104 protein-coding genes, 1 tRNA gene and 2 pseudogenes (2 of these 107 running past the window's edge) are annotated in these 115,343 nt (G+C 63.3%); 36 read left to right on the top strand and 71 right to left on the bottom strand.

Annotated features, from left to right (window positions below; genetic code table 11):
* Both AT395_RS18865 and AT395_RS18870 read right to left on the bottom strand, forming a co-directional pair.
* Positions 1-95, bottom strand: partial view of an enoyl-CoA hydratase gene (locus tag AT395_RS18865; RefSeq protein ID WP_048628995.1) — the start only. Its footprint begins 730 nt before the window's first position; only the first 95 of its 825 coding nucleotides appear in the window; its start codon is at positions 93-95; the stop codon falls past the left edge of the window.
* Positions 96-157: 62 nt separating this feature from the next.
* Positions 158-1,081, bottom strand: a complete 924-nt coding sequence (locus AT395_RS18870) for a histone deacetylase family protein (RefSeq protein WP_042115065.1) — start codon at positions 1,079-1,081, stop codon at positions 158-160.
* Positions 1,082-1,532: 451 nt separating this feature from the next.
* On the opposite strand from AT395_RS18870, the gene mltB reads away from it, so the two are divergent.
* Complete coding sequence (mltB, locus tag AT395_RS18875; protein WP_224787498.1) at positions 1,533-2,762, top strand: lytic murein transglycosylase B; 1,230 nt, start codon at positions 1,533-1,535, stop codon at positions 2,760-2,762.
* A gap of 135 nt (positions 2,763-2,897) precedes the next feature.
* Here the strand turns inward: mltB and cysM are convergent, their stop codons facing one another.
* From cysM to cmk, 10 genes are all read right to left on the bottom strand, one after another.
* Entirely contained in the window at positions 2,898-3,800 is a 903-nt protein-coding gene (cysM, locus tag AT395_RS18880) for a cysteine synthase CysM (RefSeq protein WP_042115062.1), read from the bottom strand.
* A 117-nt stretch (positions 3,801-3,917) separates the two neighbouring features.
* On the bottom strand, positions 3,918-4,709 hold the full coding sequence (locus AT395_RS18885) for a ComEA family DNA-binding protein (RefSeq protein ID WP_048628986.1): 792 nt from the start codon (positions 4,707-4,709) through the stop codon (positions 3,918-3,920).
* A 167-nt stretch (positions 4,710-4,876) separates the two neighbouring features.
* Positions 4,877-5,881, bottom strand: a complete 1,005-nt coding sequence (rfaD, locus tag AT395_RS18890) for an ADP-glyceromanno-heptose 6-epimerase (protein WP_042115058.1) — start codon at positions 5,879-5,881, stop codon at positions 4,877-4,879.
* On the bottom strand, positions 5,878-6,867 hold the full coding sequence (gene rfaE1, locus AT395_RS18895; protein ID WP_052765538.1) for a D-glycero-beta-D-manno-heptose-7-phosphate kinase: 990 nt from the start codon (positions 6,865-6,867) through the stop codon (positions 5,878-5,880). The genes rfaD and rfaE1 overlap by 4 nt, the downstream gene beginning before the upstream one ends.
* Positions 6,868-6,884: 17 nt before the next feature.
* Positions 6,885-8,258, bottom strand: coding sequence for a UDP-glucose dehydrogenase family protein (locus tag AT395_RS18900; RefSeq protein WP_042115057.1), 1,374 nt, complete (start codon positions 8,256-8,258; stop codon positions 6,885-6,887).
* Positions 8,259-8,279: 21 nt separating this feature from the next.
* The gene (gene lapB, locus AT395_RS18905) at positions 8,280-9,455 is read right to left on the bottom strand and encodes a lipopolysaccharide assembly protein LapB (RefSeq protein WP_042115055.1); all 1,176 of its coding nucleotides are present in this window, start codon (positions 9,453-9,455) and stop codon (positions 8,280-8,282) included.
* Positions 9,456-9,521: 66 nt separating this feature from the next.
* Complete coding sequence (locus AT395_RS18910) at positions 9,522-9,815, bottom strand: LapA family protein (RefSeq protein ID WP_042115054.1); 294 nt, start codon at positions 9,813-9,815, stop codon at positions 9,522-9,524.
* A 240-nt stretch (positions 9,816-10,055) separates the two neighbouring features.
* The gene (locus AT395_RS18915; protein ID WP_010804341.1) at positions 10,056-10,349 is read right to left on the bottom strand and encodes an integration host factor subunit beta; all 294 of its coding nucleotides are present in this window, start codon (positions 10,347-10,349) and stop codon (positions 10,056-10,058) included.
* A 12-nt stretch (positions 10,350-10,361) separates the two neighbouring features.
* Positions 10,362-12,065 (bottom strand): 30S ribosomal protein S1, encoded by a 1,704-nt coding sequence (gene rpsA / locus AT395_RS18920; protein WP_042115053.1) that lies wholly within the window; start codon positions 12,063-12,065, stop codon positions 10,362-10,364.
* A 112-nt stretch (positions 12,066-12,177) separates the two neighbouring features.
* The gene (gene cmk, locus AT395_RS18925; protein ID WP_216359990.1) at positions 12,178-12,873 is read right to left on the bottom strand and encodes a (d)CMP kinase; all 696 of its coding nucleotides are present in this window, start codon (positions 12,871-12,873) and stop codon (positions 12,178-12,180) included.
* 110 nt (positions 12,874-12,983) lie between these two features.
* On the opposite strand from cmk, the pseudogene AT395_RS18930 reads away from it, so the two are divergent.
* A pseudogene (locus AT395_RS18930) lies at positions 12,984-14,309 on the top strand (Nramp family divalent metal transporter).
* A 147-nt stretch (positions 14,310-14,456) separates the two neighbouring features.
* Here the strand turns inward: AT395_RS18930 and aroA are convergent.
* From aroA to gyrA, 6 genes are all read right to left on the bottom strand, one after another.
* Positions 14,457-15,779, bottom strand: a complete 1,323-nt coding sequence (aroA, locus tag AT395_RS18935) for a 3-phosphoshikimate 1-carboxyvinyltransferase (RefSeq protein WP_042115047.1) — start codon at positions 15,777-15,779, stop codon at positions 14,457-14,459.
* The gene (locus AT395_RS18940; RefSeq protein ID WP_048628985.1) at positions 15,779-16,651 is read right to left on the bottom strand and encodes a prephenate dehydrogenase; all 873 of its coding nucleotides are present in this window, start codon (positions 16,649-16,651) and stop codon (positions 15,779-15,781) included. Before AT395_RS18940 ends, aroA begins: the two co-directional genes overlap by 1 nt.
* A 20-nt stretch (positions 16,652-16,671) precedes the next feature.
* Positions 16,672-17,754 carry a prephenate dehydratase gene (gene pheA, locus AT395_RS18945; RefSeq protein ID WP_042115045.1) on the bottom strand — a complete coding sequence of 361 codons (1,083 nt, stop codon included), beginning with the start codon at positions 17,752-17,754 and terminating at the stop codon, positions 16,672-16,674.
* Between the two features lie 102 nt (positions 17,755-17,856).
* Positions 17,857-18,969 (bottom strand): 3-phosphoserine/phosphohydroxythreonine transaminase, encoded by a 1,113-nt coding sequence (gene serC / locus AT395_RS18950; protein WP_048628984.1) that lies wholly within the window; start codon positions 18,967-18,969, stop codon positions 17,857-17,859.
* Between the two features lie 285 nt (positions 18,970-19,254).
* Positions 19,255-19,842: a DUF2059 domain-containing protein gene (locus AT395_RS18955; RefSeq protein ID WP_042115043.1), complete on the bottom strand. Its 588-nt coding sequence runs from the start codon at positions 19,840-19,842 to the stop codon at positions 19,255-19,257.
* 141 nt (positions 19,843-19,983) lie between these two features.
* Positions 19,984-22,605 (bottom strand): DNA gyrase subunit A, encoded by a 2,622-nt coding sequence (gyrA, locus tag AT395_RS18960; protein WP_048628983.1) that lies wholly within the window; start codon positions 22,603-22,605, stop codon positions 19,984-19,986.
* Positions 22,606-23,016: 411 nt separating this feature from the next.
* Between gyrA and ompA the strand changes: the two genes are divergently transcribed.
* Positions 23,017-23,685 carry an outer membrane protein OmpA gene (gene ompA / locus AT395_RS18965; RefSeq protein WP_048628982.1) on the top strand — a complete coding sequence of 223 codons (669 nt, stop codon included), beginning with the start codon at positions 23,017-23,019 and terminating at the stop codon, positions 23,683-23,685.
* A gap of 127 nt (positions 23,686-23,812) precedes the next feature.
* On the opposite strand, the gene AT395_RS18970 is transcribed toward ompA, so the two are convergent.
* The gene (locus AT395_RS18970; RefSeq protein WP_048628981.1) at positions 23,813-24,601 is read right to left on the bottom strand and encodes a hypothetical protein; all 789 of its coding nucleotides are present in this window, start codon (positions 24,599-24,601) and stop codon (positions 23,813-23,815) included.
* Between the two features lie 284 nt (positions 24,602-24,885).
* Here AT395_RS18970 and AT395_RS18975 point away from each other — a divergent pair, with 284 nt between their 5' ends.
* Entirely contained in the window at positions 24,886-25,356 is a 471-nt protein-coding gene (locus AT395_RS18975) for an EVE domain-containing protein (protein ID WP_048628980.1), read from the top strand.
* A gap of 200 nt (positions 25,357-25,556) precedes the next feature.
* Positions 25,557-26,264, top strand: a complete 708-nt coding sequence (locus tag AT395_RS18980) for an SIMPL domain-containing protein (protein ID WP_042115037.1) — start codon at positions 25,557-25,559, stop codon at positions 26,262-26,264.
* A gap of 165 nt (positions 26,265-26,429) precedes the next feature.
* Here the strand turns inward: AT395_RS18980 and AT395_RS18985 are convergent, their stop codons facing one another.
* From AT395_RS18985 to dctP, 6 genes are all read right to left on the bottom strand, one after another.
* Positions 26,430-27,962, bottom strand: a complete 1,533-nt coding sequence (locus AT395_RS18985) for a malonate--CoA ligase (RefSeq protein ID WP_048628979.1) — start codon at positions 27,960-27,962, stop codon at positions 26,430-26,432.
* A gap of 124 nt (positions 27,963-28,086) precedes the next feature.
* On the bottom strand, positions 28,087-28,887 hold the full coding sequence (locus AT395_RS18990) for an enoyl-CoA hydratase/isomerase family protein (RefSeq protein ID WP_048628978.1): 801 nt from the start codon (positions 28,885-28,887) through the stop codon (positions 28,087-28,089).
* A gap of 49 nt (positions 28,888-28,936) precedes the next feature.
* A complete protein-coding gene (locus AT395_RS18995; protein WP_237165732.1) occupies positions 28,937-30,505 on the bottom strand; it encodes a malonyl-CoA decarboxylase domain-containing protein in 1,569 nt (522 codons plus the stop codon).
* Between the two features lie 91 nt (positions 30,506-30,596).
* Positions 30,597-31,940 (bottom strand): TRAP transporter large permease, encoded by a 1,344-nt coding sequence (locus AT395_RS19000; RefSeq protein ID WP_042115029.1) that lies wholly within the window; start codon positions 31,938-31,940, stop codon positions 30,597-30,599.
* Positions 31,937-32,527, bottom strand: a complete 591-nt coding sequence (locus tag AT395_RS19005; protein WP_048628976.1) for a TRAP transporter small permease — start codon at positions 32,525-32,527, stop codon at positions 31,937-31,939. Before AT395_RS19005 ends, AT395_RS19000 begins: the two co-directional genes overlap by 4 nt.
* Positions 32,524-33,570: a TRAP transporter substrate-binding protein DctP gene (gene dctP / locus AT395_RS19010; RefSeq protein WP_042115025.1), complete on the bottom strand. Its 1,047-nt coding sequence runs from the start codon at positions 33,568-33,570 to the stop codon at positions 32,524-32,526. The genes AT395_RS19005 and dctP overlap by 4 nt, the downstream gene beginning before the upstream one ends.
* A 343-nt stretch (positions 33,571-33,913) precedes the next feature.
* Here dctP and AT395_RS19015 point away from each other — a divergent pair, with 343 nt between their 5' ends.
* Positions 33,914-34,585: a GntR family transcriptional regulator gene (locus AT395_RS19015; RefSeq protein ID WP_048628975.1), complete on the top strand. Its 672-nt coding sequence runs from the start codon at positions 33,914-33,916 to the stop codon at positions 34,583-34,585.
* Positions 34,586-34,697: 112 nt separating this feature from the next.
* Here AT395_RS19015 and lgt read toward each other — a convergent pair whose 3' ends face one another.
* Positions 34,698-35,585: a prolipoprotein diacylglyceryl transferase gene (lgt, locus tag AT395_RS19020; protein WP_042115023.1), complete on the bottom strand. Its 888-nt coding sequence runs from the start codon at positions 35,583-35,585 to the stop codon at positions 34,698-34,700.
* A 227-nt stretch (positions 35,586-35,812) separates the two neighbouring features.
* On the bottom strand, positions 35,813-36,754 hold the full coding sequence (locus AT395_RS19025) for a LysR family transcriptional regulator (protein WP_048628974.1): 942 nt from the start codon (positions 36,752-36,754) through the stop codon (positions 35,813-35,815).
* A 198-nt stretch (positions 36,755-36,952) separates the two neighbouring features.
* Here AT395_RS19025 and ilvD (AT395_RS19030) point away from each other — a divergent pair, with 198 nt between their 5' ends.
* The 7 genes from ilvD (AT395_RS19030) (at position 36,953) to AT395_RS19060 (ending at position 46,323) form a co-directional block, all read left to right on the top strand.
* On the top strand, positions 36,953-38,821 hold the full coding sequence (gene ilvD / locus AT395_RS19030; RefSeq protein WP_042115019.1) for a dihydroxy-acid dehydratase: 1,869 nt from the start codon (positions 36,953-36,955) through the stop codon (positions 38,819-38,821).
* A 220-nt stretch (positions 38,822-39,041) separates the two neighbouring features.
* Positions 39,042-40,715, top strand: a complete 1,674-nt coding sequence (gene ilvD, locus AT395_RS19035; protein WP_048628973.1) for a dihydroxy-acid dehydratase — start codon at positions 39,042-39,044, stop codon at positions 40,713-40,715.
* A 223-nt stretch (positions 40,716-40,938) separates the two neighbouring features.
* Positions 40,939-41,256, top strand: coding sequence for a hypothetical protein (locus tag AT395_RS19040; RefSeq protein ID WP_231606125.1), 318 nt, complete (start codon positions 40,939-40,941; stop codon positions 41,254-41,256).
* Entirely contained in the window at positions 41,253-42,302 is a 1,050-nt protein-coding gene (gene mdtN, locus AT395_RS19045) for a multidrug transporter subunit MdtN (RefSeq protein ID WP_048628972.1), read from the top strand. Before AT395_RS19040 ends, mdtN begins: the two co-directional genes overlap by 4 nt.
* Positions 42,283-44,313 (top strand): FUSC family protein, encoded by a 2,031-nt coding sequence (locus AT395_RS19050; protein WP_048628971.1) that lies wholly within the window; start codon positions 42,283-42,285, stop codon positions 44,311-44,313. The genes mdtN and AT395_RS19050 overlap by 20 nt, the downstream gene beginning before the upstream one ends.
* A complete protein-coding gene (locus AT395_RS19055; RefSeq protein ID WP_048628970.1) occupies positions 44,300-45,847 on the top strand; it encodes a TolC family protein in 1,548 nt (515 codons plus the stop codon). Before AT395_RS19050 ends, AT395_RS19055 begins: the two co-directional genes overlap by 14 nt.
* Positions 45,848-45,954: 107 nt before the next feature.
* Complete coding sequence (locus AT395_RS19060) at positions 45,955-46,323, top strand: c-type cytochrome (protein WP_224787501.1); 369 nt, start codon at positions 45,955-45,957, stop codon at positions 46,321-46,323.
* 66 nt (positions 46,324-46,389) lie between these two features.
* On the opposite strand, the gene AT395_RS19065 is transcribed toward AT395_RS19060, so the two are convergent.
* Genes AT395_RS19065 through AT395_RS19075 form a run of 3 tightly spaced genes read right to left on the bottom strand, consistent with a single transcriptional unit; the run spans position 46,390 to position 48,679 of the window.
* Positions 46,390-46,752, bottom strand: coding sequence for a DUF2486 family protein (locus AT395_RS19065; RefSeq protein WP_048628969.1), 363 nt, complete (start codon positions 46,750-46,752; stop codon positions 46,390-46,392).
* A gap of 2 nt (positions 46,753-46,754) precedes the next feature.
* Entirely contained in the window at positions 46,755-47,171 is a 417-nt protein-coding gene (locus AT395_RS19070) for a DNA polymerase III subunit chi (RefSeq protein ID WP_042115012.1), read from the bottom strand.
* Positions 47,168-48,679, bottom strand: coding sequence for a leucyl aminopeptidase (locus AT395_RS19075; RefSeq protein ID WP_042115011.1), 1,512 nt, complete (start codon positions 48,677-48,679; stop codon positions 47,168-47,170). Before AT395_RS19075 ends, AT395_RS19070 begins: the two co-directional genes overlap by 4 nt.
* 91 nt (positions 48,680-48,770) lie before the next feature.
* Here AT395_RS19075 and lptF point away from each other — a divergent pair, with 91 nt between their 5' ends.
* The 3 genes from lptF to AT395_RS19090 are packed head-to-tail and all read left to right on the top strand — an operon-like array spanning position 48,771 to position 51,428.
* The gene (lptF, locus tag AT395_RS19080; RefSeq protein ID WP_042115010.1) at positions 48,771-49,898 is read left to right on the top strand and encodes an LPS export ABC transporter permease LptF; all 1,128 of its coding nucleotides are present in this window, start codon (positions 48,771-48,773) and stop codon (positions 49,896-49,898) included.
* On the top strand, positions 49,898-51,037 hold the full coding sequence (gene lptG, locus AT395_RS19085) for an LPS export ABC transporter permease LptG (protein WP_042115008.1): 1,140 nt from the start codon (positions 49,898-49,900) through the stop codon (positions 51,035-51,037). Before lptF ends, lptG begins: the two co-directional genes overlap by 1 nt.
* Positions 51,038-51,047: 10 nt before the next feature.
* Complete coding sequence (locus tag AT395_RS19090; RefSeq protein WP_042115006.1) at positions 51,048-51,428, top strand: sirohydrochlorin chelatase; 381 nt, start codon at positions 51,048-51,050, stop codon at positions 51,426-51,428.
* Between the two features lie 112 nt (positions 51,429-51,540).
* Here AT395_RS19090 and cobA read toward each other — a convergent pair whose 3' ends face one another.
* The 5 genes from cobA to AT395_RS19115 all read right to left on the bottom strand — a co-directional run bounded on the left by cobA (position 51,541) and on the right by AT395_RS19115 (position 56,531).
* The gene (gene cobA, locus AT395_RS19095; RefSeq protein WP_042118109.1) at positions 51,541-52,326 is read right to left on the bottom strand and encodes a uroporphyrinogen-III C-methyltransferase; all 786 of its coding nucleotides are present in this window, start codon (positions 52,324-52,326) and stop codon (positions 51,541-51,543) included.
* 123 nt (positions 52,327-52,449) lie between these two features.
* The gene (locus tag AT395_RS19100; RefSeq protein ID WP_042115004.1) at positions 52,450-53,751 is read right to left on the bottom strand and encodes a sulfate adenylyltransferase subunit 1; all 1,302 of its coding nucleotides are present in this window, start codon (positions 53,749-53,751) and stop codon (positions 52,450-52,452) included.
* 100 nt (positions 53,752-53,851) lie between these two features.
* Entirely contained in the window at positions 53,852-54,799 is a 948-nt protein-coding gene (gene cysD / locus AT395_RS19105; RefSeq protein ID WP_042115003.1) for a sulfate adenylyltransferase subunit CysD, read from the bottom strand.
* A 133-nt stretch (positions 54,800-54,932) separates the two neighbouring features.
* Positions 54,933-55,649, bottom strand: coding sequence for a phosphoadenylyl-sulfate reductase (locus AT395_RS19110; protein ID WP_042118108.1), 717 nt, complete (start codon positions 55,647-55,649; stop codon positions 54,933-54,935).
* 105 nt (positions 55,650-55,754) lie between these two features.
* The gene (locus tag AT395_RS19115) at positions 55,755-56,531 is read right to left on the bottom strand and encodes a sulfite exporter TauE/SafE family protein (RefSeq protein WP_042115001.1); all 777 of its coding nucleotides are present in this window, start codon (positions 56,529-56,531) and stop codon (positions 55,755-55,757) included.
* A gap of 133 nt (positions 56,532-56,664) precedes the next feature.
* Here AT395_RS19115 and AT395_RS19120 point away from each other — a divergent pair, with 133 nt between their 5' ends.
* From AT395_RS19120 to AT395_RS19135, 4 genes are all read left to right on the top strand, one after another.
* Positions 56,665-57,606, top strand: a complete 942-nt coding sequence (locus AT395_RS19120; protein ID WP_039370044.1) for a CysB family HTH-type transcriptional regulator — start codon at positions 56,665-56,667, stop codon at positions 57,604-57,606.
* A gap of 427 nt (positions 57,607-58,033) precedes the next feature.
* The gene (locus AT395_RS19125; RefSeq protein WP_376738413.1) at positions 58,034-59,155 is read left to right on the top strand and encodes an ABC transporter substrate-binding protein; all 1,122 of its coding nucleotides are present in this window, start codon (positions 58,034-58,036) and stop codon (positions 59,153-59,155) included.
* Between the two features lie 7 nt (positions 59,156-59,162).
* Complete coding sequence (locus AT395_RS19130) at positions 59,163-60,047, top strand: NAD(P)-dependent oxidoreductase (RefSeq protein ID WP_042114994.1); 885 nt, start codon at positions 59,163-59,165, stop codon at positions 60,045-60,047.
* 121 nt (positions 60,048-60,168) lie between these two features.
* Positions 60,169-60,253: transfer RNA gene (locus AT395_RS19135), tRNA-Leu, on the top strand.
* Between the two features lie 332 nt (positions 60,254-60,585).
* Here the strand turns inward: AT395_RS19135 and AT395_RS19140 are convergent.
* Genes AT395_RS19140 through AT395_RS19150 form a run of 3 tightly spaced genes read right to left on the bottom strand, consistent with a single transcriptional unit; the run spans position 60,586 to position 63,343 of the window.
* Positions 60,586-61,515: a beta-keto acid cleavage family enzyme gene (locus tag AT395_RS19140; RefSeq protein WP_048628968.1), complete on the bottom strand. Its 930-nt coding sequence runs from the start codon at positions 61,513-61,515 to the stop codon at positions 60,586-60,588.
* A gap of 33 nt (positions 61,516-61,548) precedes the next feature.
* The gene (locus AT395_RS19145; protein WP_048628967.1) at positions 61,549-62,031 is read right to left on the bottom strand and encodes an acyl-CoA thioesterase; all 483 of its coding nucleotides are present in this window, start codon (positions 62,029-62,031) and stop codon (positions 61,549-61,551) included.
* Positions 62,021-63,343: an MFS transporter gene (locus AT395_RS19150; protein WP_048628966.1), complete on the bottom strand. Its 1,323-nt coding sequence runs from the start codon at positions 63,341-63,343 to the stop codon at positions 62,021-62,023. The genes AT395_RS19145 and AT395_RS19150 overlap by 11 nt, the downstream gene beginning before the upstream one ends.
* A 289-nt stretch (positions 63,344-63,632) precedes the next feature.
* Between AT395_RS19150 and AT395_RS19155 the strand changes: the two genes are divergently transcribed.
* Positions 63,633-64,448, top strand: a complete 816-nt coding sequence (locus AT395_RS19155; RefSeq protein ID WP_048628965.1) for an IclR family transcriptional regulator — start codon at positions 63,633-63,635, stop codon at positions 64,446-64,448.
* Between the two features lie 64 nt (positions 64,449-64,512).
* Here the strand turns inward: AT395_RS19155 and AT395_RS19160 are convergent, their stop codons facing one another.
* Entirely contained in the window at positions 64,513-65,397 is an 885-nt protein-coding gene (locus tag AT395_RS19160) for an AraC family transcriptional regulator (protein ID WP_048628964.1), read from the bottom strand.
* A gap of 129 nt (positions 65,398-65,526) precedes the next feature.
* On the opposite strand from AT395_RS19160, the gene AT395_RS26175 reads away from it, so the two are divergent.
* Both AT395_RS26175 and AT395_RS19170 read left to right on the top strand, forming a co-directional pair.
* Positions 65,527-66,870, top strand: a complete 1,344-nt coding sequence (locus AT395_RS26175; protein ID WP_072632878.1) for an FAD-dependent oxidoreductase — start codon at positions 65,527-65,529, stop codon at positions 66,868-66,870.
* Positions 66,871-66,927: 57 nt separating this feature from the next.
* Entirely contained in the window at positions 66,928-67,791 is an 864-nt protein-coding gene (locus tag AT395_RS19170) for an NmrA family NAD(P)-binding protein (protein ID WP_042114954.1), read from the top strand.
* Here AT395_RS19170 and AT395_RS19175 read toward each other — a convergent pair.
* From AT395_RS19175 to AT395_RS19185, 4 genes and pseudogenes are all read right to left on the bottom strand, one after another.
* The gene (locus AT395_RS19175; protein WP_231606124.1) at positions 67,774-68,742 is read right to left on the bottom strand and encodes an alpha/beta fold hydrolase; all 969 of its coding nucleotides are present in this window, start codon (positions 68,740-68,742) and stop codon (positions 67,774-67,776) included. The two genes, AT395_RS19170 and AT395_RS19175, sit on opposite strands and share 18 nt — an antisense overlap.
* Positions 68,729-69,925 carry a glycosyl transferase family 8 gene (locus AT395_RS26390; RefSeq protein ID WP_376738412.1) on the bottom strand — a complete coding sequence of 399 codons (1,197 nt, stop codon included), beginning with the start codon at positions 69,923-69,925 and terminating at the stop codon, positions 68,729-68,731. The genes AT395_RS19175 and AT395_RS26390 overlap by 14 nt, the downstream gene beginning before the upstream one ends.
* A gap of 252 nt (positions 69,926-70,177) precedes the next feature.
* Positions 70,178-70,948: pseudogene (locus tag AT395_RS26395) on the bottom strand (tetratricopeptide repeat protein); the annotation flags it as partial.
* Positions 70,949-70,992: 44 nt separating this feature from the next.
* A complete protein-coding gene (locus tag AT395_RS19185; RefSeq protein ID WP_053086369.1) occupies positions 70,993-73,905 on the bottom strand; it encodes an autotransporter domain-containing protein in 2,913 nt (970 codons plus the stop codon).
* 717 nt (positions 73,906-74,622) lie between these two features.
* On the opposite strand from AT395_RS19185, the gene AT395_RS19190 reads away from it, so the two are divergent.
* The gene (locus AT395_RS19190; protein ID WP_042114952.1) at positions 74,623-75,168 is read left to right on the top strand and encodes a glutathione peroxidase; all 546 of its coding nucleotides are present in this window, start codon (positions 74,623-74,625) and stop codon (positions 75,166-75,168) included.
* Between the two features lie 221 nt (positions 75,169-75,389).
* Here the strand turns inward: AT395_RS19190 and AT395_RS19195 are convergent, their stop codons facing one another.
* From AT395_RS19195 to AT395_RS19280, 18 genes are all read right to left on the bottom strand, one after another.
* Positions 75,390-76,361 (bottom strand): VOC family protein, encoded by a 972-nt coding sequence (locus tag AT395_RS19195; RefSeq protein WP_048628962.1) that lies wholly within the window; start codon positions 76,359-76,361, stop codon positions 75,390-75,392.
* Positions 76,362-76,396: 35 nt separating this feature from the next.
* A complete protein-coding gene (locus AT395_RS19200) occupies positions 76,397-77,362 on the bottom strand; it encodes a PDR/VanB family oxidoreductase (RefSeq protein WP_048628961.1) in 966 nt (321 codons plus the stop codon).
* 53 nt (positions 77,363-77,415) lie between these two features.
* Positions 77,416-77,862, bottom strand: coding sequence for a RidA family protein (locus tag AT395_RS19205; protein ID WP_048628960.1), 447 nt, complete (start codon positions 77,860-77,862; stop codon positions 77,416-77,418).
* A gap of 17 nt (positions 77,863-77,879) precedes the next feature.
* Positions 77,880-78,911: an aromatic ring-hydroxylating oxygenase subunit alpha gene (locus AT395_RS19210; protein ID WP_042114946.1), complete on the bottom strand. Its 1,032-nt coding sequence runs from the start codon at positions 78,909-78,911 to the stop codon at positions 77,880-77,882.
* Positions 78,912-78,976: 65 nt separating this feature from the next.
* A complete protein-coding gene (locus AT395_RS19215) occupies positions 78,977-79,195 on the bottom strand; it encodes a recombinase-like helix-turn-helix domain-containing protein (RefSeq protein ID WP_197088135.1) in 219 nt (72 codons plus the stop codon).
* Positions 79,195-79,536, bottom strand: a complete 342-nt coding sequence (locus AT395_RS19220) for a hypothetical protein (RefSeq protein ID WP_048628959.1) — start codon at positions 79,534-79,536, stop codon at positions 79,195-79,197. The genes AT395_RS19215 and AT395_RS19220 overlap by 1 nt, the downstream gene beginning before the upstream one ends.
* Positions 79,537-79,549: 13 nt before the next feature.
* The gene (locus AT395_RS19225; protein ID WP_042114943.1) at positions 79,550-80,560 is read right to left on the bottom strand and encodes an ABC transporter substrate-binding protein; all 1,011 of its coding nucleotides are present in this window, start codon (positions 80,558-80,560) and stop codon (positions 79,550-79,552) included.
* A 74-nt stretch (positions 80,561-80,634) separates the two neighbouring features.
* On the bottom strand, positions 80,635-82,131 hold the full coding sequence (locus AT395_RS19230; RefSeq protein ID WP_048628958.1) for an aldehyde dehydrogenase: 1,497 nt from the start codon (positions 82,129-82,131) through the stop codon (positions 80,635-80,637).
* Positions 82,132-82,144: 13 nt separating this feature from the next.
* A complete protein-coding gene (locus AT395_RS19235; RefSeq protein WP_042114941.1) occupies positions 82,145-82,963 on the bottom strand; it encodes an aspartate dehydrogenase in 819 nt (272 codons plus the stop codon).
* Positions 82,956-84,608 (bottom strand): thiamine pyrophosphate-binding protein, encoded by a 1,653-nt coding sequence (locus AT395_RS19240; protein WP_042114940.1) that lies wholly within the window; start codon positions 84,606-84,608, stop codon positions 82,956-82,958. The genes AT395_RS19235 and AT395_RS19240 overlap by 8 nt, the downstream gene beginning before the upstream one ends.
* Positions 84,601-85,407: an SDR family oxidoreductase gene (locus AT395_RS19245; RefSeq protein WP_042114938.1), complete on the bottom strand. Its 807-nt coding sequence runs from the start codon at positions 85,405-85,407 to the stop codon at positions 84,601-84,603. The genes AT395_RS19240 and AT395_RS19245 overlap by 8 nt, the downstream gene beginning before the upstream one ends.
* Entirely contained in the window at positions 85,404-86,345 is a 942-nt protein-coding gene (locus tag AT395_RS19250) for an IclR family transcriptional regulator (RefSeq protein ID WP_082117814.1), read from the bottom strand. Before AT395_RS19250 ends, AT395_RS19245 begins: the two co-directional genes overlap by 4 nt.
* Position 86,346: 1 nt before the next feature.
* On the bottom strand, positions 86,347-87,255 hold the full coding sequence (locus AT395_RS19255; protein ID WP_053086368.1) for an alpha/beta fold hydrolase: 909 nt from the start codon (positions 87,253-87,255) through the stop codon (positions 86,347-86,349).
* A gap of 99 nt (positions 87,256-87,354) precedes the next feature.
* Complete coding sequence (locus AT395_RS19260; protein ID WP_042114937.1) at positions 87,355-87,912, bottom strand: cupin domain-containing protein; 558 nt, start codon at positions 87,910-87,912, stop codon at positions 87,355-87,357.
* Positions 87,913-87,953: 41 nt separating this feature from the next.
* Positions 87,954-88,748 (bottom strand): SDR family oxidoreductase, encoded by a 795-nt coding sequence (locus AT395_RS19265; RefSeq protein ID WP_048628957.1) that lies wholly within the window; start codon positions 88,746-88,748, stop codon positions 87,954-87,956.
* A gap of 15 nt (positions 88,749-88,763) precedes the next feature.
* A complete protein-coding gene (locus tag AT395_RS19270) occupies positions 88,764-89,546 on the bottom strand; it encodes an ABC transporter permease (RefSeq protein ID WP_042114934.1) in 783 nt (260 codons plus the stop codon).
* Between the two features lie 38 nt (positions 89,547-89,584).
* Complete coding sequence (locus tag AT395_RS19275) at positions 89,585-90,454, bottom strand: ABC transporter ATP-binding protein (RefSeq protein WP_094068335.1); 870 nt, start codon at positions 90,452-90,454, stop codon at positions 89,585-89,587.
* Positions 90,455-90,759: 305 nt separating this feature from the next.
* A complete protein-coding gene (locus AT395_RS19280) occupies positions 90,760-91,836 on the bottom strand; it encodes a porin (RefSeq protein WP_042118075.1) in 1,077 nt (358 codons plus the stop codon).
* A gap of 496 nt (positions 91,837-92,332) precedes the next feature.
* Here AT395_RS19280 and AT395_RS19285 point away from each other — a divergent pair, with 496 nt between their 5' ends.
* From AT395_RS19285 to AT395_RS19300, 4 genes are all read left to right on the top strand, one after another.
* Positions 92,333-93,490 (top strand): FAD-dependent monooxygenase, encoded by a 1,158-nt coding sequence (locus tag AT395_RS19285; protein ID WP_042114931.1) that lies wholly within the window; start codon positions 92,333-92,335, stop codon positions 93,488-93,490.
* Positions 93,491-93,540: 50 nt separating this feature from the next.
* On the top strand, positions 93,541-94,419 hold the full coding sequence (locus AT395_RS19290; protein ID WP_082164783.1) for an IclR family transcriptional regulator: 879 nt from the start codon (positions 93,541-93,543) through the stop codon (positions 94,417-94,419).
* A gap of 80 nt (positions 94,420-94,499) precedes the next feature.
* Entirely contained in the window at positions 94,500-94,796 is a 297-nt protein-coding gene (locus AT395_RS19295; RefSeq protein WP_048628956.1) for a hypothetical protein, read from the top strand.
* Positions 94,756-95,022 (top strand): hypothetical protein, encoded by a 267-nt coding sequence (locus tag AT395_RS19300; protein ID WP_048628955.1) that lies wholly within the window; start codon positions 94,756-94,758, stop codon positions 95,020-95,022. Before AT395_RS19295 ends, AT395_RS19300 begins: the two co-directional genes overlap by 41 nt.
* Positions 95,023-95,088: 66 nt before the next feature.
* Here the strand turns inward: AT395_RS19300 and AT395_RS19305 are convergent, their stop codons facing one another.
* Positions 95,089-95,748: an alanyl-tRNA editing protein gene (locus AT395_RS19305; protein WP_048628954.1), complete on the bottom strand. Its 660-nt coding sequence runs from the start codon at positions 95,746-95,748 to the stop codon at positions 95,089-95,091.
* Between the two features lie 366 nt (positions 95,749-96,114).
* On the opposite strand from AT395_RS19305, the gene AT395_RS19310 reads away from it, so the two are divergent.
* Entirely contained in the window at positions 96,115-96,417 is a 303-nt protein-coding gene (locus tag AT395_RS19310; RefSeq protein ID WP_048628953.1) for a DUF4148 domain-containing protein, read from the top strand.
* 79 nt (positions 96,418-96,496) lie between these two features.
* Here AT395_RS19310 and AT395_RS19315 read toward each other — a convergent pair whose 3' ends face one another.
* Complete coding sequence (locus tag AT395_RS19315; protein WP_048628988.1) at positions 96,497-97,129, bottom strand: ArsR/SmtB family transcription factor; 633 nt, start codon at positions 97,127-97,129, stop codon at positions 96,497-96,499.
* A 206-nt stretch (positions 97,130-97,335) separates the two neighbouring features.
* On the opposite strand from AT395_RS19315, the gene AT395_RS19320 reads away from it, so the two are divergent.
* The 3 genes from AT395_RS19320 (at position 97,336) to AT395_RS19330 (ending at position 101,540) form a co-directional block, all read left to right on the top strand.
* Positions 97,336-98,565, top strand: a complete 1,230-nt coding sequence (locus AT395_RS19320; protein WP_048628952.1) for a cytochrome P450 family protein — start codon at positions 97,336-97,338, stop codon at positions 98,563-98,565.
* 220 nt (positions 98,566-98,785) lie between these two features.
* Complete coding sequence (locus AT395_RS19325) at positions 98,786-100,174, top strand: MFS transporter (protein ID WP_048628951.1); 1,389 nt, start codon at positions 98,786-98,788, stop codon at positions 100,172-100,174.
* A gap of 112 nt (positions 100,175-100,286) precedes the next feature.
* On the top strand, positions 100,287-101,540 hold the full coding sequence (locus tag AT395_RS19330) for an Hsp70 family protein (protein ID WP_048628950.1): 1,254 nt from the start codon (positions 100,287-100,289) through the stop codon (positions 101,538-101,540).
* Positions 101,541-101,654: 114 nt separating this feature from the next.
* Here the strand turns inward: AT395_RS19330 and AT395_RS19335 are convergent, their stop codons facing one another.
* The 7 genes from AT395_RS19335 to zwf form a co-directional block, all read right to left on the bottom strand.
* Complete coding sequence (locus AT395_RS19335) at positions 101,655-103,031, bottom strand: GntT/GntP/DsdX family permease (RefSeq protein ID WP_048628949.1); 1,377 nt, start codon at positions 103,029-103,031, stop codon at positions 101,655-101,657.
* Between the two features lie 178 nt (positions 103,032-103,209).
* Positions 103,210-104,709 carry an AMP nucleosidase gene (locus AT395_RS19340; protein WP_042114917.1) on the bottom strand — a complete coding sequence of 500 codons (1,500 nt, stop codon included), beginning with the start codon at positions 104,707-104,709 and terminating at the stop codon, positions 103,210-103,212.
* Between the two features lie 166 nt (positions 104,710-104,875).
* Complete coding sequence (locus AT395_RS19345) at positions 104,876-105,085, bottom strand: dodecin (protein WP_042114916.1); 210 nt, start codon at positions 105,083-105,085, stop codon at positions 104,876-104,878.
* A gap of 46 nt (positions 105,086-105,131) precedes the next feature.
* Complete coding sequence (locus AT395_RS19350) at positions 105,132-105,713, bottom strand: MarR family winged helix-turn-helix transcriptional regulator (RefSeq protein ID WP_048628948.1); 582 nt, start codon at positions 105,711-105,713, stop codon at positions 105,132-105,134.
* Positions 105,714-105,863: 150 nt separating this feature from the next.
* Positions 105,864-107,735, bottom strand: a complete 1,872-nt coding sequence (locus AT395_RS19355) for a bifunctional transcriptional regulator/glucokinase (protein WP_042114915.1) — start codon at positions 107,733-107,735, stop codon at positions 105,864-105,866.
* Positions 107,713-108,390 carry a 6-phosphogluconolactonase gene (gene pgl / locus AT395_RS19360; RefSeq protein ID WP_042114913.1) on the bottom strand — a complete coding sequence of 226 codons (678 nt, stop codon included), beginning with the start codon at positions 108,388-108,390 and terminating at the stop codon, positions 107,713-107,715. Before pgl ends, AT395_RS19355 begins: the two co-directional genes overlap by 23 nt.
* Before the next feature lie 74 nt (positions 108,391-108,464).
* The gene (gene zwf / locus AT395_RS19365; protein ID WP_042114912.1) at positions 108,465-109,940 is read right to left on the bottom strand and encodes a glucose-6-phosphate dehydrogenase; all 1,476 of its coding nucleotides are present in this window, start codon (positions 109,938-109,940) and stop codon (positions 108,465-108,467) included.
* 283 nt (positions 109,941-110,223) lie between these two features.
* Here zwf and edd point away from each other — a divergent pair, with 283 nt between their 5' ends.
* The 4 genes from edd (at position 110,224) to AT395_RS19385 (ending at position 114,232) form a co-directional block, all read left to right on the top strand.
* Complete coding sequence (gene edd / locus AT395_RS19370; RefSeq protein ID WP_172417114.1) at positions 110,224-112,071, top strand: phosphogluconate dehydratase; 1,848 nt, start codon at positions 110,224-110,226, stop codon at positions 112,069-112,071.
* Positions 112,072-112,191: 120 nt separating this feature from the next.
* Positions 112,192-112,656, top strand: a complete 465-nt coding sequence (locus tag AT395_RS19375; protein ID WP_048628947.1) for a hypothetical protein — start codon at positions 112,192-112,194, stop codon at positions 112,654-112,656.
* A 106-nt stretch (positions 112,657-112,762) separates the two neighbouring features.
* On the top strand, positions 112,763-113,644 hold the full coding sequence (dapA, locus tag AT395_RS19380) for a 4-hydroxy-tetrahydrodipicolinate synthase (RefSeq protein WP_042114908.1): 882 nt from the start codon (positions 112,763-112,765) through the stop codon (positions 113,642-113,644).
* 60 nt (positions 113,645-113,704) lie between these two features.
* On the top strand, positions 113,705-114,232 hold the full coding sequence (locus AT395_RS19385) for a hypothetical protein (RefSeq protein ID WP_042114907.1): 528 nt from the start codon (positions 113,705-113,707) through the stop codon (positions 114,230-114,232).
* 168 nt (positions 114,233-114,400) lie between these two features.
* On the opposite strand, the gene mgtA is transcribed toward AT395_RS19385, so the two are convergent.
* A protein-coding gene (gene mgtA / locus AT395_RS19390) for a magnesium-translocating P-type ATPase (protein WP_048628946.1) crosses the window boundary here: on the bottom strand, positions 114,401-115,343 show its end. 1,799 nt of this gene lie beyond the right edge of the window; the window shows 943 of its 2,742 coding nt (coding positions 1,800-2,742); its start codon lies beyond the right edge, outside the window; its stop codon occupies positions 114,401-114,403.

Genomic DNA, 115,343 nt, shown 5'->3' on the forward strand with positions numbered 1-115,343 from the left:
AGTGTGAGCGTGACCACGCCGGCAAGCTCGCCCGCGCCACGCGAGACGAGGACCAGTGGTTCAGTCGTTGCGGCGATGGATTCGGATGCCGTCATGTTCGTCTCCTGCGCCGCGTCTGTGCGCGGCATCGCGTGTAGCGCCGGCCAAACGTCAAAAGTCAAACGTCGGCAAGCACCTTCAGATGCGCCACGACGCTGCGCCCAAGCGCCGAGAGGTTGTAGCCGCCTTCGAGGCAGCTCACGATGCGCCCCTTGGCGTGTCGATCCGCCACCGCCTTGACACGCTCGGTGATCCACATGAAGTCAGCCTCGGTCAGCCCGAGATTGCCGAGATCGTCTTCGCGGTGCGCATCGAAGCCCGCCGAGAAAAAGATCATTTCGGGGCGGAAAGCTTCGAGCTGCCCCAGCCATCCATAGTCGATCGCCTCGCGCGCCTGCATGCCCGAGGTGCGTGCCGCGAGCGGAATATTGAGCATGTTCGGCGCCGGATCGACCGCCCCGGAGAACGGGTAGAACGGGTGCTGGAAAATACCGCACATCAGCACTCGGTCGTCATTGGCGAACGCGGCTTCGGTACCGTTGCCGTGATGCACGTCGAAATCGACGATTGCCACGCGCGAAAGCCCGTGCACTTCCATCGCATGGGCGGCGGCAATCGCTACGTTATTGAATAGACAAAAGCCCATGGCGCGCGTGGGCGTCGCGTGATGGCCCGGCGGCCGCACGCTGCAAAACGCATTCTCGAGTTCGCCGCGAATGACGGCATCGGTAGCAGCAATCGCGGCCCCCGCGGCACGGGTGGCCGCACGCCACGAATACGGGTTGAGCAACGTATCCGGGTCGATCGGAAAGTAGCCCGACTCGGGAATATTGTCGCGAATGAAGTCGATGTGATCCTGCGTGTGCACCCGTCGCAGACTGGCCTCGTCTGCCGCCGGCGCTTCGCGGCGCTCGAGCAGACCGTCGATGCGTCCGGCGATCAGTTGATCCTCGATGGCGCGCAGCCGCTCGGGGCATTCCGGATGCCACTCTCCCATCTCATGAAGGATGCAATCGGGGTGCGTATAAAACCCGGTAGCCATTCGTTGTGTCGCCTATCGCTTCGAATCGTTATATTGGGACGGGCGGGGGATGCCCGCCGCGCCGTGGTCTCCACTTCCGGTAGCGGCCGGGCGTGGTGCCTGGCTCACGGTGCCGCATCGCATTGGCACACGCGTGCCGATGGCCGGCATCCCCCTGAACACTGTCATCGACAGTGCACAGGCCTTAAGGTATCACAGGTGCACTCGGTTATACTGCCAAGCAGTCTCACAGCAGACCCGTGTCAGCCGGTAAGCGCCGTTCTCCTGAAATTCGAGACGGCAGGAACTGGCATGAATGGTTGACGCTCTAGTCTGAATCGCGTGCCGAATTGCTTCCGAATGACTTCCGGATTGATTCGATACCGACCTACGACAGCGTCAACGCGACTAACGCGACGACGGCCCTTGCGGCTACCTCGCATTCGGACTTCATACAGGCCTGACAGACAGCATGACATCACCGGTACGGATGTACGACTTGCTCCCGCTGGCGCTCTCGCGCCTCACTCATCGACCGGACACTGGCCGTATTTTCCCGGCCACCTTCCGCAATTCCTCCGGCACGACGCGATCGTCGCGACTGTCGCGCCCGGTGCGCGCGCTCGGCGTTGCGCTCTGCCTTGGCGCTTTCGCGACAATGGCGACCGGCGCACACGCGCAGACACGTCCGAAGCAAGTGGCGCAGACAGAGTTCGAGGAAGAGGTCGTGCCGCAGCGCTATGCTGCGAACCCCGAAGTCGACGCGTTCATCAACGACATCGTGGCACGCGACGGCTTCGATCGCGCCGAGTTGCAGCGCGTGTTCTCACGCGTTGTGTTCTCGCAAACGGCGGCGCGACTGGCCGCGCCGCCCGCCACGCCCGGTCAGAAGAACTGGGTGAAGTACGAGCGAAATTTTCTCGACAACACGCGCATCAACGGCGGTGTGCGCTTCTGGAATCAGAACGCCGCCACGCTCTCACGTGCGGCCAAGCAATACGGTGTGCCTGAAGAAATCATCGTTGCCATCATCGGCGTAGAAACGATCTACGGGCGCAACATGGGTAACTTCCGCACCATCGACGCACTCACCACGCTCGCGTTCGACTATCCGCCCGCACGCAATCGCTCGGAGCGCATGGCGCTGTTTCGCAATGAACTGGAAAACCTGCTGCTTTATGCACGAGAGCGCGGTGTCGATCCGTTCAGCATTTATGGCTCTTACGCGGGTGCCATCGGCATTCCGCAGTTCATGCCGTCATCGATCCGCAATTACGCGGTCGACTTCAGCGGCGACGGCAAGATCAATCTGACGACCGATGTGGCCGACGCCATCGGCAGCGTCGCCAACTTCCTCAGACTGCATGGTTGGCAGGCGGGGCAACCGGTGGTCTGGAACATTGCCGGGGATCGTGGTAGCCAGGGGCTTGCCGAGGCCGGCGCCGACGGACAGCCCGAGCCGCACTGGAAGCTCGGCGACTTCATCAAGGCCGGCATGCTGATGAACGAGCCACGGCTTGACGTGGGGGCGTTGCTCGACACGCCGGTACTCATCGTCGATCTGCCGACACCGGGACAAGCCACGCAGTACCGCATGGGCCTGAACAACTTCTACGTGCTCACGCGCTACAACCGCAGCTTCTTTTACGCGATGTCGGTGTACGATCTCGCCGATGCGATCAAGGCCGCTCGCGCACCGTAATTTCGGCATGCGGGTGCGTCGGATGCCAGATTCACGGCGTCGTGCGCCATACCAAAACGGGACCCTCGGGTCCCGTTTTCGTTATGCATCCCGCGTGAGCTGGCGATAAAAGCTGCCGTTTGATGCGCGTTACGCCTACGCCGGGAACACCCCGGTCGAAAGATAACGATCGCCACGGTCGCACACGACAAACACGATGGTCGCGTTCTCGACTTCATGCGCCAGATTCAAGGCGATGTGGCAGGCGCCAGCGGCTGAAATACCGCAGAAGATGCCCTCTTCCGCGGCCAGACGGCGCGCCATGATCTCCGAATCCGCCTGCGTTACCGAGATCGTGCGATCCACGCGTGCGCGGTCGAAAATCTTCGGCAGATAGGCTTCCGGCCACTTCCGAATCCCCGGAATGCGCGAACCTTCGGCCGGTTCCGCGCCAATGATCTGCACCGCTTCGCTCTGCTCTTTCAGGTACTGCGACACGCCCATGATCGTACCGGTCGTGCCCATCGCGGAGACGAAATGCGTGACGCGCCCTTCGGTATCGCGCCAGATTTCCGGACCGGTCGTTTCGTAGTGCGCGCGCGGATTGTCCGGGTTGGCGAACTGATCGAGGATGGTGCCACGCCCGTCGCGCTGCATCTGCTCTGCGAGGTCGCGCGCGTATTCCATGCCGCCCTTGACCGGCGTGAGGATGATTTCGGCGCCATACGCCCCCATGCTCTGGCGACGCTCGATGGAGAGGTCTTCCGGCATGATGAGGACCATTTTGTAGCCGCGAATAGCGGCCGCCATGGCCAGCGCGATGCCAGTGTTGCCCGAGGTAGCTTCGATGAGGGTGTCGCCCGGTTTGATACGGCCGCGCAATTCTGCGTGCTTGATCATCGACAGCGCAGGACGGTCTTTCACCGAACCCGCCGGGTTGTTGCCCTCGAGCTTGCCGAGAATCACGTTGTTTCGGCGGCGAATGTCGTCGTCGGGCAAACGCACCAGTTGCACCAGCGGCGTATTGCCGATGGTGTCTTCGATAGTCTTATAGGCCATTGCGCTAAGCTTTTTCGGTCGGGAATTGAAACATTCTAATCCACCGGCCACCACCGCGCTCAGGGTAGGGCTACGGCCGGACATCTCACCCACGAATATCCGGCCGCCCTGCGGACCTCAGGACTTCGGCGCGCTAGCCGGCGACGGCGCCTTGGCCTTCTTCGACTTGGACGGTTTGGCCGACGCAGAATCGGTGGCGGTCGCCGCCGCAGGTGCCGACTCCGCTGCCGACGCCGCTGCCGGGGCCGCATCTGCCTTGGCCGACTTGGCGGTCTTGGCATCCTTCGACTTCTTGGACTTGGACGCCTTCGCCTCCGGCGCACCGGCGGCCGATGCCGCCGCCGGAACCGGCGTACCCGGTTTGGCCGGCGTGGCCGTCATGCCGGGCGAGGCAGGCTTCATGGTCTGACCTGCGGCCGGCGTGGGCGTCGGGGTCTTCTGGGTGGCCGTGGCCGGCACGGGTGCCGGTGCTGCCGGTGTCGGCGCTGCCGTCACGGGCTTCGTCGTGGTCGCAGGTGTTGCGGGGGACTGAGTGACCTGTGGTGTCGGCTTGGCCGCTGCCGGTGCCGCGGGCGCCTGCGCAGCCGGAGCGGCGGCCGGCGGAGCCTTTGCCGACGGTGCCGGGGCAGCCGGGGTGGCGGCGCCCTGCCCGTTAATCGTCATGCCTTCGGACTGGAGCGTGGAGACGGACTTGGCGCCCAGTCCCTTCACACGTTTGGCCACGTCGGCCGCGTCCTTGTAAGGGCCGTGGGCGTTGCGCTCGTCAATGATGGCCTTGGACTTGACCGGTCCAATCCCCTTGAGCGTTTCAAGCTGAGCCTGGTCGGCGGTATTAATGTCGACAGCGGCCATCGCCAGGCCGCAGAGGGTGAAAAAGGCAACAACCGCCAGCAACAGTTTGCGAAGCATGATGTGTTCCTTATAAGGTCACTCGGGCCAATATCGTGGATACCCCCGATATCCCCTTAACGCCCTAGCGCGTCTGCGGATGACATCGGGCACGATTTAAAGCAAAAACGGGGAGCCGTCTGACTCCCCGTCTGTCGCCTGTCCGGCGGCGCGCAGCACTTGGACGCTTACTGCGCGAGCAGCCAGCGCACGTAACGCGACACCCCTTCGCCCACCGTATAGAACGGCTGCTGATAGCCGCCAGCCTGACGCAGATGGTCGATGTTCGCCTGCGTAAAGCACTGATACTTGCCGCGCAGCGCCTCTGGAAACGGAATGTACTCCACCAGCCCCTGCTTGACCAGTTCATCGAGCGTGAGAGGTGCTTCGCCAGCTTCCGCACGTAGCGTGTTGATCACGGCAACGGCGATGTCGTTGAACGGCTGCGCACGGCCCGAGCCCAGATTGAAAATGCCGCTCCGCTCCGGGTGATCGAAGAAGTGCAGGTTGACCTTGACCACGTCTTCCACCGACACGAAGTCGCGGCTTTGCGTGCCGGCTGCATAGCCGTTGTACTCGCCGAAGAGCTTCACGCGGCCATTGGCGCGGAATTCGTTGAAATTGTGATACGCAACCGACGCCATGCGTCCTTTGTGCGCCTCACGCGGACCATACACGTTGAAGTAGCGGAAACCGGCCACCTGACTCGGCAGCTTGCCGCCCGCATCGCGCATGGCGCGGCGCACGATCTGGTCGAACAGGAACTTCGAGTAGCCGTAGACATTCAGCGGCTTTTCGTACTCGCGGGTTTCCACAAACGTTTCCGATGCACCATACGTTGCCGCCGACGACGCGTAGAGGAAGGGCACGGTTTGCGTCTGACAGGCTTCGAACAACGCACGCGTGTAACGGAAGTTGTTCTCCATCATGTAGCGGCCATCCGTTTCCATCGTGTCGGAGCAGGCGCCCTCATGGAAAATCGCGCGAACGCGGCCAAACTCACGACGCTGGAAACGCGCAACGAAATCGGTCTTGTCGAGGTAATCGCTGATTTCGCAATCGACCAGATTGCGGAATTTGTCGGCACGCGTGAGATTGTCGACCGCCACGATGTCGGTCTCGCCGCGCTCGTTGAGGGCTTTGACGAGGTTCGCCCCGATGAAGCCGGCCGCGCCGGTCACGATGATGGTCATGTCAGTTCGGAGAAGAGTTCGTTGTAGTCCACAGTCGCCGTGCCCAGCTTGCCCACGACGATACTGCCCGCGCGGTTCGCGAGCACCACGGCCTGCGCCAGTGGCAGGCCGGCGGAGAGCGATGCCGCCAGTGTTGCGATGACGGTATCGCCCGCACCCGAGACGTCATACACCTCGCGTGCCTGCGCCGGCACGTGCAGCGCGCCGTTCTCGGTGAAGAGCGTCATGCCTTCTTCCGAGCGCGTAAGCAGTAGCGCTTCGAGGTTGAGCGACTCGCGCAGGTTCTGCGCGCGTGCCGTGAGGTCCTCTTCCGAGCGCCATTCGCCGACGACCTGCTGCAATTCCGCCCGGTTCGGGGTCAGGATCGTAGCACCGCGATAGCGTTCGTAGTCACTGCCCTTCGGGTCGACGAGGACCGCCTTGCCCGCCGAACGTGCAGCGTCGATCATCGGCTGCACATGCGTCAGACCGCCCTTCGCGTAATCCGAGAGCAGCACCACGTCGTAGCTGGCGAGCAGTTGACGATACTGGTCGAGTACTGCCAGCAGCACCTCGCGCGCCGGTTGATTCTCGAAATCGATGCGCAGCAGTTGCTGCTGACGCGACACGATGCGCAGCTTGATCGTGGTCGCGAGATCCGCGTCGCGTGTCACAAAGGCCTTGACACCGCTCGCGTCGAGCATGTCGACGACACGCCCGGCCGGTTCGTCTTCACCCAGCACGCACAGCAAACCGGCCTGCGCGCCCAGCGATGTAGCATTGAGCGCCACGTTGGCCGCGCCGCCCAAACGCTCCTCATTGCGCTTGACGTGCACGACTGGCACCGGCGCTTCAGGTGAAATGCGATTGACGTCGCCAAACCAGTACCGATCAAGCATCACGTCGCCAACGATCAGCACACGCGCGCGGCTGAAAGCCTCGCGGGGTACCGTGGGCACGCCCGGCGCCTGGACCGTACGTGTGAGCGGAGTTGCCGTCGAAGTCATTCGTCGCTCCAGTGGGCTCAAGCGGGCTTGTGCAAATCACGGCCAATGGCGTGGTACTCGATGCCGAGTTCCTGCATGGCCTCCGGATCGTACAGATTACGACCGTCGAAAATCAGTGGTAGCGACAACGCCGTCTTCACCTTCGCGAAGTCCGGGCTGCGGAAGGCCTTCCACTCCGTGACGATGACGAGCGCGTCAGCCCCCGTCAGGGTGTCGTTTTGGGTCGCGCAAAATTCGATACGCGCATGCGCGGCGACATCGTCTGCAAAGTCCAGCGCAATCACGCGACGTGCCTCGTCGAGCGCAACCGGATCGTAGGCACGCACACGCGCCCCACGTCGCACCAGTTCCTCAATGACGCGACGGCTGGGCGCCTCGCGCATGTCGTCCGTATTCGGTTTGAACGCCAACCCCCACAGCGCGAAGGTCTTGCCCGAGAGGTCGTCACCGAGGCGCTTGATGATCTTCTCGATCAGCACCGTCTTCTGCGTTTCATTGACGGCCTCCACGGCGTTCAGAATCCGCAGCGGCAAGCCATAGTCCTCGGCGGTGCGCACAAGCGCCTGCACATCCTTCGGGAAGCACGAGCCGCCATAACCGCAACCGGCGTAGAGGAAGTGATAGCCAATACGCGGATCCGAACCGATGCCCTGACGCACGTCTTCGATATCCACGCCCACGCGATCGGCCAGATTGGCCAACTCATTCATGAACGAAATACGGGTGGCCAGCATGGCGTTCGCCGCGTACTTGGTGAACTCGGCCGAGCGCACATCCATATACAGGGTGCGTTCGTGATTGCGGTTGAACGGCGAGTACAGGCGCTTCATCATCGCGCGGGCCTGCTGGCCGTCGGCGTCGTCGCTCACACCGATCACGATACGATCCGGACGCATGAAATCGTCCACGGCCGCACCTTCCTTCAGGAATTCGGGATTCGAGACCACGGAGAATCGAACGTCCTCCCCTCGCTTCGCGAGTTCCTCGGCCACGGCCGCACGCACCTTGTCGGCGGTGCCCACCGGCACCGTCGATTTGTCGACGATCACCTTGAAGCTCTTGGCGTAACGGCCGATGTTGCGCGCAGCCGCCACGACGTATTGCAGATCGGCTGAGCCATCTTCGTCGGGGGGGGTGCCTACGGCGATGAACTGCACATCGCCGTGCGCCACAGACGCTTCGATGTCCGTCGAAAACTGTAGTCGGCCGGCTTCCCGATTACGCGCAATGATTTCCTGCAGGCCGGGTTCGTGGATCGGCACGCCGCCGTTGTTCAGAATATCGATCTTGCGCGGATCGACGTCGAGACAGAACACGTCGTTGCCGACGTCCGCGAGGCAAGCGCCCGTAACGAGGCCGACGTATCCGGAGCCGATGATGGTGACTTTCATGATTGCGCGAACTTAAAGAAATTAGGAGGCCGCGGGCACGTCGGCACGGCGCGGCGTATAGGTCTCCCAGCCGTTACAGCCGGGGCATTGCCAGTAGAACAGTCGCGCTCGGAAGCCGCACTGATCGCAGACGTAGCGCGGCAACGACTTGGTGCGTTGCGTAATGAGCTTGCCCATGAGTTGCAGGTCGGACTGCGTGTCACCGGCGGCGGTCGCAGCATGCGCTTCCAGCAAGCGGGTCATGCCAAGTGCGCTCGGGGCACGATGCATCTGTTCTCGCATCAGCTTGAGCGCCGCTTCCGGCCCTTCCAGGGCCACCGTCTTCTCGTAGACGATCTCAAGCAGATCGTCCGACGGATTCTTGCGCAGCCCGTCGCGCAGCACGGCGAGCCCTTCCGGCGCACGGTCCAGGGCCTCGTACGCCCGCATCAGACGCTTGGCCGCAAGCCCAAGATATACCGGATTCTGTTGTTCGATGGTGCTAAGCACCTTCAATGCGCCCTGCGCGTCGCCTGCGGCAAGCAGCATATCGCCGCGCAGCAACGGTGCACGCACGTTTGCGGGGTTGACCTCGAGCGCGGCATCCAATTCTTGCGTCACCGCCCCGGCGTCCTTGCGTTGCAGCGCTTCCTGCGCCAATTCGCAGTGAAACTGCGCGATCTCCTTGCGGTACGACACTGCCGGATCGAGATCGCTCAGTGTCTCGGCCTCGGTCAGCGCCTTGCGCCACTCCTTCTCGATCTGATAGATCGTGAGCTTCGCATGTTGCGCGGCCTTGGCGTACGCGCCGGTATGCAGACGGCCGAACGCCTCTTCGGCACGATCGAGCAACCCGGCCTTGAGGAAGTCGTGGCCCAGCTCATAGAGCGCATGTTCCTGATCGGCTTGCGGCAGATCATCGCGAGACAGGAGATTCTGATGCACACGAATGGCGCGCTCCGTTTCGCCTCGACGGCGAAACAGACTCCCGAGCGCGAAGTGCAGTTCGGTGGTTTCCGGGTCGAGCTTCGCGACTTCGATGAAGGCGTCGATCGCCTTGTCGGGCTGCTCGTTGAGCAGGAAGTTCAGACCGCGAAAATAGGACGCCGGCAGATTGCGGCTCTCGGAAAGCAAGCTGCGCAGATCCAGGCGTGCGGCTACCCAGCCGCAGCCAAAAATCACGGGGATGGCTAATAGCCACCAGACCTCGAATTCCATGAATGCGTGTTGTCGTTGATACAGTCGATGAGGATGGCGAGAGTCGTGCGCCGCGCCGCCGTCGCCTTAGACTGGCGGCAGCATCGGCGGTTGATCGCTTGCCTCGGGGTCCCGCTGCGCACGCGCCAGATCGCGTCGCGTACGACGCAGTTCCAGGCGTTGGCGCATCAGGCTCGGCAAAGTGGCGAGTACACCGATCACGCCGCCGACCACGAAAAAGGCCAGGCCGATCATGATGAGCGGCGCTGTCCACGTATGGCCCAGGAACAGGTTCAACGTGACCTCGCCCGTGTTGGCGAGCGCAAGGCACAACAGCACCACGAACACGATGAGACGAACGATCCAAACAATCAGCTTCATGCCGAAAGGCTCCTGCGGCAGGCTTGCCGTATGTTTTGCAACTTGAGCGGCCTCACATGGACGGTATCGACACCGTCGATGCGCAGGGCCGGCACGTGGGCGTATTGTACCGGATGTGCTCTGTGAGGCGTCGTTACTGCAGCGCGCTTCACATTTCCGTCAATTGTGTGCACTCGCGCCCGACAGACGCAAAAAAAGCGCCCGAAGGCGCTTTTTTTGCGTAGTAGATCCCAAAGGGCCTTATTGGTCCGACGCCTTGTGATCAACCCGCTCTCGCAACTCCTTGCCCGGCTTGAAGTGCGGCACGAATTTCTCCGGCACCAACACTTTCTCGCCCGACTTCGGGTTGCGGCCGACGCGCGGTGGCCGACGGTTGAGCCCAAAACTACCGAAACCACGGATCTCGATTCGATGACCGCGCGCAAGCGCGTCAGCCATCGCGTCGAGAATTGTCTTCACCGCGAAATCGGCATCCTTGAGCACCAACTGGGGAAACCGCGCCGCCAACTGGTTGACCAATTCAGACTTGGTCATAGGCCTTGGACCTTACTGATTCTGACTGTCCAGCTTGGCTTTGAGCAGGGCACCGAGGTTCGTGGTACCGCTCGCTGCCGAGCTGTCGGTCGACAGCTTGCTCATCGCTTCTTGCTGTTCAGCCGAATCCTTAGCCTTGATCGACAGGTTGATGTTGCGCGACTTGCGATCGATGTTGACGATCATTGCATTGACGGCTTCACCTTCCTTGAGCACGTTACGGGCGTCTTCCACACGGTCGTGCGAGATTTCCGATGCGCGCAGGTAGCCTTCAACGTCATCACCCAGCGACACGACAGCACCCTTCGGATCGACAGCCTTGATGGTGCCGTCAACGATCGAACCCTTGTCGTGGATTGCCACGAAGGTGTTGAACGGATCGCCTTCGAGCTGCTTGATACCCAGCGAAATGCGTTCCTTCTCGACGTCGATGCCCAGAACCACGGCTTCGACTTCGTCGCCCTTCTTGTACTTGCGAACGGCTTCTTCGCCAGCTTCGCTCCACGACAGGTCCGACAAGTGGACCAGGCCGTCGATGCCGCCCGGCAGACCGATGAACACGCCGAAGTCGGTGATCGACTTGATTGCGCCCTTGATCTTGTCGCCCTTCTTGAAGTTGCGCGAGAAGTCATCCCACGGGTTCGGCTTGCACTGCTTCATGCCGAGGCTGATACGACGACGGTCTTCGTCGATCTCGAGCACCATGACTTCGACTTCGTCGCCCAGCTGGACAACCTTGGTCGGAGCAACGTTCTTGTTGGTCCAGTCCATTTCCGACACGTGAACCAGGCCTTCGATGCCCGATTCCACTTCGACGAATGCGCCGTAGTCGGTGATATTGGTGACCTTGCCGAACAGGCGGGTGCCTTGCGGGTAACGGCGAGCAATGCCTTCCCACGGATCTTCGCCGAGTTGCTTGACGCCCAGCGAGACACGGCCCTTCTCTTGATCGAACTTGAGGATCTTGGCGGTGACTTCCTGGCCAACCGACAGAACTTCGCTCGGGTGACGCACACGACGCCATGCGATGTCGGTGATGTGCAGCAGGCCATCGATACCGCCCAGGTCGACGAACGCACCGTAATCGGTGATGTTCTTGACCACGCCCTTGACGATCGCGCCTTCCTTGAGCGTTTCGAGCAGCTTGGCGCGCTCTTCACCCTGGGTGGCTTCGATCACGGCACGGCGCGACAGCACAACGTTGTTGCGCTTGCGGTCGAGCTTGATAACCTTGAATTCGAGGGTCTTGCCTTCGTACGGGGTCGTGTCCTTGACCGGACGGGTGTCAACCAGCGAACCCGGCAGGAATGCACGGATGCCGTTGACCATCACGGTCAGGCCGCCCTTGACCTTGCCGGTAATCGTACCGGTCACGAGGTCGCCCGACTCGAGGGCCTTCTCCAGTTGCAGCCACGAGGCCAGACGCTTGGCCTTGTCGCGCGACAGCACGGTGTCGCCGTAGCCGTTTTCCAGGGCGTCGATCGCCACGGAAACAAAGTCGCCGGCCTGAACTTCGACCTCGCCCTGATCATTCAGGAATTCTTCGATGGGGATATACGCTTCGGACTTGAGCCCGGCGTTGACGACCACGAAGTTGTGGTCAACCCGCACGACTTCAGCGCTGATGACTTCACCAGCACGCATGTCTTGGCGGGAGAGCGACTCTTCGAAAAGCGCCGCGAAAGATTCGTTGGTCGAGGTTTGCAGGTCGGACATAAATGTGGATTACGCCGCTGACGTCCGTCTCCCGAGGGGGCTGACGATGACGAACAACGGTTGGGTTAAAGGTTAGACAAAGCCACGCCGGATGACTGCATGAAACATCCGGTCAGGCGCCTTGCGGGTACTGCACTTGCGCGAACCATTCGAGCACCTGAGCCACCGCCTGATCGACGTTGAGCCCCGATGTGTCGAGTACCCGCGCACCCTCCGCCGGCCTTAGCGGCGCTTCGGCACGGGTACGATCCCGCGCATCACGCGCCTCAAGATCCAGCATGAGACTGTCTATGTTAGCAGAAAAACCTTTTTCTATCAATTGCTTATACCGCCTCTCGGCACGGGCCTGTGGCGAGGCCGTCAAAAACACCTTCAATTCGGCTTCCGGGAAGATCACCGTGCCCATGTCGCGGCCGTCCGCGACAAGGCCAGGCGCGGTCTTGAAACCGCGCTGGAGCGCCATCAACGCCTGCCGCACCGCCTTGTGCACGGCAATGCTCGACGCCCGGTTGCCAATAGCCTCGGCCCGGATCGCATCGGTCACGTCTTCGCCAGCCAGCCAGATGCGCTGATCCCTGAAACGGACGTCGAGCGTTTCGGCAAGCACCGACAACGCGCCCACGTCGTCCGGATCGATCCCGTGACGCGCACTCGCCAGCGCCGTCAGCCGGTAGAGCGCCCCACTGTCGAGATAGTGAAAGCCCAGTGCGTCGGCGACACGGTGCGCCACCGTGCCCTTGCCGGATGCCGTCGGACCGTCCACCGTAATGACCGGAATCGAGTCGTCTACTACCGTCAAATCTGGCATTCCTTAGTCTCTGTCAATCCAACACATTGAAAAATAAAACCCCCATCCAAATAATAATGATTATCATTTAGATGTAAGCGCCACCGGCGCCACCTGAAGACGTGACTGCCATGCAAAGCCGCGATTATCCTCTACCCGGCCCCGAATGGGCGCCGCCGCCCGCCTCGCAAAGCCATACGCCGCGCAGAGCGCAGCGGTGGATGGGGTTCGCGGGTGCGGGCACCCTCATTGCTGTTGGGTATATGGATCCGGGCAATTGGGCCACGGCAATCGCCGGGGGCGCCCGTTACGGATACACGCTGCTGTGCGTCGTGCTGCTCTCGAGCGTGATGGCGCTGTTGCTGCAATGGCTGGCGGCACGCGTTGGCCTGATCACCGGACGCGATCTCGCGCAGCTCTCACGTACCCAGTATAGCCGCCGGACTTCGCTGGCGCTGTGGGTCCTTTGCGAGATTGCCATCATCGCCTGCGATCTCGCCGAGATCATCGGAAGCGCCGTCGCACTGCAACTCCTGTTCGGCCTCTCCCTGCCGGTGGGTGTATTGCTCGCAGGCATGCTCGCTTTCGCCATGCTCGGGCTCCAGGGTTTCGGACAACGCCGGCTCGAAGGCGCCGTTGCAGCGCTGATCCTGCTCACTGCGGGCTGTTTCGCCGCGCAGCTCGCGCTGGCTAACCCGGATTGGAGCGCCGCGGCCGCCGGCCTGCGGCCGCGCAGTGAAATCGTGGCACAAGCGGGCATGCTCTAGCTGGCGACCGGCATTCTCGGCGCCACAGTCATGCCCCACAACCTGTACCTTCACTCAGCCCTGTTGCGCATGCGCGGCGAGTCGATGCCCGAGCGCACTCCGGCGACCCTCCGGCGCGCGCTGCGCACGACGCACTGGGACACGACACTATCGCTCGGTTTCGCCTTCCTGATCAACGCTGCACTGCTGATTCTCGCGGCTGCGGTGTTCCACGCGAGCGGAAACACGTCGGTGGAATCGCTAGGCGATGCACACAAGTTGCTTGCCCCTCTGCTCGGCAACCAATGGGCCGGGCTAATGTTTGCTGTCGCGCTTCTCGCCTGCGGTCTGAACTCGACGGTCACCGCCACACTGGCGGGACAGGTCACAATGGAGGGTTTTCTCAATCTGCGGATGAAGCCATGGCAACGTGCGCTCATCACGCGTGCCCTGGCGCTCGTACCTGCCCTACTGATCGTTGGACACGGCGGCGAAGCCCAGACAACAAACCTTTTGATCTTCAGTCAGGTTGTGCTGAGCCTGCAATTGCCGTTTGTAGTGATCCCCCTGGTCCGTTTCGCCGGCAATGCGAAACTCATGGGGGAATGGCGAGTGCGCGGAACCTTGCAGGTGGTCGCCTGGGTCATTGCAGGTGCCATCGTCGCGCTGAACGGCATTCTGCTCTGGCAGACATTGACCGGACAGGGGTGACGACGCAGCCTGCGCCGGATCAACGCTAACGCACCGGACATGCGGCAAAACACCGAGCGAAAGTTACCGCGGGTGAAATACCGTGGAGTCATTCGAATTTCGGATAGTTTGCCCCTACGATGCGTCAGCCCGAACTCGTGAACTGCACTAAGACGCGACCCGAACGAACTCAGCGAAATATGTCGGGAATGTCTTGGCAACGCAGTTAGGATCGTTGATCGTGACCGGGACGCCCCCCAGGCTGACAAGCGAAAAGCACATCGCCATACGATGATCGTCGTAAGTATCGATCGCCGCGTTCGGCGTGAGCGAAGCCGGTGGCGTGACGCGTAGATAATCCGCCCCCTCCTCCACCGTCGCCCCGACCTTGCGCAATTCAATCGCCATGGCAGCCAGACGGTCCGTCTCCTTAACACGCCAGCTCGCCACATTACGCAGCGTCGTCGTGCCGTCGGCGAAGAGTGCGGCGACCGCAATGGTCATTGCCGCGTCGGGAATGTGATTGAAGTCCATGTCGACGGCACGCAGCTTGCCGCTCGGCGTGTCGATGCCATGCACCTCGATGGCGTCGTCGTGCAGCGTGACGCGCGCACCCATTGCCTCGAGCGCATCCACGAAACGTACGTCCCCCTGAATACTGTCGCGGCCAACGCCCTCCACGCGCATCGGACCACCACCGATCGCACCGGCGGCAAGGAAATAAGACGCAGACGAAGCATCGCCCTCGACTCGGATTTCGCCCGGGCTCCGATATTTCGCGCCATCCACATCTGCGGCTGGCAGTGTGAAGCGCGACCAGCCATCCTGTCGCACGTCAATGCCGAAGCGCCGCAGCAGTCGCAGCGTAATGTCGATATACGGCTTGGAAATCAATTCCCCCTCGACTTCGACCACAATCTCGCCGGTCGCCGACGGAAGCAGCGGCAACGTGAGCAGCAGCGCCGTCAGGAACTGACTCGATACGTCGCCACGCACGCGAATCGGCGTAGCCGGCGCCGCCACGTCGGCCGGCTTGATATGCAACGGCGGGTAACCAGCGTTGCCGAGATAGTCGATCTGCGCGCCGAGCTGACGCAATCCGTCGACCAGATCGCCGATCGGTCGCTCATGCATACGTGCCACACCGGAGACTTCGTAGTCACCATGGCTCAACGACAACGCGGCGGTCAACGGGCGAATTGCCGTGCCAGCGTTGCCCATGAACAGCTTGGCAGTCTTCACCGGGAACACGCCGCCGCAGCCCTCGACGATGAAATCGCGCGAGTCGCCAACCTGCGTGCACTTCACACCAAGTACCGCTAACGCGTCGAGCATCACCTGCGTGTCATCCGAAGCCAGCAGATCGCGCACGCGCGTGGTGCCCCGCGACAGGGCGGCGAGCAGCAGCACGCGGTTCGAGATACTTTTCGAGCCGGGCAGTTGCAGCGTGCCTTCGGCATGGCCGTAGGGGCCGAGATCGAGCGTTTCCATTACTTTTCCTGTTGCTTGGCCCAATCCGTTCGCGCCTGACTGGTGCGAGCGAACACGGCTTCCAGACCGGCGCCATCGCCGGCATCGATCAATTCACGCAGCCTACCGAGTGTGGCGAGGTAGCCATCGAGTTCGGCGAGCAATGCCTCGCGATTGGCCACACAGATATCGCGCCACATTTCTGGATTCGATGCGGCAATACGCGTGAAATCGCGAAAACCGCCACCGGCAAAACCCAATTTCAAGGCAGCATCGGGGGCTTCGAGAATCTGTGCGATGAGCGCATACGACAATACATGCGGCAAGTGACTCACCGATGCGAAAACGCGATCATGTTGCGTCTCGGACATTTCCGAGACACGCGCGCCGGTCGCTTCCCACATCGCGCGCACACGAGCGACATCTTCACTGCGATTGCCCGCTTGCGGACAAAGCACCACGCGCCGGTCGAGATACAAATCGGCCTTCGCTGCGTCGACACCCGACAACTCCGCGCCGGCAATCGGATGCCCCGGCACGAAACGCCAAACTTCGTCGCTCAACGCCACCTTCGCGGCGGCGACAGCATCGGTCTTCGTGCTACCCGCATCGGTCACGATCGTCTGACCACCAAGATACGGACGAATCGCCGCAAGCAAGGCTGGCGTCTGCGCGACGGGCGCCGCGAGCACGACCACGTCGGCGCCGGTCATCGCATCGGCCATCGACACGGCAGCGCGATCGATCACGCCGAGTTCGCAGGCCCGCGCGAGCGACGCTTCGCTACGCCCGACACCCACAACTTCCTTGACCACGCCTGCCACCTTAAGCGCGCGCGCCAGCGAACCGCCGATCAGCCCGACACCGCAGATGACGAGTTTATTCAGACTCATGATGGATGGCCTGCCGCTCGTTACGCGGAGCGCGGGTACGACCCGAGCACCTTGCAGTAGGCCGCATTCTGACGAAGCACGTCGAGCGCCCTGGCGACGTTAGGATCGTCGCGATGCCCTTCGAAGTCGACGTAGAAGTAGTACTCCCACGCGCCGCTCTTGGCTGGGCGCGATTCGAAACGCGTCATTGACACGCCATTGCTCGCGAGCGGTTCCAGCAATGCCACCACGGCACCGGCACGGTTCGGCACGGAGAGAATCAGCGACGTCTGATCGTGACCGCTCGGTGCCGGGTCTTGCGTACCGATCACAACGAAACGCGTACGGTTGTGCGGATCGTCCTGCACATGTGAAAACGCGATTTGCAGTCCGTACTGGGTAGCTGCCGAATCACCTGCGATAGCGGCGATCGTGGGGTCGGCCGACGCCAGGCGCGCCGCCTCGGCATTGCTCGATACGGCTTGTCGCTCCAGTTGCGGGAAATGTGCCGTCAACCAGTGCTGGCATTGCGCAAGCGACTGAGCGTGCGAGCATATCCGGGTCACGTCATCAAGCGTGCCGGATTGCGACATCAAATTATGATGAATCGGCAGGGCCACTTCACCGCCGATCGTCAGCGGGCTCTGCAGTAGCAGATCAAGCGTACGCGAGACCACCCCCTCGGTCGAGTTCTCGACCGGCACCACGCCGAAGTCCGCGCTGCCCGCCTCGACGGCACGAAACACTTCGTCGAGCGACGGGCACGGCAAGCCCTTCACGCTCTGACCGAAGTACGCGAAGGCTGCCTGTTCGCTGTAAGTTCCTGCCGGGCCAAGATAGGCAACCGTCATGACCTTCTCGAGCGCGCGACTGGCCGACATGATTTCGCGCCAGATCGCCGCCAGATTGTCGCCATACAACGGGCCGTCATTGGCTTGTTGCAAACGGGAAATCACTTGCAACTCGCGCTCGGGCCGGAACACCGGCGCTCCGAAGCGCTTCTTGACCTCGCCCACTTCCAGGGCGATGGCCGCACGTTGATTGAGCAGCTTCAAAAGCTGCGCGTCGATAGCATCGATTTTCTCGCGCAAAGGGCGCAGCGATGCGTTCAGATCGTCATCCATGGAGCTTATTGTCTTCTTACGATGGGACATGGTCAGGCATCTCGCGGCGCGATGTCTCCAAGGACATCGGAAGATTCCATTCGCGCCGGCCGTTCGCCCTCGTCAGCCGCGGCTGCGCTCGAATTCGCGCAGATAGTCGACCAGCGCCTCGACACCTGCAAGCGGCATCGCGTTGTAGATCGAGGCACGCATACCCCCCACGGACTTGTGGCCCTTGAGTTGCAGCAGACCGCGCTCGCGAGCGCCGGCCAGGAATGCTTCGTTCAATGCGTCGTCGTGCAGGAAAAACGGCACGTTCATACGCGACCGGCAATCCTTCTCCACCGATGTCCGGTAAAAATCGCTGCCGTCCAGATAGCCGTACAGTAGCTGGGCTTTGGCTTTGTTCTGCGCGTCCATGGCCGCCAGACCGCCCTGACGCTTGAGCCATTGGAATACGAGACCCGCAATGTAAATCGCGTAAGTCGGCGGCGTATTGAACATCGAATCGTTTTCGGCAACGATCTTCCAATCGAACGCGCTGGGCGTGATTGGCAACGAACGGCCGAGCAAGTCATCGCGCACGATCACGAGCGTGAGCCCCGATGGGCCAATATTCTTCTGCGCGCCGCCATACATCACGCCGAACTTCGACACGTCCATCGGGCGCGAGAGGATGTGCGACGAGACATCGGCCACGAGCGGCGTGTTCGGCAAACCAGCCGTCGCCAGATCGGGGGTCCAGAAATACTCGACGCCGTGGATGGTCTCGTTCGTGCAGATGTGCACGTACGCCGGATCCTTCGACAGTTGCCATTCGTCCACCTTCGGCAACCGCGTAAATTTGTCGGACTCGGTATTCGCAGCGATGTTGACGTCGCAATACTTGCGCGCCTCCTTCTGCGACTTGACCGACCACGAGCCCGTGACGACGTAATCCGCCGTCTGACGCTCACCTGCCCGTGCGCCGCCCAGCAAGTTCATCGGGATGATGGCGTTCTCCGCCAGCGCCCCGCCTTGCATGAACAAGATACGGTAGTTGTCGGGCACGGCCAGCAGTTCGCGCAGGTCAGCCTGCGCCTGCGCCAGAATGCTCATGAACTCGCGACCGCGATGGCTCATCTCCATCACGCCCATGCCGGCCCCATGCCAATCGAGCATTTCCTCAGCGGCCTGTGCAAGCACCTCGGCAGGCAGCGCCGCCGGTCCGGCGGAAAAATTGAAAGCGCGCGTCATTATCGTTTTGCAGCAGTAAAAGTGAAACGCAAGCCGGCGGAGACTGGCCCGTGCGGCTTGCGTTTCACATCTGGCGTTCCTTCGGTGGCGCGGCAGCGGCAGAGGTCAACTATACCGCCAGATGACCAACGCGTGCGGATGTGCTCCGCAATTCCGGTGCAGGACGACTGCATTCCGGAAAATTCCGAGCACAACCTGCCGATTCGTCCCACCAATGCAAAATGGCCGCTTGCGATCACTCGCAAACGGCCATTATCGGTCAATCCCAGAGGGACCGGCCGAAATTTACTTCTTCGCAGGTGCCTTCGGTGCCGACTTGGCTGCCGCAGCGATCTCTGCGTCAGCTTGCTTGCTGGTCGCGTCGATCGATTGCGGCATGTACTTCTGCATCAGGCCGCCAACCACTTCCTGGCCAACCTGATCCTGCACCTTGATGTACTTCTGGCCGACCGGGCTCTTATAGAACGCCGTCAGACCCTTGATTTCGTCGGTGGTGTAGTACTTGCCATAAGCGCTGTACTGCGCCTGCACCGCGTCGTTCTTAAAGGCGTCGCTCGTGAAGACCTTGCCAGCGCCGTCCACCAGCTTCTGCACGGAGTTCTGCTCCAGCGTCGGCACGATCGACTGCTTCTGCGCGTCGCTCAACGTCTTGTTCTGAACCAGTTGGCGCTCCAGCACTTGCGGGGCCATTTGCTTGGCCTGCGCTGCGGCACCTTCGCCAATGGCGGCGACGAGCTTGTTCGCGTCGATGGCGTCGAGCAGTTCCTTGATGGCTGCCTTCTTGTCGGCGTCGAGCGGTGCGCTCTGCTGGGCCATTGCCATTGCCGGTGCTGCGAGCAGCAGCCACATCCACTTCTTGACGTTGCGTTGCATAGTAATAGTCACTCCAAAGTTCGTCGGCTGTCGACGACGATAAATAGATGCATCCTCGCCTGGGCACTTCACTGCATCGGGCCAGATTCTACTGACTTTTCGGGGCAATGCACCCGTAGATTACATCGAGTTACGTCAGTATTACTCCGTGACATCCGTTTCCGGCGTCTCATCGTCGCCCTGCACGTCGCCATTCTCGACAACTTCGGCGTCGGACTCAACGATGCGTTGCAGGCCTGAGAGCGTCGTGCCTTCATCCAGGCTGATCAGCGTCACCCCTTGCGTGGCCCGGCCCATTTCGCGAATTTCTGAAACACGCGTACGGATCAGCACCCCGCCAGTCGTGATCAGCATGATCTCGTCATCCGGCTCAACCAGCGTCGCCGCGACCACCCGGCCGTTGCGCTCGCTCGTCTGGATCGCAATCATACCCTTAGTGCCACGGCCATGGCGCGTATATTCGGTGATCGAAGTGCGCTTGCCGTAGCCATTTTCGGTGGCCGTAAGCACCGACTGCTGTTCGTTCTCGGCGACCAGCAGCGCGATGACCGTTTGACCGTCTTCGAGCTGCATGCCGCGAACGCCGCGTGCCTCACGTCCCATCGGGCGCACATCGTTTTCGTCGAAACGCACCGCCTTGCCGCTGTCCGAGAACAACATGACGTCGTGCGCACCGTCGGTGATGGCCGCGCCGATCAGCACATCGCCATCATCGAGGTTGACCGCGATGATGCCCTTCTTGAGCGGACGGCTGAAAGCCGCGAGCGGCGTCTTCTTGACCGTTCCCAAGCTCGTTGCCATGAACACGAAGCGATCTTCGGTGTACTCCTTGACCGGCAGTACCACGTTGATCTTCTCACCGTCCTGCAACGGGAACATATTGACGATCGGACGACCGCGCGAGTTCCGCGAACCCTGCGGCACCTCATAAACCTTGATCCAGTACACACGGCCACGGTTCGAGAAGCAGAGGATCGTGTCGTGCGTATTCGCAATGAACAACGTGTCGATCCAGTCGTCGTCCTTCGTGGCCGCCGCCTGCTTGCCGCGTCCGCCACGCTTCTGGGCGCGATACTCGGACAACGGCATCGACTTGATATAGCCCGAGTGCGACAGCGTCACGACCATGTCCTGCGGGGTAATCAGATCTTCCGTGTCGAGTTCGGTAGCATTGTGTTCGATAGTCGAGCGGCGAGCATCGCCGAACTCTGCGCGCACGGCCGTCAGCTCTTCACTGATGATGGCCGTCACACGTGCCGGACGCGCCAGAATGTCGAGCAGGTCGGCGATCTGCGCCATCACTTCCTTGTACTCGGAGACGATCTTGTCCTGTTCCAGACCGGTCAGGCGTTGCAGACGCATCTGCAGGATTTCCTGCGCCTGCGTCTCCGACAGGCGGTACATGCCGTCCGCCTGCATGCCGACTGCGGGGTCGAGCCCCTCCGGACGGAAGGCTTCACGCCCCCCCTGCGACTCGGTCTCTGCCCGCGACAACATGTCGCGTACCACCGACGAATCCCATGCCTTCTCCATCAACGCAGCCTTCGCGATCGGGGGCGTCGGAGCGGCCTTGATAATCGCGATGAAGTCGTCGATGTTAGCGAGCGCTACCGCCAGACCTTCGAGCACGTGGCCGCGCTCGCGAGCACGGCGCAGCTCATAGACCGTGCGGCGAGTAATCACTTCGCGACGATGCGAGAGGAAATGCACCAGCATTTCGCGCAGGTTCAGCAGTTTGGGCTGGCCGTCGACCAGCGCCACCATATTCATGCCGAACGTGTCTTGCAGTTGCGTGTGCTTATAGAGATTGTTGAGAACGACCTCAGGTACTTCGCCACGCTTGAGTTCGATCACGACGCGCATACCGCTCTTGTCGGACTCGTCACGAATATCGGAGATACCCTCAAGACGCTTCTCGTTGACCAGTTCGGCGATCCGCTCGAGCAGTGAGCGCTTGTTCACCTGATACGGCAACTCGTCGACGATGATCGCCACGCGCTGACCGCGATCGATATCTTCGAAGTGAGTCTTCGCTCGCATCACCACACGGCCACGGCCGGTGCGATAGCCTTCACGCACACCGGAAATGCCGTAGATGATGCCGGCGGTCGGGAAGTCCGGCGCCGGAATGATCTCGATCAGCTCGTCGACGGTGGCATCCGGGTTCTGCAGCACATGCAGACAGGCATCGACAACTTCGTTCAGGTTATGAGGCGGGATGTTCGTCGCCATGCCGACCGCAATCCCCGATGAACCGTTGAGCAGCAGGTTCGGGATACGGGCCGGCAGGATCAGCGGTTCCTTTTCGCTGCCATCGTAGTTCGGACCGAAGTCGACGGTCTCCTTGTCGATGTCAGCGAGCAGTTCGTGGCCGATCTTGGCCATGCGCACTTCGGTGTATCGCATTGCAGCGGCGTTATCGCCGTCGACCGACCCGAAATTGCCTTGGCCGTCGACCAGCATATAGCGCAGCGAAAACGGCTGGGCCATACGAACGATGGTGTGGTATACAGAGGCGTCGCCGTGCGGGTGGTATTTACCGATGACATCACCGACGATACGTGCCGATTTCTTGTACGCCCGGTTCCAGTCGTTGTTCAACTCGTGCATGGCGAACAGTGCGCGGCGATGAACTGGCTTCAGGCCGTCACGCACGTCCGGCAAAGCGCGGCCGACGATCACGCTCATGGCGTAATCGAGATACGACCGCCGCATTTCTTCTTCGAGCGAAATCGGGAGAGTTTCTTTGGCGAACTGATCCATTATTCGTGTCTATCAAGCCCTAATCGCGATAGGCGGCTGCCGGCGATATGATCTTCGGATTCTAACATGCCCGTCATAGGCATCCGAAACGAGCGTGATGCAATGCACAAGACATGTCTGGCACGCCAAAATGTCAGGCAACGATATGAAATGAAACGGTTGGCGAGGGCCCTCAAAAGGTGTTGCGCTCAAACCACAACTGCGCCACGACGGGCGGCAAACTTGGGGTTTTGCTCACGTCTGGCGGGAGCGCTATGGCAAAATGCCGTGGCATAAGTTAGACATTATTCGAAGTGCATGGGTCATGCTTTCGCGCACTTGCCGATGTTATACTTCGAGCGATGTAAGACTTTGGTTCCGTCGTCTAGGCTCGCAGTAAACCTGCGGTAATCTCATTTCGAGAGGAGAAATATGAATAAATTCGCTAAGCTCGCGATCGTTGCAGCTACCGCAGTGATGGCTGCTTCGGCTATGGCCCAAAACTACGTCCAGACCGCTCCGGGCCCGATTGCGGCCTCGAAGCAAGCAGTCAACGACAACTGGGTGAACGGCAGCGGCGAGTGGGTTTGGAAGAACGGCTCGGACGAACTCTGCTGGCGCGATGCCTACTGGACCCCGGCCACGGCCAATGCCAAGTGCGATGGCTCGATCATCGCTCAGGCCCCGGCACCGGCACCGACCCCGGTCGCTCCGGTGGCTCCGGTCTCGCAGAAGGTGACCTATCAGGCTGACGCCCTGTTCGATTTCGACAAGGCTATCCTGAAGCCGGAAGGCAAGGCCAAGCTGGACGACCTGGCTGGCAAGGTTCAGGCTCTGAACCTCGAAGTCGTGGTTGCCACGGGCTACACCGACCGCATCGGTTCGGACAAGTACAACGACCGCCTGTCGCTGCGTCGTGCTCAAGCTGTGAAGGCCTACCTGGTCAGCAAGGGCGTCGAAGCTAACCGCGTGTACACGGAAGGCAAGGGCAAGCGTAACCCGGTGACGACTGGTTGCAACCAGAAGAACCGCGGTCAGCTGATCAAGTGCCTGGCACCGGATCGTCGCGTGGAAGTCGAAGTCGTCGGCACGAACAAGTAATACGGTTCGCCGACTACGAAAAAACCCCGCCTCGGCGGGGTTTTTTTTCGTCCATCGTTCTCCGTCATGCGCCGCTTTTTCGTCCGTCACCCAAGCGAACCCGCGACGAACGGCGGAAAACCCGCCCTCAGGCCTCGCTGCCCAACTGCGGATACTGACGCTTCACCATAAACGACATCAGCGCCTTGACCGGGCGGTCACGCCACCACGACCCGGTCTCCAGCGGCTTGAACATCATTCGCGTGGCCGCCTCGACCGGCATGTACTGCTTCATCACGTCGCCCGACATGGCCAGGAAGGCCTCCCAGGTCATTGTTTCGAACGGCGGCGGCGAACGCCAGAAGTGATTGAGCGGTTCGAATGCGAACGCAATGTCCTCGTCGCGCACCAACTCACTGCGCGCCACCATGGTGCGCAACCGGCTGATGACGCCATGCTGCTCCACAGCGTTATACCTATCGAAGGTCTTGCGGAAATAGCGATAGTGGCCGACCTCCTCGTTACTCAGCTTACGCATCATCTGCTTGAGCTCCTCGACCGGCATGTACGACTCGAGGCAGCGGTAGATCATCGCCGTCTGCGTCTCCGTAACGCAGCGTGACAGCGCCTCCAGCGCCAGCGACGGCCGCATGTACTGAACCTCGCAACGCGGCTTGTAACGGGCCAGAAAAGCGTCATAGGCATTCGGCCAGTCGAACTCGGGCCAAACGCGTGCGATATAGTCCTTGGCGAGGCGCCCGTGTTCGACCTCCTCGGGCAGCCAGGTATCGCGCAGCCACGTTCTCATCTCGTCGTCGTCGCCATACATCTGATTGAGGGTGGAGACGAACTCCGGGACGCTGGTCTCGATGAACGACACCGTGGCAAGAGAATAGAAGATGAACGCATTGGTTCGGACAGACGGCTCTGCTGCCATGACACACTCTCCTATCGGCATAGGGAATTGAACATGTTTCGCTCAAGCACGTAAGTGCGACGGGCGCGAACGGAAGGCTGACGAACGCGTTGTGCACTGCAACTTCCAGCCTCCGCATCATGGTTCCATACACCACGTTAAACGTCACACGAAGGTCACGAAGGCATAGTATAGGATTTGGCAAAATATCGCAGCGCGGCAAACAATCGATTACAAACGCGTCACCTTCGAGGGCGTTTGAGCGATGTTTGTTGCTGTTGCACCCACTTAAACTCCGAAACGTCATGACGCAACGTTACTGGTTGATGAAGTCCGAACCCGAGGAGGCGAGCATCGACGATCTCGCCAGCGCCAGCCATCAGACCCTTCCGTGGACCGGTGTGCGCAACTATCAGGCGCGCAATTTCATGCGCGACAACATGCAAGTGGGCGACGGTGTGCTCTTCTACCATTCAAGCTGTGCGGCACCCGGTATCGCCGGCCTCGCGACGGTTGCCTCGACGCCCTATCCCGATCCCACCCAGTTTGACCCGAAAAGTCCGTACTTCGATCCCAAGTCGACGCCGGAATCGCCGCGTTGGTTGCTGGTCGACGTCAAACTCGATCGCAAAACACGGCTCGTGCCTCTCACCGAAATGCGCCAGACACCCGAGCTGGACGGCATGCTCGTTCTGGCACGCGGTAACCGCCTGTCGATCACCCCAGTCTCGCCTGAGCATTGGAAGTTCATCACCAAGCACTTACTTAAAGCTTAGAGGAACTCGCTGAACGCCAGGAAAACCGACCGGGAACCAAAATTGCTGCGATAGCGTCTGTATAACGTTGCCGGCAAACGCATAGTGCGCACCCACTTATCGTCTCATCGAGCTAAGAGGGCTGCCGCGAAGGCGGTGCCGGCAATCGGTCAAACGTTCGTCGGTAAGATGCGAACTAACATTCGAAAAAGGACAAAACTATGCGCAAATCTCTCGCTGCTGCTCTTCTGATTGCCACCGCCGCCAATGCAGCCTACGCCCAGTCGGGTGACGACGCGAACCGTCAGGTTTCGGGCGTGTTGGGTCTTGAAGCGCACGCCACGAAGGAAGTCGAACAGGACACCGTGCACATCACGATGTCTGCCCAGGAGCAGGGGCCGGATGCGGCCACCGTGTCGCGCAACCTCACGCAAAAGGCCAATAGCGCGATGTCCGTCGCCAAGGGGCAGAGCGGCGTGCAGGTGCAGACGGGCAACGTCTCGCTCTACCCGACGACCAATCGGGACGGCAAGATCACGGCATGGCGCGGCCGCACCGAGTTGCAGATGACGTCGAGAGATTTCGGCGCGGCGTCGCGACTCGCGAGCCAGATCTCGAATCAGATGCAAATGGACGGCGTGTCGTTCTCGCTCTCGCGTGAAGCACAGGAGAAGACTCAGGCCGAGCTGACCAACCAGGCCATTCAGGCGTTCCGCGATCAGGCGCAGAACAACACGAAGGCCTTCGGCTACAGCAGCTATACGATCCGTCAGGTGCAGGTCGGCTCGAATGCTCCGATGATGCCGCGTCCGTACGCGATGAAGGCTATGGCCATGAGCGCCGACGCCGCTGCCGCGCCGCCGATGCAACTCGAAGGCGGCAAGACACAAGTGACCGTGACGGTTTCGGGCACCGTGCAAATGAAGTAAGTCGGGCCGGGTTGCCGGCCGCTTGACGCTAGCACGCGCCGGTCAGGCCATGCCAACAAAATGCCGCCCCAACGAGGGCGGCATTTTCATGTCGGCGGCACATTGCCGCGTTGCCGCGTTGCCACTTGCGACAACGTGACGCAGCGACGTTAACACGCGGCACGCTTATTTGAAGCGCTCGCGCAACAGGTTCTTCTGCACCTTGCCCATCGTGTTGCGGGGCAATTCCGCGACGACGTGCACCCGCTTGGGCACTTTGAAATTGGCGATGCGTTGCTTGAGTGCGTCGATCACGGTGCGCTCATCGGGTGCCGGCGCCCCGTCGCGCGGCACGATCACCGCCACCACCGCTTCGCCGAAGTCCGGATGCGGTACGCCAATCACAGCCGACTCCGCCACACCGTCCATTTCGTCGATAAAGCCCTCGATCTCCTTCGGATAGACGTTGTATCCGCCGGAGATGATGAGGTCCTTCGAGCGGCCCACGATGTGCACGTAACCGTCCTCGTCGAACTTGCCCACGTCGCCCGTCTTGAAGAACCCGTCGGCCGTAAATTCTTCTGCCGTCTTTTCCGGCATGCGCCAATACCCGGCAAACACGTTCGGCCCTTTCACCTGAATATGGCCGATGTCACCCTGCGCGCACGGCAGGCCGTCATCGCCCACCACGCGAACCGTCACCTCCGGCAGCGGCACGCCGACGGTGCCGGCGCGGCGCACACTCGCGGCATTGCCGTGGTACGGGTTCGAGACGAGCATGATCGTCTCCGACATGCCGTAGCGCTCCAGAATCGTGTGCCCGGTGCGTTCGCGAAAAGCATCGAACGTCTCGCGCAACAGCGGTGCCGAACCCGAAATGAACAACCGTACGTTGCGGCACGCGTCGCGCGTGAGTCCCGGCTCCGCCAATAGCCGCACGTAGTAAGTTGGCACGCCCATGAACACCGTGGCGCGCGACAGTTGATGCAACACTTCGCGCGCATCGAACTTCGACAGCCAGATCATCTTGCTGCCCGAATACAAGGCAGCATGGCTCGCGACGAACAGACCGTGCACATGGAAAATCGGCAGCGCGTGCAGCAGCACGTCGCCCCCTTCGCGCTCGCCCCAGCCCCAGAACGCGTGCAACACGCGCGTGTTGCTCGCAAGGTTGCCGTGCGAGAGCATCGCGCCCTTGCTGCGGCCCGTCGTGCCCGAGGTGTAGAGAATGGCGGCGAGGTCGTCGGGCGAGCGCGGCACTGTCTCGAAGGTATCGCCGAACCACGCCGCGCGCTCCAGCAGCGAGCCCGTCCGATCGTCGCCCAGGGTGTAGACGTGTTTCGCCCCGTTTGTGAACGCGATCTTCGAAACCCAGCCGAAATTCGCCGGGCTGCACACTACGACGTCCGGCTCAGCGTTCCCGACGAAATACGCGATCTCTGCTTCACGATAAGCCGTGTTGAGCGGCAAGTAGACGAACCCCGCGCGTAGCGTGGCGAGGTAGAGCAACAGTGCTTCGGGCGACTTCTCGACCTGCACGGCGATACGCGCACCGGGCGCCAGATCGAGACTCGCGAGCAGGTTCGCAATGCGTGCGCTCGCGTGCTCGAGGTCGTCCCAACTGTAGTAAAGCCCTTCGGGCGTCTCAATGGCGCACGCCGATTTGTCGGCGGGGAAACGTTCGGCAAAGAGTCGGTAGAGGTTGGCGTCTTGCGTCATAAACAGAACCGGATTCGAAACGGTGGATACAGGTGATACAGGGGATACAGCGAAAACGTCGAAGCGTCGAGGCGTCGATGTGTCGATGTGTCAGTGAATCGGCAACACCCGGGGGCGCCGGCACTCAGCGCCCACGGAAATCGGGCGGCCGCTTCTCGAGGAACGCCGCCACGCCCTCGCGGTGATCGTGCGAGTCCCAATAAGAGAAGGCTTTCTGCCATTCCGCCTCGGACAACGGCGGCACCGGCGGTGCAAGCCGGGCGATCAGCCACTTGTTCAATTGCGCCGCAAGCGGTGCACCGGCTGCGAGGCGCCGGGCGCAAGTGTAGCTCGCTTCTTCGAGTGCTTCATCAGCGACCACACGCGTGAGCAACCCTTTCTCGCGCGCTTCCGCCGCACCGAACACGCGCCCTTCGAGCAAGATCTCGAGCGTGACCGCGCGCCCCGCGAGCGCCAGCACGCCACGCAGTTCGCCGGGCGCCATCGGAAAGCCTAGCTTGTTGATCGGCACGCCGAACCGCGCACCTTCCCCGGCGATACGCAGATCGCAATGCGCGGCGATCTCCAGACCGCCGCCCACGCAAACGCCTTCGATCAACGCAACGCTCGGGTGCCGGCAACGCGCCAGCGCGTCGAGCGTGGGCCCGATCACCTCGCCGTGATAGCGGCGCAACGTATCGTAGCTGCCGCGCTCGACCGGAAACTCCTCGATATCGGCGCCCGCTGCGAAGTTGCCCTGCGCACCGCGAATGACAATGGCCCGCACGCGGGAGTCCTCGTCAAGCGCCTGCAAATGCGCACGTAACGCGCGCCACATCGCCACCGAAATGGCGTTGAGCTTGCCGGGATTCGATAGCGTCAGTGTGACCCAACCCTCGTCAAGCGAACTGTCGTCGCGCAGGACTTCACTCACACGTGTCTCCATGATGTTGTCTGGCGTTCGCGGCCACTTCGGTATCCATAAGTCATGAGGCTCAGAGCAAGCGCGATACGGCGCGTCCGAGTGCCGGTTCGCCGTCGATGAGGCGTTGCAGATTGGTGTCGAGTTCGTCGGGCTCGTAGAGGTAGTTCACCATCATGCCGCACGACTGCTTCGCCCCTTTCTTCGAGAGATCCGCCTGCCAATTAATGCGCTCCACGCGTGCGCCGTTGCCCAGGTGGAATCGCGCGACCGGATCTCGCGGCTGCCCGCGCACGGTTTCGCGTGCCAGATAGTGCGCGGCCAGCGCCTCGCCAAGGCTGCGCTGCAACACCTGCATGCTCTTGCGCTCCGGCAACGTTTGCAACCAGGTCATCATCTGCGCCCCGGTGGTGCCCGAGGCCAGCGACGCCTCCTGCGCCAGCAGCTTCGCCCGCTTCGGGCCAAGCGTCTCGGCAAGCGCTTGCGCTGACAGTTGCCTGAGCCAGTCGTTGAAACCGGGAATGGGAGACAGTGTGGCGAAGTTGCGCAGCTTGGGGAAATCGACTTGCAGTTCGTCGATCACGCGCTTGAGCAGGAAATTGCCGAAGCTCACGCCACGCAGCCCCGGCTGCGTGTTCGAGATCGAGTAGAAGATAGCCCACCGTATGCGACGCAAATCTTCGAGTGGCGCCTTCTCGTCGAGCAGCGAATGCACGTCGGCCGCCATGTCGGGGACGAAGGCCACTTCGACGAAGATCAACGGCTCGCGCGGCATCCGCGGATGGAAGAATGCGTAACACCGCCGATCGGAATCGAGCCGGTTGCGTAAGTCGGCCCACGACGAAATTTCGTGCACCGCCTCGTAACGCATAAGCTTCTCAAGCAGCGACGCAGGCGAGTCCCAGGTAATCGGATGCAACTCCAGCAGGCCGACGTCGAACCACGTCGAGAAGAGACTGCCGAGGTCGTCTTCAAGCGCTGCGAGGCCGGGGAGTGCCGCACGATGGTGCAACATGTCGGCGCGCCAGCGCACAAGGAACGGCAAGCCGTCGGGCAACGCGTTGAAGCGCTTGAGAAAGCGCACGCGGGCGCTGCCCAGCGCCCCCGCCAGTCCACTGGCGGTGCGTTTCGCGCTCGCGCCGTCACCGTCCTTGCCCGCATCGGCGAGCGCATTGCCGTCGCTCGCGCAGATATCGGCCACGACCGCGAGCAGTGCCAGTTGCCCTCCGGGAGACGCCGCATCGTAGCGCGCCATGAAGTCTCGCGCCGCCTCGTTGGCGGCCGAGTCGGTCAGCCGCGCCGACAGACATTGCGTCAACTGACGCCGCAGTGCACTCTCCGCGCGCGGCGACAGTTTCTCGGCGACTACCTTTCCATCGCCCTTGTCACCCTTGTCACCCCTGTCGCCCTTGCCATCCTTCGGACCGCCGCCCTGCCCGCCCGTCTTGCCCGCGCCGCGCCCGAACCACTGCCCCAGACGCTCGCCCAGCGACGGCTTCGGCGATGGCACAGGCGCGCTGACCTCGGCCACGCTCTCGGGCGCACTCCTCCCCGGCGAGGAGGACGACGACGATGCTGCTGCTGCCGCCGATGACGACGCCGCAGACAGACTCAGCGATACGGGAACGGACATGGCTGACATGATCGGCTCATCCTTCATGGCTTCCTCTCTCATGGCTTGCAATCAAAACAGGTCCGACACATGCCGGACGATCGGCGCGCGCACGCCCACTTCATCCCATCAGTTGGTCAGGCAACCACAACGACAGCCCCGGCAGCAGACAGATGAGAACAACGGCCACGACCATCAACACCACGAACGGCATGACACCCCACACGATGTCGCGCAACGCGATATCGGGCGCCGTGTTCTTGATGACGAATATGTTCAGCCCCACGGGCGGATGAATCAACCCCAGTTCCATCACAATCGTCATGACCACGCCAAACCAGACCAGATCGAAGCCTGCGGCCCGCAGCGGCGGCAGGATGATCGGTGCCGTCATCAGAATGATGCTCACCGGCGGCAGGAAGAAGCCCAGCACCACGACCATCAGCAAGATGGCGGCAAGCAACACCCAGCGCGACAGATGCAGCCCCACGATCCACTGGGCCGCCGACTGGCTGATGTGCAGATAGCTCATCACGTACGAGTACAGCAACGACATGCCGATGATGAACATGAGCATGGTCGACTCTCGCAGCGTGCCGGTGAGAATTGGCGCGAGCTGACGCGGCTTCCACATGCGGTAGATCACGGCGATGAGCGCGAGCGCCAGCAGTCCGCCAAGTCCGGCCGTCTCCGACGGCGTGGCGTATCCGCCATAAAGCGCCGCCATGACCCCGATGAGCAGCGTCACGAACGGCAACACGCGCGGCAGCAACGCCAGCTTCTCGCGCATCGTGGCCGGCGGCTCGCTCGGGAACGGCGACGGCGTGCCGTCGCGTGCAAGCGCGAGTTGCGCGAGTCCGTACTCCTTCCGGTAACGCCAGGCCGCGTAGCACGAGAACAACCCCACCAGCAGCAGCGCGGGCACGATCCCTGCGAGGAACAGGCGCCCAAGCGACTGCTCCGCTGCCACCGCGTAGAGAATCATCGTGATCGACGGCGGCAGCAGAATGCCCAGCGTGCCGCCGGCCGCGATGATGCCGGCGGCGAACCCCGGCGAATAGCCGCGCTGACGCATCTCCGGAATGCCGGCGCTGCCGATGGCCGAGCACGTTGCCGGGCTCGAACCGGCCATCGCCGCGAACAACCCGCAGGCGAAGACATTGGCGATGCCGAGGCCGCCCGGAATCCGTCGCATCCAGGCGTGCAGCGCGAGGTACAGGTCCTGCCCCGCACGCGACTTGCCAATGGCCGCACCCTTCAGAATGAACAGCGGAATCGACAGCAGCGTAATGCTGGCCATCTCCTCGTAGACGTTTTGCGTGATGGTATCCAGCGATGAGGCCGGCATGAAGCCGAACATGAACGCCACCGCCACGGCGCCGAGCGCAAACGCAATGGGCATGCCCGAGAACATGGCGACGAGCGTGGCGCCGCCGTAAAGCAATCCGATGCCGAGTTCGCTCATGCGTGGCCTCCGTTGCGATCTGATGAGGGCGATGCGTCGCGCGCCGGCGTTGTCCCCATCTCGCAGGCGCCGATGGCCACTTGCAGCAGCAGTTGCACGGTGAGCAACGTCATGCCGAACGCCATGAGACCGTAGGGAATGGACAGCGGCGGGCCCCACGTCGAACTGCTGGTCTGGCCGTCGACATAGGCTTCCCAGAACAGCGTCCACGACTTCCAGGCGAAGAAGCCGCAGAACGCGAGCGTGACGATGTCCACCAGCCAGCGCCGCACGCGATTCACGCGCGGCGAAAGCAACGTTGTAACGGCTTCGATGCCAATGTGCCCGCGCAGGTGCTGCACATGCGCTGCGGAAACGAAAGTCGCGCCGACCAGCAGAAACACGGCGGCCTCGTCCTGCCAGTCGGTCGCGAGCTTGAGCACGTGCCGCGCGAACACGCTGTAACTGAGTACCAGTGCGGCGCCCACCAGCGCCAGCATGCACACGATCATGAGCAGACGGCTCACGCCCTGCAACAGGGCGTCGAGCCGCCGCAACACGCGAGTGCGCGCCACCGTGGGCTCCGCGCTCACGATGGCCCCGCTCATGCAGGCACCTTCTCGGCAAGCGCGAGCAATTTCGCGCAGGTGTCCGACTTGCTCGCGTAGTCCTTCCACGCCGTGCGCCGGGCAATGTCACGCCACTTCATCACGGTGGCCTCGTCGAGATCGTAGACCTTCGCACCGGCCTTGGTGTAGACGCTGGCGATCTGCGCGTCGTCGGCCTTGGCCGCTTCCGTGCCGAACGCCTCGAGTTCCGCGCCCACTTGCAGAATCACCTGCTGCTGGTCCTTGGGCAACTTGTCGAAGATCTGTTTGGACATGAGCAACGGCTCGAGCATGAACCAGTAAGACTTGTTGCGCCCCGTGGTCAGATGCTTCGACACCTCTTCCAGACGGAACGACATCAGACTGGTGGACGACGTCATCGCCGCATCCATCGCGCCCGTCTGCATGGCGGCATAGAGTTCGTTCGACGGCAACGAGATGACGGCCGCGCCGGCCTCCTTGAGCATCATGTCCATCTCGCGGCTGCCGCCGCGCACCTTGAGGCCCTTCGCGTCTTCGGGCGCGACAAGAGGTTTGGCTCGGCTCGCCACCCCCCCGGCTTGCCAGACCCAGCTCACGATTACGATGTTCTTCTCGGCGAGCACGTCCGTGAGCACCTTGCCGATCTCGCCGTTGCGCCAGGCGTTGCCCTGCGCGTAAGACGTTACGAGCCCCGGCATCAGACCGATGTTGAGCTCACGGATTTCTCCGCCCGCATAGGGCAGCGGATAGAGCGACAGATCGAGGGCGCCACGACGCAACGCGGAGAACTGCGCGTTGGTCTTCATCAGCGAACTGCCCGGATAGACCTGAAACTTGAGCGCGCCATTGGTGCGCTTCTCCACTTCCTGGGCGAACTTGCGGCATAGCCGGTCGCGGAAGTCGCCTTCAGTGAGGGTACCGCCGGGGAACTGGTGCGAAATCTTGAGCGGGCCGGTCTGCGCGAATGCGCTACCCCAGGGGCTGGCCAGACCGCCGGTAACGAGCGCCGAAGCGGCACCCAGCATGAGTTGCCGCCGCAGCGGGGAAAGGGTTGTCTCCATGGCGTCTCCTGTCACTTCTGTCAGTGATGAACCAGCGAAGCCCGGTGTCTGACATTGCCCGGCCCATGTCGGAAGACACGTCCCGGCTGCACCACCGGTTCGCCGGCACTGCATGTACGGATGACTGCTTTAGTTTTCTGGGTGTTTCGAGTGCGCGAGTTGCCGCTCTCGGATTGAAATCGTATAGTTAATCCATCACGGTGTATACAAATCAACCCCGCAAAAAATACATTTTCGGCGTTTACCCCGATCTTCAACGACGGGCTCACGCGGTACTTTGGCAACGATGCCCCCCACTTCAGCCCCGTTTGACGGGATCGACACACGACCGAGCGAGAGCGTCATGACCGTAAAACCGAAGCGATCGGAAGCGCTGCGACAGGCGATCGAAGAGAAGATTGCCGTGGGCGAGTACCCGCCCGGCATGCGGCTCGACGAGGTCGAACTAGCGAGCGCATTCGGCGTGTCGCGCACGCCGTTGCGCGAGGCGTTGATTCAGTTGGCGTCGTCGGGCGTAATCGAGATACGTCCCCGCCGAGGCGCGGTGGTCGCGCAGATCGATCCCCAGCGGCTGTGCGAGATGTTCGAAGTCATGGCCGAGCTGGAGTCGATGTGCGGACGGCTTGCCGCGCGCCGCATCACCGAAGACGAACTGGCGGAATTGCGCGAAACACACGAGGCCAGCCGGGCGGCGGCCGAAGCACGGGACATCGACACGTATTACGAAGTCAACGCACGCTTTCATGCGCTGATCTATCAGGCGAGCCACAACGCCTATTTGCAGGAAACCGCGCTGCAACTGCACCGGCGGCTGCGCGTCTATCGCCGGCTGCAACTGCGCGTGCGGGATCGGCCGCACCAGTCGTTCGCGGAGCATGACGCCGTGTTTCGCGCCATCGAGTCGGGCGACGCCGACGCGGCCTCCGACCATCTTCGTGGGCACGTCACGGTGCAGGGCGAACGCTTCGCCGATCTGATGGCGTCGTTGCGGGCGTTGGAGCGCAAGGCAAGCTGAGTCAACTGAGCGAGCCCCTGCCAGTACCAAACAAAAGGGCCGCCGGAGAATCCTCCGGCGGCCCTTCATGTTACGTAACAGGCTGCGGTGCAGTGTCGAGCGACGCTATGCCTTACACGCGAGACGTCGTCGGGCGGCGATACGACCAGACCAGCATGATCACGCCCGCCACCACCATCGGCAGCGACAGCCACTGGCCCATCGACAGACCGAACGAAAGCAGCCCGAGGAAGGCGTCGGGTTCGCGCGTGAATTCGGCGAGGAAGCGAAACGCCCCATACCCCACCAGGAACATGCCGGATACGGCGCCGACCGGACGGGCGCGCCGCGCAAAGAACCACAACAGCAGGAATAGCGCCACGCCTTCGAGCGCAAATTCGAACAACTGCGACGGGTAGCGGGGCAATCCGTGGAACTGGGCGAACACCATCGCCATCGCCTGATCGGCCATGGCTTGCGGATGCGCCAGCACCCACTGCGCGTCCTCACCCGCCGCTTGCGGAAAGAGCATCGCGAAACGCGAATCGGGCGACGTCACACGCCCCCACAATTCGCCGTTGATGAAGTTGCCCAGACGGCCGGCCGCAAGCCCCAGCGGGATCATCGGTGCAATGAGATCAGTGCCCTCGAGTAGAGAGTGCCCGCGGCGCCGCGTGAACAGCCACATGGCGACGAGCACGCCGAGGAACCCGCCGTGGAACGACATGCCGCCTTCCCACACCTTGAAGATGTCGAGCGGGTTCGCCAGATAGAACGACAGCTTGTAGAAAATCACGTAACCCAGACGTCCGCCGAGAATCACGCCGAGCACGCCGTAAAACAGCATGTCGTCGAGATCCTGTGCCTTCCAGCCTTGACTGGCGATGGAAGGCTGACGCACGCGCAGCCGGCCTACGAGCAGGAACAGAATGAAGCCGACCAGATACATCAGGCCGTACCAGCGGATAGCGAGCGGGCCGAGATGAATCGCGACCGGGTCGAATTGAGGATGAATCAGCATGGATCAGAAGAATCGATTCGTGAACAAAAGTTCCGTCGGCGCAATGGCGGCTAATGGCGGCGGGTGCAACGCGAAACATGCCCCCTTGCCACCATCGAGTGACACGCCGCGCACCGTCCACCGTCTCTTCGTCGGAGAGCGGCCCGGCATGTCTTGGGATGGGCAGCACAATACCACGAGCGCACTGCGTCGCGGCAGGCCAACGCACAGCATCTTCGTTCTGACGATCAACTCGTCAGCGTCGCCCCCGGTGGCGTGTGCGCCACACCTCGCGCCGTCTCGAGAAAGCCTTCGAGCACGGGCGTGACTTCCGCCGTTCGCCAGAGCAAACCCGTCTCGATCAATGTGCTCGTCTCGCGCAGCATGCGATAGGTCACGCCAGTGCGCCGCAAATGGCATAGCGACTGCGGCACCAGGGCCACGCCCATGCCTGCCGAGACCAGACTCACGATGGTCTGCATCTGAATCGCCTCCTGCCCCACGCGGGGCGTGAGGCCAAGCGCGGCGTAGCATCCCATGATGATGTCGTAGAACGCAGGCGCCACGCGACGCGGAAAGATGACGAGCGGCTCGTCGGCAAAGTCGGCGAGACTTACCGGGGCGCCCGGGTCGCCCGGCTGGCCATCGGCGTCCGTATCGCCCTGACCGTCGGGCAGCGCGAGCATCAACGGCTCGCGCACGATCGGCAGATAGGAGAGCTCGTTGGCGTAGCGCGCGGGCACGGGCGGGATGAAGAGCCCGGCGTCGATACGGCCGTCCATGAGCGCTTCGACCTGCACGTCGCTCGTGGCTTCGAGCAGTTGCAGCCGCACGCGCGGATAACGCTCGCCGAACTCGCGCAACAGCGGCGGCAGAATGCCGTAGTCCGCCGTGGAGACGAAGCCCAGCGAGAGCGTGCCTACCTCCCCGTGCGCCAGCCCCTGAGCGAGCGCCGGCAGCGCGTCGGCGTCGGCCAGAATACGCCGCACCTCGGGCAGCAGTTGGCGGCCAACCGCCGTCAACTCCACCGACCGGTTGGTCCGCACGAACAGCGGCGCGCCCAGCGACGCCTCCAGCGCGCGAATCTGCTGCGACAGCGGCGGCTGCGTCATCGACAGGCGCTGTGCGGCGCGCCCGAAATGACGCTCTTCGGCCACCGCGACGAAGTATCTGAATTGCCGGAGATCCATGATATGTTTTTCGACTTAATCCGAGTCAAATAATATATTTGACAAGCATTCAAGGAAAGACGAATCTTGACGTCCGGCCGACACTGGCGCCAAGCGTGACGTTGGCGACATAACCCGCAACGCGCGAATCCAGTCCACAAAGAGCCTGGCGGCCCCGATTTTCGTTCATCCCACAAGCACAGCGTTTCAGAGACGACCATGCCTCAATACCGTTCCCGCACCTCCACCCACGGCCGCAACATGGCTGGTGCCCGCGCCCTCTGGCGTGCCACCGGCATGACAGACGACGATTTCGGCAAGCCGATCATCGCCGTGGTGAACTCCTTCACGCAGTTCGTGCCGGGTCACGTGCACCTGCGCGATCTGGGCGCCATCGTGGCCAAGGAAATCGAAGCGGCTGGCGGCGTGGCCAAGGAATTCAACACCATCGCGGTAGACGACGGTATCGCCATGGGTCACGGCGGCATGCTGTACTCACTGCCGTCGCGCGAACTGATCGCCGACTCGGTGGAATACATGGTCAACGCGCACTGCGCCGACGCCATGGTCTGCATCTCCAACTGCGACAAGATCACCCCGGGCATGCTCATGGCCGCCATGCGCCTGAACATTCCGGTCGTGTTCGTCTCGGGCGGTCCGATGGAAGCGGGCAAGGTCAAGAACGGCGACGGGCAGGTGATCGCCAAGATCGACCTGATCGACGCCATGATCAAGGCGGCCGACCCCAAAATCAGCGATGCCGAAGTCGCGGAAGTCGAGCGCAGCGCCTGCCCGACGTGCGGTTCGTGCTCGGGCATGTTTACCGCCAACTCGATGAACTGCCTGACCGAGGCCATCGGTCTCGCCCTGCCGGGCAACGGCACCATCGTGGCCACACACGCCTGGCGTCGCGGGCTGTTCGAGCAGGCTGGCCGTCTCGTGGTCGATCTTTGCCGCCGCTACTATCAGGAAGACGACGCCTCGGTCCTGCCGCGCAACATCGCCACCAAGGCCGCGTTTGAAAACGCCATGGCGCTCGACGTCGCCATGGGCGGCTCGACCAACACCGTGCTGCACTTGCTCGCCGCCGCGCAGGAAGCGGGCGTCGACTTCAAGATGGCCGATATCGACCGCATCTCGCGCAACGTGCCGTGCCTGTGCAAGGCCGCTCCGGCGACCGACAAATACCACATCGAAGACGTGCACCGCGCTGGCGGCATCATCGGCATTCTGGGTGAACTCGCCCGCGGCGGCCTGCTCGACACGTCGTGCGGTAACGTTCACAGCGGCACGCTCGGCAACGCCATTGCGCAGTGGGATGTGAAGAACAGCGCCAACGATAAGGCGCAAACGTTCTACAGCGCCGCCCCCGGCGGGGTGCCCACGACCATCGCCTTCAGCCAGTCGTCGACCTACCCGTCGCTCGACCTGAACCGCGAAACCGGTTGCATCCGCGACAAGGAACACGCCTATACGAAGGACGGTGGTCTGGCCGTGCTGTACGGCAACCTCGCCGAGAAGGGCTGCATCGTGAAGACAGCCGGTGTGGACGAAGCGCAATGGGTGTTCACCGGCCGTGCCCGCGTGTTCGAGAGCCAGGACGACGCCGTGGAAGGCATTCTGGGCGACAAGGTCCAGCCCGGCGACGTGGTGGTGATCCGCTACGAAGGTCCGAAGGGCGGTCCGGGCATGCAGGAAATGCTGTACCCGACCTCGTACCTGAAGTCGAAGGGACTGGGCAAGACCTGCGCCCTGTTCACGGACGGCCGCTTCTCGGGCGGTTCGTCGGGTCTGGTGATCGGTCACGCCTCGCCGGAAGCGGCCGAAGGCGGCACCATCGGTCTGGTCGAAGACGGCGACGTGATCGAAATCGACATCACCCAGCGCAAAATGCATCTGGCCGTGTCGGACGAAGAACTGGCCCGCCGCCGCGCCGCCATGGAAGCGCGTGGCGACGACGCATGGCAGCCGGTGGGCCGTGAGCGTGTCGTCTCGCAAGCCCTGCAGGCCTACGCGGCACTCGCGACCTCCGCCGACCGCGGTGCCGTGCGCGATCTGTCGCAACTGAAGCTGGGTAAGCGCGGCTGAGACCCGCGATAGGTCGTACGCCAGTCGTGAATCGACTGGATCGGGAGCGGTGGCAAGGCCAAGGCCTCGCCACCGCTCCCCGGCAGGAATACAGTAGCGACATCAGACGGCCATCCGCCAGCCGGACATGCCGCCGGCAAGACAGCGTGATACAACAACGCCTATGTGCGACGCTGCGACGGCTCGTGGCGTGGCGCATCCCCACAAGGAGAGAGACGTCATGGCATTCAACCGTCGTTCGCGAAATGTCACGCAAGGCGTGGCGCGTTCGCCCAACCGCTCGATGTACTACGCGCTGGGCTACAAGGAAGAAGACTTCGACAACCCGATGATCGGCGTGGCCAACGGCCACTCGACGATCACCCCGTGCAACGCGGGGCTTCAACGTCTCACCGACGCCGCCGTCGACGCCATCAAAACCCATCAGGCCAATCCGCAGACTTTCGGCACCCCGACCATCTCCGACGGCATGTCCATGGGCACGGAGGGCATGAAGTACTCGCTCGTCTCGCGCGAAGTCATTGCCGACTGCATCGAAACTGCCGTGCAGGGGCAGTGGATGGACGGCGTGGTTGTGATTGGCGGCTGCGACAAGAACATGCCGGGCGGCATGATCGCACTGGCGCGGATCAACGTACCGGGCATCTATGTCTACGGCGGCACCATCAAGCCGGGCAACTGGAAAGGCAAGGACCTCACCATCGTCTCGTCGTTCGAGGCTGTGGGCGAATTCACGGCCGGGCGCATGACCGAGGCCGATTTCAAGGGCATCGAGAAGAACGCTTGTCCGTCGACCGGCTCTTGCGGCGGCATGTACACGGCCAACACGATGAGTTCGTCATTCGAGGCGCTGGGCATGTCGTTGCTGTACTCGTCGACCATGGCCAATCCCGATCAGGAGAAAGTCGACTCCGCCGCCGAATCGGCGCGAGTGCTGATCGAGGCCGTCAAGAAAGACATCAAACCGCGTGACATCATCACGCGCAAGTCCATCGAAAACGCGGTGGCACTCATCATGGCTACAGGCGGCTCCACCAATGCCGTGCTGCACTATCTCGCCATTGCCCACGCCGCCGACGTCGAATGGAGCATCGAAGACTTCGAACGGATTCGTGCGCGTGTGCCGGTCATCTGCGACCTGAAGCCGTCGGGCAAGTATGTGGCGACGGACCTGCACAAGGCCGGCGGCATTCCGCAAGTGCTCAAGATTCTGCTCGACGCAGGCCTGCTGCACGGTGACTGCCTGACGATCACCGGCCGCACCATCGCCGAAGAATTGAAGGACGTGCCCTCGGTGCCCCGCGCCGATCAACACGTCATCTTCCCTATCGACAAAGCGCTCTACAAGGAAGGCCATCTCGCCATCCTCAAGGGCAATCTGGCGGAAGATGGCGCGGTCGCGAAGATCACCGGCCTGAAGAATCCGGTCATCACGGGGCCGGCGCGCGTGTTCGACGACGAGCAAAGCGCGATGGAAGCGATCCTCAGCGACAAGATTCAGTCGGGCGACATTCTCGTGCTGCGCTATCTCGGCCCGAAGGGGGGACCGGGCATGCCGGAGATGCTGGCCCCGACCTCGGCCATCATCGGCAAGGGGCTTGGCGAGTCGGTCGGGTTCATCACCGACGGCCGCTTCTCGGGCGGGACGTGGGGCATGGTGGTCGGCCACGTGGCGCCGGAGGCATACGTCGGCGGCACCATCGCCCTCGTGCACGAAGGCGACTCAATCACCATCGACGCGCACAAGCTGCTGTTGCAGCTCAATGTACCGGACGACGAACTCGCGCGACGCCGTGCCGCGTGGAAAGCGCCGGCACCGCGTTACACGCGGGGTGTTCTGGCGAAGTACGCAGCGCTGGCTCTGCCGGCCAACAAGGGCGGCTCGACGGGCTGATGTCAGGCTGATACCGATCACACCACGGCTAACGGCACGTCCGTCTCACATGGCGGACGTGCCGTTTTCACGCTTGGCCCACGAACAAGGAAAGCGCTACAATCCGCGCATCGGGCGCGTGGTCAGCCGGGTGCGGGTCGCGTCTGCAGAGGCGGCGATAGCACCTGCGTGCCTTTATGCCGTTTCGCAGCTTGATGCATTTTCACTGACGTGAAGTGTTCCTATGCCGCATAAGCCGACCGCACCGCCCCGCACAGGGCCGAGTAAAATCCGCGCGACCTATGCCGTGGCGCTGACCCTCGGCATTCCGTTGCAGGGTTGCACATTGCATGGCGCCCCCTCTCGCGAGCTCTTCGGCGCGTACTTTCCCCTCTGGCTTCTGGGCGGCGTCATCGGCCTGTTCGCCGCATGGCTCGCGCACCGCCTCAGCGTCGCGATGCGATGGACGCAAATCGTGCCGCTCCAGCTCAGCGTCTGCCTGTCGATCGGTATCACCGTGGCAGCCCTCGTCTGGCTCGTAGGAACAGGACAGTTGCTATGAAAATGGCCGGCAAAAGCAAAGCCCCGCTCAAAGGACGGCTGATCGCGCTGGCGATCATCCTTGTTGGCATCATCGTCGCCTGCTACGCCAACTACCGCTCGACGCAATTCCCCTCGACCGACGACGCCGCCATCGATGCCGATGTCGTGCACGTTGCCACGCCCGTTGGCGGACGCATCGTCAGGCTGGCGGTGCAGGAAAATCAGCGTGTCGCGAAGGGCGACGTTCTCTACGAAATCGACGCCGTTCCCTATCGTCTCGTGCTGGCCCAGACGCGCGCCGATCTCGAACTGGCCCGCGCCGCGCTCGATACCCGGCAGAAAACCATCTACAACGAGCAGGCCAACGCCACGATTGCCGACGACCAGACCAGCAAGTCGATGCATAACTATGCGCTGGCGACTCGCAATGTCGAACGGCTTACGCCGCTGGCCGCCAAGGGCTACGTGTCGCAGCAGCAACTCGATCAGGCGCAGGTCGCCCAGCGCGACGCCGAACTGTCGATGAAGCAGGCGAAGGCGCAGAAGGCGGCCAGCGCACAGAGCGTTGGCGACGAGGCGGGTGCGCTGGCGACCGTCCGTGCTCGCGAAGCCGCGGTCGCCCTCGCGCAGCACAACCTCGACGACACCGTCGTGCGCGCACCGCAGAACGGCTACGTCACGGGGCTCACCGTACTCTCCGGCGAAACGGTTGCGCCGAGTCAGTCGCTCTTCACGCTGGTGCACGCCGACGAATGGTTTGCCGTTGCCAACTTCCGGGAAGGCGCCCTCTCGCACATTCAGGTCGGCGATTGCGCGACGGTCTACTCGATGATCGACCGAAGTCAGGCCATCGCCGGCAAGGTCGTGGGGATCGGCGCGGGTATCGCCGACGCCGGACGCATCAACCTGCCGCGCGCATTGCCGATCGTGCAGGCGTCGGTGAATTGGGTGAGGGTGGCGCAGCGGTTCCCGGTGCGCGTTGCATTACATGAGCCAGCCGAACGGCTGGTCCGCATCGGTGCCAGCGCTGTCGTGGAGATCAGACATGGCGCTGCCTGCCGGTGACCTGCAGCGTCCGGGGTTTGACGATCTGCTGAAGTGGCTCGCCCCATTTCCAGGGCGTGCGGCGACGGCAACCCGGGTCGCAATCATCTGCGTGCTGACCACGCTCGTGGCAACCGCCTACGGCACGCCCGAAGCGGCACTCTCGGCCTATGTGGTCTTCTTTCTGATTCGCCCGGATCGCGTCACGAGCATCGTCATGAGTGCGGCAATGCTCGTGCTGGTGAGCCTCATCGTGGGCTTCGTGCTGTTCATCGCCACGCTCGTGCTTGACAACCCGATGGTACGGGTCGCCGCCATCGCCGGACTCTCGGCGGGGCTCCTGTTCGTCACCTCGGCCAGCAAGCTGCGCCCCGTCGGCGGGATTATCGCGATGATCGTCGGCTTCGCGCTCGACAAGCTTGGCAGCGTGCCACTCGGTGAAATCGCCACGCGTGCGTTGCTGTACGCATGGCTCATGGTCGCGATTCCGATTGGCGCCGCGATCTGCGTGCAACTCGCCATCGGCGCCTCGCCGCGAAAGCTCGCAGGCAACGAATTGGCGAGGCGATTGCGCATTGCGGCCCAGGTGCTGCGCAACCCAGACGCCCCGCGCGACGAGCTAGACGTCTGCCTGAGCGCCGGCGACGAAGAGATCGGCAAGTGGCTCAAGCGCTCGGTACTGGAAGGTTCGTCGGCACGCGCCGACGCCGACGCGTTGCGACAGGCGACGTCGGCCACGTTTGCCATTCTCCTCGCCGCCGATCTGGTCGGCCGTGAACCGACAGCGCGGCTGCCCGCCACGTTTGCCGCGCCCTTGGCCAGCGCACTGGAACGTATGGCGGAGATGCTCGAGGCTGGTGGCTACCCGGTCGATATTGCCCCCTCCGACCTGCCGCTGCCACCATCCGATGCACTCGCAACACTGACACCGCTCGCACGTGTGGCTGTCGGGCGTCTGAGCGACGCCATCAGCGGCTTCACGAGGGTGAATGCCCCTGCGACCGCGCCCGACACCCAACCACCGGCGCACAGTGGGTTCTTCCTGCCCGATGCCTTCTCCAATCCGGATCATGTGCGGTACGCGCTCAAGACCACGGTCGCCGCCATGATCTGCTACCTGCTCTACTCACTGCTGGACTGGCCCGGCATTCATACCTGCTTCATCACCGTCTATCTCGTGTCGCTCGGCACGACCGCCGAAACAGTCGAAAAGCTGACGCTGCGCATTGCCGGATGTATCGCCGGTGCGCTGGCGGGCACTGCGATGATCGTGTTCGTCGTCCCCGGTCTCACCACGATTGCCGGCCTGCTGAGCGTGGTCGCCGTCGGTGCGTGGCTATCGGCCTGGATTGCGTTTGGCTCGCCGCGTATCGGCTATGCCGGTTTTCAAATCGCGTTCGCCTTCTTCCTGTGCGTCGTGCAGGGCCCGGCCCCGGCGTTCGATCTGACGATTGCACGCGATCGCACCATCGGCATTCTGATTGGCAACGTTGTCGTCTACCTGATCTTCACCCGCGTGTGGCCCGTGAGCATGGCCGGGCACGTCGACGCTGCCCTTATCGAGTTGCGTCAGCGCTGGCGCGCGTTGACGACGATGCCATCCGCCAGCCTCCTGCGCGCGCAAGCCGCAAGCGCGATGGCCCGACGTGCGGCCTTGCAGAACGACATTGCGCTGACGCACTACGAACCGTCGTGGGTGCGTCCCGCACAGGACTGGACGGCGACGCGCCGGCGTGTGCTGGCCGAGCTTGAAGCGCTCGAAGGCCCGATGGTGCTGCTGGCGGAACGACATCCCGCCGACGCGATCATCGACGGCTGGTTGACACGCCTCGACGCACGGCTCGATGGCGATGAACGCACCGGCTCCGCAGCATCGATTACCCCCACGTTATCCCCCTCGACCATGTCATGGCCCGCTGATCAGGAGCGTCAATCGTTGCTGATGCTTGGTGACGCGCGCCTCATCCAACTCGACCATGCGATGCACGACGACAATGTGACGAAGGAGCCTGTTCCCCATGCGCCGGCTTGATCCGCCCACGCCTGCCCCGATGACTTCCCTCGCGGCCATGCTCACGCTGGTCGCGCTGGCGGGATGCGCGACGTCGTCGCTCGACATGGCGCCCGAGCGTCCGGATCGTCCATGGCAACCGAATACGGACGCCTCCGGTGCGATCCGGCCCGGCGCCCCCGTGCTGGCCAGTACCTATCAGAATCGTGGCACTTACCGGCTGCCCGCCAACCCGGCGCTCGCCAACGTCTCACCCCCGCCCCCGCTTGAGCAGGACCACGCTTACACACTGCCCGAACTCATCGATCTGGCGCAGACGTCGAACCCCGCGACACGCATTGCATGGAACAACGCGCGTAACGCCGCACTGGTGGCAGGCGTGGCGAAAAGCGCCTATCTACCGCAACTGTCGCTGGCCGCGATGGGCCAGTACGCCGCCGCCCACAACTCGACGTCCAGCGTGCTGGGCGACTCGTCGGCCAGCGCTTCCACGCATGGATTGACGTCGGTGGTGGCGTTGCAATGGCTGTTGTTCGATTTCGGCGGACGTGCCGCTCGTGTGGAAGCGGCGTCGCAAGCCTCGGTCGTGGCAAATATCGGGTTCACTGCGGCGCATCAGCAGGTGGTGTACGACGTCAGCGTCGCCTTTTACACCTACCAGGCAGTGCGCGCGCGCATGGTGACGGCCGAGCAAGGCCTTGAGAATGCCGGCGCTGTGGCGGAGGCCGCCAGGTCGCGTTACCGGCGTGGCATCGGGACAGTGATCGAGGTCGCGCAAGCGAATCAGAACTACGCGCAGGCGAAATTGGCCCTCGTGCAGGCGCAAGGCGCGCAGAGCAATACCTATCTGACGCTGATTTCGGCGCTGGGCATCTCACCGCTGTCGAAGCCGAAGATTGCCGACATGCCGGTGCACGCGCTCTCGCCCGCGCTGCGCCAGCCGGTCGAGCAGATCGTCGCGACCGCGATTGCACGTCGGCCGGACGTGCTGAGCGCCTACGCCGCAGAGCGCGCGAACCTTGCGAAAATTCAGGCGGCAGAGTCGGACTTCAAGCCGAAGGTTTTCCTGTCGGCCTCCGGCGTCTACAACACCGGCAACGCTTCACTGTCAGCCGTGCCCGCCATCGGTCAGCAGTTGCCGACCGTCAATCTGAGCGGCGGCCGCTACGGCGGCAGCGTGATCATTGGCGTCTCGATTCCGCTCTACGACGGCGGGCTGCGCTCGGCAGCCCTCGCGCAGGCACGCAACGACGCGGACAGCGCGAGTACCCGGCTCGAACGCAGTCGTGAGGAGGCGGTGCGACAGGTCGTGGGCGCGCAAAACATGCTGCAAACCAGTCTGTCGGCACACGAAGCGGCCAAGGCGTTGATGGCGGCAGCGCAGACGACCTACGACGCCGCATTCGACGCCTACAAACACGGCGTTGGCTCGATCACCGACGCCTTGCTCGCTCAGAACCAGCTATTGGCCGCCCGCAACGCCTACGCCGACAGTTACAGCAATGCGTTGTCCGCAGCGGCGTCGCTCGCGTTGGCGACAGGGGCCATCGACTGATCGGCGGGTTGCGTTGCGTCACGGCTGGCCACGACATCCGGGTAGCGGCAGACAAGTGCTATATTGCGGCCAGACTTCCCTCTCCACTCTCCGGAAACGAACATCGAATGAAGCAATATGCCGGCAAGTCCGCTAGTGCGACGATCGGTGCCTGGCTAATGGTGGCGGCAGGCGCCGCGCTTGCGCAGACGAGCGCACCGCCCGCCGACGCCTCGGACGCGCGCGCCCTGGAGAAGCTCGCCCGCGAGCGCAATTGCATGACGTGTCACGCCACCGACCGCACCTTGCTCGCCCCGTCTTACCGGGAGATCGCCAAGCGTTATGCCGGGCAGGCCGGTGCCGTCGACGACATCGCCCGCTCCATTACGGAGGGCAGTCGCGGCAAATGGGGAAGCATTCCGATGCCCGCCGGCCCTCAGGTTGCGCCGGACGAGGCCATCCGTCTTGCGCGCTGGATTCTCGGCATGTCGCGTTGAGCCGTTGCCGTCATATCGGCTAACCGGTCTTTGCTGCGAGCGCGCCAACACAGCGTCGCTGAAGCCCTACCCTTGCGAGCGTACCTGCTTCGCAACCTCTTCGATGACGGCCTGCCGGATACGGTCCGGCAATTGCACCTGCAAGGCGTCGGCCACCTGTTTGCCGATCAGTTGCACCAGCCATGAGGTCTGGTCGATCAACGCGTCGTGACAGCGGCGCTCCACCATCGTCGTGATTTCATCGGCCAATTGCAGCGTGAGCCGTGCGCTCACGCGTTCCGCAAAAACCGCAACGTCGGCCGGTACCCCCTGCTCGACTACCGGTGCAGCAGACGGCGCCATGTGCGCTGGCGGCACGGCCTCGCCGGGCGCGAGCACTTCGGTCAGCGTGGGAATGCCGGGATCGGTGCGCTCGGGCTCGTTCGTCACGGTCAGCCTCTCTGGTCGTAGTTGTTCAGCGTGTAGCCGCGATCCCGATAGAAACGGTAGCGCTCTCGGGCACCGGACAGTTCGTCCGGCGCGTCGCCCACGATCTCGACCACGCGTTCGAAACGTGCGAAGTGCGTGGGCACCCCAGGCGCCAGATTAAGCAGTACCTGATGATGCTGGGCCTCCTCGTCGGGGGCAGCCAGCACCACGGGTGTCTGCGCCGCGAGCGGATCGCGGGTGAAGCAGTGCGGCACGAATTCCAGCGGCGAAAACGTCCACAGCGCCTGATCGAACGCGCGCAGCATGTCGGGTTCCCCAACGACTACGAGCGTCTGCCCGGCCCCATAGACCTTGCGCGCGAACCGGCAAGCGTACTCGAGCCGGTTCGCCACATGCGTATGAAAGTCGACGCGGGTCACCGGGCCTCGCGATCGATCAGGAACTGCGTGAGCAGCGGCACCGGACGGCCCGTTGCGCCCTTGGCGGCACCGCTCTTCCATGCCGTACCGGCGATGTCGAGGTGAGCCCACTCATACTTCTCGGCGAAACGCGCCAGGAAGCAGGCGGCAGTGACACTCCCCGCCGGGCGGCCGCCGATATTCGCCATGTCGGCAAAATTCGACTTGAGCTGCTCCTGATACTCGTCTTCGACCGGCAGACGCCATGCCGTGTCGCCCGTCGTGCGGCCCGCCGCGAGCAGTTCGTCGGCAAGCGTATCGCTCTTCGAGAAAAGGCCCGAATTCACGTGACCGAGCGCGATGATGCAAGCGCCCGTCAACGTGGCGACGTCGATCACGGCAGCCGGCTTGAATCGCTCGGCGTAGGTTAGCGCGTCACACAGGATCAGACGGCCCTCGGCGTCGGTGTTGAGCACTTCGATGGTCTGGCCGGACATGCTGGTGACCACATCGCCCGGCTTCGTTGCCTGACCGTTCGGCATATTTTCCGTGGCCGGCACGATCGCGATGACATTGAGCTTCAGGCCCATCTCGGCGACCGCGCGGATCGTGCCGAGCACCGAACCGGCGCCGCACATGTCGTACTTCATCTCGTCCATGCCTTCGCCCGGCTTGAGCGAGATGCCGCCGGAGTCGAAAGTCACGCCCTTGCCGACCAGCACGATCGGTGCCTGCTTGGCGCCGCCGCCCTCATATTTGAGGACGATGAAGCGCGGCGGTTGCACCGAGCCACGCGACACCGACAGGAACGATCCCATCTTGAGCGCTTCGATCTGCTTCGGGCCGAGGATTTCGGACTTGAGTTTGAATTCGCGTGCCAGCTTCTGCGCCTCGTCGGCCAGATACGTCGGGGTGCATACGTTGCCCGGCAGGTTGCCGAGGTCCTTGGTGAGCGCCATGCCGTTGGCAATGGCCTCGCCACGCTTGGCGGCGAGCTTGGCTGCCTTCAGCGCTTCCGGAGTTACCGCGAAAATGACCTTGCGCAGCACCGTGGTGGCCGGCTCAGGCTTGCTCTTCATCTGCGTGAAGCGATAAGTGGCCTCGCGCAGGGCGAGTACCGAGGCGCGCACGGCCCAGGCCGTGTCCTGGTTGGCAATCTGGGCTTGCGATAGCGTCCAGATGGCATCGACGGCACGCGAAGCGAGCAGCGTGCGCACGGCCGCACGTGTGGCTTCGTTGAAACCCTTTTGCGTCAGCTTGTCCTCAGGACCCAGTCCGACGAACAGCACACGGGCGGGACTCCATCCGGCGACTTCGTGCAGCATAAGCGTGCTGCCGAGCTTGCCGTTGAGTTCGCCCCGCTTGACCATGCGTGCGAGCAGGCCCTTGCTGGCGACATCGAGCGCCTTGGCGAGCCCTGCAAGCGGCTGCTGCTCGAACACGCCAACCACCAGACACTCCGTCTTTGCGTTGGCAAGGTCGGCCTGGCCCGCCTTGGTCGAATCGAAGGCTTTTGTGCTAAAGTCCATCGCGCTTTCCTCGGGTAAAATTCGTACGAGCCGCAATTATCCGCTTTTTTCCGCGCTCGCCCAACCGCGAGAGCTCCCCAATCGTCATCACATGATTTTTCAGCGTTCCCTGCAGCGCGAGCTGAACTACACCGCCGGGGCCGTCTTCATGGTGCTGATCACCGTCATGCTCACCACCATGATGATCCGCATCCTGGGCTTCGCCGCGTCGGGGAAAGCCGATCCGCGCGACGTTCTCGTGCTGATCGGTCTGGCCGTGATCGGCTACCTCGCCGTCATTCTGATCGTGACGTTGTTCGTCTCGATCCTGTTCGTACTCACCCGCTGGTATCGCGACTCCGAAATGGTCGTGTGGTTTGCCTCGGGTCTGTCGATCACCAACTTCGTCAGGCCGGTACTGCGTTTTGCCGCCCCCTATCTGGCCGTGATCACGTTCTGCGCGCTGGTCGCCTGGCCGTGGGCGAACCAGCAGATCGCCGCCCTCGAAGCCCGGTTCGCCCAGCGCGACGATGTCTCGATGATCTCGCCGGGCCAATTCCGCGAGAGCGCCGCCAGCCATCGGGTGTTTTTCGTCGAGACTGTCTCGCCGGACGCCACCAAGGTCCATAACGTCTTCGTCTCCGGCACCGAGAACGGCAAAGTCAACGTGATCGTCTCCAAAGACGGTCATATCGAGACCGCCAAGGACGGCAACCGCTACATCGTGCTCGAAAACGGCCGCCGCTACGACGGGGTACCGGGTCAACCCGATTACCGCGTGATGGAGTTCGAGCGCTATGGCGTGAAGATCGACAACCCCACGGCGGTCGACGTCGACAATACGCCGACCAAGGGGGTGCCGACCACACGCCTGTTCCGCGAGATCCAGAATCCGATCTTCCGAGGCGAAATCGTCTGGCGGATCGGTCTGCCGCTGCTCGCGCTCTCCCTTGTGCTGCTCGCGGTGCCGCTCGCCTACCAGAATCCGCGCCACGGCCGGACCGTCAACCTCGTCATGGCCGTGTTGATCTATCTCGGGTACACCAACCTGCTGAGCCTGTCGCAGGCCTACGTCGCGCAGGAACGCCTGCCGCTGGCCATTGGCGTGTGGCTGCTGCATGTGCTGGCCCTCGGCGTCATTGTGTTGCTCTACTTGCGTCGTATGCGGTTCCGCGGATTGTCAGGCCGCCGCCGTAACCATGGCGCAGGCGGGATGCGTGCGTCGGGAGGAACTCGCTGATGCGCATCTACGAGAAATATTTCGCGCGCCAGATCTATCTCGCGTTCCTGTTCGTTCTGCTTGCGTTCGTCGGTCTGTTCGTCTTCTTCGATCTCGTGAGCGAACTGGGCGACGTCGGACGCGGCGGATATCGCTTCCAGCATGCCCTCGCCTATGTGCTGCTGTTCGCCCCGCAGCGCATGTACGAAATCATTCCGGTCGCCTCGCTCATCGCCGCCATCTACGTGTGTGCACAACTGGCGGGGAATTCGGAATTCACGATCTTCCGCGTCTCGGGACTCTCGACCGGTCAGGCGCTGCGATCCCTGCTGAAAATCGGTTTTCCGATCGTGCTGGTCACCTTCGCTATCGGCGAATATGTCGCGCCGAACGCCGAGCAGCTCGCGCAGAAGATTCGTCTCGAGGCATTGGGCAGCTCGGTCTCGGCCGGTTTTCGCTCCGGGGTCTGGGTCAAGGACACCGTGGATCAGAACGGTGTGCGCGTCACACGCTTCATTAATGTGGGCACGCTCAATCCGGATAACACCATCGCCAACGTGCGCATTTACGAATTCGACGACAAGCTGCGCCTCGACAGCGTGCGGCTGGCAAAGCTCGGACAGTTCGACGCACCGAATTTCTGGAAGCTGACCGATGTGTCCGAGACGGTGTTCAGCGCGACCGACGACGCCACGGCGAGCAACGACCCGCTGCGAGCCCTGGTGCAGAGCAAGCAGGTGCATATCGACACGGTGCAGATGCGCTCGGAGCTGACGCCGCAGATTCTGTCGGTGCTGATGGTCTCGCCGGACAACATGGCCATTGGCAGCTTGTACCGCTACATCGGCCATCTGAAGGAAAATCAGCAGAACACCGACCGCTATAACCTCGCGCTCTGGCAAAAGCTGCTGTATCCCTTTGCCGTCTTCGTGATGATGGCGCTGGCGTTGCCGTTTGCCTATCTGCACGCACGCGCGGGTGCCATCGGTCTGAAGGTGTTCGGCGGGATCATGCTCGGCATGAGCTTCCAGTTGCTCAACAACCTGTTCTCGCATCTGGGCTTGCTCAACACCTGGCCGGCGTGGTTCACGGCGGCGTTACCCTCGTTGCTCTATCTGGTGCTCGCCGTCGCGGCGCTGCGCTGGGTCGACAAACACTGAGGCGCGGATCATGCACGGCAAGCCCGGCGTCATTTTGTTTGCTCACGGCTCCCGCGATCCGCGCTGGGCCGAGCCGTTCACACGGCTGCGCGACAAGCTGAGTGCGCAGCGTCCCGATGCCGATGTCCGGCTGGCGTTTCTTGAGTTGATGACACCGGACCTTGCCGAGGCAGTCGCCGGCATGACGTTGCAGGGCGTGACCGACATTACGCTCGTGCCCGTCTTTCTGGGTCAGGGCGGCCATGTCAGGCGCGACCTGCCGGCCCTCGCCGACGCATGCGTCGCCGCACACCCCGGCCTCAAGCTGCACGTGAGTGCTGCCATCGGGGAAGACGACACGGTGCTCGACGCCCTCGCCGAGTACTGCGGCAGGATGATGGATAGCCACTGATCACGACACCACGGCCAATCCTGCGCCCTTGCCCAAAAGAAAACGGCGTCACAGATCACTGTGACGCCGTTTTTGCATTCAGTCGCGGGAAGCGAGGTTAGAAACGCCTCCGTCAGGCGGCCATCGCGGCCTGAGCCGCCCAATCGTGCAGCGACGCGGCGTCGGCATGAGCAAACGCCTCGCCGATCAACAGAACGCTCGGCTGCGCCGCGTCGAACCACGAGGCCGCCAGCCCCTGGCGAACGTCGCCGAGCGTGAGACGCACGCGCCGCTCGCGAGCGGTCGTTGCCGCCTCAACGATGGCCACGGGCGTCGACGCCGGTTTGCCCGCTGCGATCAACGCCGTCGCAATGTGCTGGGCGCTGTCGCGGCCCATGTAATAGACAAGCGAATCGGCCGACGCCTGCGCCGCAATTTCCGCAGATTCCGGCGCGCGGCTTTGCGTGGCGAAGGCCACGCTGCGGGCCACGCCACGCAGCGTGAGCGAGCGACCCAACGCCGCCGCACTGGCCAGCGCGGCCGTGATACCCGGCACAACCTCGACCGGGATACCCGCCGCCTCCAGCGCGCGCAGCTCCTCGTCTGCCCGGCCGAACAACATCGGGTCTCCCCCCTTCAGACGCACTACCAATGCATGGGTGCGAGCGTGATCGATCAACTGCTTGTTGATGAAGTGCTGCGCGCTCGACTGCTTGCCGCAGCGCTTGCCGACCGCGATCCGCTTGGCTTGCGGGCACAGCGCGAGCATCTCCGGCTCGACAAGCGCGTCGTGAAGCACCACGTCGGCTTGCGCCAGCAGTCGTGCGCCGCGCACGGTAATCAGATCGGCTGCGCCGGGGCCCGCCCCAACGAGATAGACCTTGCCCGGTGCCTGACCGGCTTGCGAAGAAGTCACCATCATGATGCCGCCATGGTTTCAGGGGTAGGACGCCGGCACCTTCCAGGGAGCCGTGCGCCGTGCCATACAAAAGAGAACGTCTGTGTGTCGGGACGAGCGACGCGTACGACGCCAACGGCGTGGTTACGCGGCCAATGCGCGAATCATGCCGGCGGCCACTGTGTGGTGCGTGGCTTCGTCGATCAGCACGAACGCGCCCGTCGCGGGGTTCACGTCGTAGGTGTCGGCCGCCACCGGCTTTTGCAAGTTCAACTGCACGCGGCCAATGTCGTTCATGGCGAGCGTGGTCTTTTCCGTGCCGTGCAGGAGCGTGCTCACGTCCAGCACCGTATCCACGCTGCCAATCTTCACGTAGACCGTGCTGGTGGCTTGCTTGAGCAGGTACTTGCGTTGCGGCGCGAGCGCATCTTCGTCGAACCAGCACACGTCGGCCGACAGTTTGCGCGACGGGGCGAGCGCCGAGTCGGCGCTCACGAAAGTATCGCCGCGCGACACATCCACGTCCTCGGTCAGACGAATCGTCACACATTGCCCGGCGAAAGCTTCGTCGAGCAGACCCCGCGGCCCGACGATCTCGGCCACCGTCGCCGAGCGGCCCGCCGGCAACACGCGCAGCGTTTGCCCGACTCGCACCGAGCCGGACTCCACGCGCCCCATGTAGCCGCGGAAGTCGTCGGCATGCGAACCGTCCTGACGCGCGACCAGTTGCACCGGGAAGCGCAGCTCGCCGCCCAATTGGGCGACCGGCAGCGATTCGAGCAGGTCGAGCAGCGGCTCGTCCTGATACCAGGGCATGCGCTCGCTTGCGTATACGATGTTGTCGCCCTTGAGCGCCGACACGGGCACGAAGCGCACGTCCTCAAGCCCCAGACGGTGTGCCAGTTCCAGATAGGCGGCACGAATCGAGTCGAACGTCGTCTCGCTGTAATCCACCAGATCCATCTTGTTGATGGCAACGATCACATGCTGCAAACCGAGCAACTTCACAATGGCGCTGTGACGCTTGGTCTGGGCGAGCAACTCGGTACGGCCGTCAACCTGGGTCACGCGCGTGGCATCGACCAGCACAATGGCGGCATGCGCCGTCGAGGCGCCCGTGACCATGTTGCGGGTGTACTGCTCGTGGCCCGGCGTGTCGGCAATGATGAATTTGCGGCGCGCGGTCGTGAAGTAGCGATAGGCGACGTCGATGGTAATGCCCTGCTCGCGTTCGGCTTCCAGGCCGTCGGTCAGCAGCGAGAAGTCGATGTCTTCGCCAGCGGTGCGCTTGTGCTTCGCACGGGCGAGCGCAGAGAGCTGGTCGGTCAGCACCGATTTGCTGTCGTAGAGCAGGCGGCCGATCAACGTGCTCTTGCCGTCGTCGACGCTGCCTGCCGTGATGAAACGCAGCACGCCGAGGTCTTCCTGATGCGGGGTGAGGCTCATGATCTCTTCAACTCGATTGCGTGGCCCCGGGTGCGGCGAATCTGCGCGCCCGGCAAGCCGGTGTCTCTGAACGTAAGGGAAAAGGCTGCCGTCAGGCGCCTTAGAAATACCCTTGCTTCTTGCGCTGCTCCATCGCCGCCTCGGACGTCTGATCGTCCATGCGGGTGGCGCCGCGCTCCGTGATATCGGTCACGGCCGTCTCGGCAATGATCTCGACCGGGCTCGCGGCGATACTTGCGACCGGGCAGGTGCAACTGATGTCGCCGACCGTACGGAAGCGCACCGATGCTGTCTCGCTCGACTCGCCGTCCTGTTTAGGCGTGAGCGGCGTGACCGGCACGAGCAAGCCGTTGCGGCGCACGATTTCGCGCTCGTGGGCGTAATAGATCGACGGCAGATCGAGGTTCTCGCGAGCGATGTATTGCCACACGTCCAGTTCGGTCCAGTTGGAGATCGGGAACACGCGAAGGTGCTCGTCGCCATGCAAACGCGCGTTGAACAGGTGCCACAGTTCAGGCCGCTGCGCCTTGGGGTCCCACTGGCCGAATTCGTCACGGAACGAGAAGATGCGCTCCTTCGCGCGCGCCTTCTCTTCGTCGCGACGCGCGCCGCCGATCATCGCATCGAAGCCGTGTTCGGCAATCGTCTCGAGCAGCGTCACGGCCTGTGCCGCGTTACGCGAATCGGTTTCACGGCGCAGACGCACCGTGCCGCGGCGAATCGAATCTTCCACATGCCCCACGATCAGTTCGGCGCCAAGCGCCTTGGCGTGACGGTCGCGGAACTCGATCACTTCCGGATAGTTGTGCCCGGTGTCGATGTGCACCAGCGGGAACGGCAGCACCGTCTTGCGGTTCGGGCCGAGGCCGAAGGCCTTGAGCGCCAGATGCAGCACCACCACCGAATCCTTGCCGCCCGAGAACAACAGCGCGGGCTTGCGGCACTCCGCCACGACCTCACGCAGGATGTACATCGATTCGGCTTCGAGCCAGTCCAGATGATCCATTCGCGAGCCATTGGCCTGCGCGACTTCGTGCATCGCACCCATAGTGTTCCCTTCCTTGACGATTCCGAGATTTCCGAGATTCGATTTGCCACGATTTGCCGCCTCTCACAGGCGCCGCATCGTCATATGTCTTGTTTGTCTGATCCGCCAGATCCGAGCGGACTTCGCACAGGTCTCAGGTCGACTGCACCGAGACGGGGATCTTGCTCAGGTTGCCGGCGTGCAGCCCACATTCCTTGCTGTCGCGCGACTCCCACCACCAGCGCCCTGCCCGGCTGTCTTCGCCCGGGCGGATCGCGCGGGTACACGGCTCGCAGCCGATGCTCGGGTAGCCGCGTGCGTGCAGCGGGTTGACCGGCACGTCGCGCGCTGTCAGGTATGCCCACACCTGCGCTTCGGTCCAGTCGAAGAGCGGGTTGTACTTGGCAATGCCGCGCGCGTCGTCATGCTCGGCAAACGCCAGTTCTCCCCGCGTGACCGACTGCTCCCGGCGTTGGCCGGTGAGCCAGGCGTCGGCGTCGGCGAGTGCGCGGCCGAGCGGTTCGACCTTGCGAATCTGGCAGCATGCCTTGCGCAGATCCACGCTCTCGTAGAACGCGTTTGCGCCATGCTCGGCCACGTATTGCTCGACGGCGTCGGCCTGCGGGGCGTACTGCACAACGTCGTAGCCGTAACGCGACTTGATCCGGTCGATCATGCCCAGCGTCTCGGCATGCAAACGACCCGTATTGAGCGTGAAGACCGTAATCGGCAGTTGCTCACGCAAGACGACGTGCGTGATGAGCATGTCTTCCGCGGCCAGACTGCTGGCAAACTTCACGTTGCGATGCGAACCTGCGATGCGTGCGAGGCGCTCGGTCAGCACGGCTTCCATTTCGTCGAGCAGCGCCATGTCCTGATGCTCGGCATCGGTCGCATTCGACGGCACGGTCGCCGGGGCGGGTTCCCAGCGGGATTCGTTTCGCATGTCGCGAACTCCTTGTTATCTGTGGGGGTGTCAGCCGACCAGCTTCACTGCCGCGAGGGTGAGCGTTGCCGCCAGCGCCCCGCGCACAATGCGCTCGGGCAGGTGGCGGGTGAGCTTCGCCCCCAGCCAGATCCCGGGCAGCGAGCCGATCAACAGACTGCCGAGCAGCGCCCAGTGCACGGTATCGAGCCAGATATGGCCCAGCGCGGCAATCGCCGTCAGCGGCACGGCGTAAGCAATATCGGTACCGGCGACTTCGGCCGGCTCCAACTGCGGGTACAACATCAGGATCAGCGTCGCGCCAACCGCACCGGCGCCAATCGAGGAAATCGTCACGAGTGCACCGATCAGCGCGCCGACCACTACGGTAGCGACCGCCTGATTGCGGCCCGTCAACTGCCAGTTCGGATGCGCGCGCAGCGCCGCCAGCAGCTTCGCCCGAAACAGCAGGGAGAGCACCGTGAGCAGAACCGAGGCGGCGATCGTCAGCTTGATGACATGCAGCGCTGCGTCGTCGATGCCGCCCAGACGCTTCAGGAAGAGAATCGTCACCAGCGCTGCGGGCAGCGCGCCCAGCGTGAGCCGGCGCACGATGTGCCACTTCACATGGCCGTGCGAGCGGTGCGCCACCGTGCCGAAGCTCTTGGTGATCGCCGCAAACGCCAGATCCGTCCCCACGGCGACCGGCGCTGTGTAGCCAAGCAAGAGCGTGAGCAAAGGCGTCATCAACGAGCCCCCACCGACACCGGTGAGGCCGACCAGCAGGCCGACGCCAAATCCGGAAAGGGGTTCGAGCCACAGCGACATGTATGACGTTCCTGTTGGGTGCTAAATGCCTGGCGGGAATAACGTTATCGAAACAGTGGCACCCACTGTAATGAAAACGCTATATACTTCAAACGAATTAAAAATTGTTTGTATATTTTCTAAAGTTATACAAATGAATCTGCACCAGTTCCGTTTTGTGCGCGAGGCCGTTCGTCAGAATTTCAACCTGACTGAGGCCGCCAAGGCGCTATTTACCTCCCAACCCGGGGTGTCCAAGGCCATCATCGAGCTAGAAGAAGAGCTTGGCGTCGACATCTTTGCCCGGCACGGCAAGCGCATCCGTAACCTCACCGAGCCCGGGCGCATCATCTTCGAGTCCGTCGAGCGAATCCTTCTAGAGGTGGAAAGCCTCAAGCGGATCGGCAAGGACTACGCCGCGCAGGATCAGGGCAGCCTGACGATTGCCACAACGCACACGCAGGCACGCTATTCGCTGCCGCATGCGGTGGCCGAGTTCAAGAAGCGCTTCCCGAAGGTACGTCTGTCGATCCTGCAAGGCAGCCCGACGCAGATCGCCGAGATGGTCTTGCACGATCAGGCCGATCTGGCCATCGCGACCGAGGCCATCGCCGGCTATAAGGATCTGGTGTCGTTGCCTTGTTATCAGTGGCAGCACGTGGCGGTGGTACCGCCGGACCATCCGCTGCTGCAATTGCCCTCCGTTGGCATCGAGGATCTCGCGAAGTACCCGCTGATTACTTATGACCCGCAGTTCGCCGGACGCGCCAAGATCGATCAGGCGTTCGCGTTGCGTCATGTGCAGCCGGACATCGTGCTCGAAGCCATCGATGCAGACGTCATCAAGACGTATGTGGAACTGGGGCTCGGGGTGGGGATTCTGGCGGGCGTGGCATTCGACCCTGAGCGCGATCGCAATCTCCGGGCCATCCATGTGGGGCATCTGTTCGGCACGAACGTGACGCGCGTTGCGCTCAAACAGGGGGCCTATCTGCGTGGATACGTCTTTACCATGGTCGAACTACTGTCGCCGATTCTGACCCGTAAGCTGGTCGAGCAGGCCCTGCGCGGCGAGCACGAAAGTTACGAGCTTTGAAAGCTTGACGCGCCGCAAAGTGTCCGCCCGAGTCGGCGGGCTCTTTCGGCGCGGCAAATGCCGTCGAACTCCTCTGCGACGTTGACGCGCGCGTCCTCCCTGAGCCCTCTCAAATAGTTTTCAGGGGGATGCGCCACCTGCGAGACGCCGGCGTCAAATCTCTCGATTGCCGACGCGCACCACACGGTGACACGCAGGCTAAGCCCCCCGCCCGCACCGACACGTTCCCGGCCTGACGCCCCCAAACCCGAATCGGGAAATCCCCTGTGCGCCCCCGCTGTTTCGTACGCCTGCCCCGCTGAGCCGGGCACTATTTTTCTTCGATGGCCGAATCCAACCTCTGCGGTATGCTTACGCGATTCGACCCAAAGGAGACCCCATGCGCTCACCTGTTCGCGGCATCCGTTTGTCGGGCGTGCTGCTTGCCATGACCCTCGCCGGCGTTGTGACGGCGGCTCGCGCCGACATCACCGTCGGCATCGATCTGTCGTCGACCGGCCCGGCGGCCGCCATCGGCATTGCCAGCAAGAACGCCATGCAACTATGGCCCGACCAGATCGGCGGGCAGAAGGCGCATTACCTCTTTCTCGACGACGGCTCCGACCCCGGTACGGCCGTGAAGAACGCGCGCAAGCTCATCAGCGAAAACAAGGTCGACGTCATCGTCGGCCCGAACATCACGCCGAGCGCGCTGGCCATGCTTGATCCGATTTCCGAAGCGCAGACGCCGATGATCACGTTGATCGGATCGGCCGTTGCTGTAGAGCCGCAAGATGCCAAGCGCCGCTGGGCTTTCAAGATGGCGGCGAACGATTCCGCCATGGCCGACGTGATGACCCGCTACATGGCGAACCATGGAATCAAGACGGTGGGTTTCATCGGCTTTGCCGATGCCTATGGTGAGAGCTGGTGGAAAGAATTCTCGAAGTTTGCCGAACTGCGCAAGCTGAAGATCGTGGCGCAAGAGCGTTTCAACCGGACGGACACGAGCGTCACGGGTCAGGTCCTGAAGCTCATGGCAAGCAAACCGGACGCCATTCTGGTAGCCGGGTCGGGCACCCCTGCCGCGCTGCCGCAGCGCACCCTGCAAGAGCGTGGCTACGCCGGAAAGATCTATCAGACGCACGGCATCGCCACCTATGACTTCGTTCGCGTGGGCGGGAAGGACGTCGAGGGCACCCTGTTCCCGACGCAGCCGGGGGTCGTCGCCAAGACGTTGCCTGCGGGGCATCCGGCACGCACCGCGGCATTGGCGTTCACGCGGAAGTACGAGGCGAAGTACGGGGCCGACACCGTCACGCAGTTCGCCGCCGACGCCTATGGCGTGTGGGATCTGCTCAACGACGCCGTACCGCGCGCAGCGAAGGTGGCGGCACCGGGCACACCGGCGTTCCGCAGCGCACTTCGCGACGCGCTCGAATCCACGCACAATCTCGCGATCCCGAACGGCATCATGAATCTGAGCCCCCAGGATCACGTGGGACTGGATCAGCGTGCCGGCGTGATGGGCCAGATCAGGAATGGCAAGTTTGTGTACGTCTCGGACTGATCGCGGCATGACGACATACACGATAGCGTTTATCGGGCTGGGCGCCATGGGCGGCCAGATGGTTCGTCATCTGATGGCGGCGGGGCACCGGTTGCATTTGTATGCGCGTCGGCCCGAGGCCGCCGCGCCGTTCGTCGAGCAGGGCGCGAAGGCGTTCGCATCGCCCGCGCAGGCGGCGGCGGAGGCGGACTTCGTCATCACCAACGTCACGACCACACAAGACGTGGAAGCGGTACTGCTTGGCGCCGAGGGCGTGGTACATCAGGCGCGTGCGGGCACCGTCTGCATCGATCACAGCACGATTTCAGCGGAGGCAACGCGGCGCATGGCGGCACGTCTGGCGCGCCATGAGATTACGCTCGTGGACGCACCCGTGTCAGGTGGACCGTCCCGCGCTGCGGATGCTTCGCTGTCGATCATGGTCGGGGCGTCGGGCGAGGTCTTTGAAAAGGTCAGGCCGTTGCTGTCGATCCTGGGCACGACGATCACGCATGTGGGTGACGTGGGGGCGGGGCAAGTGGCGAAAGCCTGCAACCAGATCGTTCAGGTGATCAACATTCAGGGCATTGCAGAGGCGATGATGTTCGCCGCGCGCAGCGGCGTGGATCAGGACAAGGTCATCGAAGCGATTTCGCAGGGGCTGGCGGGTAGTCGAATGCTCGACATGATGGGTCCCAAAATGGCGCATCGGGATTTTGCTGCGGGGATCGAAGCGCGTCTGCACGACAAGGATTTCACCATGATCCTGGAGGCTGTGGCCGATGCAGGGCTATCGCTGCCCGCGCTGACGCTGGTAAAGGGGCAGTTGTCCGCGTTGATGGAGAACGGCTGGGGCCATGACGACACGTCGTCGCTGCTGCGCGTTCTGGAGGGGCAACAACAGGTTCACTGAATCATGGCAAGGCGGGCTTGTGGCCGGAAGAAATTTCGGTCATAATCTCGCCTTCGTCCGGTGAGCCATCGAGGTTTATCGAACGAGTCACGCTGCGACACCGCTCGGTGAACGCACACCCGCCCAGGTGGTGAAATTGGTAGACGCAGGGGACTCAAAATCCCCCGCCGCAAGGCGTGCCGGTTCGATTCCGGCCCTGGGCACCACAAGATCTATATCCCGTAAGGCTTTCCCGGTTGTTTGGCGTAATTTTGGCGCCGGCATGTGCAGCCCGTCCGTAGATACGCCCGGTTGGCGAAGTCGGCACCGGTTATGCGGCATCTCAAAAACGGCTTGTCGTTCAGCGAACGGAATTAGAGCGTAAGCCGCTGATTTCCCATACGCACTCTCCGCACCATCTCAATTTTTGCCGCAAGCCAATAGGCGGGTACCGGCCCGACGCGGACATCCCAACCGCAGACTGGGATGTCCGCCCCGTGGCCGCGACGGACAACCTCCCCCCCCCGAGCCCGAATGGGTTCGAAAGCCAGTGTTCCTGTTACACCGGCGCCATCGAGAATTCCGGCCGTGCCGTCGTGTCCTTTCGCGGCAGCCCGAGCATCAGGCGCGCCTCGGCCGGCGTCGCGACGTCGTAGTCCATCTCGCGCAAAAGACGAACAGTGCGCTCCACCAGCGCCACATTGGTCGTCAACTCGCCCTGGCGATAGTAAAGATTGTCTTCGAGGCCAACGCGAATGATGGCGCCGCCCAGCAACAGTGCGTTGATCCCAGCCGGCAACTGCGCCGGCCCGATGCCGCTCACGCAGAACACGCTGTCCTTCGGCAGCAAATCCACCATCGACTGCAGCACGCGAGGCGTATACGGCATCGCATTCTGGAAGCCGCGGTGTGCATTGAGCACCATGTTGATGATGTAGGGCGGCTCGTCGAAGCCCTGCTCGATCAGGCTCGTAACGTCCTGCATGATGTGCGCCGGATTGAACACTTCCCATTCAGGCTTGATGCCGCGCTGCTTCATCCCCTCGGCGAGCGCCCGGCAGCGCGACGGCGGCGTGTTAAGCAACACCTCGGTGCCGTTGAACGTGGCGTTCATCGTGCAGGCGTCGAGCGTGCACATCTCGGCGCCCGCGTCCATCCCCTTCAGACGCTCTTCCCAGACGGTGTCCATCAGGCCGTCCTCGAACGCCTTGACCATATCGCCATGGATACCGCCGCCGGTGGAGTTGTTGATCACGATGTCGCACTTGTCGCGAATGCGCGAGTTGATGGCGCGATAGATATCGGCATTGCACGTCGCCATATCGTTGGGCAGACGAGCGTGGATCGCCGTGACGCTGGCGCCGGCGTTGTAGCAGTCGTAGACGTCGCGCGCGATCTCGTCCGGCTGCGTGGGCAAATGCGGGTTCTGCGACTTGAATGCCATGCCGCCGGTCGGGGCGACGAGGACGATCACTTTCTTGTTGGCCATGAATAGCTCCTTTGTATCGACGGAAATTTGGAGTCAGGGGGATGGGACTTGCGCCTCGGCCTGCATGAGGAACGCGGACATGCGCTCGCGCAGCGAAGGTGCGATGGCAACCGATCGATGGGTCTCGAGCGACATCACCACCACGGTCTGCTTTGCCCGCATGCGCAGTTCGGGCGTGCCGTACGCGTCCTTACCATGCACTTCGAGCACGAGATCGATGGCGCTGTTGCCAAGGCGGAGCACGATCAGCGACAGGTCGACGCGGTCGCCGAGGCGACTCGGCGCGAAGAACTCGCAATCGAGCCGCACAACAGGAATGCCGAGTCGCTGCTCGCCAATGAAGGTGGCATAGGGCAGCGCAAGCCCGTCGTCGAACCACTGCTCGACGAACTCGTGCAGCATCACGAGATACTGGGGGTAGAAGACGATGCCCGCGGGATCGCAGTGGTGAAAGCGAATGGTGCTTTCGCGCACAAAAGCCGCAGCGTCGTGTTGCATGCGATGTTCAGTGGCCATGCGCGTCGACGCCTCGCTTCAGTGACAGCATGGCGACGCAAGCCCCCGCCAGAAGGATGGCCGAGACGAGCTGCAAACCGCTGCTGAAATTGCCCGTCATGCCGCGCATCCAGCCCATCAGCGTAGGGCTGACGAAACCGCCGAGAATGCCAATGCTGCTCACCAGCGCGATACCCGCTGGGGCGATGCGCACATTGAGTACCGTGGAGGGCACCGCCCAGAAAACGGCCCCGGCCCCCATCATGAAGAAGTTTGCGACGCTGAACAGCACAAGTGTCTGCGCCAGAGACTGATGTGAAAAGGTGGTCGCCACCAGCGCTGCTGCACCGATGACCAGCGACCCGGCAATGTAGCCACGGCGACTCTTGCGGCGATCCGAGCGCGTCGCGACGATCCATGTGCCAATCGCGCCAGCGGCATACGGAATCAGCGACCAGGCGCCGATCAGTGCGGGATCGGACACGCCGAGCGCTTTGATCATCGTGGGCAGCCAGAATGAGAACGCGTAGGCGCCGCAGGTAATCGAGAAGTAAATCAGGCCAAGCGTGTACACGCGCGCTTCGGCAAGCGCCTGCCGCACTTCGTGCCAGCCAGCATGTCCGCGAGTCCCCTGCTGGTGCAGCGCCTCGGCAACGATAGCCTTTTCCTCAGGTGTCAGCCACGCAGCATCTGCGGGCTTGTCGGCAAGGTAGCGGTAGCACAGATACCCCACGAGTACGGTCGGCAGCCCTTCGAGCATAAAGCACCATTGCCAGCCGGCGAGTCCTGCCACGCCGTTCATCCCGCGCATGATCGCGCCGGACAGCGGGCCGCCGATCACACCGGCCACGGGCAGGGCGAACAGAAACGCACTGGTGGCGCGTCCTCGCCATTGCGGCGTGAACCAGTAGCTCAGATACAGGATGACGCCGGGGAAGAAGCCGGCCTCGAACGCGCCCAGCAGGAAGCGCATGACGTAGAACTGGGCCGGCGTCTTGACGAACATCATCGCTGCGGACGTCAGGCCCCACAGCACCATGATGCGCAGGAACGTCTTGCGTGCACCCATACGCACAAACAGCATGTTGCTAGGGACTTCGCACAGCAGGTAGCTGATGAAGAAGACCCCGGCGCCCAAACCATACACGGCATCGGAAAAGCCCAGCAAGTCCTTCATCTGCAACTGGGCGTAACCGACGTTGATGCGATCGAGAAATGCGCACAGGTACGCGACGAATACCAGCGGCATGAGCCGCTTCAATATCTTGCGGAATACCGGGTCCGCGCTGTCGTTCGAAACAAACGACGCTGCGCCGATGGATGATTCCATCATGTCTCCTCCTGGCCCGGTCTGTCGCCGCGGCCTTCTGGGTTGATGTTGTCGATGCCGTGGCACACGTGTCGTCCACGCGGCTTGATCGGCTGGTCAAGTTTAGGAAGCCGGTATTCGTGCCACAATCGCCGAACTCAGATAAATTCCGCCAGACGGAAAAATTTGATACGCCGGGTGAACGGCCCTCTGCCGCCGCAGCGGACGAGCGATTACTGTCGTTACAAGACGAGAGCTGGCATCGATGAAACGACGAACCGTTGAACTGAAAGGATCCTGCGCGACGGGGCCAATGCCCGACGCAACGGGCACGACGACCGAGATGGTGCGCAGTACCGAGCGGGTCGCGCAGATTCTCGGGGCGGTCGCCATCGGGCAGGATCAGGGCAGGCGCCTGAGCGAGATTGCCGACGAGTTAGGACTCGCGCCGGCGACCGTCCACCGCCTGCTGAGCACGCTGGTCGCGCAAGGACTGGTGGAGAAGCCGGTTGGCGGGCACCGCTATTACATCGGGCAGGATGTATTCCTGCTGGCGCTGTCGCGCCGCAATCGCTTTCCGGTCAAGTCGATTGCATCGCCCCATCTCGACACATTGCGGGCAATGTTCGGAGAGACGGTCTTCCTGACAACACGCAATGCGCTCGACTCAGTGTGCGTTGACCGACGCACCGGAGAGAATCCGTCGCGCATCCTGTATGTCGACATCGGCAACCGGCGACCGCTCGGCGTTAGCATTGGCGGCATTCCGCTGATGCACACCCTGTCGCGCAGCGAACTCGACGCGCTGCTCAGACGCAATGCCCGGCGGCTGGCCGCCTTCGGTGCCACCATGACGGATATCCGAGAACGGGTGCAAAGCTGCCGCCAGCGCGGCTTCGGCATGCTCGACGCGATGTTGCAGAACACCGCCTATCGCGGTATCAGCGTGCCGATCGTAACGAGTGCCAACGAGACGATCGGCGCGCTGGGGCTCGGCGCGATCGCGTCGCGTATGACGGAGAGCAACGTCAAACGCTTCTCACGCACGATGCAGGAGCACGCGGCCGAGATCGCATCCGACTATGAAAATCGCATCGGGGCCGAGGCTGGCCAGACGCTGACGCCCTAAGGGCAGAACTGCTTGCGAAGTATCGTCCGCTCGACGCGTCACACGGCCGCAGTATCCCACCGGGTTATGCCAGCCCGCCCTTGTCTTCGCCGTGCAGATTCGCGAGTGGCCCGACCTGCCGGAAATAACGTCCCGGCGACTCGCCGAACGCACGTCGGAACATCGCGATGAAGTTGCTCGGCGTGGAGTAGCCGAGCGAATCGGCAATCGTGCCGACGGGCTCGCCGTTGGCTAACCGCTCGAGAGCATTCACCAGTCTCGCTTGCTGACGCCACTGTGTGAACCCCATTCCCGTTTCGGCGACGAAAAGCCTTCTGGCCGTGCGCGATGAAACACCCGCGCGTTGCGCCAGCATCTCCAGCGATGCATGTCCGCCCAGATCGTCGAGCACGGCACGAGCCACACGCACCACACGCGCATCGGTCGGCATCGGCAGGCCGAGCGGCTCCGCCGGCGCGCGTCCGATCTCGTCGACCAGCACTTGCGCGAGACGCAGTTCGTCTTCCGTCAAAACATCGCGCAACGCCCACGACACGGCCCGCTTGACCAGCGCCGCCAGCAACTCGGAAACCCCCACGACGCAAGGGGTCGACGGCAGCCCTGTTGCCGCAGACGGCGCCACGAGCACGATCCATCCGCTGACCACGCCCGTGAGCGACACGCGGTGCGTGACCCCCGGCGGAATCCACCCGGCACGGTAAGGCGGCAACATCCATGCGCCAAACGGCGTGTAGACCTGCACCAGTCCCGAGTGAATGCAGAACAACTGGCCGCGCACGTGCGAATGCCAGTCCAACTCGCGCGTGCCGATCCGGAACAGACTACGTTCGTTGTCGTGTCCGCCAAACGCCCACACCGGCGGGCCGTCAGGCCGGTCGTTCGGCTGATATTTGGCAAACGGTGAATCGGCCAGCTTCACCAGATGAGCATCAGGTCGGGTATCAGGCATTTTGCGGCGCAACGCTTTGTCCGATTTGCATTGTTTTATGACCAAACAATGTTATCAGGTCAGCAAACAGCGCGCAGACAATAAGCGAAGTGCCACTGCCAGCCGCCTTCCGGCGGCTCTTTTCAAATCATGTCTGCCTTACATGTCAACATCATCGGCGCGGGTCTGGGTGGCCTGTGCCTCGCCCAAGGGCTCCGCCGCGCGGGAATTCCATTCGACGTCTACGAACGAGACGATGCCCCCGACGCCCGTTTCCAGGGCTATCGCCTTCGCATCGACGCCGATGGCCTCGACGCCCTCACCCAATGCCTGCCCGGCGCCCAGGTCGAACGGGTACGCCAGCGCGCCGCCGTTGCACGCACCGGTGGCCGCTTCGTGACCCCGCAGCTCGAAGACGCCAACGTTGTCCTGCCGCCGAGCTGGCACGATGCGCACACCGATACCGGCCTCGCCGTGCATCGCGGCGACGCCCCGACACCCGCCCCGGCGCCGGCTCGCCGAACGCCCGCCCCCGAGGGCATTCCCGGCGACATCAGCCTGCACCGCCAGACGCTTCGGGAGATTCTGCTCGACGGCATTCTCGATCGGGTGCATTTCGGCAAATCCTTCTCGCGCACAACGTCCACCGACGATGGCCGTCGAATCGCTCACTTCGACGACGGGTCCAGTAGCGCGCCGGGGCTCATTGTGGCGGCCGATGGCAGCCATTCCCGCGTGCGCGAATACGTGCTGCCGGGCATGGCGCCACGCGACACCGGCAATGTCTGCTGCTACGGCCTGACGCCGCTGTCCACCGCCTTGCTGGTACTCATGGACAAACACGGCGAAGCCACGGTAATGGAAGGCAGCACGGTGGTATTCGCCGACGGTTTCGCCGTCGTGATCGAAGCGATGCTGTTTCGCCGGCAGCCCGACGACGACGCCTCGTCTACCCCAATCGCCCCTGACCGGATGCCCCTGTCGCCGGTATCCGATTACCTCTACTGGGCGTTCATCGGCCCATCGAAAACGCTGCTGGGCACCTCGCATGCGAACACCGAACGTTCCGGCCCTGTCCCGCTCGCACGCATCGAGGCGCTTACCAATGCGTGGCATCCGCACCTGCGCTCACTGTTTTCAAACGCGGTTCCCGACACCATCCGCACAATGCCGGTGCGTAGCACGACAAGCCCTCTGCCGTGGCAAGTCGACGGTGTCACCGGCCTGGGCGACGCCGTGCACACCATGAGTCCCGCAGGCGGCCTCGGCGCGAACACGGCTTTGCGCGACGCTGCGCAGCTGGCCGACCATTTGCGCGCGGTAGCGCAAGGGCGCCGCGCATTGCCGCAAGCCATCGCAGCGTACGAACGCGACATGTGCGAGCGCGCCCGCGAGGCGGTACGTCTGGCCGACGCCGGGGCCGCGCTGCTCAACGCGCGCCGCAACCCGCCGCACGTCACCGCGCAATCGAACGTGGACGCCATCCATTTGTAAGCCGGCGCCGCTCCCGTGTTACTTTTACGGCAACGTTACTGCGCGCAAGGAGTGACCATGTACACCGTAATGGGCATCACGGGGCGAGTTGGCGGCGTTATCGGGCACGATCTGCTCACGGCGGGCCTGCCGCTACGGGCCGTTGTTCAGGACGCCGTCAAATCCAGCCGATGGGCGACACTCGGCGGTGAAATCGCCGTCGCCGAAAATGGCGACGTCGATGCGCTTACGAATGCCTTTCGCAATAGCGAAGCCGTGTTCGTGATGTTGCCGCCCAACGCCGACCCCGAGCCGGACTTCTCGCACGCGCGGCATCTGATCGACGCGATTCGGCAAGCGCTGGCGAGCACGCGTCCGAAGCGCGTGGTGTGCCTCTCAAGCATCGGTGCAGATTGCGAATCCCCCAGCCTGCTCACAGCCCTGCATATGTTCGAGACGGCGATGGTGTCGCTCGCGTTGCCGGTCACGTTCCTGCGTCCGGCCTGGCTGATGGAGAACTTCGCCTGGGACATTGCTCCCGCGCGTGAGCGCGGCGAACTGCCGAGCTATCTGCAACCGGTGGATCGTGCGATTCCGATGGTCTCGACCAGCGATGTCGGTCACTTCGCGGCCCGGGCCATGCAAGAGAATTTCACCGACGAGCGCATCTGGGAAATCGAAGGGCCGGATCGCTACTCGCCCGACGACATTGCTGCGGCCCTCGCGCGTGCGTTGGTGCGCGATGTGCGCGCCGAGGCGGTGCCGCGCGCCGGCTGGGACCCATTGTTCCGGGCGCAAGGCATGCGCAATCCGCTGCCACGCATTCAAATGCTGGACGGCTTCAACAACGACGGCTTCCGGTTCCGCGATGGCGGCCAACACACCCTGCGCGGCAACGTCACGCTCACTGAGGCGATTGCTGCATTAGTGCGCGAAAGCTGAAACGTTGCGCTCGCGTGACGTCGTCTGTGCGCCACCTCGTGACTGGCGAGCGTCGCAGACCGGTGTCTGCGCGAGCAGATCGCGCCAGGGTTGCGCCCAATCGCCGTCGTGTGCCACCCCGTTCACCACGCGTGTCTTCACGCATGCGCCTCCTGCGGCCAACGCAAAGCGGTGCGCCACTTCCGGCGGCACGACCGTATCCTGCGCGCTGCTGAAGTGGATTTGTGCGATGCCGGCCACCTTCCGTGCAACATCAATGGGATTGCGCGACGCAGGCATTGCCGAGACCCGATGCAATTGATTAACGTACTCGACGTCGAGATTGCCCGCCACCGTGCGCAAGGTGGCAACATCCTGCCGACGCGCCGCGACCAGCACTGCAATCGCCCCACCGCCTGAATACCCGACAAGCTCAAGTGCCTGTCCGGGCACGCGCGCCGCCAATTGCCCGATCGCACCGTCCATCGCGTCGACGACTTCGGGGGCGAAACGCTTGCCGGTCCAGTAGGCGACCTCACAGCGAGGATTGTCCTGCATCGGCGTGAACTGACAGGGCCGCGCCAGATAGGCGACATTGGCCGACGGATCGGCAGCCGCCAACGCGAGGCCGGTCGCGGCCACCGGCGTGGGGTCGAGCGAGGGCTCCGTGCGTGAAATCCACGCGAGCCCATCGCCTTCGATGTAGATGCGCAGCGGTTGATCCGGGCGGGTGATGCGCGAGAACGCCGTCAGGCGAAACTCGCCTGTCACGAGCACTTCCCGTTGCAGCCCCGCCGGTTTGGCCAGCGAATCGGCGTGCGCATTGCGATCCAGACTGACGCAGCCGGAAATCAGCGACACAAGCCCCAGCACGCCCGCACAGAGCAGACCGCGCAGGTCGAGCCGCGCCTTGTGCCACACGCGTCGCTGCGCGTTGGATCGAACCTTAAGCCACGCGTCAAGCTGCGCCATCGCGCCAGTCCGTCACAAATTGCGTCAGCGCCTGCGCCATGCGCTCCACGACCGGCGCCCATTGCGCGCGCGCCGCCTGACGGAACAAACGCACGCTGGGGTACCACGGCGTGTCGTCGCGGTCGAGCATCCACCGCCAGTCGGGCACGAACGGCAGCAGCACCCACACCGGACGCCCCATCGCCCCCGCCAGATGCACCGGCGACGAATCGACCGAAATCAGCAACTCGGCGAGATGAAGAATCGCAGCCGTGTCCTCGAAATCACGAATCTCATCGCTCAGCGACACCATCGACATGCCATCGGGCGGCGAAGTCGCCTGCACGGCTGCCGGCCCCTTTTGGATTGCCAGGAACGTCGCACCGCAGGCGCCCAGCGGCGCAAGTTGCTCGAGCGGCAGGGAACGATTGCTGTCGTTGACATGCTCCGGACGCCCTGCCCACACCACCGCCACCCACGGCTTCGGCACGCCGGCCAGCCGTTCGCGCCAATGCGCCACCCGCTCGGGATCGGGGCTCAGATAGGCCACGTCGCCGGGCAGATCGGCGAGCGTGAGACCCATGGCCATCGGCAAGCTCATCAACTCGCAATGCTGATCGAATGTCACCGGCAACGTTCCGCGCGCGACGATGTCATCATCGCCCCACATGCGTTTCGCAATCGACAACGTCTCTTGATTGACCTCGAAAATCACGCGCGCCTGACTGCGCTCGCGCGCCCAGCGCGCCATGCGCATGAACTGGAACGTGTCGCCAAAGCCTTGTTCGTCGTGAATGAGTAACGTCTGACCGGGAATCGGCTGACCATCCCATCGGGGGCGTTGCACCTTGCGCTCGATGGACCGGGTATGTTCCAGGCTGTAGCGATAGCGGTACTCGCGCCAGCCGCGCTCGAAATCCCCCAGCAGGAGCAGCGCTTCTGCAAGATCGAAGCGGTTGGACAGATCGCCCGGCACCTGACGCGCGAGCATGTCGAGCAAGTCTCGCCCTTCCCGCGCCTTACCCTGCGCGCGGAGAACGACCGCGAGCAGCCGCCACAGGGACATGGGGGCCGCGCCCGTCGCTACGACTTCGCGCAGTATCGCTTCCGCACCTGCGTAATCATGGGCATGCACCCGCGCCACGACCGCTTCGTGAAGGGCAGCGAGATCGGCAGACGCGGGCGGCGTGACCGGCAGCGGCATGCTGCTCTGTGGGGGCGGCTCAATGGAGATCGGAGCCGCGCGCGCCGCGGCATCCGCCTCGACGTCGGTGAGTGCCGCCCGTGCATCGGCGCTTTCCGGCACAAGCGCGACGGCTTCACGAGCATTCGCCAGCGCTTCGTCCAGTCGCCCGGCGAGACGCAGAATCCGCGCACGCGCCACGAGCGTCGATGGATGTTTCGCCGCAAACGCCGACATCACCTCGACGATCTGCAATGCCGCCGCCACGTGACCGCGAGCGAGTTCGATGTCGGCAAGATTCCGATAGGCGTCGACAAACTGCGGGGCCAGTTCGATGGCCCGGCGAGCCAGTGCCTCCGCCTCGGCAAAGCGCTGTTGCGCACTCAGCAGCGATGCCAGATTGCTATGGGTATCGGCACGCTGCGGGTCGCGCTCAAGCGCGGCGCGATAGTGTGTCTCGGCAACGTCCAGGCGTCCGAGCAAGCGCGCCGTGTTACCCAGATTGTTCTGGGCATCGGCCGACGCGGGCAGCAGTTCACTCACGCGCGTAAGGCACGTCCAACTCTCATCGAGCCGGCCGGTCTCCTGCAACACGATCCCAAGATTGTTCCATCCTGCGGCGAAGGCCGGATCGACTTCGACAGCCCGTCTCGCCGCCGTCAGCGCCTCGTCGAGACGCCCCGCCTGCCGGCACATTTCAGCGAGATCCGACCAACAGGACGCCGGGGCGTTCGGCGCGCGGCAAGTCGCCCGCAGGTGGTCGACGGCCATCTCCCGCTTGCCGTAGGCGTGCGCCATCAGGCCGAGCAGATAATGCGCATCGGGGTGCTCGGGCGACACTTCCAGTACGCGACGGCATAGTAGTTCCGCCTGCGGTGCTTGCCCCGCCTGCCAATGCGATTGCGCCAGGGCAATGGCCTGCGCGAAGGTCAGCGTGCCGGGGGAACTCGTAGGTAACGACATCGGAGGGGATGAGGGATAGCGGACGGTGGAAAGGCGAGATCGGTGAATACTGCGCGATACTTTCACGGCGGCCGCAGCCATGTCAATGACTGCGACCGCCTGCACGGTCCGGGCGCCTCAGACGATCAGAAACGCTGTTGCACTCGCACGATACCCGTGTGCGACACGAAGCCGGAGCCCGCTTGCAGGTCGTAGCGAATCGAAGCGCTCAGGTTGTTCGCCTTCAGCAGCGTAAGCCCCAGCGACATTTCGGCCAGATCCGACACCGGCGTCGCGCCCACGGTCGTGAACCCCGTCTGTCCGGTCGGATCGGCGGCGAAGCTCGCCCCGGTCGCCTGACGCGTACGGTTGTACTCGTGAACCCAGCGCACGCTCAGCTCCGGCACCCATGTCCCCGTCGACGTCTCGAACGGCACCGCGAACCTCGCTCCCAGTGCGCTACGCACTGAACTGCTGCCCGCGCTGCCCACCGACAACGCCGCGCCGTTGCCTCCTGTCTCGGTATAGCTGTTCTGATTCAGATAGCTATACGTAACGCTCGCCAGCGGGGTGACGATGGCGCGGCCCACGGCCAGCGGCCAGCCGAACTCGGCACTGGCCACGTACTGTTGACCGTTGAAGTTGCCGTTAGCCACGCCGTTGAAGCCCTGCATCGTGACGAAGCGCTTCGAGTCGTAGCGTTGCAGCACGACCGAGCCTGTCAGGTTCACGTACCACGGCTCGCCCGTATAGGCGGCGTAACCGATCAACCCGTATCCATTCACGCTGGTCGAGTTGCCCGACGTACTGCCGTCATTGTTAATGACGGTGCGGGAAAACTGGAAGGCGCCGCCGGCCCGCACGCGATCGCCGAATGCCCGGTCGGCACCGACGAGCAGACCGCCGTAGTTCGCGCTGTAGCCATCGACATCGTCACGTGCCGACTGACTGGCATGCCCGCCGAACGCCTGTCCCCAGACACCCCAGTTGGCCGCGCTGTCGCCGGTCGCGACCCCCGTTCCGCCCGCCTGAGCCACGCGCAGACCGTTGACGCGCGAGCTCACCACGCCTAGCGAACCGAACGTGGCAGCCCCAGCGGCACGCGTATTCTGCACCGGCGCCAATTGCTTGCCGACGCGGTTGGCCGAATCTGCCGAATGGTCGCTCAGCGAACCCAGTGTGGCGTTGAACAGATTCAGCAGTTGCGGGTCGCTCACACCGGTATAGCCCAGCAAGCCCCGCAGTGCGGCCGAAGCGTTGGGCGCCGACGCGGTCGTGGCACTGGTTCTCGGATCGAATACCGGCACGCCGGCGTCGCCGCCGCCCGTGCCTCCCGAAGCTCCCCCCGTGTTGATACCGCCATTGCCGCTGGGGTTGTTCGCCCCGGCGCCCGGCGCGAGCGTGACGACGAGATTCTTGTGCGTGCCGTTCGCCACTTCGGCACCGCTTGCGTCAAGCGTCGTCGAGCCATTCACGCGATAGACGAGCGAGTTGGCGTTGTAGTTGGCGGTGCCTGCGGTGTCGATCACCACATAGCGCTGACCTGCCGCAAAGTTGTAGCCAAGCGATTGCAGCGCAATGGTCGAGCCCGGCGCTATGTAGCTATTGCCCGAGACAAGCAGTCGGCCATAGCCGCCGTCGGTGGCGATGTTGCCGGTGGTAAAAGCACCGGCGGCCACGCCGATCTGCAACGTGCCTGCTGCCGCCTGGGAGTAATTCCCCCACACCTGGATCGGCCGGTTGACCTGGAGCACCGAGGCGTCGTTGAACGCAGTGCGCGTGCCGAGAAGGTCCAGATTGTCGTTGAGCAGCAGGTTGCCGCCGTTGAAATGCAGATCGGCGTACGGGCTGGAAATCACGCCCTGAATACTGCCGGCTCCGCCCGTCAACGTACCGAACGCAGCGCCCGATGCCCCAGCAATGGACAGCGCCTGCGTACCGTAATAATTGATGTCGCCGGCGATGGTGCCAGCGTTATTGATTTGGCCGATTACGCCGGTTGCCGAAGGGTTCGCAATCGCGGCGATGGTGCCGGCGATCTTACCTCCGGCAAGGTTGTTGATCGTCCCGATCGAGTCGACGTTATAGATGCCGTAACTGCTGCCCTGAATGAGGCCGGCGTTTTTGATCTCGCCAATGGTGCCGTGATAGGTTGTGCCGCCTGCCACGGTACTGCCGTTGTCGATACCGTTACCAAAGCTGCCTGTGACCATGATCAGGCCACTCGACTGGTTATCGATCGTCCCGATGTTCATGCCTCGGTTCGCTACACCGAGTTGGGTGCCCGTTATCGTCCCACTGTTGGTCACGGTCCCCAAATGCGAATCGGGCGCACCGTTCGTGAACGCGGCCACACCGAAAATGCCTGAGATCCTCCCCGTGTTGGTCAGCGAGTCCAGCGCCGAACTGTTCAACACGCCGTAGCCATTGACCGCCGAAATCGAGCCGGAATTCGAGGCCGATGTGAGCGTACCGAAGTTGCCCAGGCCCTGCGCCGCACCCGTGATCGTGCCGCTGTTCTCAAAGCTTGAAATCGACCCGCCATTGCCAACACCGGCAAACGTCCCGGTCGTGATCGAGCCGCGATTGATCAATGTGCCGATTGTGCCGCTGTTGTACACGCCCGAGCTGCTGCCCGTTGCAGCGATCTGGCCATTGTTCTCGACACTTGCCACGTTTGCGGCAGCCGAAAAGGCCAGCGCGTAGGCGCCAGTCAATGTCCCCGTGCTGACGATCGATCCCAACCCGCCCGTGATCGTGGCAAAGGTGGTGCCCGAAATGAGCAGATCCGTCCCGGTGAAACTCCATGCCGTCGAGGACGTGTTCTCAGTGCCCGAGATGAGCGTCGTGGTGCCGTCCATTGTCGCGACGGGGGAAGTCACGGCGTACGCTGTGGCCGCATTGAGCGACACCACGGCAATCGCCGCGGCCGTTGCCGCTTTGCGCGCACGACGGCGATCGATCGAGCGCGACTTCGCGCCGCGACCACTCGCCACTTCCGACGCCACCTGATACATGCCGAGGCTGGCACTCCACACCACACGATAGACGTGATTCATTCGTTCCCCCTGGTAGCTGTGTACTTTTTGTGATGCGATGAATGATGATTCGGAACAGGCTCTCGCACGGCGTCAGGCGCACAAACGCAAGCGCTTCGAGGTCGAAGCGAAGTCCGGCGATGTCAGGCTGATGGGTATTCGGGCGGGAGCAGTGCAGCGACGCTATTGCGTCAGAACGCGAGATAAATCCGGTTCTCGTTGAGACATGGCATTGAGATCGCCTGCGCCTACCGCAGGAGCACCGTTTTTGCGAGAAGCGGCACAGAACATTCGGACTACCCCGTTATTATTTGACAGCACAGCGTGCTTGTTATTTTTTGTAATTCTTTAGACAACGCGAATCCTTTCACAGGATTACACGACTGTCAATATGGAATCCGAACTTATCGTCAAACCATTGATTTTACTTAATTTTAATTATTTAACCGATGAAAAAAAACGTCCCACAAACGTCGCACTATCAATAGCATCGACGTAAAAAATGGCAGTCCACGAGAGCCGCTGCGCCATTTCCTTTTACCGGTAAATTTGCATACCGACATAACTTGACCACTAGCTTTCATTCTCTCCGGAACAAATTGATCCGTATCGAGCGCATCGCCGGGATACCCATGCGATATCCGTTCTCCGTCGGTATGCATTGAGACGGGACCACGCTCAGCGCGCTTAACGGGCTTACGCTACACTCGCCTGACCCATCAAAGACAGGGAATTCCCATGAGCACGAACATTGAAACCATTGCCGTCAATCGCAACGACGGCACTCCCGCTACGCTCGGCGATTACGCCGGCAAAGTGCGTCTGGTCGTCAACGTGGCGTCGAAGTGCGGCCTCACGCCGCAATACGAAGGCCTCGAGCGTCTGTATGAAGAAAAGCGTGCCGCCGGTCTCGAAGTGCTGGCTTTCCCCGCCAATAACTTCAAGGGCCAGGAGCCCGGCACCGATGCCGAAATCCTCGATTTCTGCACCACGCAGTACAACGTCACGTTTCCGCTGTTTGCCAAACTCTCGGCACTCGGCGACGACCGTCACCCGCTCTACACGGCACTTGTCGAAGCGCAGCCCGAGGCGATCGGCGAAGGCCCGTTCCGTGAGCGTCTGAAAGGATTTGGTGTCGAGCGGGAGAACCCCGCAGACGTGCTGTGGAACTTCGAGAAGTTCCTGATCGGCCGTAACGGCCAGGTCGTGGCTCGCTTCTCGCCGGATGTCAAAGCCGACGATCCGCGACTCGTTGCCGCCATCGACGCCGAACTGGCAAAGTAAGCCCCCGCACAAGGGACTCATCGTCCCTTGTCTCGCTGCGCCGGCAAGACAAAGACGGTTGCCGGCGCGCAACGCTCCCCCCGGGCGACGATTCACGTCTGGGCAAAATCGCCCCCCGAGCCTCATGGGATAGCGTCACGCGCCGGTTCCCGCTTCTCGCGACAACTCGCGACATCGAGCGCGCCGTACCCCCCGGTTCGACACGCCCGCGATGACTCGACTCAGCGCTTGGCCGTGTCGGTCATGAACTTGCCGGTCGGCGCTTCGCCGCCCTTCTTCTGGCGACGTGAGTTGCCATCCAGCCCGCCGTCGACGGCCCACTCCGCGAACACCGTCGGCCCCGGTTCGAAGTCGCGCGGCTGCCATTCCGGCGTGAGAATGTCTTCGTCGGCGTAGTACTCGATGAGCGCGCCGCACGGGTTCTTGAAGTACCAGAAATAAGCCGACGAGATCGGGTGACGACCCGGCCCCAACTGCGTTTCCCAGCCGCAACGGTCGATGTGCATGCCGCCGCCGAACACCTCGTGAATATCGCGCACGGTGAACGCCACATGATTCAGCCCACGCTTGCCATTGGGCAACGCCAGCAAGAACAGATCGTGATGGCCGCCGTGAGGCGCACAGCGCATGAACGCCCCCCGCTCCGGGTAGCGATCGGACAACTCGAAACCGAGTTTCTCTTCATAGAACGCCTGCGTGGCCGCCAGCGCGTTCGTGAAGAACACGACGTGACCGACTTCGATCGGTTGCGCACGCTCGTACACCGGGCTCGGCGTATTCACACGCTGTGCCGGAATACCCCACGGATTGGTCGGCGCCCCCTGTACGTCGACCGCGCGTTTGCCCGTCACTTCGACACGCATCGCCAGACCGTTCGAGTCGATACAGCCCGTCGCACCGTCCTTGAAGTAGTAGCCCGGCTGATCGGCAAGCCGGTCGGCGATTGCCGCCACCTCGTCGGCCGTAGTCACGCCCCACGTCACTTCGCGCAACGTCGGCCCCTCTTCCATGGCCGGCGGCAGTGACGGATCGTCGTGACGTACCGCCAACACGCGGCACCCGTTCAACGTTTCAAAGCGCACGCCATTGGCATCGCTCGACACTTCGGTAAGTCCCCAGTCGCCCAGAAAGCGGCGGCAGGTATCGAGGTCGGTGACCCCGTAGGTAATTTGTTCGATGCCCAGAATCGTCATGGCAGTCTCGGGTAAGGGTTTCGGAGTCGGAGCGATCAGAGATCCAGCGTCAGGCGGTCGCCCTTGCAACCGGATACGCAAATCATCATGACCTTGTTCCCCGCGCGCTCGGACGCACTCAGCACCGAGTCGCGATGATCGGGGCAGCCGTCGAGTACGCGTGTCTCGCACGCCCCGCACACGCCTTCCATGCAGCTATATTCGGCATCGATGCCTGCGGCGAGCAAGGTATCGAGTAACGTCGCGCCAGCCGGCACGGCAATCTCTTTGCCCGATTTCGCCAGCGTCACGACATAGCCTTCGGACGTTGCGGGCGGTGGCGCGTCAGGTGCCGCAGCAAAGCGTTCGATATGAACGTTGGCAATCCCCACGTCGGCGCACGCCGCCTCGAAGGCATCGAGCATGACGCCCGGACCGCAGCAATAGGCATGCGTGCCCGCCGGTTGCCCCGCCAGAAACGCCGCGAGCGACGCAGGCTTGCCGTCGTGCTGATCGTCGAAGTGATAGGTAATATCGCCGCCCAGCGCATTCAGTTCGTCAACGAAAGCCGCTTGCGGCGCGGTGCGCGCGCAATACATCAGTTTGACGTTGCGGCCCAACGCGCGCAGACGACGGTACATGCAGAGAATCGGCGTGACACCGATCCCGCCCGCCACGAGCACCGTGTGCTCGGCGGTTTCGTCGAGCACGAAGTGATTGCGCGGCTCGGAAATATCGAGCGTCATGCCCACGCGGAAATTGTCGTGGATAAAACGCGAGCCGCCGCGGCTCTTGGGGTCGGCCAGAATGCCGAGCACGTATCGGTTCGCCTCGCCCGGTGCGTTCACGAGCGAATAGCTGCGCACCAGTCCGCTGGGCAGATGCAGATCGATGTGCGCGCCCGGCGTGAAGTCGGGAAACGGCATGCCGCTGCCCGCCGCAGGCACAAGTTCGATGCTCATGATGCCTGCCGCTTCGTAACGAAGCGTACGCACCATTGCCACCAGGTTTGACTTGCTCATAACGCCGCTCTCTGATGTTTCTGATATTGCTTGTTCTGATGATGTCCGCCGCGTCAGCCGGCGGTGGACAAATCGATGTCGAGCCGCGCAAACGCCTCGATCTCCACGCGCAGTTCCGGGAATACGAGACCGCTGACCTGCACGAGCGTCGAGCACGGATACGCACCGCCGTTCGCAGCCACTTCCGCAAAGACCTCGCGGCGCGCGCGGCCGACCTCGTCCTTGTCGGCAATGTCGGTCACGTACACCACCAGCTTGTAGATGTTCGCCAGGCTGCCGCCGCCCGCCTCGACCAGCGCTCGGATCTTGCCGAACACTACAAGTGTCTGCTCGTAGGTGGTGAGCGGCTTGTCCGAATCTCGCGTGGCCGGGTGAGCGGTCATGCCCGACATCAGAATCTCATTGCCGAAGCGAATGCCGTTGCTCCACGTTGCCATGCCCGAATCGGGCACGGCCGGTGCGCGAATTCGCTCGGCCTTGAGAGGTTGATCGATCGACATGACGTGTCTCGTACGGCTCACGCCTTGCCCTGTTGCATGCGCTCGAGTTCCGCCTTCGCCAGATTCTTCAGGTGACGGCGAAGACGCACGATACCCATGTCATGCTGATACAGATGCTCGTTCTGGTTGGCGTCCGGCTCCATGTCTTCGAGCATCACGCGATCCTGCTCCAGCACCGCCCAGTGACGGGCCTCGAGACGATTGCGATACAGGAAGCGCCACGTGTCGCGCTGCCAGCCGTCAAGTTTGCGGCAGCGCCAGTGGAACACGGCCGCGAGCTTCGGCGAAATCGGCGTGTAACTGCCCACGATCACGAAGTTGCCGCCCGGGCCACCTGTCTTCGGGTACGGAATTTCCAGGCGCATCCAGTGCGTGCCGGTATCGGCCCACTCGGTCCAGTCGAAGTTCACGTCGCGCTGGCCTTCCTTCTCGAAAACGAAACCGCGGTCGGTGTCGCGAATGCGGAAGGCCGCCGTGTTGTCGCCCTCGGCCATCGAGTGCGATTGCTTGTGCAGATACGTGCCGTGCATCGGGTCCATCACGTTATCGAGCACGTAACGGTAGTCGCCCTTCCACTCGGTGTAGCACAGGAACGACGAGTATTCGCCGTTGGCATCGAGCTCTTCCGGCAGCACGAGCGGCGGCGGCGTGTCGATGTTCTCGGTGGCGTTGTATAGCCAGATGGCGTCGTTGCGCTCAACGATGTGATACGACTGCGTCGGACGCGAGCCTTCGAGCTTGCAGCCCGGGCTGCCCGGCACGCGCATAACCGTACCGTCACAGCGCACCTGCACGCCGTGGTAGCCACACGCGATGCGATCTCCCATCACGATGCCCTTCGAGAGGGGCGCGCCGCGGTGCGGGCAATGATCGTCGAGGGCATGCACCTTGTTGTCCTGATCGCGCCAGAACACGAGTTTCTTGCCCAGACGGCGCAACGAGACCGGCTCACGGCCGACCATGTGCGACGGGCAAATCGGATACCACAGTTGCTTCAGGCCGCGCTCGAGAATGGCGTCGGCGGTGAGGATAGGCTGTTGCGTAGTCATGGGGGACCTCTCCATCGCGGTCGCCGCGCATTGGTGGCGGGCGGCGACTGCGTTATGTGATTTATTTACTCTTCTGCCATTCGGGCAATCTGCGCGGTGTAGACGGCTTCCGTCCACACGTCGCCTTCCTGCGGGCCAGGTCCGGTGCGATTCAAATACGCCACGAGACCCGCCAGGTCGTGCGTGCCGGCGGCGTAGGCACGCTCGATGGCGTCGCCCAGCAGGCTTTCGTATTGCGTCGGCTCATGACGACGCGCTTGATGCGGTTCGAGATAACGGTCCATCATTTCCCTCCATTGCGAACCCGTTCGCGAATGCGTGCGTGCACGGGTACGAAGTCGTAAGTCGGATAGCATTCGGTGCGAAACACGCCCCAGGCCGAGCGCTCCAGTTCCACGTTGACCACCGGCAGCAGGTGCGGCGGCAGTTCCAGCGTGACGATCTGGCCGAAGCCCATCGCCACGATCCACGACACCACCTTTACACCGGCCGGCGGAAAGCGCTCCCACCACTCGGCGGCTTTCAGGCGTTCCTGAAATTCGTCGAGATTGTTCGACTGGTCGTGCCGCAGAAACACCGTGAGCAACATGGTCTCGGGCTGAGCAGCGGGTGCGTTCTCACTCATGGGGCGCCTCGCCTTATTGCACGAACTGGTTAGTGTAGAGATCCGTCGGATTCGACTTCTCACGGATCACCTTTTCCTGCGCGTAGAAGTCCTGGAGCTTGATCACGCGCGCCGGATCGAACGCGCCCAGTCGCTGCTGGCCCGGATAGACGTTGCGGGCGTAATACGTGAGGATCTTCTCGATCTCCGCTTCCTTACCCTTGTAGGCCGGCACCGCTGCGCAGTACTCCTTCGCCGCCGACGCCGGGTCACGCATGATCTCTGCCACCGACTTGATCGTGGCGCGAACGAACTTGCGAATCATCTCCGGCTTCTCGGCAATGGTCTTGTCCGATGCCAGAATCGCCTGCGCCATGCCCGGGAAGTACTTGTCGGTCGACGTCATGGTGATCTTCACACCCGCATCTTCGATGTTCTGCGCCCACTCCGGCGTGCCCACCATGGCTTCGGCCTTGCCCGTGGCCACTTGCTGCCATACGCCCGCCGGGCCTGCGCCCTGAATACGTGCGTCGTTGCGCGTGAGCCCCGCAGAAGCGAGCAGGCCGAGCGTGGCGTAGAAGCCCGTGTCCTGATAGGCGAGCACCGTGATCGTCTTGCCTTTCAGATCGGCCGGCGACTTGATGTTCGCGTCGTCGCGCACGACCAACTGGTGCAGCGTGCGCCCGCCGAGCAGTGCCACGCCCTTGATGGGAATACCGTTCGGGCGCAACACGATCGGCGTGTCGCCCAGGCCACCGCCCAGATCGCCGTTGCCAGAGGCGAGTTGCTTGCCGACGTCGGCGCCGCCTTGCACGGTCAGCCAGCGCACCGACAGCCCTTCAGCGGCGTAGTAGCCCTTCTTCTCGGCCAGCATCAGCGGCGCGAAGGCCGGCAGGTTGGCCGGTGCCGGCAGCAGATAGGTGATCTGCTGGGTCGCCGGCTGGGCCATGACCGGCGCCGCCAGACTCGTGAGTGCGGCCACGGCACACAGGCCTGCGGCTTGGCGCGCGCGGCGCGCCAACGATGCACGGAAAATCGACAACATATCTTTGCCTCGCTCAAGTATCGGGTTACCGCAATGCCCCGTGCATTGCGGCTTGCTTTGGCACTACCTGTCGTTCACACCCGGCCCGCCCAGGCGAGCGGGTTGTCGTTCATGCCCCAATAGAGGCTTTTCTGGTTTGTGTATTCCAACAGGCCCAGACGGCCCTTCTCGCGCCCCATGCCGCTCTCCTTCCAGCCGCCGAATGGCGTCGAGATCGAGAACTGCTTGTAGGTATTGATCCACACGGTGCCTGTCTCGAGCGCGCGGCCCACGCGCCACGCGCGCTTGTAGTCGCGAGTCCAGATACCGGCCGCCAGACCATAGACACTGTCGTTTGCCTCGGCCAGCAGATCGTCTTCGTTCTCGAACGGCAGTACCGCCAGCACCGGCCCGAAAATCTCTTCCTGCACCATGCGCGCCTGATTCGTCAGTCCCGCGATAATGGTCGGCAGGTAGAAGTAGCCCTTCTCGCGGCCGTCGCCCGACGCACGCTCGCCGCCGCACAACAGGCGGCCGCCCTCTTCCAGTCCGATGGCGACATAGCGCTCGATCGATTCGCGATGGGCAGACGTGACGAGCGGCCCCATCTGCGTGTCTTCGCGCAACGGATCGCCCACGCGCAACTGCTTCGCGCCTGCCACGAGCCGCTCGACGAACGTGTCGAAGATCGCCTTGTGCACAAACAGACGCGAGCCCGCTATGCACGACTCACCCGACGAACTGAAAATGCCGTAGAGCACGCCGGCCACGGCATGATCGATGTCGGCGTCTTCGAACACGATGGTTGGCGACTTGCCTCCCAGTTCGAGCGAGACCGGCATGAGCTTGTCCGCCGCCAGCCTGGCGATGCCACGGCCGACTTCGGTGCCGCCGGTAAAGGCGACCTTTTTGACCTTGGGATGACGCACGAGAATGTCGCCGATGACCGAGCCCTTGCCGGGAAGCACCGACAGCACGCCGCGCGGCACACCGGCGGCTTCGCAGATGCGGCCCAGTTCGAGCGAAGCGAGCGGCGTGACTTCCGCAGGCTTGAGCACCACGGCATTGCCTGCCGCGAGTGCCGGAGCAAGCTTCTGCGCGTCCGAAGCGATCGGCGAATTCCACGGTGTGATGGCGGCCACGACACCGAGCGGTTCGTGCACGCTCATCGTCAGGTAATCGCCACGCGACGGCGTGAGCGTTTCCTCGAGCGTCTCCAGGCACGACGCGAAGTAGCGGAACGTGCCCGCAGCGCTCGCCACCAGCGCACGAGTCTCGCTGATCGGCTTGCCGTTGTCGCGGCGTTGCAGATGCGCAAGCGATTCGGCACGTTGCGTAATGCCGTCGGCCACACGGTGCAGCACCGCGGCGCGCTGATGCGGTTTCAGTCCGGCCCAGTCGGCGCGACGCCATGCGGCGTCGGCCACTTCGACCGCTTCGACGGCGTCTTCGGCACCGGCCGCCGCGATCTCGGCGTTCACACTTTCGTCGGCCGGGTACAGGCTTTGGTAGCGCTTGCCGGTACCGGCACGCCATTCGCCGCCGACCAGAATGTCGCTCGAAAACCCTTGCAGCAAATCTTGATGGCTCATGATGCGCTTCCTGCTAGATCACACAGTTCGCAACGCGATTGCGCAGCGCACGAATGGCGGAATAGGCGGTCAGTGCCGACGTCTTGGGGTTGTCCGGCAACGGTTTGCCGCACATTTCCAGCGACATCTCGCCGAACGCGCCACGGGCTGCGATGTGATGCACGTTGCGCGTAGTCGCGGGATCCGCAATCAGGCGCACGCGCGTTGCATCGAGTCCGAGACCCGCGATGGCCACCGTGGCCGCCACATTCGCATTCTTCGGATACAGACGCGCCGCGTCGCGGGCGCTGCCTTCGAAGATCACGGTCGCGGTGGTGATCGCTGCCAGATCGCACACCTGTTCTGCGGGCGTGCCCTGCCAGCCCAACGGCGGTTTGCGTCCGGTGTAGAGCACCTCGTCCAGACCGCCTTCACGCGCAGCGGCAATCGCATCGATACCGCCGATGGCACCGGAGAGCAGCGTGACGGTGGACGCGCCATCCTTGGCGGCTTGCTCCAATGCGGCAAGCAGATCGGCGTCGGACAGCGCGCCGATCGAGGCCACTGCGCAGTCGATACCCGACTTGAGCAGCGGAACGACGTGTCCCGACAGCGCACTGTGCCCCGCGCACTCGAGCACGAAGTCCGGACGGCTCGACAGCGCTTGCGCCGACGACACCACTTCAGTGTCTGCTCGCACGCTGCCACGAACGCGCTCGGCGGCGTCTTCCGGCACGATGACATGGCCTACGCGCAGGTACGGGTCGCTTGCGCAGGCCTCGTAGACTTTCGAGCCGATGGCGCCGAAACCGATCAATGCGACGTCAATGCGACGGTGGTTCACTTCATGCATTCGCGGGCTCCCGGACCGGCGGGCCGGCAAAATGCGAGGCGAAGCTGCCGACCGACAGCATGTCGACTTCGAGCAGCACCGGGCCGTCGTGCGCGAATGCGCGGGCCACCGCCCCTTCTGCCTGATCGATCGCCGTAATACGCTCGTGCTTGAGTTGCAGACTCGCGCAGAACGCTGCGAAGTCCGGTTGGTGCAGTTGCACGTAGTGACGGCGACCGCCGTACTGCGCGTCCTGAATGTTGCGAATCACGCCGTAGCATTGGTCGTTCATCAGCAGAATCACGACCGGCGCCTTTTCCTGCACGGCGGTAGCGAGTTCGCCCACGTTGACCATCAGGCCGCCGTCGCCGCACAGGGCCACTGTCTTCTTCGCGTTACCGGCGAGTGCCGCGCCGATCCCCATCTGCATGCCTTGACCGATACCGCCGCCCAGCGCATGAACGCCTGCGCGCGGCGAGAAGATCTTCAGCAGACGGTTACCCCACGTGCTGTTCGAGATCGTGACATCGCGCACCCAGTTGAAGTCGCGCCCCAGTGCGCCTTGCAGGGCCGCGACCAGTTGACGGTAAGGCCCGAGACCTTCCGCCACCTGCTTCACGGCAGCATCGCGTGCGGCGGCGAGGTCGGCGTGGAACGCCGGATCAACCGAGAGACGGCCTTGCAGACGATCAGCCAGCGCATTCAACACGCGTGCGGCGTCGCCTTGCACGAACAGGTCGTTGCGATAGCCCCGGCCGTCCGCCAGACCGTCGGCGTCAACGCGATACAGCGGGCGCGGCAGCGCCAGCTTGTACTTCAGCGTTTCGTTGCCACGCAAACGCGAGCCGACCACGAGCACGGCGTCGCAAGTCTTGTAGAACTTCTCGACGGTTGGGTGGATGTTGAACGCACCGAGTGTGGCTGCGTGATCTTCCGGCACGATGCCGCGGCCTTGCACACTGGTCACGACGCCAAAGCCCATGTCGACCAGGCGCTTGACGGCCGCCTCGGCACCGCGCGCGCCGCCGCCCAGCCACAGCAGCGGACGATGCGCGGCAGCCAGCTTGTCGGCCAGCTCGGCGACGCGGGCCTCGTCGTGCGTCGGCACCGGAATGTGCGGGGCGGCCAGATCGGCGGGCCATTCGATTTCCGCCGCCTGAATGTCGATGGGAATCTCCACGCTCACCGGGCCGGTCGGCGCGGTGAGCGCCGCGCGCACGGCTTCGCGTACGGTCGAGAGCGCCGTGTCGACGCAACGCACACGGTAGGCTGCCTTCGAGATCGCGTTGAGCATGCTGAGCTGATCCGGCGCCTCGTGGATATAGGCAAGATCGCGGTCGAGGAACTCGGTCTCGATCTGACCGGTAATGTGCAACACGGGCGTGCCCGCGGTGAGCGCTTCGACCATCGCTCCTGCCGCGTTACCTGCGGCCGTGCCGGTGCTCGTGAACGCCACGCCGAGACCGCCCGACACGCGCGCAAGGCCGTCGGCCATGTTCAGCGCGCCCGCTTCGCCGCGTGCGCCCACATAGCGGATCTTTTCGCGGCGCGCGATGGCGTCGAGAATCGGCATGTTGTGAATCGAGATCACGCCGAACGCGGTCTGCACGCCGCACTGTTCGAGAAACGCCGCGATGACTTCGCCGACGGTGGTTTTGTTAGACATGTCTTGCCAAGCCTCCGGAAACATCGATATGGCTGCCCGTCGTATAGGACGATTGCGGGCTCGCCAGGAAAAAGATCGCCGCGGCCGCCTCTTCAGGCTTGCCCAGGCGTTGCAACTGGATCTGCTTCTTGCGGGCCAGCGCCCCGGTCCACTCCTCCCACGTCTTGCCTTCGCCCTGCTCGGCGAAGCGTCGACGCCACTGGCCCGACTCCACCAATCCGATCAGGATGGAATTGACACGCACACCGTCGGGCGCGAACTCGCTCGCCATCGAGCGCACGAGATTCTGAATCCCCGCGCGCGCCGATGAGGTCGCCACCATGTGCGGCTCCGGCTGGAGCGCAAGCAGCGAGTTGACGCAGACGATCGCGGCGTCTCCCGTCTCGCGCGCCGCCTCACGCAGCATCGGCAGACATGCGCGTGTGGTACGAATCACGCTGAAGTACTTCAGCTCCAACTCTTCGCGCCACGCCTCGTCGGTCGTATCGGCAAACGTCGACACACGGCCCTGCCCGGCGTTGTTCACCAGCATGTCGAGACGCCCGAACTCGCCGCGAATGCGCTCGGCCAGCGCAGTCACGTCGTTCGCGTTGAGTACATCGCACTGCGCGGCAATGAGACGCGCATCGGGATGACGCTCGCGCAATTGCGCCTCGGCCTGCGCAAGACGCTCGGGGTTACGGCCGCAGATCGCGACAGCGGCACCTGCGTCGAGCAGGCGGCTGGCGGTGGCGAGGCCAATGCCGGACGTACCGCCGGTGACCAGCGCAGCGCGCCGGGTGAGGTCGATCTTGATCATTTCAATCCCAGTGACTTCATGTAGGGGGTGGGTTGACGGTCGCTGCCCGGTCGATAGTTCAGACGATGCGACAGCGCATCGGCCGCCTCGCGCACCTGTCCGATCAGCCCCGCATCGAGCATTGACGAATCGATGTTGGCGCGCGGAATGGTCACGGTGATGGCGGCGCAGATACGGCCCGCGTCGTTGCGCACCGGTGCACTCACGACACTGATGCCCCGCTCGAACGACGAAGCCGACACCGCGTAACCGCGCTCGGCGTCTTCACGCACCCGTTCGAACAACTCCGCAAGCGTCTCGGGCGTTTGCGGCGTGTATTTTTCCAGCGTCTTTTCCGGATACAGCGCACGAAGCTCGGCCAGCGTCAGGTCGCCCATCAGCACATGGCCATGCACCGTTGCATGCGCCGGCAGACGCGTGCCGACGTTTACCTTGATCGAATTGAAAACGCCGGCAACGCTTTGCGCCTTCGCCACGAACACGATGTCTCGCCCGTCCCGGATCACGATGTGCGAGGTCAATTGCGTGGCGTCGCGCAGCCGTTCGATGATCGGAATCCCCAGATCGGTCAACTCCAGCGAACTGAGGTATTCGAAGCCCAGACGCAGCACTGCCACGCCCAGACGGAAATTCTTCTCGCTCCCCGCGCGCTCCAGAAAACCCATCGCTTCAAGCGTCTGCAACAAACGGAAAACGGTGGTACGCGGAATGCCGAGGCGTTGCGACAACTCCGGCGCGCTGAATACGGCCTCGCGCGGCGAGAACTGCGTAAGAATGCGCAAGCCGCGCTCCAGACCGGGCACGAGATAACGGGTGTCGGACGTTGAACCTTCGGCGAGTTCGTCGCCATCGGTCTGGGTGTCCTGAAGACCGAGCTTGTCGTCTTCGATCTGCGCGTCGGGCGCTGCCGCTGCGCGCTTCGGGGTTGCCGGTGCCATGTCAGCGCTCTCCTGCCGCGATGCGCTCGAGCCACGCCGCGAGCGCGGCGTTCAGAACGTCCGGGGTTTCGATGTACGACGCGTGTCCCGCGCCTTCGATGATCTGCAGTGGCACGCCGGCCACGTCGGCAATCGTCTGGCAAGCTGCGGGCGTCGTGATCGCATCCTGTGCGCCGACCGCCACGGCCACCGGCCCGGCGTTCGCGGCCACGTATTGCGCCAACTCGCCGGCGACGTCGCCGTTCGAGAGAAGGTGCGTCGCCTGCCGGTATCCGGCGGGATGCACGCGCGCCATGTTCCATTTCACCCAGGAGCGCGGCAGGTCTGCGGCATTCGGCGCGACGAGATTGTCGCTGCGCTCGCGGGCCATGCCGGCCGGGCCCAGCTTGTCGAGCATCGCCAGACGGCTATCGCGCTTGCTTACGCGCACGTCCGGATCGGCCTTGCCGTAACCGCCGGCCGGCGAGCAGAGAAAGAGTCCACTCACACGCTGCGGGGAGCGGCTCGCAAACTTCGTCGCCATGATCGCACCCAGCGAGTGGCCAACGAGAGCGACACGCTTGAGTCCCAGGGCATCGAGCCACGCCTCAAGCGCGTCGGCGTAAGCATCGGCATGCGGCTCGGCATCGGCGACGTTCGACGTCTGCCCATAGCCCGGGGCGTCCCACGCGTAAAGCTCGGCGTTAAGCCCTGTGGCTTCGAACTGCGCCAGCCATGACGCCGCGCCGGACCCAATGCCGTGCAGCATCACGACCGGCATGCCACCCTCGGCACGCGCGCCAGCGCAGCGATAGCCGACGGTGCCCGTACGCGTGGCGAGCGTGCGGTACGGGAAAGCATTCAGACGCGCGCGCAGCGGTGCGACGGCGGCATCTTCGGGCACTTCGGACAGTGAGGCTTCGGCTTGCATGGTCTGAACTGAACGTCTGACTTCGTGAATTCCTGCCGGTGCGGCGCCTGCCAGCGGCAGACACCTCACCGGGCTTTCCGGGACGACCGCCCGGGCGGCTTACTTCTGTTCGCGCTTGATCTTGGCGAGCGGCGAATCGGGCGGATACGTCGGCGTGACCGGCTTTTGCGAGCCGAGCATCACGCACATGAGCGCGTCTTCGTCGCCGATGTTGATTTCCGTGCGATAAACGCCCGGCGGCACCGAGATCAGGTCACGCTCGCCGAGAATGGCTTCCCACGTCTCGCCATCGCGCTCGCAGATCACTTTCATCTTTCCGCGCATCACGAAGAAGATTTCCTCGACGTCCATATGAATGTGGCTCGGGCCGATGTTGCCGGCCGGGATCACCATCGTCGAAAACGTGAAATGGCCGGCGGGCACGGTGTTGGTGTCTTTGGCCACACCGGTGCCGCCCGTGCCGACATAACGCATTTGCGCACGGCGATACTTCGGGTCGTAGTCGGCCTGAAACTTGAGGGCGTCCCAGTCGTACTTGCGCGTCGAGAAACGCGCTACGCGCGTGTCCAGCCACTCGCTGAATGTCTGGCCTTCGGCCTGCGTCCAGCTTTCGACAGCCTGTGGCGTCGCGGTGTTTTTAGCTTCGGCTTGCGCCATGTTGTCACTCCTTGAAGGCGTTGCGAATGAGAGGTAGCTCGTCAGGGCATGACGAAGCCGCCGTTGACCGGCAGCACCTGCCCGGTCACGAAACGGGATGCATCGGAGAGCAGGAACAGCACCGGGCCGATCACGTCGTCGGGCACCTGCGCGCGTGGCAGTGCACGTCCCTCCAGATAGTGGAGATGCCGCTCGGCCGGCACATAAGCGGTGGCCTCGACCTCGACGAGGCCCGGCGCGATGGCGTTGACGGTAATACCGTCGGGGCCCAGTTCACGCGCGAGCGAGCGGGTCATCGACATCACCGCGCCCTTGCTGGCGGTGTACGCGAGCAAACGCGGGGCGCCCCACAGCGCCGTGTCGGACGCAATGTTCACGACACGTCCCTGACCGGACGCGCGCAGGAACGGCAGCGCGGCCATCGTCATCAGCCATGTGCCGCGCACGTTCACGTTCATGACCGCGTCCCACGTCTCGAGGCTCAGTTCGGTCGCGAGCTTGCCGCCCGAGTTGGTGATCGCACCGTTGTTGACCAGTCCGTCGATGCCGCTCATCTGTTCGGCGGCCGCCTTCGCGGCAGCTTGCACCGACGCCGGGTCACACAGATCGAGGCGCACGAACGACACGTCGTAGCCGGCGCTTTGCAACTCCGCCGCGAGGGCTTCGCCCGCTTGCGCGGCGATGTCGGCAATCGTCACCTGCGCACCGCGCGCGGCGGCGGCACGAACAAACCCTTCGCCAAGGCCGCGTGCACCGCCCGTGATGAGCAGCTTCTTGCCGTCGAGCGGTGCCAGCGTGTCGGTGTCGAGCGGGAGGATGGGCAATTCGGTCACCATGAAATTCCTCGTCGCTCAGGCAATGTTCATGGAAGCGCGCGGCACGTAATGCAGTGCACGGCGTTCGAGCCAGACCACGGCGGCGTACGCTGCGATACCGATCACGGTGAGCCCGGCAATCGCGACGAATACCATCGCGGTATTGCCCTGACCTTCGCCGTACACCAGCAGATAGCCCAACCCGCGGTCGCCACCGACCAGCTCGCCCACGGTCACGCCGATCACGGCAAGCGTCGATGCAATGCGCAGGCCCGCGAAGAGCGCCTGCATGGCCGAGGGGAATTCAACGAAGCGGAAGATCTGCCAGCGACGGCCGCACAGGGCGCGCACCAGATTGACCATGTCGGGGTCCACCGAGCGCACCGCGCCGAGCACATTGATCATCACGGGGAAGAAGACGATCAGCACGGCCACGAGAATCTTCGGGTAGATGGTGTAGCCCATCCACATCACGAACAACGGCGCGAACGCGACCTTCGGCGCGATCTGCAACGCGAGAATGTACGGCGAGAGCATGGCTTCGGTCGACGGCGACAAACCGAGAATCACGCCGATCAGCACGCCCAGGGCCGAACCGATCACGAAGCCGGCGATGACTTCGAGCGCCGTCACACCAATATGCAGCCAGAGGTTCTCGACCTCGAACATGCGCACGCCTTCGATCAGGGTCGACGACAGCTTGGGCAACACGAACTCGGGCACGCCGAACGCCGTCGGGCCCCATTGCCACACGGCCGCGAAGATCAGCAGCAACACGAAGCTGCCGGCGGTCAATTGCGTTTTGGAAAGGGATTTCATAGCGAGATTCCAGTGTCTTGCAGTGTCGGGAGCCGGGATCAGCCGAGGTGGTCGTCGCGACCGACCTTGAGCAGTTCCATCAAATGGGCCACGTATTCGTTCATGCCCGCCTGCTTGCGGCGCTCGATGGGGTTGTCGCGATGCGGCAGATCGACCGTGATTTCTTCGATGATCGTGCCCGGACGCTCGCTCATCACGAACACGCGGTCCGAGAGCGCGATCGCTTCAGCGAGATCGTGGGTAATCATCAGCGCGGTCTTGCCTTCGGCGGCGAGCATCTGCGCGAGATCTTGCTGGAGCACCATCTTGGTCTGCGCGTCGAGCGCCGAGAACGGCTCGTCCATGAGCAGCACGTCCGGCTCGACGGCCAACGTGCGTGCCAGCGCTGCGCGTTGGCGCATGCCGCCGGAGAGTTGATGCGGATAGTGGTTTTCGAAGCCCTTCAGATGGCAACGCGCGAGCAGCGTCTTCGCCACTTCCGCACGCTCCGCCTTGCTGCGGCCGCGAATCTGCATGCCCAGCTCAACGTTCTTCTGAATCGAGCGCCACGGCATGAGCAGATCTTTCTGCAGCATGAATGCCACTTGTTGCGACGGACCACGCACGGGCTTGCCGGCGAGCGTGACCTGCCCCTCGCTGGGCGCATACAGGCCGGCGCCCATGTTGAGCAACGTACTCTTGCCGCAGCCGCTCGGGCCGATCAGCGAGACGAACTCACCGGCCTTGATGCCGATGGATACGTTCGAGACGGCCGTCATCTCGCCCTTGCCCTGGCGATTTTTGAACCGACGCGTGACGCCACGGTATTCGATGGCGAACGGCAGGGGTGCCGCCACCGGCTGCGCCTGACGCGCGTCGGCATACGCCTCGGCTACGTTCGCGTCCTTCAACTGAATCGACCTGAGCATGGGAAACCACCGTGTTTCTGGATGTTCAACTTGCTTCGGGCAGCCCGCGGTTTCACTTCACCAGCATGGCTTGCCAGCCTGTCTTTCGCTTACGCGTCACGTTTCATATATGAAACGTTGATTTACTTATGGATCAATTATAGGGAGTGATGCGCGCAGTCAAAATTGTTTTTTCACTAGGGGAAACCCGAATTTGCGGGCATGTCGGGCTGCCGGGCGGATTTCCCGGGACAAAAAAACGCCGGCGGGCGAAGGCCAGCCGGCGTGTGAAGTGAGACCACTGGGTGAATCTGTTAAGCCGTGCGTCAGAACGAGTGATGGACGCCCGACATGATGACGAGCTGGTTGGCCGTCGACGACGCACCGATAGTGTTGATCGCCGTGATCGCACCATTGCCGCTCGCGTGCTGGTAGACGCCGCTCACGTACACCTGCGTGCGCTTGGAGAACGCATAGACGTCGCCCAGGCTCACTTGCGTCCAGCGTTTGCCGGACATGCTGGTCGTTGCCGCGCCGAAGGTAACGGTGTTCGCCACGCTCGTTGCATAGTTCACGCCGCCGTCGTACGACTGGTACGTATCGCTGAAGCCGGGCGATTGGAGTTTCACGCGCGTGTACAACGCATGCAGCAACCACGGCCCGAAGCCATACGACACACCGGCGCCCATGTTCTCGACATTTGAAGCGGCATAGGTGCCGACCGGCTGTCCCTGGAACGTCGCGCCGCCGAGAACGGCGACGTTCGGCGTGCGGTTGTTCTCGTTCGAGTACACGGCCGACGCCTTGAGGCCGCCATTCGTGTAGTTCGCCGCCACGCTCCACTTGCGCCCGTTGGCGAAGTTCGGGTTGTTACCGAGCGAGATCATGGCCCCCCCTTTGAAGCCGGCAAAATCGGGCGTGACATAGCGCACCGAGTTGTCGACCTGCACCACCGATGTGTTGGCGAGTTCGTCGAGATTGCCCGGGTGGAACATGTACCAGTTCATGCCCAGATAGGCCGTGCTCATCGGGCCCAGCCAGTCGAAGTTGAACGTGGTCATGTGACCGAGGGTGAGCGTGCCCATCTTGTCCGACTGGAGCCCCACCCACGACTGGCGGTTGAACATGGCGCCCGCCTTGATCGTGTTACCGGTGAGCGTCGAGAAACCGTTTTCCAGCAGGAAGATCGCGCGGTTGCCGCCGCCGAGATCTTCCACGCCGCGCAGGCCCCAGCGATCCGGCTGCGTGCCGCCCTGCTGCGCGATCCAGTTCGCGCTGCCGCTCTGGTTGTTCACGTACGCGACACCGGCATCCATGCTGCCGTAGATCGTCACGTTGCTCTGCGCCTGTGCTGCGACCGGCAAGCCTGCCACCAGCAACGTTGCCGCCGCCAGCGCCGTCATGCCCGGGATCCGCCCCATCGGAAACCGCTTCATCTGTGTACTCCTGTCGTTCGATGATTCGAGAACGGTGAAGACGCCGCATCTGGCACACGGCGACCTGGCCGGTCACTCCCCTGCGTGCGCCTGTCGTTTTTCGACGTTCCACCTATGAAACGTTGGATTACTTATGAAACCAACTGAGCAGAGCTTAGGCCAGGTGGCGTCCGAGTCCCGCAGCGGAGATGCACGAATTGATGCGAGGAATTTGGCGTGCTATCGCGCGCAGGTTCGGTCGTCATTCGCCTTGCTGCAAAGCGATCGCGCGACACCATTCATCCCGTTGACGTTGCCGGAAGTCCACGGCGCTCGTTGCTTTGCACGATACCTACCGCTCGGGATTTACCCGAAGACCTCTTGCGATCAATCGAATCAAAAACAATAATATTTGAACATCATGTTCATATTTGAACGTTTTATTTTTTCGGATTCGTCGTCTCTTTTGTCAAAGGATGTCCCCATGCAAGCTCCTCTCATCGGCATCAACGGTGCCGGCATCGGCGGTCTGGCTGCCGCCATCGGTCTGATCCGCGCAGGGTTTCGTGTGCGCGTGTATGAGCAGGCGTCGCAATTCGCCCGTGTCGGTGCGGACATCAACCTGACGCCCAACGCCGTGCGCGCGCTCGACGGTCTGGGTGTCGGCGACGCGTTGCGCAAGACCGCCGCGCAACCGAGCCATCGCATTAGCCGCACGTGGGATTCGGGAGAAGAGACTTCACGACTGGAAATGGCGCAGACGGCGCAGACGAAGTACGGCGCACCGCAACTCACGATGCATCGGGCCGATTTGCTGCAAGCACTGGAGCAAGCGGTGCCCGCGGCGTCGATAGCGCTGGGCAGGAAGCTGGTGTCGTTCGAAGCCCCCGAGGGTTCGCAGACCGGTCCCATTCGACTGACGTTTGCAGACGGCACACAGGACGAGGTGGATGTTCTGATCGGCGCAGACGGCATTCACTCTGTGGTGCGTACCGGGCTGTTCGGGCAGGAGTCGCCGGAGTTCACGGGCGTGGTGGCCTATCGGGCGGTCGTGCCGGCGGATAGGCTCAAGGGTGTGCCGAATCTCGGCGCGTTCACGAAATGGTGGGGACCGAATCCATCGAGCCAGATCGTGACATTCCCGCTCAATCTCGGCCGCGACATTTTCGTATTCGCCACCACGCCGCAAGATAGCTGGACGCTCGAATCGTGGACCGCGCCGGGCGACGTGCACGAGCTGCGCGCCATGTATGCCGACTACCACCCCGAAGCGCAGGCGTTGCTCGCCGCGTGTGACAGTGTGCTCAAGTCTGCGCTGTATGTGCGCGATCCCTTGCCGCAGTGGTCACGCGATCGTGTGTCGCTGCTTGGCGACGCGAGCCATCCGATGATGCCGTTCATGGCGCAGGGCGCCGGCATGGCGATCGAAGACGCTGTGGTACTGTCTCGCCACTTGGCCGCCGTGGGGCCGAACGCCGATGCGGCTGCGCTCGCTTCTGCGTTGGCGCGTTACGAAGCGTCGCGACGCGAGCGCACGGCACGGGTGCAGATCGGCTCGCGCGGCAATCAATGGCTCAAGGAAGGCGGCAATGCCGATTGGGTCTACGAGTACGACGCGTGGCAAGTCCCGTTGGCGGCCTGAATGACCTCGAAGCGGCGCGCTGCTTCGGCCCGATGAATGGAATCGAACGCATGACCAGAGTTTCGCAAAGTGCCGGAATCACTGCCGGCGCCACCGACATCGCAACGACCGACGCTCACGCTACCCACGACGCCGCGCAGGCTGGCCTGGTAACACCGGTCATGCGTGCGCTCAAGCTGCTGCGCTTCGTGGCGGACGGCGGATCGACGGCGAATATCAGCGAAGTCGGCCGCCGCATCGGCGTGAACCGTGTGACAGTCATGCGTTTGATCGAGACGCTGCAATTCGAGGGCGTGCTGGAACCGCTACCGCAGGGCGGGCATCGGCTCGGGCTCGGCTTTCTGACACTGGCGGCTGGCGCCCTCGCCGGCGAGGATCATCTTGCCACGGCGCGACGCGTGCTGACGCGCGTTACCGGCGAGACCGGATTATCGAGCTATCTGACGATCCTCGACGGTGCACAGGTTCGCTATTTGCTATGCGAAACGCCGGCGTTGCCCCTCGTCAGCAATATCCGTGCCGGAAGCCGCGTCACGGCGCATCTGACCGCCCCGGGCCGGGCGCTGCTTGCACACCTGAGCCCCGAGCGGCGCCGCGTACTGCTCGGCCCGGAACCGCTCGCTGCCGCCACGGCACAAAGCGCCCGCACGTATGCGGCACTCGACGCCCAGCTAGCGCGCGACCGGGAGGCCGGGTGCGCCTGGAGTCAGGACGGCTTCGAAGCGGGCATCGACGCCTGTGCGGCCGCCGCCCTCGACGCGCGTGGCAGGCCACTGGCCGCACTCAGTGTCGCGGGCCCGCGCTCACTGGTCGGCACTGACTCGGTCACGCGTGAACGTACCGCCGCAGCGGTCAAATCCGGCGCCGCCGATCTCGCCGTATTACTGGCAGACGCGCCAGCTTTCCTCGCCGCTGCCGGACGTCTGTAACGCACGGAAGAGACTGCCGAAGCCGCTGGTATGTCCAGGCGCGGGCAAACTATGTCCAGTCGCCGTCGAGTATCAACTCGGTGACGTACTTGCTTGGCGTGGGCTATCAACTTGAGAAACCCGCGTCGACCGGCCCGCTCATCGGCGGCAATTCGCAAGCGATACCGACAGGTGACGTGCTTTCCGTGATGGCGGGCCTGTCTGTCGTCAACAGTCTGGACTCGCAGAATGCCGCTGCCGAGGCGATCGAGTACCGGCACGGTTTCGGCCGCTTCTTTGACGGCACCGTCTCCCTCATCAACGAGGGGCATAGCAATCTCGGCAACCGTCAGGGCATTGCGGCGCAATGCCTGGATCAAGAACGACTTCTTCGATAGCCGCTTCAGCCTCGGTCTGGGCTTCGGGCCGTACGTCACGTGGAACAAGTACAAGGAGAATCGCGAAGCGGGCGGTGCACAGAACGTCGTGGCCGGTCTGCTCACGATGAGCGCCGCCTATCGATTCGCCGATCACTGGGTCGCACGCGTGTCATGGAACCGTGTCGTGACGGGCTATGACCGCGACAGCGATATCTTTCTCGCGGGCGTCGGTTATAAGTTCTGAACGCGTTCTGCCGCACGCTGGTATCGCCCTCAGGGCCGACAGGACTTGAGGGCGGTCAGGCCGATGTCACGCCGGCACGCACGGCGAATCAGGTAGCGAAATCTCGATTCGCTCTTTTCCTTTCCCGGTATTTTTGCGTTTGAGTTTCAGCGCGCCGATCTCGCGCGTCGATCTCGGATGCGTTCCCCCACATGCCATCGTCGCGAAACCCTCTACCTTCCAGAATCTGCGTTGCGTCGGAACATCGCTGAAGTCGGTCAGGATAGGCAGATCGCGCTTCACAAGATCGGCTGCGGCCGATTCGATCTCGGGAAACCATGGGGCAAGACTGACATCGCTTGCAAAGTCGATTCGCGCCTTGTCTTGCGCGATGTGTGCGCCAATGCGCTCGATGCCCGGTCTGAGTTGATATACCCACTGCAAGACCATTTCCGCAGCGAAATGCAGACGCATCAGCCGGTATCGCCGCGCCCAATCGATCTGCCATGTCACGGCGTCCCCAACGCGCAGGGAGTGCGCATGCGGGAGCGCGTAGACAATGTCGAGTCCCCGCTTTTCCGCCCGAATGACGGGGTAACCGCCCAGCGAACCGGCGTCGCTTTCCTGGCCGCCGGAGAAGGCAAAGAAGATCGTCGATTCCACTTGGACCAGATCGCCCGTCACCCGCGTCACGACGGTGTCGAGTGTGGTTCGATACGGTTCATCCCAGAACACTTTCCGCGTCATTGCCTGTCCCGCATTTCTCAGAGGATTCGGAGGAAAAGTGCAGGATATCGAGGACCCGGTTGTCCGGCTTGTACGATCTTGCGATTCGATGTTTGTTGGGGGCGCGTACCTGCGCACTCCAAAGTGTGAACGGACGATTTAATTAATATCTTTATTAGAGTCTGGATTCAACATTTCCCAACGTGGCTTGATGGCTTGAAACCCTTATTTCACAGGCGTTTCGAGACAGTTCTTTCTCTGCAATGGATTCTTGCGCCGCATGCGGTTTTTCCTGCGACGTGGTCGCTCTACCTTAAAGGCGTAGGCGGTGCCGGGCATTTAGGTGAGCCGGCCGACCACCAGAAAAGCAATGACAGGAGAAAAATCATGACCCGCACACTTTCCCATCTGATGATTGCCGCAACCCTTGCGGTGGCGGCTGCCCCTGCGGCATTCGCAGGCACGGGCGGCAACGGTTATCCCGACGAAAACCTGTTTTGGCAATCGAGCGTGTATAGCGAAAAGCTCGCGGTGCCGCGCGCAGATGTTCGTCAGCAACTGATCGACGCGCAAGGCACGCTCACGCAAACCGATAGTCAGTACCCCGCATTGAAGACTTACGGCAAGGCGATTGCCGAACGCGTGAATGGTTCGACCGCACTGATCAATTCGACCTACGCTGGCAGTTAAGCGCCTGATCGCTTGCTACCGTTGTGCCACACCCCGCGTATTTCCGCGGGGTGTTTCTTTTTTGGGGCGACGAAAACGCTCAGACCGCCATCGCGGAGAACTGGCGTTCGCCCAACGGCGTAACACGCAGCGCGCGCGGCTCACGGGTAGGTTCAAGCCACTTGGCGTGAAGGCATGTGCTGAGCAGCGCCGCCCCCAGCGCGCCGCCGAGATGCGGCTTGCGCTCGCTCCAATCGGGACAGGTGCAGGCGAAACGCCTGCGACGGGCTCGCGCAGAACTCAGATCAACGCCGAGGGCAGTGAGCCCGTCGGCGCCAGCGTCGGTCAGCGCTACGTCGCTGCCATCGATGCGAAGCCATCGATGCGCCCGCATCCGCTCGAAAAGGTCGACGGCAATCTCGCCGGCCAGGTGGTCGTAGCAAGTGCGCGCGTGTCGCAACGGCATCGGCGTGGCCCGGCTGACCGGCACCGGACGCGGGCGCAGTTCCCTCGTTGCCAGCACGGCACTGGCCAGGGCTTCGATGGCGGCGGCCGTCTCGGGCGTGGCAATGCGGAAATAGCGGTGACGGCCGCGCGCTTCCTGCGCGAGCACGCCGCCGTCGACGAGCCTCGCCAGATGTCCGCTGGCGCTCGAAGGCGAAAGCCCGGCGACCAGCGCCAGTTCGCCCGCAGGCCGCGCCGAGCCGTCCATCAACGCCCACAGCATGGTCATGCGGCCGGTATCCGCGAGCAGCGCCGCCAGTGAACTGACGCCGGGGGCATGGTCTCTTGCGATGTCCACAGACAGACTCCCGTGAAGAATATGAGCGCAGTATAGGCCCCGGAATGCGATCAACACTTCATTGCGTCGTGAAACATGCCGGTCGGAGAATGCCGGATGATGGACACCGTCGAGACCTTCTCTAAAAGGCCCCTGCCATGCTCGCTGCCAACGTCGATTCCTCTACCGTAGCGGCTCCGGCCAACCCTCTGGCCGCAGTCGTCCACCCGAATCCATATCCGTACTATGCGTCGCTCGCCGAACAACGCCCGTTCGACTTCGACACCTCGCTTGGCATGTGGGTCGCCGCCGGACCGCAAGCGTTGACCGCTGTTCTCAGCCACCCGGCCTGCGGCGTGCGTCCTGCGGGGGCGACCGTGCCCGCCGCACTAGCCAGCGGCCCCGCCGGCGACTGGTTCGGCGCGCTCGTGCGCATGACCGATGGCGCCTCGCACGCCACCATGAAGCCGTGGCTCAAGACACGACTCGCCGAGTTGCACACCGAGCGCACCACCCTTGCAAGACTGCGCGAAGCCAGCCATGCCGCATACGCCGATGCCTATCTCGCGTGCGGCGACGCCCTCACCGCACGCCTTGACGATTTCGTCTTCCGTCAGCCGATCTACGCCCTCGCCGCGTGGCTGGGCGTTCCCGCGTCACAGTGGACGGATGTTCATGACGACGTTCGACAGCTCGTTGCCGCAATGGCCGAGTCCGCAAAGCCCTCGCCTCGCGCCGATGTACTGGCACGCGGTCACAGCGCCGTCGCCACGCTGCGCGGCCGTGCGATGCAATGGTTAGGCGGGGGAGCCGATTCGAACTCCTGGCTGCACGGCACGGCTCGGCGCGCTTCATGCGAAAACGCAATCGACGGCGACGCGCTCACCTCCAACATCGTCGGCCTCTTCACGCAAGCGCACGATGCCTGTGCCGGGCTCGTGGCGAACAGTCTTCGCAGACTCGCACGGCATGGCGCGGCGGCGTCATCGTCTGCCGGCACCGGTCGCAGTCGCACAGCGCTTCCCGCCAACCTGAGTCTCGCCATCGCCGCAGTCGGCGAGGTCGTCCGACGCGATCCGCCTGTGCAGAACACGCGGCGCTTCCTGCTCGCCCCCGCCGTCATCGGCGAGCGAACACTGGCGCGTGGCGACGCGATACTCTTGGTGCTTGCCAGCGGGCCTGCCGGTGCCTCGCCCGACGACATCGCATGGACCTTCGGACATGGGGTGCACGCCTGCCCGGGACGCTCGCCCGCCAGCACGATTGCGGCCGTCGGCATACAGACGATGCTCGACAATGAAGTCGATCTGGTGTCAACGGCCAGCGGCACTGCTTATCACCCCCTCGGCAACGTGCGGATCGCCCGATTCCATGAAGATTCCCAATAGTCCAGACACCTCGTTGTTGGCCGTACTGTCGCTGTTTTATTTGATGAAACTATAGTTCCGACAGACAAAACAAAGTGCGCAGCCCCGAACCCCAACAAACACAAGGCTTTGCGGGCGCCCACGGCGGTATTCGGCGATTTCGGGCAGGATGGCGGTTTCTTTTCGCGCATCGGCGGCACCTCGCTCGGGGTGCGCAACCGTTTCGTCTTTCGCAGCTCTCATGTCCGACACACATACTGACGGCATGCCCATGCCCGCCCGGGTCTGGGCCATTGCGACTGTCATGCTCGCCATTTCGCTTTCGGTGCTCGACAGCGCCATCGCCAACGTTGCCCTGCCCACGATCGCCCGCGATCTGAACGCCAGTCCGGCCACGTCGATCTGGATCGTCAACGCCTACCAGCTTGCCATCACCATCTCGCTGCTGCCGCTCGCCGCGCTGGGCGAGATCGTGGGGTACCGCCGCGTATACACTGTGGGCCTTGCGCTCTTCACGGTCGCGTCGCTGGCCTGTGCCCTGTCGGACTCGCTCATGACGCTCACCCTTGCGCGCGTGGCGCAGGGCTTTGGCGCAGCGGGCATCATGAGCGTGAACACCGCGCTGGTAAAAGCGATCTACCCGTCGCGCTGGCTCGGACGCGGCGTCGCCCTCAACTCGCTCATCGTGGCCGTCTCGTCCGCGGCCGGTCCGACCATTGCCGCCGGGGTGCTGTCCATCGCGCACTGGCCATGGCTCTTCGCCATCAACGTGCCGCTCGGCATCATTGCCTTCGCCATCGCCGTGCGCTCGCTTCCCGACACCGTGCGCGCGTCGCATCCGTTCGATTGGGTCGGCGCCTTGTTGAGCGCGCTCACGTTTGGACTGCTCATCTCCGGGATCGACTCGTTCGGGCACGGGCAAGATCGCTGGCTCGTGGCCGTCGAACTCGTGGCCGCCGTCGTCATCGGCTCGGTCTTCGTGCGGCGCCAACGCAGGCAGCCCGTCCCGCTGCTGCCGGTCGATCTGCTGCGGATTCCGATTTTCGGCCTGTCGATCTGCACCTCGATGGCCTCGTTCTGCGCGCAGATGCTCGCTTTCGTCTCGCTCCCCTTCTTCCTTCAGGACACGCTCGGCTTCGACCATGTGCAAACCGGTCTGCTGATGACGGCATGGCCGCTCACTATTGTGGTCGTCGCCCCGCTGGCCGGACGCCTGCTTGAGTATTACAAGCCTGGCTTGCTGGGTGCGATCGGCCTGGCCGCATTCGCGCTCGGGTTGCTTGCGCTCGGGCTGTTGCCCGCCCATCCGCATCAGATCGATATCGTCTGGCGCATGGCGTTGTGCGGTTTCGGCTTCGGCCTTTTCCAGTCGCCCAACAACTACGCGATGCTCATGTCTGCCCCGGCGCATCGCAGCGGTGGCGCGAGCGGCATGCTGGGCACGGCACGCCTGACCGGGCAGACGACCGGCGCCGCACTCGTCGCCCTCGTGTTCAGCGTCGCGCCGGATGGCTTCGGCACGCGTGCGTCGCTGTACGTCGCGGCGTCATTCGCGGCGGTGGCGGCGGTGGTGAGCAGTCTGCGCACGTTGCCGTCGGCGCAGCCTGGCGCGAAATCGTCACACGGATGAGCACACGGATGAAAAGCGCACTCGGGCCGGTCCGACAGGTTCACCCGGCCGCCCGCCCGGCCGTGCTACACTGCCGACCTTTTACGGCTCGCCTGTGCGAGTCGCAAACGCCATGAGTTTTTGCGCTATCGATTTCGGCACTTCGAATTCTGCCGTCGCCGTGCAAGACGGCGCGGCCATGCGTCTGGTCGAACTTGAAGCCGGCTACGGCACACTGCCGACCGCCGTATTTTTCAACGCCGACGAAGGCGGCCGCGCCTCGTTCGGCCGCCAAGCCGTCTCCGACTACATCGATGGCTACGACGGGCGCCTGATGCGCTCGCTCAAAAGCCTGCTCGGCTCCTCTCTGATCGAAAGCACCACCGACCTCGGCAACGGCTCGGCGATGCGCTATATCGACATCATCGCCACGTTCCTGCGGCATCTGCGCACCCACGCGCTCAAGGCCGATGGCGGCGATCTGCGTCAGGTGGTCATGGGCCGTCCGGTGTTCTTTGTCGACGACGATCCGCGCGCCGACGCCGCAGCACAACGCTCGCTCGAACAAAGCGCGCGCGACGTGGGTTTCGAGGACGTTCATTTCCAGTTCGAACCGATTGCGGCCGCTTTCGATTACGAGTCGCGCCTCACCCGCGAGCAGCAGGTGCTGGTCGTCGACATCGGCGGCGGCACGTCGGACTTCTCGCTCGTACGCGTCGGACCGGAACGTGCCCGGCATCTGGACCGCAAGAACGACGTGCTCGCCCATCACGGCGTGCATATCGCCGGTACCGACTTCGACCGGCGCATCGAACTGGCCACGATCCTGCGAGAACTGGGTTACAAGGCGCTCGGCCCGGACGGCAAGGAAGTCCCCAACCGGATCTATTTCGATCTCGCGACCTGGCACCTGATCAATACCGTCTACACGCCGAAGCGCGTGGGTGAACTCGCGCTCACTGCACATCTGTACGCCGATCCGGCGCATCACCGCCGCCTCATGCGCACCGTCGAGCAACGCCTCGGGCATGCGCTCGTCGGTCACGCGGAAGCGGCGAAGATCGAGGTGTCGTCGGGGGGTGAGACGAGCATCGACCTGTCCGTCATCGAACGCGATCTGGCCGTTGCGTTCTCGGAAGCCGGGCTGATCGAAGCAGTCAGCGACGAAATTGCGAGCATCACGGCAGGCGCCGTGCACACGGCGGCATTGGCGGGACTGCGAGCCGAAGACGTCGATGCTCTCTATTTCACCGGTGGCTCCACCGGATTGCGTTGCCTGTCCAACGCCATGTGCGCAGCCTTCCCGAAAGCCACACCGGTCTATGGCGATCGCCTCGCCAGTGTGGCGCTGGGTCTGGGCATTCACGCCAAACGGGTGTTTTCCTGAGCGTTCCCACGCCCGTGCCGGCATCTGCCGTCACTACCCGGCCACGATGAAAAAAGCGCGCAACCGAAAGGTCTGCGCGCTTTTTTCTTACGCTCCAGCGTTCGGGCGATCAGATCAGACGAAGACCTGCCACAGCAGCAGCGTCATCACCAGCCCCACCACGGACACAATGGTCTGCAACACCGACCAGACCCATAGCGTCTCCTTAAGCTTGAGTCCGAAGTACTCGCGCACCATCCAGAAGCCCGCGTCGTTGACGTGGCAGAAGAACACCGATCCCGCCCCGATCGCCAACGCGATCAGCGATCCCTGCACCGGCGGCAGGTGCATGACCAGCGGTGCGACGATACCCGCCGTGGTGGTCGTCGCCACCGTTGCCGAGCCCGTCGCCTGACGCAATGCCACGGCAATCAGCCACGCCAGCAAAATGAGCGGCATATGCGTGCCGACCGCCACCTTTCCGATGGTCGTGGCAATGCCCGCCGTCACCAGTGCCTGCTTCAGACCGCCGCCCGCACCGATCGTGAGCAACAGCCCGGCAATCGGCGGCAATGCGCGACGCAGCGTCTCGCCGACACGGGCACGCGGCAGGCCACGGCTCCAGCCCAGCACGACGATGGCGACGATAACCGTCAACGCCAGCGCAACGATTGGCTCGCCGAGGAAGTTGAGCGCGTCGAACAGCGGTGTCTCGGGCGTCAGTGCGATCTTTGCCAGCGTGCGCCCCAGCATCAGCACGACCGGCAACAGAATCACCAGCAATGCGGCGGCAAACGGCGGCGGCGACACATCGTCGTCGCGCTTGGTGAACAGGTCGCCCAGTTGCTGCGGCGCCTCGACGTGCAAACGCGGGGCGAGCCACATGCCGTACAACGGCCCGGCCAGAATCACCGCCGGGATGGCGATCAACAGACCGAGGCCCATTGTCATGCCCAGATCCGCGTGCAGCGCCGAGACGGCGATCAGCGGCCCCGGGTGCGGGGGCACGAGCGCGTGCAGCGTGGTCATGCCGGCAAGCGCCGGGATCGCCACACGAAGAATCGGCGTGTTGGCCCGGCGGGCCATCACGAAGATGATCGGCACCATCATCACCAGCCCCACCTCGAAGAACAGCGGCAAGCCGATGATCATTGCGACCAGCGCCATCATCCACGGCAGCGCCGATCCTTTCGCAAACGTGAGCAGCACGGTCACGATCCGGTCGGCCGCGCCGGTGTCGGCCATCAACGCCCCGAGCATGGCCCCTAGCGCGATAATCATGCCGGCGTCACCCAGCAGGCCGCCCGCCCCCTTGCTGAAGGCGCTGGCCACGGCGTCGAGCGGCAAGCCCGCGCCGAGACCGGCGATGAACGTGCCGATCAGAATCGACAGAAACGGCGATAGCTTGAGCGCGCTGATGAAAACGATGATGGCCACGAGGCCGACGAAACAGGACAGCAGAAGACGGGTGTCGTGCGCTGCCCAAGGCACGACGTGGCTGACTAGCTCCACGATGATCCTTGATGACGAGAAACGAGAACACCGGCGCGCAGCGTGCGGCCGGTGTGTGGGGGGATTGTGCTACTGGCGCCGGCCGCGTGCACGCACGGGCTGGAAGGCCCCGTGACACGGAGCGTGAGGGGTGCGGCGGCGAGTTTCATTCGTCGAAACATCGCGGCCGCCGGGGGCGTTACTGGAATGCGACTTCGTTGAAACTGCGCAGTTTGCGGCTGTGCAGACGATCCAGACCGTTATCGCGCAATAGCTCCATCGCTTTCACGCCGATCTTCAGATGCTGGTCGACACGCTCGCGATAGAACCGGTCCGCCATGCCGGGCAACTTCAGTTCGCCATGCAGCGGCTTGTCGCTCACGCATAGCAACGTGCCGTAGGGCACACGGAAGCGGAAACCGTTCGCCGCGATGGTCGCACTTTCCATGTCGAGCGCAATCGCACGGCTCTGGCTCATGCGCTGAACCGGCTCACGGTGATCGCGCAACTCCCAGTTGCGGTTATCGACGGTAACGACCGTGCCCGTGCGCATCACGCGCTTGAGTTCGAAATCGTCGAGTTGCGTGACGTCGGCGACCGCGCGCTCCAGCGCGACCTGCACCTCGGCCAGCGGCGGCACAGGTACCCACAGCGGCAGATCGTCGTCGAGCACGTGGTCCTCACGCACATACCCGTGTGCCAGGCAGTAGTCGCCCAGACGCTGGGAGTTACGCAGTCCGGCACAGTGTCCCAGCATGATCCAGGCGTGCGGGCGCAGCACGGCAATGTGATCGGTGATGGTCTTCGCATTGGACGGCCCTACGCCGATGTTCACCATCGTGATGCCGGTGTTGTCCGGGCGCACGAGGTGATACGCCGGCATCTGCGGCAGGCGCGGTGGCGGCGTGCCCTGCGAGTCGCGCACTCCAATGTTCTGGTTCCAGTGCGTGACATTGCCCGGCTCCACGAATGCGGTGTACTGGCTACGATACTCGCGCGTGGCGGGATCGTCGCTTGCACTCATCAACTCCCGGCCCAGCTCCACGAACTCGTCGATATAGAACTGGTAGTTCGTGAAGAGCACGTAGTTCTGGAAGTTCTCGGGCGACGTTGCCGTGTAATGGCGCAGACGGTGCAGCGAGTAGTCGACACGCGGCGCGGTGAACAACGCGAGCGGCAGGATCTCGTCGGGCAGCGGATCGCGTGTGCCGTTCACGATACTGTCGTCCATTGTGGCCAGATCGGGCACGTCGAAGACCGTGCGCATGGCGCGCAAGTGCGTTTGATCGAGATCGCCTTCGAGGTACACACCGTCCTGATAGGCGAAGTGCACGGGAATCGGCTCGTCGGAGACACCGACTTCAAACGCCACCCCATGATTGTGAGCGAGACGCCGGAGCTGCTCGATGTAATAGCTCTCGAACAGGTCCGGTCGCGTGACCGTCGTCTGATAGCTGCCCGGGCCGGAAACAAAGCCGTACGACAGGCGTTTGTCCAGTTGGGTGATGTCTTCGGTGGTGATGCGGATGAACGGGTAATGCGCGCTCACACGCCGCGCCTGATCTTTCTGTGTGGAAAAACGCTCGAAAGCGGCACGAAGGTATGCCGTATTGGCGTCGTAAATCGTCTTCAGGTAGGCAACGGCTTCCACCGGATCCGTAATCGATCGGGTGGCGTGGACCGGTTCTTGTTCAGACATGCGCAAACCTCTTCTGTCTTTTTCATGATCTTGAGTATGCGCCTATTGTGACACGACTGTATGACGGCCGCGGCGTCCTTGCGCCATGCAGACTCCCTAAAATCCAGGGCTCCGATGGCGCAAGCAGCGCGGCACGCCGACCATTGCCGGCAACGGTCTGCCGGTGTCAGTCCTCCAGTCGCACACCAACCTTGAGAGTGACCTGCCAGTGGGCAACCTTACCGTCCTCGATATGGCCGCGTGTCTCGATGATTTCGAACCAGTTCAGATTGCGCAGCGTCTTGCTCGCGCGCTCGATGGCGCACCTGACGGCATCGTCGATGGACTTGGGCGACGAGCCGGTCAGCTCGATCTGCTTGTACACGTGATTCGTCATGACAGTCTCCGGGGTTGGTTTGGAGACTTCCCATGCTAGGCGTGTGCTACTGCGGCCGCAAGTCGGTGCATTCCGATATGTCGTCGCCGGCGTCCGCGATAGGGTGAGACGCCGCGTGGGTGTCGTCGGGCTCGCAAGCCGCCGGATCGCGGCGCAGCATGGCCGGCACCACGGTGTCGAGCGGCGTTGGCACGACATTCGTGAGATTGCGGCGGACTTTTTGCAGCAATTGCATGAGTTGCACCGTCTCGAACGCGGTCAGCCCGTGCAGCGCTTCGTTGCGCACTTCATCGGAAAGCATGCGGGCCACCTGCAACTGTGCAACGGCCGCGCGCGTGACGAACAAACGTTCGATGCGCGGATCGCGGGCATCGGGACGCCGTCGCAACCACCCGGCGTCTTCCATGTGATCGAGCATGCGGGCGAGCGTTTGCGGCGGGGTTTCGAGAATGTCGGCCAGCACGGTCTGACTCACACCGCGATTGACAGTGAGATAGACGAGCACACGACATTGCGCACGCGTCATCGGCAGCGTGCGTCGCGCAAACTGCTCGAAGCGGCGCCCGAACAGACGCTGAACGTCTGCCACGAGAAAGCCGAAACGTTGGGCGGAATCGGACACTTTCATATGCCGCATTATGCTAAACATGTTTATGGATATCAAGCTGCGCTTAGCAACGACGCGGCATTTCGCGCGCCCCCTGCATGCCAATGGCCACGGTGTGCGCCGTGGCCATTGGCATGCAGGGGTGTCGATCGAGCGGAATCCGAACAGACGTCAGGCCGCGGCCGCCGTGCCCGAGTCCTGACCGCTGCCATGCCCGAGCCAGTCAAGCGCGCCTTCGCCTGCCGTCTCCGCGCCGGGACCGGCGCGACGAATCGCGACGCCGACCGCCAGCACGTCAATGGCCGCGAGATGCAGAATTCGCGCGATCATCGTCACATGAGCGCCCATCGTCTCGACGTGGTCGTTCGGCAGCACCAGCGTCGCCTTGCGCGCCAGCGGCGAGTTGCGTGCCGTCAGCGCAATGACCTTTGCCCCACGCGCCACCGCAATGTCGACGGCACGATTCAGGTCTGCGGAGCGCCCCGATGCGGAAATGGCGACCACCACGTCGCCCTCCCCCAGCAACCCCGCCGACGCCTGCAACAGATACGGGTCGCCATAGGCGATGGTCGGCATGCCGAAGCGAAAGAACTTGTAGTGAGCGTCCTGCGCAATCACGCCGGAATTACCCAGCCCGTAGAACTCGATGCGGTGTGCCCCATCGAGCAGCGTAACGGCCGCCTCAACCGTTCGTGCGTCGAGGTGCTCACGCATCTGGAGAATCGACGACACGGTGTTATCAAGCACCTTGGCGCTGAACTCCGCCGCCGAGTCGCCTACGTGCACCTGTCCGTGACGCACCGGCAGCGTGCCGGTCAACGCGCTCGCGAGCTTGAGCTTGAAGTCCGAAAGCCCCTGACAGCCAAGCTTGCGGCAAAAACGTATGACGGTGGGCTGACTCACCCGCGCCAGACGTGCGATCTCCGACACGGGCTCCGCGAGCAGTGCACGCGGTTGCTTGAGCGTGAGTTCCGCCACCCGTTGTTCGGCCGGACTCAGCCGATCGCGCAGGCGATGCAGACGGTCGATCAGCGCGCCCGCACCCGCCGCATGCGTACCGAGTTGCTCGGCAAGAATGGCCGACGTGCCGAGGAATGCCGGGTGATCGGCTGTGATGACGTACGTTGGAATCTTCTTCAGATAGGCTTCGAAACGCCCCTTCGCCTCGAAGCGTCGGCGAAAGGGCGAGTCCTCGAACAACTTGCCCAGCTTCGGGATCACGCCACCGCCCAGATACACCCCGCCAACGGCGCCCAGCGATACCGCGACATTGCCGGCGAGGGTGCCCAGCATCGCGCAGAAACAATCGACCGTCTCGCGCGCGAGCGCGTCGCCGTCTTGTGCAAGGCTCACGATGGCAGGCGTCTCGAGCGGTTTCACGTCACGCCCTGCCCGCAGCGCCAGCGCCTGGTAGACGAGCGCCATGCCGGGTCCCGCCACGAGCCGCTCGAACGACACATGCGGGAAGTGCTTCCATGCATATCGCAGCACATCGATTTCGCGTTCATCCGCCGGGGCAAAGGTCGTGTGGCCGCCTTCGCTGCCGAGCGCAATCCAGCGATCGCCGGCCGGAATGAGGCCCGACACGCCAACCCCGGTGCCCGGGCCAAGCAAGCCGATCACGCCATTGGGCTGGGGTTCGCCCTCGCCGACCTGTCGCTTCTGCGTATCGGAGAGATAAGGGAGCGCCATCGCGAGCGCAGTGAAATCGTTGACGACCAGCAAGGTCTCGAAGCCCAGCGCGCGACGCGTCGCCTCGATCGAGAAGTGCCAGTCGCGGTTCGTCATGCGAATCTCGTCGCCTTCGATCGGATTGGCGATGGCAATCGCGGCGTGCTGCACGGGCTCGGCGTGATCGGCCGCGTCGAGATAGGCCCGGATGACTTCGAGAACGCCGGAATAATCGTCGCAGGCATAGTCCCGGATTTCGACGAGATCGCCGGGCGCAATCTCCAGCGCGAAACGGGCATTGGTGCCCCCGATATCGGCCAGCAGTCGCGGACCGCTCACATGCGGCGGATTATTCCTCGCTCCAGAAGACATCGATCTTCACTCCTTCTCGGTGGATCAGCCGGGAGATGGCGTTGTCCTGTTCCTCGGTTTGCGCAGCTTCGAGCACTTTGCGCTTGGCGGGCCCCTGAATCTGCAAGAAGAGACGCTCGCAAGCCGCCAGTGCCGTGAGCGACCACGACACGCGCAAATGCGGCGCGCGCTGTGGCTGCACGAGCACGAACTTGCGGCGGGTGGTAATGGCGTCGTGCCATTGCGGCGCGTCGGCGAACAGCGACGCGGTATGACCGTCCTCGCCCATGCCGAGCACACACACCTGCGGCACGCCATGCGTCCAGGTGTCGTTAAGTGTTTGCACTTGCAGCGCGGCGTCGGTCGCCGTATCGACAAGCGGTAACCACTGCGCGCCCGTGGCGCCGGGCAACAGCGCATCGGAGACAAGGCGCGCGTTGCTATCGGTGTGCGTGGGCGGCACCCACCGGTCGTCGACGAGGGTGATGGCAATGTCTCGCCACGCTACGGGTAAGCGCGCCAGTTGAGAGAGAAACGCTTGGGGACTTGTGCCGCCTGACACGGCCAGCAACGCACGCGGACGAATGGTCAGAGCGTCGTCGAGCCCCGCGACGACGGCATTGGCGAGCGCCTGTGCCTGCGCTTCGCGCGTGGGGAATATGCGCCAGTGAATCATGCGTGTCTGCCTCCGTTTCCTTGGCTGCGGACTGACTGCGCCGGACGGGCCAACGCCTCGCCCGGCGCACCGTCTCAAATATCCTCTTCGACCCAGCTCGTGCCGTACTGCGCCAGCAAGGCGCTGGCAGCGGGCGGCCCCCAGGTGCCGGCGGCGTAACGTTTCGGCCCCTTATGCTGACGCGACCAGTACGCCTGAATCGGCGCGACCCAACGCCACGCCTGCTCCTGCTCGTCTCGCCGCACGAAGAGCGCCAGACGCCCGTTGATGACATCGAGCAACAAACGCTCGTACGCATCCATCCGGTGTCCTTTGAAGAACTGATCGAACGCCAGATCGAGGTGGACCGATTGCAGGTTCATCCCCTCGCCCGGCTGCTTCGCCAGACAGTAGAGGCGAATCGATTCGTTCGGCTGAAGGCGGATCACCAATCGATTGGCGCCGGGGTGCGTGGTTGCCTCGCCCAGCAGCGGATAGGGCGTCGCGCGATAGTTGACGACAATCTCCGCCACCCGCTCGCCGAGGCGCTTGCCGGTGCGCAGGAAGAACGGCACGCCAGCCCAGCGCCAGTTGTCGATCTCGGTCTTGAGGGCGACGAACGTTTCCGTCTGACTGTCGGGCGGCACCCCCGGCTCGTCGACATACGCAGGCACCGCCGACTTGTCGATAGCGCCCCCGCCGTACTGGCCGCGCACTACGTTGCGCGCGACCGTTTCGTCGTCGAGCGGGCGCAGCGAGCGCAAGACACGCAGCTTCTCGTCGCGCACGGCGTCGGCGTCCATCGACAGCGGCGGTTCCATCGCCACGATGGCCAGCAGTTGCAGCAAATGGTTCTGCACCATATCGCGCAGGGCACCTGTCTGTTCGTAGAACTCGCCGCGCCCTTCGACCCCGATCGCCTCGGCAATCGTGATCTGAATGCTCTCGATCAATTCGCGCCGCCACAGCGGCTCGAAGATCGCGTTGCCGAAACGCAGCGCAAGCAGGTTCTGCACCGCCTCTTTCCCGAGGTAGTGATCGATGCGGTAGATCTGGTCTTCACGGAAGCTCGCGCCCACGGCGTCGTTGATCGCCACCGACGAGGCCAGATCGTGCCCCAGCGGCTTCTCGAGCACGATACGGCTGTTCTCGTTCAGCCCGGCACTGCGCAGCCCCTCGCAGATGGGAATGAACAGCGACGGCCCCGTCGCCAGATAAAAAATGCGGACGCCCTTGCGCTGCGACAAGCGCCCGGCCAGCGCATCAAACTCCTCCTTGCGGCCCAGGTCGAGCGGCATATAGTCGATGGTGGCGAGAAAACGCTTCCAGGCGTCCTCGTCCCAGACGTCGGGCTTGATGTGCGCGCGGGCATGCGCCTCGCACCACGCACGATACGAGTCGGCATCCATCGGCTTGCGGGAGATGGCCAGTATGTGGCCGGTATCGGTCGCGGCGTCCGAGCCCAACTGGCCCGTGCGGAACGCCCGGAACAGGGCCGGCAGCACTTTGCGCAGCGACAAATCGCCGGTGGCGCCGAACAACACAAAGGTATAGGGTGAAGGCGTGTTCATAGAGGGCGTGGACTCCGTACAACCGGGCACTTCTCATCGACACCACCAGACGACGACCGAACTTTGGCAGGCATTCGGATGTCACTTAAGAAGCGCAACTTTGACACTGCATTGTAGTTTAACTACACTGCAAATCAACAAAATCCCGTGCTTTAACTACATCATCCATCGATGATTTAGGACAGGGCATAACGTTACGTCAGCATGCGAACGGTGTCGCGGGCCTCTCACGCATCAATCGCGTCATCCGCATAGGGCAACCCCACAACGTCCCGGAAATACCATGACTCAGCCTTCGCATAACGTGTCGCTGCATCCGGTGGTCCAACGCGTGACCGAGCGCCTCATCGAGCGCAGCCGGCCGTCCCGTCAGGCGTATCTGGAAGGTGTCTCGCGCGCCGCGCAGGGGCAGCCGGGACGCGAGAAGCTGGGGTGCGCCAATCTGGCACACGCGTTGGCCGCAGCCCCTGCCGACGACCGCCTCAAGATACGCTCCGAGCGCACTCCCAACATTGGTATCGTCACCGCGTACAACGATATGCTTTCGGCGCACGCACCGTTCGTGGAGTTCCCCGACATCATCAAGTCTGCGGCACGCGCCCACGGCGCGAGCGCACAGGTCGCGGGCGGCGTGCCCGCGATGTGCGATGGCGTGACGCAGGGCTACGCAGGGATGGAGCTGTCGCTGTTCTCTCGCGACGTGATCGCCATGGCTTCGGTGGTTGCGCTCTCGCATCAGATGTTCGATGCCGCCATGTTCCTCGGCGTGTGTGACAAGATCGTGCCGGGGCTGGTGATCGCTGCGCAGGCGTTCGGCCATCTGCCTGCCGTGTTCGCCCCGGCGGGCCCGATGCCCTCGGGGCTGCCCAACGATGAGAAATCGCGCATCCGGCAGGAATATGCCGCCGGGCGTATCACGCGCGCGGCGCTGCTCGACGCCGAACTCGCCGCATATCACACGGAAGGCACCTGCACGTTTTACGGCACGGCGAACAGCAATCAGATGCTCATGGAGTTCATGGGGCTGCATCTGCCGGGTGCGTCGTTCGTCAATCCACATACGCCGCTGCGACATGCGCTCACGCAGGCCGCAACCGCCCGCGCCGTAGCGCTCGCGAAGTCCGGCATCACTACCTCGCAGATTCTCGATGAACGGGCGTTCGTCAACGGCGTTGTCGGTTTGCTCGCGACGGGCGGATCGACGAACCACACGCTGCACCTCGTCGCCATGGCGCACGCGGGCGGCATTCTGCTCGACTGGCAAGACTTCTCCGATCTATCGGATGTCACGCCGATGCTCGCGCATGTCTATCCGAGCGGCAAGGCCGATGTGAACCAGTTTCACGCCGCCGGCGGTCTGAACTTCCTCATCCGCGAACTGCTCGACGCCGGTTTTCTGCATAACGACGTCACCACGGTGATGGGCCACGGTCTTCGCTCGTACACGCAGGAAGCTGTCCTGCACGACGACGTGCTCTCCTGGCAAGACGCTCCCGAAGCGAGCCTCGACGAGAGCATCGTCCGGCCGGCGGCCAGACCGTTTGCACGCGAAGGCGGGTTGCGCATGCTCGAAGGCAATCTCGGACGCGCCGTCATCAAATCGTCTGCCGTCAAACCGGAACATCAGAAGGTGCGCGCCCCGGCACGCGTATTTTCCGATCAGGAGTCGGCACAAGCCGCGTTCAAGGCGGGAGAGTTGACGCGCGACGTGGTCGTGGTCGTGCGCTTCCAGGGGCCGCGCGCGAACGGTATGCCGGAGTTGCACAAGCTCATGCCGATGCTGGGCCTGCTTCAGGATGAGGGCCATCATGTGGCGCTCGTGACCGACGGGCGAATGTCCGGCGCGTCGGGCAAAGTGCCGGCGGCCATTCACCTCTCGCCGGAAGCGGAGCAAGGCGGCATGCTCGCGCGGGTGCAGGACGGCGACATCATCGTCATCGACTGTGAAAAGAACGTGCTGCATTGTGAAGTCGACGATGTCACGCTCGCAGCGCGTACGCCGGAGCCTATGCCGCAACGCCCCTTCGATCCGTGGCGTAATGTGTTCCGGCGCTTCCGCGATAACGTCGGCGCAGCGCCGCACGGCGCCTGCGTGCTGTTCAACGACGCGGAGTATCCGAAGGAGCACTGACGAGTAGCGCCGCCGCCCTGTCCCTTTGTCCATGAGGCGTCAAAAATCTTGACGCCTTTTTTATCTGCGCGTCCCTAGACTGGCCCCGTTGTCACTCCTGTCGTCAATCGACACGTTGCCATGCCTACCCTTGCTCAACGCGCCAGCCTCGAACCTCCCGATGCGAGCGGCGCGCCGTTCGACGCTTTTCACACCTACGCTGCAACGCCCGCCCCTGCGGCGCGCGCTTCGGTCACCACGACCGGCACCTCGATTGCCGCCACACCGGCAAGCACGCAAACGCTTCCTGCGACCAGCGTTTTCGCGGCGCCGCGGCAACGCAATCGACATACCCCGCGCGTTCGCCTTGATGCGACGCTCGACATCACGCTCAGCCGTGCTGCCGTCTCCACGCTTGCCATTACCCTCGCCATGAGCCTGCCGCTACCGTGGCGCGTCGAAACGATCCGCCCGATACGGCGCGATACGGCTGCGGTGGTGTCGATTGCGTTGCCGCGAATCGAAGCTTCACGGGCAATGCACGTCGTCATGCAATCGTTGCCGGAAGCCGAGTTCGGCGCGTTGCGTCTACGCCCGGCCGTTTGAGCGTATTTGAGCCGCGTTTGGGCCATCTGAGCCATTTGGTGCGAAGCCTCCCCGGCGGCCGTCCGGCGCGTCTCGCATCCCTCAGTCAACCTTGCTCCCCCCTGCTATGAACACAGCCATCTTCGAAGGCGTGTGGATTCCACTCGTCACGCCCATGACCGGCGCCAATGGCGCGCAGATCGATCGCAATGCCTTTGCGCGTCTGGTCGACTACTACCTCGCTGCGGGAGTGAACGGCCTCGTCGTGGCCGGCACCACGGGCGAAGGCACCCTGCTGAACGACGACGAGCGTCGCTGGCTCGTCGAGACCGCCTGCCATCTCGCATATGGACATGCCCCGGTGGTAGCCGGGGTGGGCGCCGCCGACACGGCCAATGCTGCCCATCAGATCCGCAGCATCGAAGACCTGCCGCTTGCCGGGTATCTCGTGCCGCCGCCCTACTATCTGCGTCCGTCTCAAGAGGGCATTCTCTGGCATTACCGCACGCTGGCGGCGGGCACGCGCAAGCCGCTCGTGCTTTACAACGTGCCGCTGCGCACGGGGGTGACGCTTGGCGTGGATACGATCCGCGAGCTGGCATCGCACGACGCATTTGCCGCGATCAAAGAGTGTGATGCGCATCCGCTCTTACATCTGCCATCGCAGGTCACCATGCGGGTACTGTGCGGCGACGACATGCAATTGCTGCCCGCCCTGCAAGCGGGTGCTGCGGGGTGCATTTCGGCCGCGGCTCATGTGCGGCCCGACCTATATCTGAAGTTGTTTCGCTACGTACGCGACGGCGACATGGCCCACGCGGCAACGCTGTTCAACGGCATGAAGCCGCTCATTCGCCGGTTGTTCTCCGAGCCGAATCCGGTGGCGATCAAAGCGGCACTCGCCTCGCTGGGGCTCTGCGCGGAGACCGTCCGGCGTCCGCTCATGCCTTGTACGGTTTCGCTGCGCAAAGAGATCGACGCCCAACTCGAAGTGACCATGGCGTTCTGAATCCGGCGCCTGCGTCACACCATGCCACCGCCTGACAGCCCTCACGACAGGACACCCGTTATGGATGACATCGAACAGCGTCACCGCACCGTCGCCCGTCTGCTTATCAAGCTCTCGGGCACGACATTGGCCCGGCTCGCTTACGCGACCGGTATCACCGGCAACACGATTTCGCGCTGGGTGCATGGCGATCATTGTGCGTTGGGGCCGCAAGGTCGCGAAAAGTTGTTCGCGGCGCTGGGTGCCTACAGCGACGGCACCCACATACGGCTCGCGCCGCGCGCCACTGGCGCCGCGCAACCGGTATTCCAGATCAACGGACTGGTGCAGGCAGAGCGCTTCGCCACGCTTGCAGCACTGACGTTGACGCAGTTCGTTGCGGCACGCGAGACATGTCAGGGAAAGACGCTGGTGAGTATCGTCACGGATATCAGCGGGCAAACCACGGCTCTGCTTGTCGGCACGCGCGAGGCGCTCGACGAGCTGTATTTGGAACTGGGTATCGCACTCTCGCCGCAACGCCGTTTGGAGGCAGGACTCCGCGCTTACGCGCCAGGCAATGAAGGAATGCGTCTACACGCGAACTGACCGTAATTCGCGCGACGAAGCGCCGATATCCGGCGATCCATTCCTGGCTCCCCGACCGGCCGTCGGGAACCTGAGTGGAGGATTAACGCAAGCGCTTGCAACCTGATGTGAGTGTCAGCGGCGGTCTCATCGCCGCTGACATTTCTTCTCAAGCCGGAAACGGCCGCCTCACTGCCACCCAAACCGTCGGGCGAACATGCCTTTCATCATTTGCGTCAGTACGGCGTAGGCCAGCAGGATGGCGGCGAGCATCGGGAAGTACGCGAGCGGCAGGGCCTGCATTCTGAATGTGTCCGCAAACGGCGACATCGGCAGCATCAGCCCGATCAGCATCACCGCGCCCGTCATCAACAACAACGGCCACGCGGCACGGCTCTGCACGAACGGAATCCGGCGCGTGCGGATCAGGTGCACGATCAGTGTCTGCGACAGCAGCCCCTCGACGAACCACCCCGACTGGAACAGTGTCTGGTGCTCGGCACTGTTCGCGCCGAACAAATGCCACATCGCCAGGAACGTCAGTACGTCGAAAATCGAACTGATCGGGCCGAAGAACACCATGAAGCGCGACAGGTCCGCCGGGTTCCAGCGTTGCGGGCGCGTCAGTTGCTCGTCGTCAACGTTGTCGAACGGGATCGTCGTCTGCGACAGATCGTAGAGCAGATTCTGCGTAAGCAACTGCAACGGCAACATCGGCAGGAACGGCAGAAACGCACTCGCGATCAACACCGAGAAGACGTTGCCGAAATTCGAACTGGCCGTCATCTTGATGTACTTGAGCATGTTCGCAAATGTGCGACGCCCCTCGATCACCCCCTGCTCGAGCACCATCAGGCTCTTCTCCAGCAAGATCAGATCGGCCGCTTCCTTGGCGATATCCACCGCCGTGTCCACCGAAATGCCGATATCCGCCGCGCGCAAGGCTGGTGCATCGTTGATGCCGTCGCCCATGAAGCCGACCACGTGACCGTTCGCACGCAGCATGCGAACGAGGCGCTCCTTGTGCGCCGGCGTGAGCTTCGCGAACACGTTCGCACGCTCGACCGTCTGCGCCAGTTCGGCGTCGCTCATCGTCTCGATGTCGTCGCCCAGCACGCAGCCGTTCACCTTC

Source organism: Pandoraea apista (assembly GCF_001465595.2).
Lineage (GTDB): Bacteria > Pseudomonadota > Gammaproteobacteria > Burkholderiales > Burkholderiaceae > Pandoraea > Pandoraea apista.

Excerpts from the sequence above, each read along its gene's own strand:
- AT395_RS18975 (WP_048628980.1), top strand. The coding sequence starts at position 24,886 with ATGACGCAACGTTACTGGTTGATGAAGTCCGAACCCGAGGAGGCGAGC.
- mdtN (WP_048628972.1), top strand. The coding sequence starts at position 41,253 with ATGAAAATGGCCGGCAAAAGCAAAGCCCCGCTCAAAGGACGGCTGATC.
- AT395_RS19185 (WP_053086369.1), bottom strand. The coding sequence starts at position 73,905 with ATGAATCACGTCTATCGTGTGGTGTGGAGTGCCAGCCTCGGCATGTAT.
- AT395_RS19315 (WP_048628988.1), bottom strand. The coding sequence starts at position 97,129 with ATGACCATGCTGTGGGCGTTGATGGACGGCTCGGCGCGGCCTGCGGGC.
- AT395_RS19230 (WP_048628958.1), bottom strand. The coding sequence starts at position 82,131 with ATGAGCCATCAAGATTTGCTGCAAGGGTTTTCGAGCGACATTCTGGTC.
- cysM (WP_042115062.1), bottom strand. The coding sequence starts at position 3,800 with ATGGCCTATAAGACTATCGAAGACACCATCGGCAATACGCCGCTGGTG.
- AT395_RS19090 (WP_042115006.1), top strand. The coding sequence starts at position 51,048 with ATGCACGGCAAGCCCGGCGTCATTTTGTTTGCTCACGGCTCCCGCGAT.
- AT395_RS19290 (WP_082164783.1), top strand. The coding sequence starts at position 93,541 with ATGACCAGAGTTTCGCAAAGTGCCGGAATCACTGCCGGCGCCACCGAC.
- AT395_RS19075 (WP_042115011.1), bottom strand. The coding sequence starts at position 48,679 with ATGGACTTTAGCACAAAAGCCTTCGATTCGACCAAGGCGGGCCAGGCC.
- AT395_RS19195 (WP_048628962.1), bottom strand. The coding sequence starts at position 76,361 with ATGACGATTCTGGGCATCGAACAAATTACCTACGGGGTCACCGACCTC.
- lgt (WP_042115023.1), bottom strand. The coding sequence starts at position 35,585 with ATGCTGATTCATCCTCAATTCGACCCGGTCGCGATTCATCTCGGCCCG.
- AT395_RS19340 (WP_042114917.1), bottom strand. The coding sequence starts at position 104,709 with ATGTCTGAACAAGAACCGGTCCACGCCACCCGATCGATTACGGATCCG.
- AT395_RS19385 (WP_042114907.1), top strand. The coding sequence starts at position 113,705 with ATGGATGACATCGAACAGCGTCACCGCACCGTCGCCCGTCTGCTTATC.
- AT395_RS19110 (WP_042118108.1), bottom strand. The coding sequence starts at position 55,649 with ATGGCGCTGCTCGACGAAATGGAAGCCGTGCTGACCGAGCGCCTCGCA.
- AT395_RS19310 (WP_048628953.1), top strand. The coding sequence starts at position 96,115 with ATGACCCGCACACTTTCCCATCTGATGATTGCCGCAACCCTTGCGGTG.
- AT395_RS19350 (WP_048628948.1), bottom strand. The coding sequence starts at position 105,713 with ATGAAAGTGTCCGATTCCGCCCAACGTTTCGGCTTTCTCGTGGCAGAC.
- AT395_RS19160 (WP_048628964.1), bottom strand. The coding sequence starts at position 65,397 with ATGCCTGATACCCGACCTGATGCTCATCTGGTGAAGCTGGCCGATTCA.
- AT395_RS18915 (WP_010804341.1), bottom strand. The coding sequence starts at position 10,349 with ATGACCAAGTCTGAATTGGTCAACCAGTTGGCGGCGCGGTTTCCCCAG.
- AT395_RS19150 (WP_048628966.1), bottom strand. The coding sequence starts at position 63,343 with ATGATGGAATCATCCATCGGCGCAGCGTCGTTTGTTTCGAACGACAGC.
- lapB (WP_042115055.1), bottom strand. The coding sequence starts at position 9,455 with ATGGAATTCGAGGTCTGGTGGCTATTAGCCATCCCCGTGATTTTTGGC.
- AT395_RS18910 (WP_042115054.1), bottom strand. The coding sequence starts at position 9,815 with ATGAAGCTGATTGTTTGGATCGTTCGTCTCATCGTGTTCGTGGTGCTG.
- cmk (WP_216359990.1), bottom strand. The coding sequence starts at position 12,873 with ATGCCAGATTTGACGGTAGTAGACGACTCGATTCCGGTCATTACGGTG.
- ilvD (WP_048628973.1), top strand. The coding sequence starts at position 39,042 with ATGGCATTCAACCGTCGTTCGCGAAATGTCACGCAAGGCGTGGCGCGT.
- AT395_RS18955 (WP_042115043.1), bottom strand. The coding sequence starts at position 19,842 with ATGCAACGCAACGTCAAGAAGTGGATGTGGCTGCTGCTCGCAGCACCG.
- dapA (WP_042114908.1), top strand. The coding sequence starts at position 112,763 with ATGAACACAGCCATCTTCGAAGGCGTGTGGATTCCACTCGTCACGCCC.
- AT395_RS18885 (WP_048628986.1), bottom strand. The coding sequence starts at position 4,709 with ATGCTTCGCAAACTGTTGCTGGCGGTTGTTGCCTTTTTCACCCTCTGC.
- AT395_RS19145 (WP_048628967.1), bottom strand. The coding sequence starts at position 62,031 with ATGGCCACTGAACATCGCATGCAACACGACGCTGCGGCTTTTGTGCGC.
- AT395_RS19375 (WP_048628947.1), top strand. The coding sequence starts at position 112,192 with ATGCCTACCCTTGCTCAACGCGCCAGCCTCGAACCTCCCGATGCGAGC.
- AT395_RS19250 (WP_082117814.1), bottom strand. The coding sequence starts at position 86,345 with ATGGCACCGGCAACCCCGAAGCGCGCAGCGGCAGCGCCCGACGCGCAG.
- AT395_RS19125 (WP_376738413.1), top strand. The coding sequence starts at position 58,034 with ATGACCCTCGCCGGCGTTGTGACGGCGGCTCGCGCCGACATCACCGTC.
- ompA (WP_048628982.1), top strand. The coding sequence starts at position 23,017 with ATGAATAAATTCGCTAAGCTCGCGATCGTTGCAGCTACCGCAGTGATG.
- pgl (WP_042114913.1), bottom strand. The coding sequence starts at position 108,390 with ATGATTCACTGGCGCATATTCCCCACGCGCGAAGCGCAGGCACAGGCG.
- dctP (WP_042115025.1), bottom strand. The coding sequence starts at position 33,570 with ATGGAGACAACCCTTTCCCCGCTGCGGCGGCAACTCATGCTGGGTGCC.
- AT395_RS19270 (WP_042114934.1), bottom strand. The coding sequence starts at position 89,546 with ATGAAATCCCTTTCCAAAACGCAATTGACCGCCGGCAGCTTCGTGTTG.
- AT395_RS19260 (WP_042114937.1), bottom strand. The coding sequence starts at position 87,912 with ATGGCGCAAGCCGAAGCTAAAAACACCGCGACGCCACAGGCTGTCGAA.
- lptG (WP_042115008.1), top strand. The coding sequence starts at position 49,898 with ATGCGCATCTACGAGAAATATTTCGCGCGCCAGATCTATCTCGCGTTC.
- AT395_RS19280 (WP_042118075.1), bottom strand. The coding sequence starts at position 91,836 with ATGACGGCGCTGGCGGCGGCAACGTTGCTGGTGGCAGGCTTGCCGGTC.
- AT395_RS19175 (WP_231606124.1), bottom strand. The coding sequence starts at position 68,742 with ATGGCGCAGCTTGACGCGTGGCTTAAGGTTCGATCCAACGCGCAGCGA.
- AT395_RS19225 (WP_042114943.1), bottom strand. The coding sequence starts at position 80,560 with ATGTTGTCGATTTTCCGTGCATCGTTGGCGCGCCGCGCGCGCCAAGCC.
- AT395_RS19220 (WP_048628959.1), bottom strand. The coding sequence starts at position 79,536 with ATGAGTGAGAACGCACCCGCTGCTCAGCCCGAGACCATGTTGCTCACG.
- AT395_RS19205 (WP_048628960.1), bottom strand. The coding sequence starts at position 77,862 with ATGTCGATCGATCAACCTCTCAAGGCCGAGCGAATTCGCGCACCGGCC.
- ilvD (WP_042115019.1), top strand. The coding sequence starts at position 36,953 with ATGCCTCAATACCGTTCCCGCACCTCCACCCACGGCCGCAACATGGCT.
- AT395_RS19120 (WP_039370044.1), top strand. The coding sequence starts at position 56,665 with ATGAATCTGCACCAGTTCCGTTTTGTGCGCGAGGCCGTTCGTCAGAAT.
- AT395_RS19190 (WP_042114952.1), top strand. The coding sequence starts at position 74,623 with ATGAGCACGAACATTGAAACCATTGCCGTCAATCGCAACGACGGCACT.
- AT395_RS19245 (WP_042114938.1), bottom strand. The coding sequence starts at position 85,407 with ATGATCAAGATCGACCTCACCCGGCGCGCTGCGCTGGTCACCGGCGGT.
- AT395_RS19320 (WP_048628952.1), top strand. The coding sequence starts at position 97,336 with ATGCTCGCTGCCAACGTCGATTCCTCTACCGTAGCGGCTCCGGCCAAC.
- AT395_RS26390 (WP_376738412.1), bottom strand. The coding sequence starts at position 69,925 with ATGCCGCTGCCGGTCACGCCGCCCGCGTCTGCCGATCTCGCTGCCCTT.
- aroA (WP_042115047.1), bottom strand. The coding sequence starts at position 15,779 with ATGGAAACGCTCGATCTCGGCCCCTACGGCCATGCCGAAGGCACGCTG.
- AT395_RS18985 (WP_048628979.1), bottom strand. The coding sequence starts at position 27,962 with ATGACGCAAGACGCCAACCTCTACCGACTCTTTGCCGAACGTTTCCCC.
- AT395_RS19140 (WP_048628968.1), bottom strand. The coding sequence starts at position 61,515 with ATGGCCAACAAGAAAGTGATCGTCCTCGTCGCCCCGACCGGCGGCATG.
- lptF (WP_042115010.1), top strand. The coding sequence starts at position 48,771 with ATGATTTTTCAGCGTTCCCTGCAGCGCGAGCTGAACTACACCGCCGGG.
- rpsA (WP_042115053.1), bottom strand. The coding sequence starts at position 12,065 with ATGTCCGACCTGCAAACCTCGACCAACGAATCTTTCGCGGCGCTTTTC.
- gyrA (WP_048628983.1), bottom strand. The coding sequence starts at position 22,605 with ATGGATCAGTTCGCCAAAGAAACTCTCCCGATTTCGCTCGAAGAAGAA.
- AT395_RS19200 (WP_048628961.1), bottom strand. The coding sequence starts at position 77,362 with ATGAGCAAGTCAAACCTGGTGGCAATGGTGCGTACGCTTCGTTACGAA.
- AT395_RS19130 (WP_042114994.1), top strand. The coding sequence starts at position 59,163 with ATGACGACATACACGATAGCGTTTATCGGGCTGGGCGCCATGGGCGGC.
- AT395_RS18870 (WP_042115065.1), bottom strand. The coding sequence starts at position 1,081 with ATGGCTACCGGGTTTTATACGCACCCCGATTGCATCCTTCATGAGATG.
- AT395_RS18970 (WP_048628981.1), bottom strand. The coding sequence starts at position 24,601 with ATGGCAGCAGAGCCGTCTGTCCGAACCAATGCGTTCATCTTCTATTCT.
- AT395_RS19305 (WP_048628954.1), bottom strand. The coding sequence starts at position 95,748 with ATGACGCGGAAAGTGTTCTGGGATGAACCGTATCGAACCACACTCGAC.
- AT395_RS19255 (WP_053086368.1), bottom strand. The coding sequence starts at position 87,255 with ATGCAAGCCGAAGCCTCACTGTCCGAAGTGCCCGAAGATGCCGCCGTC.
- AT395_RS18990 (WP_048628978.1), bottom strand. The coding sequence starts at position 28,887 with ATGGAGACACGTGTGAGTGAAGTCCTGCGCGACGACAGTTCGCTTGAC.
- AT395_RS19210 (WP_042114946.1), bottom strand. The coding sequence starts at position 78,911 with ATGACTACGCAACAGCCTATCCTCACCGCCGACGCCATTCTCGAGCGC.
- edd (WP_172417114.1), top strand. The coding sequence starts at position 110,224 with ATGACTCAGCCTTCGCATAACGTGTCGCTGCATCCGGTGGTCCAACGC.
- cysD (WP_042115003.1), bottom strand. The coding sequence starts at position 54,799 with ATGGGTGCGATGCACGAAGTCGCGCAGGCCAATGGCTCGCGAATGGAT.
- AT395_RS19235 (WP_042114941.1), bottom strand. The coding sequence starts at position 82,963 with ATGCATGAAGTGAACCACCGTCGCATTGACGTCGCATTGATCGGTTTC.
- AT395_RS18940 (WP_048628985.1), bottom strand. The coding sequence starts at position 16,651 with ATGAGTCTGAATAAACTCGTCATCTGCGGTGTCGGGCTGATCGGCGGT.
- AT395_RS19345 (WP_042114916.1), bottom strand. The coding sequence starts at position 105,085 with ATGACGAATCACGTGTACAAGCAGATCGAGCTGACCGGCTCGTCGCCC.
- AT395_RS18980 (WP_042115037.1), top strand. The coding sequence starts at position 25,557 with ATGCGCAAATCTCTCGCTGCTGCTCTTCTGATTGCCACCGCCGCCAAT.
- AT395_RS18995 (WP_237165732.1), bottom strand. The coding sequence starts at position 30,505 with ATGTCAGCCATGTCCGTTCCCGTATCGCTGAGTCTGTCTGCGGCGTCG.
- AT395_RS19265 (WP_048628957.1), bottom strand. The coding sequence starts at position 88,748 with ATGGTGACCGAATTGCCCATCCTCCCGCTCGACACCGACACGCTGGCA.
- AT395_RS19025 (WP_048628974.1), bottom strand. The coding sequence starts at position 36,754 with ATGGATCTCCGGCAATTCAGATACTTCGTCGCGGTGGCCGAAGAGCGT.
- AT395_RS19285 (WP_042114931.1), top strand. The coding sequence starts at position 92,333 with ATGCAAGCTCCTCTCATCGGCATCAACGGTGCCGGCATCGGCGGTCTG.
- AT395_RS19330 (WP_048628950.1), top strand. The coding sequence starts at position 100,287 with ATGAGTTTTTGCGCTATCGATTTCGGCACTTCGAATTCTGCCGTCGCC.
- AT395_RS19055 (WP_048628970.1), top strand. The coding sequence starts at position 44,300 with ATGCGCCGGCTTGATCCGCCCACGCCTGCCCCGATGACTTCCCTCGCG.
- AT395_RS26175 (WP_072632878.1), top strand. The coding sequence starts at position 65,527 with ATGTCTGCCTTACATGTCAACATCATCGGCGCGGGTCTGGGTGGCCTG.
- AT395_RS19050 (WP_048628971.1), top strand. The coding sequence starts at position 42,283 with ATGGCGCTGCCTGCCGGTGACCTGCAGCGTCCGGGGTTTGACGATCTG.
- AT395_RS19275 (WP_094068335.1), bottom strand. The coding sequence starts at position 90,454 with ATGCTCAGGTCGATTCAGTTGAAGGACGCGAACGTAGCCGAGGCGTAT.
- AT395_RS19325 (WP_048628951.1), top strand. The coding sequence starts at position 98,786 with ATGTCCGACACACATACTGACGGCATGCCCATGCCCGCCCGGGTCTGG.
- AT395_RS19015 (WP_048628975.1), top strand. The coding sequence starts at position 33,914 with ATGACCGTAAAACCGAAGCGATCGGAAGCGCTGCGACAGGCGATCGAA.
- zwf (WP_042114912.1), bottom strand. The coding sequence starts at position 109,940 with ATGAACACGCCTTCACCCTATACCTTTGTGTTGTTCGGCGCCACCGGC.
- pheA (WP_042115045.1), bottom strand. The coding sequence starts at position 17,754 with ATGGATGACGATCTGAACGCATCGCTGCGCCCTTTGCGCGAGAAAATC.
- AT395_RS19005 (WP_048628976.1), bottom strand. The coding sequence starts at position 32,527 with ATGAGCGGGGCCATCGTGAGCGCGGAGCCCACGGTGGCGCGCACTCGC.
- AT395_RS19355 (WP_042114915.1), bottom strand. The coding sequence starts at position 107,735 with ATGTCTTCTGGAGCGAGGAATAATCCGCCGCATGTGAGCGGTCCGCGA.
- AT395_RS19155 (WP_048628965.1), top strand. The coding sequence starts at position 63,633 with ATGCCCGACGCAACGGGCACGACGACCGAGATGGTGCGCAGTACCGAG.
- AT395_RS19040 (WP_231606125.1), top strand. The coding sequence starts at position 40,939 with ATGCCGCATAAGCCGACCGCACCGCCCCGCACAGGGCCGAGTAAAATC.
- AT395_RS19100 (WP_042115004.1), bottom strand. The coding sequence starts at position 53,751 with ATGAGCCTCACCCCGCATCAGGAAGACCTCGGCGTGCTGCGTTTCATC.
- rfaD (WP_042115058.1), bottom strand. The coding sequence starts at position 5,881 with ATGACCATCATCGTGACCGGCGCGGCCGGCTTCATCGGGGCGAACCTC.
- AT395_RS19000 (WP_042115029.1), bottom strand. The coding sequence starts at position 31,940 with ATGAGCGAACTCGGCATCGGATTGCTTTACGGCGGCGCCACGCTCGTC.
- AT395_RS19115 (WP_042115001.1), bottom strand. The coding sequence starts at position 56,531 with ATGTCGCTGTGGCTCGAACCCCTTTCCGGATTTGGCGTCGGCCTGCTG.
- AT395_RS19170 (WP_042114954.1), top strand. The coding sequence starts at position 66,928 with ATGTACACCGTAATGGGCATCACGGGGCGAGTTGGCGGCGTTATCGGG.
- AT395_RS18900 (WP_042115057.1), bottom strand. The coding sequence starts at position 8,258 with ATGAAAGTCACCATCATCGGCTCCGGATACGTCGGCCTCGTTACGGGC.
- cobA (WP_042118109.1), bottom strand. The coding sequence starts at position 52,326 with ATGGTGACTTCTTCGCAAGCCGGTCAGGCACCGGGCAAGGTCTATCTC.
- mltB (WP_224787498.1), top strand. The coding sequence starts at position 1,533 with ATGACATCACCGGTACGGATGTACGACTTGCTCCCGCTGGCGCTCTCG.
- AT395_RS19060 (WP_224787501.1), top strand. The coding sequence starts at position 45,955 with ATGAAGCAATATGCCGGCAAGTCCGCTAGTGCGACGATCGGTGCCTGG.
- AT395_RS19240 (WP_042114940.1), bottom strand. The coding sequence starts at position 84,608 with ATGTCTAACAAAACCACCGTCGGCGAAGTCATCGCGGCGTTTCTCGAA.
- AT395_RS19215 (WP_197088135.1), bottom strand. The coding sequence starts at position 79,195 with ATGGACCGTTATCTCGAACCGCATCAAGCGCGTCGTCATGAGCCGACG.
- serC (WP_048628984.1), bottom strand. The coding sequence starts at position 18,969 with ATGACGCGCGCTTTCAATTTTTCCGCCGGACCGGCGGCGCTGCCTGCC.
- rfaE1 (WP_052765538.1), bottom strand. The coding sequence starts at position 6,867 with ATGACTTCGACGGCAACTCCGCTCACACGTACGGTCCAGGCGCCGGGC.